This window comes from Sphingobium abikonense NBRC 16140, assembly GCF_001598335.1.
In the GTDB taxonomy this organism is placed as follows: Bacteria; Pseudomonadota; Alphaproteobacteria; order Sphingomonadales; family Sphingomonadaceae; genus Sphingobium; species Sphingobium abikonense.
This window is the reverse complement of the sequence record NZ_BCYT01000006.1, coordinates 1-112,895: the sequence shown is the minus strand read 5'-3', so window position 1 is coordinate 112,895 and position 112,895 is coordinate 1. Positions and strand designations below refer to the sequence as shown.

The window sequence follows — 112,895 nt, the reverse complement described above, 5'->3', positions numbered from 1 at the left end:
ATAATGGCGGCTATGTCTACGGGCAGTACCGCGTGTCGCGCGGCGATTTTCCCGTTTACGAGGACAAGGCCTATACCAACAAACTGGGCGAGGTGAAAGTTGGCGCGCTTTATTCGCTGCTGCGTGACCGGCTCATCGACGCGCGTCGATCGGAATTTCGCCTTTCCGCCAATGATATCGACATTGCGCGGTTTGAAACAAAAGCGACCAGCATCGGCGTTCAGGCCCGCGCGATCGAAGCCTATCAGAAATGGGTTGCCGCCGGATTGAAGCTCAAAGCCTATCAGGCGTTGATGACATTGGCGCAAAACCGCACGCAAGGCATTCAGCGGCAGGTGGACTTGGGCGCCAAGCCCGATATATTATTGACCGAGAATGAGGCCAATCTGGTCAAGCGCCAGGCGCTGGTGGTGGAGGCGCGGCAGGATTTTCGCGCGGCCGCCGTGAAGCTGTCGCTTTATTATCGCGATGACCAAGGTCTTCCGGTTGTCGTCGATGAAGCGCGCTTGCCGGACGCGGGCGATGCTTTTGGCGACCTGCGCGTTGACCCCGCCTTCAATCTGGAAGGCCGGCCGGATTTTGCGATCTTGCTGGAGGAGATCGACAAGGCGACGATCAAGCTGGCGCTGGCACGCAACGACATGAAGCCCAGGCTGGACCTGAATGGCGAGGTGGCCAAGGATATGGGACCGGTGGGTCTTGGCGGATCCAGCCGCACGCCGCTTGAGGTCATTGTCGGTTTAACCTTCAAGGTGCCGCTCCAGAATCGCAAGGCGAAGGGCAAGCTTGCGGAAACACAGGCGAAAATCGATGAGCTGTCAGTCAAGCAGCGGTTCCTTGCGGAGAAGATCCGCGCGGAAGTGACCGCGCTCGGCATCGAGGTGGAGACAGCCAATCAGTTGGTCGACACGACCGAACGCGAACGCACGCTGGCCGAGCGACTGGCAAGTGCAGAGCGACGCCGGTTCGAACTGGGATCGAGCGATTTCTTTCTGGTAAACCAGCGTGAAGAAAGCGCGACCAGCGCCGAGGTGAAGCTGATCGAAGCGCGAGCGCGGATCGCGGCGGCCCGCGCGGAATTGGCCGCGGCCACGGCGGATGTGGATGCGCTGGGCCTCAATAGCGGCCCTACCCTGCCCTGACCCGGCGCAGTCGGCTTTTGGCAAAGGCCAGGAAACCGCGCAGCTTGTGGCGCAAGCGAAACGCATAAAAATGGCGCACGCCCGCATGTTGCCTGACCGGCGCCAGAATATCGCGGGGCAATAGGCGGATATCTTCCGCAACCGCGCGCCATATCCGCCAGTCGGTGAGGCAATATTTGGCGTAGAGCGCGCCATCACCATAACTATAGGCGGCGAGCAGCGCCTTTTCCTCCGATGGGCATCGTCGCCCATGATGATGGTCGACAGCAAAGGCCGGATCATAGCGAATGTCACATCCCTGCCCGATGGCCCGGAACAGATAATCCGTATCCTCCGCCGCTTCAAAGGGCGCGCCCGAACCGAAGCGATCATCAAAACGCCCAACACGATTAAGGACGGTCGCAGTCAACGCCAGATTGGCCCCCATCACGAAGCCACCCGGGAAGGTGCCGGAACGCAGGATCATCGGATGATCCTCCACCTTGATCGTCACGGGCAGATCCATTGGATTACCGAGCAATATGCGCCCCCCGACGATAACATCCTCGCCAAGCCGCGCAAAGCAGCGCGCCAGCGCGGCGAAATAATCGCTGTGCAAAATGCAGTCGTCGTCCGTCATCGCGATGATGCGGCCACGACAATGTTGCAGGCCCCTGTTACGGGCACGGGCAAGACCAGGCTGCGGCTCTGCCACTAGGCGCACCGGAAATGGCTGACGATTGGCCCATTGGGCCAGCATGGCAGGCGTGTCGTCGGTCGATCCGTTATCGACGATGATGATTTCTATATCCAAGCCCCTAGCCTCGCCGACCGCGACGGACACGGAATGCAGCAGAGTGATCAGAGCAGAAGCGCGATTGCGCGTGCAGACCAGCAGGCTGATGTCAGGCATGGCGTCAAACCGCTCGGTTTGCAGGCGTTGGACCTGTCTGCCAGCTGGCGACATAGGCGCTCAGCTTTCCATAACAATTGTCGCGAATGTCATGGGGCAGGTCCAGCAGCAGTGCGAGGATATGGCCGTGAAGGCGATCGGTAAGGAGATGCTGCGCCCGAGATAGAAGCGCAACACCTCTGTTCACCCGCGCAACAGCCTGCCGCTCGCGGCTGGCGGCATCATGGCCGCCGGGCATCCCATCGTCATCTTCGAGCCAATCCACCAGCTTCGCGCCCGCTGGCAAATCGGGCGCGCCCTCCACGCGCTCCGCGTCGGTGCGCATGAGGGCCAATATGGGTTCCGACGCGACAGCCTGCCGTTTCAGGTCCAGCATCATGGCGGAATCAGGCGCAAGTTGAGCCGGCAAGGCCAGCGTCGATCGGGCATAGCGCAAGCTAGCATGATCGCGCACATAGAGCGTGAAATCAGGATGGCATTTTGCAAGGGCGGCAAAGCTAAGGGCTGCGCTGCTATCGCGGAAGAATATCGACTGCGGCAGCTGAACGATCGTCCGATCCCGAAAGTCGAGCAGCAAGGATTCCCGGAAATTTTGGTGGTGCGACCAGAGATCCCCCAGATTGCCCCCGCCATGGATCAGCAGCGGCCCCTCGGGGCAGGCGCGCAGGAAATCCTGTCGATTAAAGTCATGCCATGTCGATACATAGGCCGGATCCCTGCCCGTAATGGCGCGAAGAATAGTCAATTCTCCAAGCCAGATGGCGCTGTCGCCGACATTGGGGTGATCGGGGAAGTCGACCAGCGCATAGGGACTGTCGTAACCAAGATGCCGGGCGTAGACTTGCCGTAGCCATTCTCGCTGGTCGGATATAAGGGCGGCGTTCATGCGGCTGCGGATACGGGCGCGCCACATAGCTGCGCGTACAGGTCCTCGCATCGCGCAAGCCACATATCCTGCGAAAACATGTCGACGGCACGCTGTCTGGCGGCGGTCCGGTTGATCAGGCACGCGTCACGCATTGCAGTGGCCAATCCGTCGACGTCCTGTGGCTGCGCCAGAACGCCCGCGTGTCCGATGACCTCGCTCGCCGCCCCCATGTCGAAGGCGGCTACCGGAAGCCCGCAGGCCATGGCTTCGGCCGCAACCAGACCGAATGGCTCGTCCCAGCACGGCGTGAAAACGAAAATCGATGCTCTCGCCATCTCTTCGGCCAACTGCCGCATATTCAGATGACCGCCATAGCGAATGTCGGGTCCAAGCAACGGCGCTACCTCCGCCGCCCAATAATCAGGGTCCTCAATCGCGCCGTAAATGATGAGGGGCATTCCCGCCTTCCGTGCGGCCATCGCCGCCAAGTGGGTCCCCTTGTTCGGCGTGATCCGGCCGCTCCAGATCGCGGTCCCGTTCCCCTTCTCGCCAAAACGCCACTGCCCGACATCTATGCCATTATGCAGTATCGACACTTCGGGTGGAGGATTGTGCGGCCACCATGCCTTGAGCTGCTTGGCCGACGTGACAGTCAGCCGATGGCGTGATGATGGGCTTTGCCACACGAATACGTGTAGGGCGTCATAAGGCGGCACATGGAGGGACGTGAGCGTAGGAGTGCGGTTCGTCCAGCGCCGCTCCAGGGGAAAACGATGCAGGCTGTTATTGTGCACGACATCAAAAGCGCCGTCGGCGATACGTTCGCAGGCTGATGCATAAGCGGCATCGAGATGGTTGATGAGCGGTGCCGATCCGCGATGCTCGGCCCAAGGGAAGACCTGTTCATAATGCACATCCACCACCGGATCGATGGTGAAGGCGGGGTCACTGTCACCAGAAGCAAAAAGGGTGACATCATGCCCCCGCCGACTGAGGCCGGCGGCCAGTTGCCAGGCATGCGCTTCCATGCCGCCGGCAAAGGGCTGACGGATGCGCTGGCGCACATGCGCCAGAATGGCGATCCTCATGCGGCGGCGACAGCGATTGACATCATAGCGGCACCCTGCCTCTGCCGGGCCTCCAGCAAGCGCAAAACCGTGGCGGTGTTTGCATAGGGTTGATGGCTCTGCTGACCAGTGAGCGCCAGGTCGTCCTGATCGGGCGCGCGCAACAGGCGAATTGGCACGCCTGGCGCATCGTCGATCAGCCCCATCAGGCGAAAGGCGTGCAGCCAATGCCCCATAGTCCGATAACCCCATTTTGCCTCAAACAGCTGTGCATTGCGCACGACGCTTTCGACATGATGGACCGGCGGCATATGGTGCGGGTGATATTGATGATAGGCTCGTGCGCCCTTGGCCCAGGCGATCCCGATGCCTGCCGTGCTGAGCGTCTTTCCATAATCCGTATCTTCGCCGCCATATCCGACATAGCGTTCGTCAAAGCCGCCCGAACGCCGGAATGTCTGCGCCCGCATCGCGAAATTCAGCGACCAGAAACAGCGATAATCCGCGCAAATTTCTATGCCATGGGCGGGGGGACCACGCCGGTCGGAATGCTTCTCCGCGACCCCTTCAAATCCCTCGCACGACCAGTCGCCTTGTGTGGCCTGGTGCGGCAGATACAACACTTCCCCCATGAGGAGGCCATCGAACCCGTCGGCATGGGCGGCATAGTCTGCAATCAGGCTGGGGGACGGAATGCAGTCGATGTCCAGGAATATCAGTATGTCCCCGGTCGCGATGGCGGCGGCGGCGTTACGCGCCGCTGCCAGGGGCAGATCATCGCCCGCGACATGGATCTGGCAAACCGGGAACGGAGTGTCGGGCAAAGAATAGGGGTCGTCCTGCATCACCGCGATAATGAGTTCGGCCGGCAGCATCGACTGGCGGTTAAGGCCATGAACGACGTTGACGAGATGATCGCCCCGCCCGCGCGCCAATGTGATGACGGAAACCTTGTTCATGTCGGGCGGAACTCCTTGAAGGATGCTGAAGTGCGGGCAGGTTGCTGTGACCAGAGGCGATCGATAAGCGCTTCGAGCCATTGCGCTGTTGCAAGCGCGGGCGCCTCGTCGATCATCGCTCGCTGGCGATCCGGGTGGTGACTCGTCCATGTATCTGCAAGGGCGGACGCCCATCCATGGGCCGAAGATGGAAGATGCGGCCGCGTCGTCGCAACGCCTGCCGCCGCCAGCGCGTCCGCCTTGCGATGCTGCTCATCGAAATAGCGCCATTCGGGGACGGCAAGCCAAGGTTTGGCAGCAGCCAATATCTGCTGGCAGGTGGTATTGCCCGTCGAGGAAATGACCAGATTTGCGGCAGCGACATAATCGTCGGCATTGTCGACCCAGCCGCGATGCTCGATATTGCCCGGCTCCGTCGCATGCCAGTCGCGCTGAACCTTCCCGATGGTGATCCACCGGGCAGAGGGTCTCGAACGCGCGCCGACACCCAGGGGCGCCTGTCCGAAGCCTTCGCCCCCGCCGCCCGAGAGGACAAGGATAAGCTCCTCATTCGGCTCAATACCAATACGCTGCCGCGCGACCTCCCGCTCAGGCACACGCAGATCCACGCCAAGACCGCCTGCAAAGAATGTCTTTGACCGCATGGCATCATCCCATTCGGGTTGAGCCAAGTCGTAATGAAAGGGGGCCAGAAGTCCTGCTGCGCCATCATAGGCGGCGCGATGCCCCGGATCGCTGCGATCGCCATGTTGCAAGATCTTGACATGCGGGACCGAACAGATGCGGGCCAGTTGGGCGATTTCTGCAGACACGTCGCAGATCATGAGCGCGGGATCGGAATCCTGAAACCAGGACGTGATCTGGCCCATGGCAGAGCGGATGCCCGGCCAGCCCAAAGGTGCGCAATGCAGCGTGGCGGGGGTCGATACCCAATCCATGGATGCAGCTTCATCGCCGGTCGGTTCGAACAGGGAAGGGATGATGACGATGTCCGCATTGGCGGGCAAAGCCGGAAATATATCGTCGCAGGCGCAAAATATCGTCAGCGGCCGGGATGAGGGCATGGCATGGGCGATTGCTGCACAGCGTTCGGCATGGCCCCTGCCCTGATGATGAACGAAATATCCGATCGGGCGGGTCATGCTGCTGCGGCCACGGCAGCAGATGAATCGCCATGAAGGCCAAGCCGCGCCAGCCCTTCAAGCACGCCAGCGGCATGATGGCGCGACACGCGCATCAATCCCTTGCGAGCGGGGAGATCGTCCAGTTCGGCCGTTGCATTCCCCACGACGATCGCATGGCCACAGGCCGCGAGCATATCCGCGTCATTGCCGCTATCGCCAGCAGCAACGCAGTGGGACAAGGACAGGCCGAATTTTCGCGCATAGGCAGCGATCGCCGCCGCCTTCCCGCCATTGGGGGCCAATATGTCGATCAGGCGGCCGTGGGAGAAAATGACCTTCGCCGCCACGCCATTGTCGCCCAACATTGCGCGAATGGCGGCGGCGTCACTGGCGGTTCCGAAAAAGCTGATCTTGTGCGGCCCCTCCGTGACGCGCGGCTGGGACTTGAGGCCAAGGGGCGCCACCATCCGGGCCACGACAGCGCGGTCCCAATCCTGATCGAGATAGGCCGAAAATTCCGTGCACTCCTGCCATCTGCCCTCCCCATCTGGAAAAACAATGCGCGTGCCGACATCGACGATATAGGCATCGGGTTCCGGCAATTGCCAGCGACGCAGGATCATCTTCGTGGCATGAAGGCTTCGGCCGGTCGCGACGACAAACGGTAACGAGGATGTGGATCGCCAGACACGAAACGCCGCTGCGGACTCCCGGCAGCCCGTAAGCGTGTTATCCATATCGCAGGCCAGCAGGCGCGGCTGCGTGACTGCGCGATAAATGTCGACAGACGCACTGGCATATGCGTTCCAGCAGTAAAGGCTGGATCCTGCGCGCGCCTTTGCCGACAGGGCTGCATGCCGGTCAGCATTGCCTATGATGTCCTTGATGGCGTCGCTGATCGCTTGCGGATCGCGCGGATCGATCAGGTCCCCATGCCCAATCTTCGCCACGATTTCCGCCGGCCCGCCATTGCGCGTCGCGACCACGGGCGCCCCAGATGCCGCCGCTTCGATCAAGGTGAGCCCGAAGGGTTCATGCAACGCGGGATTGACGAACACGCCCCCTTTCGCCGCGTGAGCATATAGCGCCGCCACATCATGGGCATCATGCGCTTCGGGCAAGGCGACCCGGCCATTGAGGCCATAGCTTTCGACCAAGGCAAAAAGCTGGTCGAGATTGGCTCGCTCCTCGCCCGCAGCATGCCGATGCTGGCCCGCCAGAATGACGAGATTGGCCTGACGCTGAAGCACCGAATCCTGAGCATAGGCGATGACGAGGGCCGCCAGATTTTTCTTCGTGACGGGCCGCGATACGGCAAGGATGATCGGCAGGTTCGGCCGATCAAACCACTGCCGCATCATCATTTGCGCGTGGCCTGTCCGATTTGGCGCGGGCAGGCGTGGCACGCCCGGGGGCACGACATGAAGCTTTCCCCTTGCCGACGGACAATAGGCCCCTACTTGACGATCGGCCTCATCCGCCGTCGACACGATTATGGCGCCGGCTTGCGCGATGGCCGATCGTTCAGCCTCGATCCTCTGGCTAAGGCCGGCGCAGGATACGCCTTGGGCCTGTTTGTCGATCCCCAAGGAATGGGGCGTAAAAACGAAGGATATTCCAAATTTTTTCTGTATTGCCGCCGCCACTTCAGCCGCATCGGCAAAATGCGTGTGGATTACGTCAGGGCGATTTTTACAACCTGAAATATAGTCGCTCAACCCGCTGATGAAGGAATCTGTCTCAGACGAAAGATCCTCCTTTTCTAAATAAGATGATTTAGTAGTAGAAATACGAATTATGCGTATTTTTCTATCCACATACTCTCTGTCTAAATTGTGTTCACGGTCAAATCTTTGATCATGAAATCGCCTTGTCGCAACGATGACTTCGGAGACGGATTCAATCTTCGCCTGATGGGCCGCAGCATCTAGTATATACGCGATATGTCCGCCGGTGTCAGCAGTAATCCCGTATCTTACAGGAGGCGATTTCAGACAGCCTCCCAGCGCTAGATGCATAATGATCAAATGATACCCCCTCACTCAGAAAGGGCAAAAACGTTCACAATTTGATTACGTTCCTCTGTGCGATGAAGGATATTTAAGACAATAAATTTCCAATACACTTAATTAAATAAATAACATAGGTTATATTAAGTTTGGTCGATTGCATGTCTGATAGAATATTTTTGTTGAATCTGGGCGCTTCTCGACCACGGGCGTCCGGTTTGAAGCGAAGATCGAATTATTGCGGCCCAGCGCGATTAGATGAAAAATTTGTGAGGAGTTCAAAGGCGCAAAGTGAGGCGCATACCGTAACATGCCCGGCGCGGGCAGGGAAAAGGCCTTCGATTACAGGAGGGATCCATTAGCCCCTCCCCTCTCAACCACTTAAAAGACTTCGCCCAACCTAAGTGGTCGGGCGTGCAGCGCCAACTGCAACCTCTGCCCCCGATGAAAACGGAGATTTTCGTTACGTGACGATCGGACGAGCTTTGCGAGAGGCAAAGGCGATCAAGAGCGTGACCCCGCCCACCATGATGCCGACCGATCCAGCGGCAAGGAACGCCCCCTTCATGGAACCCGTAACCTGGTCAAGCACGTGGACGAGCCTGGGCGATTGTGATTGCGCAAGAAAAAATGCGGCGGTCCAGATTCCCATGCCTCGACCACGATGGTTGAATTCGAACTTCGATTGTGTCCAGATCAGCAAGGTCGGGACCGCCATGCCGGCCGCAATCTGCTGAATAACGACACCCACTGCCATCGCATTTGGACTTTCGGCGAGGCCAATAGCCCCGAGTCCTGCTCCAAGCAGCGCGAAGAACACACCAAGCTGGAAGGGATAACTACGGTCAGCCAGAACGCGAAATAATACAGCACCGCCCAAAAAACATATCTGCGGCACGAAAATCATCTGGGCATATTGATCAGGTTCGGTCACACCTACCTCAGCGAACACAAGCGCGCCGTTGATGATGAAAACATAGTAAAGCATTGCAGAAAAGAAGGTGACGAACCCCGTTACAGCGGCATTCCACCAGGGAAAGGCGGCTAGCGGAGCAGATCGGGCATCCGAAACTACTTCGACCTTGGTCTTCTTTGGTTCAAATAGCCAGACGAACATTGCGGCCCAGATAGGAAGGGCGGCGAGATAGATGAAAAATACCCCATTCCACTGCAGCGTGCTCGCAATGCCCACGCTCAGTCCCACGACTGCGCCAAATAGTGGGCCGACCAGACTTTGGAGAAACAGCCAGTTCTTGCGGCCCTTGGCGTCCCAATAGTCTGCAATCAAGGTGTTGACCACGGTTAGGATGCCCGCTTCGGAAATACCGAGCAGAAGACGCGAGGCATAAATTTGGTCAAGCGTATCGAGAAAGAGCGGCGCAGTCCCGAATATGGCGTAGGAGGCTGTCGCCGCTAGGAGCAATTGCCTGCGCCCGAAACGATCGATCAACAGCCCGCTAAAAGGCGCCAGGATGGCCATCGTCAGGCCTGGCGCGCCAATAAGCGCTGGCACCTGCGCTCTGGCGTTAGGGTCGCTCGCAAAATGGGCGATAAGCGTCGGCACTGCCGGGCCCATGGCAACAATGGCAATCATCGGCAAAAAGCCAGCAAGGATGATGATGATACCCTGCGGCTTCAACGGAAGCTCGCGCCAATAAATTCTCAAGCTCGTCACTTTTTGCCTCTCCACCCATCGCGTTGCATATCCTATAAGGAATTAGAAGGATGACTTCAATCTGAGATGCCGCCGCTCGGCCCGATAATATTTCGAGATTTTCGGCTTGCCGCGAACCGGGGTCCGAAGCCATCGCTGCCGCTGTGTCTCACGAGCAGTCTTCCTGAAGTGACTGGACCGTACCGCCAAATTCGGCAATGCAGAGTTCGTTTGACAGCATAGGAATTATGATATTAGTTTTGCTTCGCGGGCTGGTCGCTGCCGTTCGGTAGGCGTGCGACCAAACCGAGCAATTTTCTAAGTTTTTCGAATGAGCCGCGTTCGCAAAACGACAAATATGAGTGGAGTTACAGGAGATGGTTGCCAGCGTGAAAAGAGGCGTGAGCCTCTACAGCTTTCAGGAAGAGATGTTCTTGGGACAGATGACCATCGAAGACTGCGTTGCATTTGCCGCGTCGATCGGCGCAACCGGGATCGAAATCCTCCCTGAGCAGAACATGCCAAGTTTCCCGAACATCGACGACCGCCAGGTCGCTTGGTGGAAGGAACTCATGGTCAAGCACGGAACCGAACTTACGTGCTACGACATGTTCTTGGATACCAAGGTTCGCAAAGACCGTTGGATGACGGACGAAGAACAGATCGATTCCATCCGCCGAGACCTCATACTTTGCAACCGGTTAGGCGTCCGCAATATGCGCGTGCTGGTCTTCGTACGCCCTGATATCCTTGAGCGGTGCGTGCCCTACGCCGAGGAACTCGATGTGCATATGGGCGTGGAAGTCCATGCGCCCTGGCATATGGAGCATGCCTGGATCCTGCGTACCGTTGAAGTAGCAGACAGGCTTGGGACCAAGCATCTAGGCCTGCTCCCCGACATGGGCATATTCATGAAGCACTACCCGCCGGTCTATCGCGACCGATTCATTCGCCAAGGCGCTCGACCGGAAGTCGCGCAGTTCATCGTCGAGCAGCACGAGCAGAAGATCATGGCCGAGTACACGATCTACGAGGTTGCGGTCAAGATGAAGGGCAATCCCGCCGAAGTGCGTATGGCCGAGATTCTGCGTCACCAGCCCTTTGCCAATCCCAAGCGGATCCGCGACTACATCCCCTACTTCCGGCATATCCAGGCCAAATTCTACGAGATGACGGAAGACGATCGCGATCCCACCCACGCCTATGACGAGGTCATACCGGAACTGGTCGCCGGAGGATGGGACGGGTATCTGTCCAGTGAATATGAAGGCAACCGTTGGATTCAGGACGTCCAGACGGTCGACAGCCGGGAGCAGGTGCGGCGGCAGCACCGCATGTTCGAAAGATTGATCGCGCAAGCCGAGGGAGCCCGCTGATGTTCGACAAGTATCTGATCGTGGACGGCAGCCTGCGCAACGTCGGGCCGGATCACGCCCCCGACGGTTTCGCGTTCGAAGCGAAGCTCGGTTATTATCGCGGGCTTGGCCTTTCCATGGTGGAAGCTCTGGACGTTACCATCGATGGCGAGCCAGTCCCTCGTGACGCGGTCCGATTTGACGAAGGCAACGGACCGCTCACCCTCGACGAGATGGAGACCGCATTTGATCGTCGCTGGCCGTTCGGCGCATCGGCCACGATCACGGTCGAACATCGCGGCGGCTTGGCGCCGGGGGAGCATCGGCTGGAACTCTCGCAGCGGTTGCGGATCTCTTACATGCCGTTTCCGTCGATTAACGCTGACGCAAAGACTCTAGCAATATCCTGATGATAACAAGGCCGTGAGCGGGAATCGCCTTGCAGATTAAAGCAAGGCGATTCCCGCTCATACCGTATATGGGTGAAGTGATATTCGAGGCGGCTGGAAGCTTAAGTCGCGACTATCGCCGCGGAATGCTGCAGTTTTTCTCATGATTTAGCACAGACGTAGGCATTTCTTGCCGTGAGCGCGATATTAGCCGTTCTGCGATGATGTATTGCCGCTGATCCGCATGGCCGTTGACGTCGTCATCCCACTGATCAAAACATACCGCGGCTAAATGATCCGCAATCCTAATGATGCTGGCCCCTTACGCCGCTTTGCCAACGGACTACCATAGCCATTTCTCTCCGGCCCTACCAGCCGCGCAGCCAAGGTCGCCAACCGTCTAGCCTGTCACAAAAAGGGGGTGCCGACATTATGTCGCCCCCCCTTGAACTCGTGAAATTCCGGCAAATTTGCAGGCCTTTACGAAGCCAGACGCGTTATTTCGATGAGTTCAATCCCGGGTGCCGGCAAGCTGCCCTCGATGGTGACCGAGGCGCCTTCGCCTTCCTGCGATCCGAGCATATCGCCCCTATGTTCTGCGTCTGCCCGATATCGGACCACTTTGTGACGCCCCTCGCCCCATGGCAGTTCGCTGACGTCAAGCGTATATCCGGCATAGCCAGCACTCACCGCATCAACCCGTCTAGGCGGAACATTCAAGGACATGTTCACACGTTCAGCGCCGATGGGCACCTGAAACTCGAAAACGTCCCGATCCCGAGCCACCAGATAAGTTTCCGGAATTGCATAATTGGCTATCAATATGCGGATCGTATCGCTGTCTGCAGAATGACCAGCGAGTATGGCAAATCCGTTCTCATCTCCACCGGTCGTGGCAAGGCGTTTTGACGTTGCCAAAGTCTGGCCGACCAGACGAAACGCACTTGTTCTGGCATTCTCACTTCCATCAGCTTCAAATATCCCGGCAGGATCCCTGAACTTATAGTGGAAATCGGCTCCGGTATCGGCCCTGAAGAAGATCGCCTTATCGACGGCGGAATCCTGCATGTAGATAGCCGAGGCCGCGATGAAGGCTGCGTTGTCAGCATCTTCGAACTTGGCCGTCGGGATACCAGTCATGCTCCAGTAGGAGAGGAGAAGTTCGGCATCGCTGAAGCCGTGTTTATCGACGATCGCGCGGACTTCGGCAGCGATCGTTCGAAAGTCGAGCGGATCGCGCGAGTTGTCGCCGTACCACATCCAGGACAGGAAATCGAAAGGCAGCGAATGTTGCCGAATGTATGTCAGAAATCCCTCGCGAAACGGGCCGTCATTCAAGGGAAATGCGACACATGGGCCACCGACCTTCAGCAAGGGGTCAACGCGCTTCACAGCGCGCGCAGTTGCTGCATACATTTGGTAAAACTGGTCGGGCGTACCGGAAAAGTGCAAGGCGCCAAAGTCGGGCTGGTCTCCAAATTCCCAATGTGTGACAGCGTTTTCAAATCCGCCACCCCATCCGCATACATAGTGACGCACGATATGTTCGACCACCTGCTCATATTTTTCCAGGTCACGAACCGGTTGCTTGTTGGCCGGGATTTCGCTGGCAATGGTGAACAGAATATCCGCGCCCAGCGAGCGCGTTTGCCTAACCCAGCTATCCGTGCCCTCGAAATTGTAGTTTGCAGGGTCGGTGGGGTCCGCTGACCAGTCGGGAAACAGGCTGGTGGGGTTATTGACCGTGTCCAGCCTCGAGACCCAATCGTAAGACCGCACGAGCGTCACATGCGCGGCTTTCCACACATCCAGAATGTCGGGAACGCTTGATGCTCCGGCAGCCGGAGCGGGGATCCCCGACGTGCCGTGGAGTTTCCGCATATCACCGACGGAGACGCCCGCATTGACGGACAGCTTCGCGATAGGATTCGTGTTCATCAGTAATCACTTTCCAGGATGCGGTTAATGTAATCGATTGCGGCTGGCTCTTCATTTACGAGATACGCGAGACGTCGCTCGAGCGCTTCGGGCGTGGCCGAATCAAATTCCTCGTGCATCATTTTCAGAGACCAATCCCAGACGGTTTTCACTCGCGGATATCGTCTCGCCATGAACTTGGTTTGGACGTCGTAGAGCGTATCGTCGCTGTCAAGAAGCCGGGCAAAAACCACCCCGTCCTCAATAGCCATCGCGGCACCCGATCCGAGATAGGGCGTGGTCGCATGCGCGGCGTCGCCCATGATCATGACCCGGCCGCGGTGCCATGGATATGGGACCATAATCGTATTCAAAGGGGTGTAGGCGACATTCTTGGCGGTGCGCAAAGAAGCGATCGCGTCCGCCATGAATTCAGAGTCACCCATCATCTCCCGCGCTGTTTTGTGCATGACTTCTGCAAAAGCGTCAGGGTCGTGACGAGGGCGGCCTGGCTCGTGATGCGTAACAATCACATACATCATGCCGCCAACCAGCGGCACGAAACCAACTTTGCCGCCAAAACCGTGGCAGAATAGAGCGCCCTTCAGACTGTCCGGGGCAGGCACGGCCGCCCGCCACGCGACCCCACCACTGCGAGCCGGTACATGTTTCTGGCCGAACAGATATTCCCGAACTTGAGAATTGATACCGTCGAAACCGAGAACAAGATCATAGCGACGCGATGATTCATCGCTAAGTTTGACCGTGACGCCAGCATCATCCTGCTGAATATCGACGGCTGTTGTCGCCATCATGATGTTGCACCCAAGTTCCAGGGCACGGGCGCTGGCCATCTCTAGGAAGCCCAAGCGCGGTAGCTGGACATTGTTGGGCAAACCGTCGAACTTCCGTCCATAGGAAATATCGACGACATGCCGTCCATTTTGATCATAATAGGAAAGCGGAGGCGTCGGGAAGCCGATGGCCAACGTGTCGTCAAGAAGCCCGATCTCGCGCAGAGCACGCAGGCCATTTGTTCGCAGCCCCCACCCCACACCGGCGACTGAATTATCAGGCTTGATATCGATGACGTCGACCTCAACGCCGTTTCGAGCAAGTGCCACCGCTGCACAAAGACCGCCTATACCCGCGCCGACCACGAGTATCTTGTTACAACTAGACATTCTTGACCCCTCCCGAAACGTCTGAGCAAATCAGCCACGGTCATGGCTCATACTGGCTCACCGTGATATATCACGATCGCAGATGCTGTATTTTCAGTCAAGGGTTGCAATCCCACCAATGCTTTCCGACGAGACATGGTCGCTTTATGGCGGTGCATAGCTGGAGTTGACGGATGACAAGGCGCGACGAACATAAGCAGACACTGGCAGACCAAGCGTACGCGCTTTTGCGGGAGCGGATCGTGTTGCTTAAAATGCCGCCGCGTATGCGCTTCACTGAACGCGAGATATCAGAGGAGATTGGGTTCGGGGCGATGCCGGTGCGTGAAGCCTTAGATCGCCTAAATCATGACGGACTGGTCGAAACAATACCCCGCCGCGGGTATCGCGTAGCTGGCCTCACACTGAAATCTGTAGATGACTTCTTTGCCGTGTGGAGTGCCGTATCCCCATTGATCATCCAACTGGCGCATGATCGAGTAACTTCTGAACAAGGCGCGGCTCTGGACGCCATCCAGCGAGAGCATGAACGCGCTATCAGAAAAGCCAAATTCGATCCGGAGCGCTGGATTCAACTATCTCGGCAACGCTTTGATCTACTCGTGGAGGCCACCCGAAATCCCTTGCTTGGTGCGATTTATCGCAAGCTTTCCGCAGAGATGGACCGGATTTTTTATTCGATTAGCCATCACAGCGAAGATATCCGCGCCATTTTCGCGCTCGCGACTCGGTTCGATACGGCAATTCCATCGCTCGACGATGCCAGCGAGTTCATACGCATTGCACGCGAGAAGGTCGCCACCGTGATTATCGAAAAGGGCTTCGACTACCCGCAGAACCCCTAATTTTGGTCGAGAAAAAAATTTTTCTCAGGCCGATTGAAGCCTGTGATATATCAAAGGCTAGAATTTCCAGCTATTTGGCTAGGGTCAAGCCGTCAAACGTCTGTCGCCGTTATCGATCGCCTCACTCGGATCGCTCCAGGACGCCTTGACAGCGACATCAACAGAACTAAAATATTGGATCTAGTTAAGATATGCGGGATGTTACCCGCTGAATTTGGGAGGGGAACATGCGTAAGCTGAATCTGAAGTCGGGCCTGCTAATCGGTACCGCGTCGATGATCGCGACGCCTGCGATGGCGCAGGATCAGGCACCCGCGTCCGCCTTCGCCGAGATCGTCGTGACAGCTCAGAATCGTGCTGAAAACGTCCAGGACGTGCCAATTGCCCTGCAGGTGGTTTCGGGTAACGCTCTTGAAAAAGCAGGCATTTCCGACGTCAGCGGCATCCAGCAACTGGCACCTGCGGTGCAAATTGTTCAGGATACGAACCTGACGCGCGTGACTGTTCGCGGTGTAGGCACCAACGACAATGCCGAAACGCAGGATTCCTCCATCGCCGTCAACATCGACGGCGAATATATAAACCGTCCGACGGTCCTGAATGCCGGGCTGTTCGATCTCGCCCGGGTTGAGGTTCTCCGCGGGCCACAGGGCACACTTTATGGGCGCAATTCGACCGGCGGCGCGATCAATTTCATCACTCGCAAGCCGGGCGACGAGCTGGGTTTCAATCTCACAGCATCTTATGGAAACTTTGACCATGTCCTTCTGCAGGGCGGGATCGACGTGCCCTTCGGTGATATCGGCGGGCTGCGCTTTGCCGGCACCTATTCGAAGCGAGATGGCTATTTCTCGCACCCGAATCTCAGCACTCGCACGGGCGACGACTATACCCGGGGCGGCCGCGTCAGCCTGAGCCTGCGACCCTCTGATGCACTGACCATCGACGCGGCAGTCGAGCATGTCGCCGCAGACCGCGAATTGGCGGCCCAGGCGTTCGTCAATTACAACCCGGGCCTAGGTTATAACCCCGCGTTGACGCCGGGGGCCGGGTGCAATCAGAATGGTTTCGTTCCCGTGGGCGCCGATCCGCGCCTCGTGGTCTGCATCCCTCAGAACACCAACGGGCTCGAAACCATAGACCGCGGCAACTATACCGCACCAGCGCGCAGCCCAAGCATTCAGCGGCAACGGACGACAGCGGTTCGCGGGCGTATATCCTATGATTTTGGCCCGGCAACATTGAGCTATACCGGCGGTTACCGGACTACGGACGAGAGCTTCGACTCCGCGCTGGCTCCGGCCTATCTTTTCAAGAATTTCGCCAATGACGTGGACACCCAGAGCCATGAATTGCGGATCAATGGGGGGGAAGCCGGCGGCATTCAGTGGCAAGGCGGCGTGTTCCGCTTCAAGGAAGATCTCGACATTGAGCGCGGTCTTTTCAACGGACCGCCCTACTTGCCGCCGTTTCTTCTCGGGGCCAATGGTGGTTACATTAACTATTTCGATCGCCAGGTCAGTAGCGCCAGCTGGGCGGTATTTGCGCAAACGGACATTCCGCTGACCGACACACTGACGGCGGTCGTAGGCGGACGATACACTTGGGACAAGCGCACAGGCATATTCAACGTCTATGGCAGCGGCATCGCAAACCCCGCTTCTCCGCTCAACAACACGGGGCCGGTGCGGATCACCGCGGCCCCCTTGTCGGTGGACCGGCCGAGCGCGAGCGCAGAAAAATTCACATGGCTGGCTGGCCTCAATTACAAGCCGGATGCCGACACGCTTGTATATGCCAAGGTGTCGACGGGCTTCAAAGCGGGCGGGTTCGACTCAATCGGTTCTTATGCGCCGGAAAGCAACACGGCCTACGAAACCGGGATCAAACGGAGCTTCGGCACCGGCGGAGCGAATTTCGTCAACCTCTCTGGCTTCTACTACGACTACAAGGATCTGCAGGCCTCGGTTCTGCTCGACAATTCGATCGGTGGCCAGGTATTCAATGCAGGCAAGGCTCGGATCTGGGGTATCGAGCTGGACTCGTCGATCAGGGTACTTGAGAATGGTCGCTTCACCGCCAGCGTGAACTACCTCAACGCGAAGTATGAGGATTTCCTGGCATCATACGCCGTATATTGCGCGTCCTCGACACTGCCTGGGGGTTGCGTCACTGGTCTTGGCGACCTTGACACCGACTCAACGGCTGCGCCGGTTGTGCAGCCGAACTTGGCCGGCAATCGACCGCCGCAGTCTCCGCGTTGGGTGATAGCCGCAGGCTATGAACATCGGTTCGATCTGGGAAATGCCGGGAGCCTTACCCCAAGCGTGTTCTCGCGCTACAAAAGCTCCTATTTTGTGGACATCTTCAACTTCAATGACTCGCGGCAGAAAGCGTTTTTCCAGACAGACGCGAGCATCGAGTGGCGCTCGCCTGACGACAAGTTCGGGGTGCAGGCATTTGTCCGCAATATTGAAGATAACCAGCCGCTTACATATGCAAGCTTCACCGCGGCGGGCAATGACGACATCTATATCTGGCAGTTCGGCACGCCGCGTACCTATGGCGTACGTCTGAACTTCGACTTTTAACAATGCGTAGATCGATCCGGCGATCGGCTGCGCCGATTGCCGGATCAATTAAAAAAAGTGGACCATCAGCTCGGTTTTTTCACCGGAACGCCCACACTTATCTCAGCATGCTGGTGAAAGATCAGCAGAGCGGCTGCCCATGGAACGATGGCAGACTGATGCAGTTTTTACACTTGCCGTCAGGCGCAAAGTTTTAAGCCCACACAACCAATGATCCTGTGTGCGATAAATGCCCGTACCGGCCTCTCCGCATCGATTCTCCGTCACGTGTTGTAGCTGATCCCGAACATGTCCTTTGGCGCCTCGTCCGTGCGAACCGGGCAGTTGCGACTATATGGTCGATGATGGCGCTGGAATCTGTTCCATTTCCTATATACCTCCCAAACTTGGCGTTGCGAGGGTGAGAGTACCGGTCGGTCTTCGCCTTGCGATAAGCTCAAGCACTATGGCGTCCGGCCTCAAGACTTTTGGGTAAGATAAGCCCGAAACCCGATATGTATTCTCAATTGCGTCGTAAAGTTGCAAATAATGCAGTTTGCGGCGAGCTTTCGCTTCACTTTTCCGACCGTGGAAAGATCAGTGCGTCCAAGGACCAGCCACCGCTGCCGTGAGCCACCAGAAGGAGCAGGATAGCGATCCATGTTAGATGGGTTGGCCATGCACTGGGATAAACGAATATCTGGATGACCATCGTCATGCCAAGCAGTGCGAATGCCGAACACCGCGTAAAAAGGCCCAATGTCAGCAATATTGGAAAGAGATGCTCCGCCCAGGTTGCCATGGTCGCCGCAAGCTCGGGTGGCAGGAGCGGCAAGGCATATTCGGTGCGGAACAGTTCGTAAGTGCTGTCGGTGATGGTGATGACGCCCTCCACCTTCGTTCGTCCGGAAAGGAAGAAAACGGCCGCGATGCTCAGACGCGCGATCAGCAACAGCGTCGCGTCGGTAAGCAGCGCTTCGATCCGCCGGACCAAGGCGTCTCGTCTGTGCAAGAGAAGGTTCATCAATCGTCTCCACGAAAAACGGCCGGAGCTACTGGGCGCCCCGGCCGCCGCGATTGGCTTATAGAATCAGGCCTTGGGAGAAAGCGACCCGTTGCCCTTGGGCGTCTTGATCGACGTGCAGGTGCCGGCCTTGACCAGTTTCCATGCATTGCCTTGATAATCGACCTTCGATGTGCCCGCGCAGCTTGTGCCGGGGCCGGCCGCGCAGTCATTCTTTCCGGCGAGCGAAACGCCATAGCATTTTTCCATCTTCGGCTTCGTTTGCGCATGTGCGGACGCCGCAAAAGCGCTTACCGAAGCGATCGCGATGCCGGCGGCAAGCGCTGCATGAGTTGTACGCATGATGTTGTCCTCTTCGATCCGTCGCCTCTGCGCGCGGTCCGGACGGGAACCGGACCGCGCGGTGACCGGGGAGGAGGCGGGAAGCCCGTGTCACATCGGCATGTTCGGTGAATGTGTCGCCACGGTTACACTTTCCACCATGTTAAAAATGATCGGTCGATGATGTAACCGATGGCTGGTTTGATCCGAACCTGTGGGCGAGGAGATCGAATGCAGACGACGGAGGAGCATCTGCGGATGTTGATGACGGATGGGCTGGACGGCGACGCCGCGGCCCATGCGGCATTGCTGCGACTGCTCGTTCCGCTGCTGAGGGGTTTCTATCGGCGTCGTGTTCGCGGAGCCGACGACGATGTCGAGGATTTGGTGCAGGAGACCCTAATCGCCGTCCACACTCGCCGAGCCAGCTACGATCGCGGGCGCGCTTTCACCGCTTGGCTCTACGCGGTCGCCAGATACAAGATGATCGACCATTTCCGCCGCGTCGGCCGGTTGCAGCCGATCGACGATCTGGAGGAATCGCTGGTGGCCGAAGAATTTGAGGCAAGCAGCATCGCGAAGCTGGACATAGCCGATTTGCTGGGACATTTGCCGCCCAAGCAGGCGCGGATGATCCGCGCAACGCGGCTGGAAGGGTTGAGCGTCGCCGAAGCGGCGAGCGTGGAAGGCATCGGCGAATCGGACGTGAAGATCTCGGTGCATCGTGGGCTGAAAGCGCTGATGGCGCGCGTGCAGGGAGCGATGCGATGAACACCGACGACCTGATCCGGCAACTTGCCAGCGACACCCGCCCGGTGGCCCGAAACAGCATCGCACGCCGGCTGGCCATCGGGGTGGTGGCCGGCGCGATCGCGTCTGCGCTGCTGATTCTTGCGTCGATCGGGGTTCGGCCGGATCTGGGCGAGGCCATGCGGAGCGCGTCCTTCTGGATAAAATGGGGCTATACCTTATCGCTGTCGATCGCCGCGCTGATGGCGACGGTCCAACTCGCCCGTCCCGATAGCGGTCGGTTGTACGGCTTGTGGACATTGGCGGTGCCCGTTCTGCTTCTCGGAGCGGTCGGCCTGCTCGAACTAGCGAGAACGCCGTCGTCGCAATGGCTGGCGATGTGGCTGGGCCATAGCTGGAAAAGTTGCCCATGGCTGGTCCTGTCGCTGTCCGTGCCGATCTTCGCGGGTCTGCTTTGGTCTTTCCGCCGGCTCGCCCCGACCCGGCTGCGCGCCGCCGGGGCTTCGGCGGGCCTTTCCGCGGGGGCTTTTGCAGCGACGGTATATTGCATCCACTGTCCCGAAGTGTCGGCGATCTTCGTCTTGACCTGGTATTCGCTGGGAATATTGCTGGCATCCTTGCTAGGTATGCTGGTCGGACCGCGACTGCTGCGCTGGTAGGAAGCGCCTTGCGGCGCCAAGCGACTTGCCGGATCAATTTACACCGTCCTTTGTAACCGCGCGCCGCTTCGAACCGAACGACAGGTGCCATACCGGCTCAACATTCGTTCGGAGACATTATCATGCTCACCTATAACAGCGGCGTGGGCCTCGCCGCTTCGGCCGCCGCCATCGCTATCGTGTCAGCCGCCACGCCGGCCGTGGCGAAGGACGGGGCCGATACCAAGGTCGTACATTGCTACGGCGTCAATAGCTGCAAGGGCACGTCCGACTGCAAGACCGCCAGCAACGAATGCAAGGGGCAGAATGTCTGCAAGGGGCACGGCTTCAAGGAAATGACAGTCAAGGCGTGTGCCGCTGCCGGTGGCAGCCTGACCGAGCCGAAGTGAGCTTTGCACGTCCGGCGCGCGGAAGGGCGCCGGACATCCTTTGCCTGCAGGAGTTGTTTCCATGATCCCGTCCTTTTCCGGTTTCGGACTTGGTCTGCGCAAACCGCACTATGACGATTTTCTGGATCATTGCGTTTCCGTCGATTTCCTTGAAGTGATCTCGGAAAATTTCATGGTCGATGGCGGCCGGCCGCGCGCAATTCTGCGGGATATCCGCGCCCGTTACCCCGTCGCGCTGCATGGCGTGTCCATGTCCGTCGGGTCCGCCGATGGTCTTGATCAGGCCTATCTCGCCCGGTTGCGCGCGCTGGTGAACGACATTGAACCGTTATTCGTGTCGGATCACCTCAGCTGGTCGCGGATCGACGGGTTCAGCTCGCACGACCTGTTGCCGCTGCCCTACACGCAAGAAGCACTGGACGTTGTTTGTGCCAATGTCGACCGGGCGCATACCGCGCTGGGCCGGTCGATGCTGATCGAGAATCCATCGACCTATATCGACTTCGCTGCGGCGGAGATGACAGAATGGCAATTCATTGATGCCCTGTGCGCCCGAACAGGCTGCGGCCTGCTACTCGACGTGAACAATGTCTTCGTTAGCGCCAGCAATCATGGCTTCGACCCCATCGCCTATCTCGATGCCTTGCCGCTCGACCGCGTGCGCCAGATCCATCTCGCAGGGCACAGCAGGGGGGAGCATCTGCTGATCGACACGCATGACCAGGCAGTGCCTCCTTCAGTGTGGCATCTCTATGCCCATGTCATCCACAAGCTTGGGCCGGTCGCAACGATGATCGAGCGCGACGATGCCATCCCGCCGCTGGCGGACCTCCTCGCCGAGCTATCCATCGCACGTGGGATCGCGGCGGGGAATATCGAGGAAGCGGCATGAGCCTCCTGGCGCTCCAGCGCGATATGCGCGACTGGCTGGTGCGTGAGGATCTGATCGCTGCCGGCCGCATGGGCGCGTCGGCGGGTCCAGGCCTTGTCGTGTATCAGAACAACTATCGCGCCCAACTCGTCGAGTGTCTCGAAAGCAGCTTTGCGCGAACCCGCGCCTGGATTGGCGATGAGGCATTTTTCCACAGTGCCGTGCATCATATTGAAAGCGTTCCTCCGAGCAGTTGGACGCTGGACGCTTACGGCCGCGATTTCCCAGCGACGCTGGCGCGTCTTCACACCCAGGATCCGGAGATTGGGGAAATCGCGTCTATCGAGCTTGGGCTGGAGGAACTGTTTGTCGCGGCCGATAGTACCGTGATTGCTTTGGAGAAACTAGACAACATCGACTGGGATCGCGCGGTCCTGACGTTTGCGCTCTCGACGCGGTTTTTGGAGCTGAGAACAAACGCCTTTGCCATATGGTCCGCCCTCGTCGATGAAAAGGAGCCACCCGTATCGCGAAACCTGGACGCGCCGCAGGTTGTTCTGTTGTGGCGACAGGGCGAAAAATGCCGGATGAGACCGATAGACGATGCCGAATGCCAGGCATTGCGCGATCTTCGGAGCGGCATGTCATTCGGCGCATTGTGCCGTGACGTCACGCTTTTCTGTGGCGAACAGAAGGGCGTGGCGCTGGTCGGTCAGTGGTTGGGCCTATGGCTGTCAGACCATCTAATCGTGGCTATAAAGGATGACTGGTCAGCGCAACCTCGAACATCAAGTTATCTGTGAAAACCGGGTCTGCCAGAGGCTGGCATTCCGGATACCATATACGAGAGAAAAGTTGATACGGCTGCCATGGCCCGCGGAAGATTTTGGTTCGCCAAAATAATATGGATTGGACTCAGCTGCCCCTGTCATAAGTTTCAATAGGGGGCATCAGCGTCCTTTGCCGGGATCGCGCCGCGACGGCCGATATTCCATCCGGCGAGGCGATGACCCGCCAGGGCGGCTTCCGCAGGAGGCGCTCCAGCGAGCCGTGCATGAAGGTAGCCGGCATTGAAAGCGTCGCCAGCGCCGCTCGAATCAATGACGTCTATCTGGCGTGGGGGAGCAATCAGTTGCCCGTCGACCAGACATCCGTCCGCCCCCAGTTTCACGATGATCTCGCGGCCCTCTCCCGCCCCCCAGCGCGCGGCGGCGTCCGCCGCATTGTCGGCCTCGCCCATTTCCACCTCGTCGGCGAGCGTGGGCAGGCCCATATCCGCGAGCGCGATGGCGCGATCGCGCCAATGGCGCGCCGTCGCAGCGTCAGGCCATAGCCGCGCCCGGTAATTGCCGTCGAAGGCCACCCGCCCGCCATTGGCGCGAACATGTTCGCACACACCCAACAACGCTTCACGCCCATCATCTGGCAGGATGGCAAGCGTGATCAGCGAAAAATAGAGCAGGTCGGATTGCGCCGCGCCCGCCACTATCACATCGCTGTCGGGCAAGGCGAACATGCGCCGCGCGGCCGCCTCGCTGCGCCAATAATGAAAGCTGCGCTCACCGTCGGCGTCGGTTTCGATCGCATAGAGGCCGGGCAACCGATCGGCGGCGGCGAGGACTAACTGCGTATCCACGCCCTCGGCCTGCCACTGGGCGATCAGATGCGCGCTCATCGGGTCAATGCCGAGCGCGCTTGCCAGACGGACCGTGTCGCCAAAACGGGCGAGGTGGACGGCGGTATTGATGACATCGCCGCCGTAGCGCAAATTCCAGCTTTCCCCGTCACCATGGCTGAGTTCCAGCATCGCTTCCCCAATGACCGTGATGCCCGTCTTTGCCTTCATGCCGATGCCTGTCCTGCTGCTTGATTTGCGCCCGCGTGGTGGGCAGAGGCGGTCGCCAAGTCAAGTCGGCTTGCCACGCGTGCCGCGCGCGAGGAGGGAACGATCAAGTGCCGGCGACGTTTTGCTGAAGCAAAAATCAGGTTCGCGCGGGTCAGCGGACCATAAGGGGACAGAATGAAAAGCCTCCCATCGGAATATAGCGGCAACCGCTTCGAGTTGCTTGTTCAAAGCGTGACGGATTACGCGATCTTCATGCTTGATACCGATGGCCGGATCGCCAGCTGGAATGCCGGTGCGCGCCGGTTCAAGGGATATGAGCCGGACGAGATAATCGGCCAGCATTTTTCGCGCTTCTACACGCCGCAGGATCAGGCCGCAGGGGTGCCTGCCGCGGCTTTGGAAACGGCCCGTCAGGAGGGGCGTTTCGAAGCCGAAGGCTGGCGGGTGCGCAAGGATGGCACCCATTTCTGGGCGAATGTCGTTATTGACCCGATCCGCGATACGGACGGTCGGCTGCTGGGCTTTGCGAAGATCACCCGCGATCTGACCGAAAGGCGCGCGGCGGACGAAGCGCTGCGCAAGAGCGAGGAGCGGTTTCGCCTGCTGGTCGAAAGCGTGTCGGACTATGCCATCTACATGCTCGACCCCGTCGGCACCATCACAAGCTGGAACAGCGGAGCCGAGCGCGCGAAAGGCTATACGGCCGAGGAGATATTGGGCAAGAATTTCGCTCTCTTCTATTCGGAGGAGGACCGTATCGCCGGCCTCCCCTCCCGCGCCCTGAGCAGCGCCCAGCGTGATGGCCGGTTCGAATCCGAAGGCTGGCGCATCCGCAAGGACGGTAGCCGATTCTGGGCCAATGCGGTGATCGACACCATTCGCGATTCCGCAGGAGAAGTGATCGGATATGCCAAGGTGACGCGCGACCTGACCGAACGGCGCGAATCCCAGCAGGCGCTGGAAGATGCCCGAGCGGCGATCATGCAGGCGCAGAAGATGGATGCGATCGGCAAGCTGACCGGCGGGGTCGCGCATGACTTCAATAATCTGTTGGCGGTGATCGTCGGCAGTCTGGAACTGGCCAGAATGCGGCTCGCCAAGGGCGGCGATATTGAGCGCTTCCTTGATAATGCGATGGCGGCGGCCGACCGGGGCGCCACCTTGACGCAGCGGATGCTCGCTTTTGCCAGACGGCAGGAATTGAAGCTGCAAAGCGTCGATTGCGTGGCGCTTGTTCAGGGCATGGCCGACATGCTGCAAAGCAGCGTGGGGCCAGTCATCAGTATCGAGAGCCTGTTTCCAAAAAGCCTAGCCCCCGCTTATGCCGATCCCGGCCAGTTGGAAATGGCGGTGCTGAACCTGGTGGTGAACGCACGCGACGCAATGCCGGAGGGCGGTCGAATCACGATCAGCGGCAGCGAAATGTTGACGGCGCAGGGGGCAGTTCCTGGCCTGGCAAGCGGCACCTATGTCAAATTGTCGGTGATCGACGAGGGCGAAGGCATGGACAGCGCCACGCTGGAGCGAGCGCGTGAGCCGTTTTTCACCACAAAGGGCGTGGGCAAAGGCACCGGCCTTGGGCTGTCCATGGTCCACGGCTTTGTCGAACAATGTGGCGGCGCGCTGACCATCGACAGCAGCGTGGGGGTGGGCACGACCGTATCCTTGTGGCTGCCCGTGTCGCAGGAAGCGGAAACGCGCGAGGCTGACATCAGCGGCCACAGCGTCGTGCAGACGCAGTCGCCACTGGTTATCCTGGCCGTCGATGACGACGATCTGGTGCTGACGAACACGGCCGGCATGTTGGAGGATCTGGGTCACACCGTGTTTCGCGCGGGGAGCGCCGCCGACGCGCTGCGCATGCTCGATCAATCCCGCATCGACATGGTCGTGACCGATCACGCCATGCCCGGCATGACCGGCGCGCAACTGGCCGACGCAATCGAGCAGGCGCATCCCGGCCTGCCCGTTATCATTATTACAGGTTTTGCCGAATTGCCGCCCCATTCCAGCAGCAGGCCGCGGCTGGACAAACCCTTCCGACAAGCCGAACTGGCCCGGATGGTCAACGGCGTTCGCTCGCTTTCCCAAGAAGGCGCGCAACGGGAATTCGGCCCGTCGATCGATCCCGTATAGGGGCAACGCCCCTGCCCCATCTTGCCGCAGGGCAGTAATTTTCCCGTTTTGCGGGGCGAAATTGCGGAAAAGACGCCTCATTGTTCATTCGCGCTTGCAAGATGAGGCGCGCGCGCCAATGGTCAGGCGGACATGCAAACCGACACTGCAGGATCCTGAAACATGCCGGCTGCGCCCACTCCGACATCGCATTTCTTCACGTCGCTGCGGTCGCGCCTCCACTATCTGGATTGGGGCAATCCTTCCGCGCCCCTCTTGATCCTGGTCCATGGCGGATTCGATCACGCCCATAGCTGGGACTGGACGGCGCGCGTTCTGGCGCGGGATTTTCACGTCATCGCGCCGGATCTGCGCGGGCATGGCGACAGCGCCTGGTCACCGACCGGAGCCTATCCGATCGCGCATTTCGTCTATGACCTGTCGCTGCTGGTCGACCTGCTTGATCGGTCGCCGGTCAACATCATCGGACATTCGCTGGGCGGATCGATCAGCCTGCGCTTTGCGGGCCTTTTCCCCGAAAAGGTCGACAGGATCATCGCGATCGAAGGGCTTGGCCTGTCACCCGACGCTCTGGACCAGCGCAAGGAACAGGCATCCCCCGATATCTGGCGCGACTGGATCGAAGGTCGCCGCGCCCGCGCGCATCGGACGCCCCGGTCCTACCCCACGCTGGAAGCGGCGGTCGGGCGGATGCGCGAACGCAACGAGAAGCTGACGCTGGAGCAGGCCATGCACCTGACCCAGCATGGCATCAATCGCAACGAAGACGGCAGCTATAGCTGGAAATTTGATCCCTATCTGAAAGGCATTGCGCCCGATGCAGCATCGGACGGCGAATTGCCGTCATTCTGGAACCGGATCACTTGCCCGACCCAGCTCTACCTCGGGCGCGACAGTTGGGCGTCCAACCCGGCCAAGGACGGTCGCATGGCGCATTTTCGCGATGCCAGCCTGATTGAATTCGACAATGCGGGCCATTGGCTGCACCATGACCAGTTCGATCGATTCATTGCCGAGACGCAGCGCTTCCTTTGCCCCCAATTGAAACAGGGGGCGGTCGCCGGCGTCAGGCCGTGAAACCCTCCACCGCCGCCCGATAATCGGCCTTCAGCCCGGCGATGAAGTCCGCGGCGGGTTGAACCTTATGGATGGCGCCGATGCCCTGCCCCGCGCCCCACACGTCGCGCCACGCCTTCTTCTCGCCGCCCGTCAGGCTTGCAAAATCCATGTCCTTCGCCTTGGGCAGCGCGTCGGGATCAAGCCCGGCCGCGACGATGCTGGGCCGCAGATAGTTGCCGAGTACGCCGGTGAACACGTCGGAATAGACGATGTCCTGCGCGCTGCCGTCCACGATCATCTGCTTGTAGGCCGCCTGAGCATTGGCTTCCTGCGTCGCGATAAAAGGCGTCCCCATATAGCCGAGGTCCGCACCGATCATGCGCGCCGCCGCGATCGACCGGCCCGTCGCGATCGATCCCGACAACGCAAGCGGTCCATCGAACCAGGCGCGGATTTCCTGGACCAGGGCGAAGGGCGACAAGGTGCCGGCATGCCCCCCTGCCCCCGCAGCGACGGCGATCAGCCCGTCCGCCCCCTTTTCCACCGCCTTACGGGCGAAGACATTGTTGATGACATCATGCAGGACGATGCCGCCATAGCTGTGGATGGCCTCATTGACGTCCTCGCGCGCGCCCAGCGACGTGATGACGAGCGGCACGCGATAGCGCACGCACAGCGCCAGATCCTCTTCCAGCCGGCTGTTGGTGCGGTGGACGATCAGGTTGACGGCAAAGGGGGCATGGCTCTCATCCAACGCCTCTCCCAATTGCTGCAACCAGCTTTCGAACATTCCCGCCGGCCGGGCATTGAGCGAAGGGAAAGCGCCGACGATACCGCTGCGACATTGCGCAATGACCAGGTCGGGCTGCGAAATGATGAACATCGGGGAACCGATCAGCGGCAGCGACAGCCGGTCCCTCAGCAACGACGGCAAAGTCATGAACAACGTCCTCTCTTATCGATGATGCGGCGCTAACATCGGAAAAGCGCCCGAAAAAGCCCAAAAACGACTGTATTGATAGAATAATACAGTAGTGCTATCATTCGGCCATCAAACCCCTCTGGGAGGATGAGCCATGTATAGCGACAGCGACTTGCAGGATGCCGTAACGGCCGGCGTCCTGTCTCCCCAAGCGGCGCAGGCGTTGCGCGATCATGTCGCGCGATCACGCGCGACCGTCGCGGTCGACGAAGAACAATTCCGGCTACTGACCGGCTTTAACGATATCTTCGTCGCGATCGCCAGCGTGATCCTGCTCGTCGCGCTGGGCTGGCTGGGCAACAGCATGCGATTCGGCGCACCTGACTATCAACCCGCTTTCATGTCGGGCCTGCTTGTCGCGGCGGCCAGTTGGGGGCTTGCCGAATATTTTACTCGGCGGCGTCGCATGGCCCTGCCCTCCATCCTGCTGCTATGCGGCTTCGTCGGCGGGATTGCGTTCGCGGCGGGCGCGATCGGCGCGCAAATCTGGCCGCATGCCGGTGATCGCACGGCCGCCTTGATCCTGTCGGCGGCGGCAGCGGTCGGCGCGGCGGGCGCGGCCCTGCACTGGCGGCGGTTCATGGTCCCGATCACCGTGGCGGCTGGCGCGGCCGCCGGCGCCGGCGTGGTGGCGGGCCTGGTCATCGCGGCCTTCCCGGACAATCGCACCCTGCCCTTCCTGTTGCTGCTGGCGTCGGGCTTGGCGATCTTTCTGCTGGCGATGCGCTGGGACATGACAGACCGGGCGCGCCTCACGCGCCGGTCGGACGTTGCCTTCTGGCTGCATCTGGCCGCGGCGCCGATGATCGCCCATTCCCTGTTTCATCTGCTGGGCGTGCTGGACGGGGGCGAAATCGGCGCCGGCCGCGCCCTGCTGGTTGTGGCGCTCTATATCGCCTTCGGCCTTGTCGCACTCGCGATCGACCGGCGGGCCTTGCTGGTGTCAAGCCTCGCCTATGTCCTCTTCGCCCTTTATGCCCTGTTCAAGCAAGCGGGCGCCGTGGAGCTATCTTGGGCGCTCACCAGCCTCGTCATCGGATCGGCGCTACTGCTGCTCTCCGCGCTCTGGCATCAGGCTCGATCGATCATCGTCAACGGCCTGCCGCCGGCGCTGACCGATCGCCTGCCCTATCTGGATCGCGCGCCCGCGTGACATGGACCGCGACGGGGCCGGTGCAGGACGCGCTGGCCCCTACTGCGCGAACCGCCTGAAGAAGCTGTCGGCATTCCATGTCGGGCGGGCCGGCGCATTGGCCACGCGCAGCGCTACCGCCGTGACATAGGCGTTCAGTTTCGCGGTTTCCGCCGGCATGACGGGCTGGTTCAGGTCATCGAAGGGCGAATGGTAAAGATGGGCGCGCCATGCCTTCTCCACCACGGCCTTGGGCGTGCCAGCCTTGAACCCATATTTGAAGAACAAGGCCGGGATGCCCTGGCGGATGAAGGCATATTGGTCCGACCGGATAAAGACGTTACGATCCGGAAAGGGATCCGGCGTGATGGGCAGATTCATGGCTGCGCCGACGGCCGAAGCATCATCCCCCAGGGAGCTTTGATCATAGCCGATCGGCGTGACGCTGGTCAGCGGAAAGATCGGCAGCGCCATGTCGAAATTGAGGTCAGCGACCATCGCGTCGGCGGGCACGGTCGGCCGGCGGGCGAAATAGCGCGACCCGAGCAGGCCCTTTTCCTCCGCTGTCACGATGGCGAAAAGGATGGAGCGTTTGGGCTTTTGCGGTGCCTGCTGCAAGGCGCGGGCGATTTCCAGCAGGCTGGCAACGCCTGAAGCGTTGTCGAACGCGCCATTGTAGATGGCGTCGCCCTTGACCGGCGTGCCGATGCCATAGCCATCCAGATGCGCGGACAGCACCACATATTCATCGCGCAGCTGGGGGTCGCTCCCTGGCATGACTGCGATCAGGTTGGGCGAGGAGAGGCCCCGCCGCGTCGCCGCCACCCGGGCGCTCAACCGCTGCGCCAAGGGAAAGCCTGCGATCGGGGCGGACGCATCGGCAGCTTTGGCAATAGCTGCAAAATCATGGCCCGATCCCTCGAACACCAATTGCGACCGGGCCGGATCGATCTGCGCGTTCAGGAAGGGTCGATCGCTTTCGCGCAGGGCGGCATCCGCATAATAAAGCGCCGGGGCGCCAGCCAGGTTGACGCGCCGCGCCCAGGGGATTTCGACCTGCCCCGGCGTCACCAGGCTGATCAGCCCGACCGCCCCCTTCGACGCCAGATATTTTGCGCGCTCGGACCGGGCATGGGATTTGAGCGCGCCGGAAATCGTAGAGGGGCCGCCCGACACGACCACCACGATCTTGCCCGCCAAGTCCAGGCCGGCAAAGTCGTCATGCCCCTCGTCGGGCAGATGCAACCCATATCCGGCAAAGACCATTGGTGCGTCGATCTGCTCGGGCACCGGCCCGCCCCCGCCGGAAAAGATGAGGTCCCCGGGCACGGCCAAGGGTGTTTCGCCATTCGGCCCACGCAGGACGGCGCTGCTGCGATCGGATTGAATGACCTGTTCGACAAAGGCGACAGGCTGCTTGTACCCATCGGTCCCCATGGGCTTGAGGCCAAGCGACTGGAATGCGTCGATGACATAGGCCGCCGCCTTGTCATAGCCGGGCGTGCCGGTGCCGCGCCCCTCCATCTCGTCGCTGGCCAACGCCTGCACATGCCTCCACCATCGCGTGCCGTCATCCGGGACGGCATCCTCGGCCGACAGGGCTGGCGTCAGGAGCATGAGCGCCGCGAATGGCAATGTCAGGGCTAGGCGCTTCATGGTCACACTCCGCTTGTCCGAAAGTCTATTGATCATCATGAGCGCCGACGAACAAGAGGCTTGGAACCGCCATCATCTCGTGTATTATTAAAGCAATACACATCAGGAGAATTGCGATGTCCCGCTCCTTCCCCCTTCTGACATTGGCGTTATCGAGCCTGCTTCTTTCCACCAGCGCCTGCTCGCGAACCGATGAGTCGCACACGGCGGAGAGTGGTGCGGCCAAAGCGCAAGACTGGTCCGGCCTGCGCGATTTTACCGCCATCGATGCAACAGGGCCTGACGATGTCAAAGTCACGATCGCTCCAGAATTTTCGGTCCGGGCACAGGGTGATGCGCAGGCGATCGCCGAGCTCGATATCCGGGTGAAGGGCAGCACTCTGCTGATCGGGCGCAAGTCCAGCACGACATGGTCCGGCGCGAAGAGCGCTAATCGCGCCACCATCTATGTGACCATGCCCGCCATCACCGCTGCCGACCTGACAGGCGCGGGCGATCTGGATCTCGACAAGGCGGAAGGCGACAGGCTGACCCTGTCGTTGACGGGCGCGGGCGATTTCCGCATCGGGAGCGTCAGGCTCCAATCCCTGACCACCGACATTACCGGCGCTGGCTCGGTGAAGATCGCGGGCACGGCTGACAAGGCGAAACTTTCCATCACCGGCGCGGGCGACATTGACGGTGAAGCATTGAAGGTCGGGGACGCAGATGTGTCCGTGCTGGGCGCGGGCGACATCGACTTCGCGTCGGACGGCAAAGTTGCTATCAGCATCATGGGTCCGGGTGACGTGACGGTGAAAGGCAAGGCGCAATGTACAAAGACAGGGCTTGGCCCCGGCGAGGCGCGCTGCGCGCCCTGATCCTTGCCGGGCTGGCGGCGGCATCGCCAGCGACGGCGGGAACGCGCGGCTACACCATCACCAGTTTCGACAGCATTCGTGTCGACGCCCCCGTTTCGGTAATCTTGACCACAGGCCAGGGACCGTCCGCCCGTGCCGAGGGCGATCAGGCGCTGCTTGACCGCCTGCACGTCGATGTGTCCGGGCGCCAACTTGTCATCGGCATGGACAGGCTGCGTCCAGGCGAGAAAAGCAGCGGCGCTGCATCGCTGCGCCTGTCGACCGGCATGATCGACCGCGTGATGCTGACCGGTGGCGGGTCCGTGCAGATCGACCGCATGAAAGGGCTGCGGGGCCAGATCGTGCTCGGCGGCAATGGCGACGTCAGCGTCAGCGATGCGCAACTGGACCGGCTGGACCTGCTATTGGCGGGCGGCGGGCGCGCGACGCTGGCGGGCCGCGCCGGCGTCGCGACTATCCATGTGAACGGTCCGGGAGAAGTTGCCGCCCAAGGCTTGCGCGCGCGCCAGGCCGAGATTGGCAATGATGGGCCGGGCAGCGTCGCGCTCACCGCCGATGTTGCTGTCAAGATCGTCGCCAGCGGATCGGGCGACGTCAGGGTCGAGGGCAAGGCCGCCTGCACCGTCGACCATCGCGGCACCGGGCAGGTGCTGTGCGGCGGCGAAAGCTACTAAATCCGGCCGCATCGCCTGGCAGGCTGCTCCGTCCGGCTTCAGCTCTTTCAGGCGGGCACGCTGGCGAGCGCCGCCTTCACCGCGTCCAGCGCCGCCGCCGCCTTGTCGCCATCCGGGCCGCCGCCCTGCGCCATGTCGGGACGACCACCGCCGCCCTTGCCCCCCAGCGCCTCGACGCCGGCGCGCACCAAGTCCACGGCGCTGATCTGGGCTTTCAGGTCATCGGTCACGCCGACGGCGATGCTGGCGCGGCCATCGACCACGGCGAGCACGGCGGACACACCGCTGCCCAGCGTCGCCTTGTTCTGATCGACGATGCCGCGCAATTCCTTGGGGTCGAGCCCTTCGATCACCTGCCCCATAAAGTCGATGCTGCCGACCTTTTCCGGTCCCGCCGCCTGCGCCGCGCTTCCGCCGCCCAGCGCCAGGGCCTTCTTCGCCTCGGCCAGTTCGCGTTCCAGCTTGCGGCTCTGCTCGACCAGCGCGGCGATGCGCGCCGGCACATCTTCCGGCGTCGTCTTGAGCGCGGCGGCCGTCTGGCGCAGCTTGTCATCGCGTTCGACCAGCCACAGGCGCGCGGCTTCGCCGGTCAGCGCCTCGATGCGGCGCACGCCCGAGGACACGGCGCTTTCCGACACGATCTTGAACAGGGCTATGTCACCGGTCGCGCGGACATGGGTGCCGCCGCACAGTTCGACCGAATAATGCGCATCATCGCCCCGACCCATCGACAGGACGCGCACCTCGTCCCCATATTTTTCGCCGAACAGCGCCATCGCGCCCGCCGCGACCGCATCGTCCGGGGTCATGAGGCGGGTCGTCACCTCCTCATTATGGCGCACCTGCGCGTTCACGTCCGCCTCGATCGCGGCGATCTGCGCATGGGTCATTGCTTCGGGGTGCGAGAAATCGAAGCGCAGGCGATCGGCCGCGACCAAGCTGCCCTTCTGCGTCACATGCGCGCCCAGTTCCTTGCGCAAAGCGGCGTGGAGCAGGTGGGTGGCGCTGTGATTGGCGCGGATACGGTCCCGCCTTTCGACATCGACGCTCAGATGCACGGTGTCGCCGACCTTGATGCTGCCCGCCTCGATCGTCGCATGGTGGGCATGGACACGGCCCAGCGGCTTGGCGGTATCATCGACCAGCGCGACGAAGCCGCCCTGCGTCGTGATCCGGCCCGCGTCGCCCATCTGGCCGCCGCTCTCGCCGTAAAAGGGCGTCTGGTTGGTGACGATCGTGACCGTGTCGCCCGCGCGCGCGCTGTCGAAGTTCACACCGTCCTTGACGATCGCCAGAACTTCGCCCTCGCCCTGCGTGGTGCTGTACCCGATAAATTCGGTATTGCCCGCCTTTTCCGCGATATCGAACCAGATTTCGTCGGAAGCCTTTTCGCCCGATCCCTTCCAGGCGGCCCGGGCGGCGGCCTTCTGTTCGGCCATGGCGGCATCGAACCCGGCGCGGTCGACGGTCAGCCCGCGCGAGCGCAGCGCGTCTTCGGTCAGGTCATAGGGGAAGCCATAAGTGTCATAGAGCTTGAACGCGGTTTCGCCGGCAAGCGTCCCGCCTTCCGCCAAGTCCCCGGTCGCCTCGTCCAGCAATTTGAGGCCGTTTTCCAGCGTCTTGCGAAAGCGGGTTTCCTCACGCAGCAGGGTTTCCTCGATCAGCGGCTGGGCGCGGACGAGTTCGGGATAGGCGCCGCCCATTTCCGATACGAGGCTGGAGACGAGGCGATACATCAGCGGTTCCTTCGCGCCGATGATGTGCGCGTGGCGCATGGCGCGGCGCATGATCCGGCGCAACACATAGCCGCGCCCCTCATTGGCCGGCAGCACGCCGTCGGCAATCAGGAACCCCGTCGAGCGCAGATGGTCGGCAATGACGCGATGGCTGGCCTTATGCTCGCCGTCCGTCGCGGTGCGGCTCAGCGCGCCGCTCTCCGCAATCAGCGCCTTGAACGTGTCTGTGTCATAATTGTCGGTGACGCCCTGCATGACGGCAGCGACCCGCTCCAGCCCCATGCCGGTGTCGATGCTGGGCTTGGGCAGTTCGCCTACGATCTCGTTGGCTTCCTGCTCATATTGCATGAAGACAAGGTTCCAGATTTCGACGAAACGGTCGCCATCTTCCTCCGGCGATCCGGGCGGGCCGCCCCAGATATGATCGCCGTGATCGTAGAAGATTTCCGAGCAGGGGCCACACGGGCCGCTGTCGCCCATGGCCCAGAAATTATCCTTGGTCGCGATGCGGATGATGCGGTGTTCAGGCAGACCGGCGATCTTCTTCCACAGGTCGAACGCCTCATCGTCGGTGTGGTAGACGGTCGCGGTCAGCCTGTCGGCGGGCAGACCCCATTCCTTCGTCAACAAGGTCCAGGCATGGGTGATCGCCTGTTCTTTGAAATAATCGCCGAAGCTGAAATTGCCCAGCATTTCGAAGAATGTATGGTGCCGCGCGGTATAGCCGACATTGTCCAGATCATTATGCTTGCCGCCTGCGCGCACACATTTCTGGCTCGACGTCGCGGTCTGATAGGGGCGGCTTTCTAGACCGGTGAAGACATTCTTGAACGGCACCATCCCGGCGTTGACGAACATCAACGTCGGATCATTATGCGGCACCAGCGGCGCCGATGGAACGATGCTATGCCCATTGCCCCCGAAATAATCGAGGAAGGAGCGGCGAATGTCGTTGGTCGAGGTCATGGGGGCGATTTAAGAGGAAGCGGCCCGCCGCACAAGCGGGGGATTTGATGGCGTCCCCGCGATCGAAATGGGGCCTTCTAAAGGTCAGTGACCTTGTCATTCGACCCGACGCCTGCAATGGCGGTCACACGTTACGCAGAAGGTGGAGTTCAAACAACATGACGGCACGCATTATTGCCGAGTGGAAAAGCGTCCGGAAAAATCAGGCTGTTCCCATGTTGTGGAATGATGGACTGACACCCCTGATCCAACAGCGGCATGCGTACCCGGTTGAAACCCCCGCGGCAACCATTTGGGCGTTTGAGGATGTGCGCGTCATTGGTCCATGCATACCGTTGATATTCGATGGGCTTGAGCCCGACTTGAAAAACGCTCTTTTTCCCGGATATGTCGTCGTAAAATATGAAGACCCTGCTTTCATAAGTCATGTTGCGCCCGCAGCGACCCGGTCGAGGCATATCGATCGGGCTTGGGCGGTCTGGAACTATAACTGCATTATCTACGGGCACTTTCTGTTGGAAGCGGTGTCACGTCTTCTGCTGATCCGATCTGCCCATCGCGATGACCCGTCACTGACCGACATTCCAATTCTGCTTCCTGCAAATGCGCCTGCCTTTGCTCGGCGATGGATCGAACTGCTGCTTCCCGATTTCCGAATAGAATTCAAGGACGCCGATGAGGACATCATCGTTGGGCAGTTGATGGTCCCAAACTGGGGCAAGGGGTATATTTACTCCGATCGCGTCCAGAACGAATTGAACAGCCTTGCCGCTCCGTACCGCACCGAAGGTGGACCCGTCCGGCGCATTTTCGTCGAGCGTCGGGTGCAGTCCTATCGCGTACTGGCCAATGCCGATGCTCTGCGCGACATTGCGTCAGGCTATGGCTTTGAAGCCGTCAGTCCTGAAAAACTGTCGCTGGAGGAGCAGATCGCCTTGTTCGCCGACGCGCGCTATATTGTCGGCGAATTTTCCAGTGCGATGCACAACGCCTTGTTTTCCCCCGCAGGATGCCGGATCATGGCGTTGAACTACATCACCGAATGCCAGTCCCGTATCGGCAATTTTCGGCAGCAGAGTGTCGGATATATCCTGCCGGCGGAGGGTCCCATCAACTACGACCCCAATATTCCGGGCGAACGGCATTTCACCATCGATCCGGCGCTGTTTGAAAAGAAGCTGAAACTCATGCTCGGCATCGCGTGAACGACGCTAATGGCTGCGTTCCTAGCGGACGACGGCTTTAACCAATCGGCTGCTCGATCGTCATGGGTGGTTTTGAGAACCAGGCGGGGCCCTGCACGGTCATGTGGAAACAGTCCTCCATGCGGATGCCCATGGTGCCGGGGAGATAGAGGCCCGGTTCGTTGGAAAAGCACATGCCGACGTCCAGCTTTGTCGTTTCGCCATGGACGAGGTTGACTGGCTCATGCCCTTCCATACCGATGCCGTGGCCGGTGCGATGGGACAGGCCCGGAAGCGCATAGCCGGGGCCATAGCCCTGCGTCTCATACCAGCCGCGCACCGCGTCATCGACCGCGCCAGCGGGTGCGCCCAACCGGGCCGTGGCGAAAGCGATCTTCTGACCCTGCGCCACATCGTTCCAGACTTTGCGTTGCTGCGCTGTCGGAGTGGCGTCATGAACCCAGCTGCGGCTGATATCGGACTGATAATCCTCGACGGTGCAGCCGCAATCCATCAGCACCACGTCGCCCGCGCGCACCGCCTGCGGCTTGCCCGAGCCATGGGGATAGGCGGCCGCCTCGCCCAGCAGGACGAGGTTGAATTCGACCTTTCCGCCCAGTTGCTTCGTCGCCGCAGTCATGAGCGCACCGATATCCGCTGGCGTCATGCCCGCGCGCACTTGCGGATAGGTCCAGCGATAGGCGGCCATGGTGACATCGGCCGCCTTTTGCATCAGGGCGATTTCGGCGGCGGTCTTGCGCATGCGCAGCGCCCGGGTGACGGGGTCCTTCACCAGCGTGGCGGCGGGCATGGCATCCTTCAAACCGTCGACCGCGAAGTAGCGCACGCTTTCCTCGATCCCAATGCGCCCCTTGGCGAATCCCTTCGCCGACAGGAAGTCGGCAATGGGCGCACAGGGGCTTTCATGCTCCTGCCAGACGCGGACCTCGGCAGGGATGGAGAGCGATTCGTCGATCGAGGGTTTCTCGAAAAAGGGACAGACGACGAGCGGCGCGCCGCTGGCCGGGATGACCAGCGCGGTAAGCCGCTCGCTGCGATGCCAGCGGATGCCGCTATAATAAATGAGGCTGGCGCCCGGTTCGATCAGCAGCGCGTCGATGCCGTCCCGCTGCATCATCGCCTGCGCACGGGCAAGGCGACCGGCGCGCTCCGCCTTTCCGATCGGCCTGATGTCGCCAGTCAGGGACGCGAGCGCCTCTGCCGCTTTTTCCTGCGCGAACAGGCGCGGGCTGACCATGCCGACACCGATGCCGACAGCTGCAAGGCGAAGGACAGCGCGGCGATCAGGCGTAGGCATAGGGGCCACCCGCCGCCAAAGCAGCCTGATAGGCGGGGCGATCGTGCATCTCCTTCAACCAGCGCATGAGATGCGGACGGCTATCATCAAGGCCGCCGCGCGCGCGGGATGCTTCCAGCGGAAAGCTCATCATCATGTCGGCGGCGGTGAAGGCGTCACCAGCGAAATAAGGGCGGCTCGCCAGTTCGGTTTCCAGCCAGTCGAGATGATCGTCGAGCATTTTCTGCACGGTGGGCCTGGCGGGGCGGCCGAGCAGGCCGAGCTTCCCGACCACCAGCAGGGCCAGCAGCGGGGGCATCATCGACCCTTCGGCATAATGCATATATTGGCGATAGCGGATCGCTTTGTCCGCCTCCGCCGGCGCGCCGAAGCGATTGCCCGATCGCGCGACAAGATAGTCCATGATCGCGCCCGTTTCGATCAGGCGGTGACCATCAACCTCCACCACCGGCGACCGGCCGAGCGGGTGAACAGCGCGCAGCGAGGCGGGCGCGCGCATGGTCTTTGCATCGCGTTCATAGCGCCGCACCTCATAGGGCTCGCCCAGTTCCTCCAGCAGCCAGAGGATGCGTTGCGACCGGCTGTTATTGAGATGATGGACGATGATGGTCATGACGGTCCTTCCCGTGCTGCGGAACATGGTGGCTAACGCAGCAGGGGATGGTTGCCAAGGTCGGGCCTATGTCTTGCCCTTCACGATGGTTTTCTCAGGCGTCTTCCAGCAACTGCGCCTTCTTTTTCGCGCGGAAGGCGTGAAGCAGCGGTTCGGTATAGCCGCTGGGCTGATCGACCCCTTCGAACACCAGCGCGCGGGCCGCCTGATAGGCAATGCTTTCCCCTTCCCGACCGTGCATAGGTTGATAGAGCGGATCGCCCGCATTTTGCGCGTCAACTTTCGCCGCCATGCGCATGAAGGCGGCGTCGATCTGCTCCGCCGTGCAGATACCGTGCAGCAGCCAGTTGGCCATATGCTGTGACGAAATGCGCAGCGTCGCCCGATCCTCCATCAGGCCGATGTCGTGAATATCGGGCACCTTGGAACAGCCGATCCCCTGATCGACCCAGCGGACGACATAGCCGAGTATGCCCTGCGCATTATTGTCCAGTTCCTGCGCAATCTCTTGCTCCGAAAAATTGCGACCGACGGCGACGGGGATGGTCAGCAGCGTGTCTAGCGGCGTCACGCTTTCGCGCGCGCGCTCCGCCTGGCGCGCGAAGACGTCGACGCGGTGATAATGGGTGGCGTGCAGCGTCGCGGCGGTGGGCGATGGCACCCAGGCGGTATTGGCGCCGCTCATCGGATGGCCGACCTTCTGGTCCAGCATGTCGGCCATGCGGTCGGGCGCGGCCCACATGCCCTTGCCGATCTGCGCCCGGCCGCTGAGGCCGCAGGCAAGGCCGATCTGGACATTGCGATCCTCATAACCGGTGATCCAGTCGCTCGACTTCATCTCGCCCTTGCGGATCATGGGACCGGCCTGCATCGACGTGTGCATTTCATCGCCGGTGCGATCGAGGAAGCCGGTGTTGATGAAGACGATCCGGTCCTTCACCGCATGGATGCAGGCGGCGAGATTTGCCGATGTGCGGCGTTCCTCATCCATGACGCCGACCTTGATCGTATGGCGCGCCATGCCGAGCATATCCTCGATCGCGTCGAACAGGCTGTTGGTGAAGGCCGCCTCGTCCGGCCCGTGCATCTTTGGCTTGACGATATAGACGCTGCCGGCGCGGCTGTTGGCCCGATCGCTATTCGCGCGGCGGTTGAGGTCGTGCAGCGCGATCAGGCTGGTGACGATGCCGTCGATAATGCCTTCGGGCGCGTCGTCGCCATTGGGCAGACGGACGGCGGGCGTCGTCATCAGATGGCCGACATTGCGGACGAACAGCAGGCTGCGACCCGGCAGCGTGAAGCTGCTGCCGTCCGGCGCTGAGTAGGTGCGGTCGGGGTTGAGCGCGCGGGTCATCATCGCGCCGCCCTTCTCGAACGTGTCCGTGAGGTCGCCGCGCATCAGGCCCAGCCAGTTGGCATAGGCGGCGACCTTGTCCTGCGCGTCGACGGCGGCGACGGAATCTTCCAGATCGCAAATCGCGGTTAGCGCGGATTCGAGGATGACGTCGGCGATGCCGGCCGAGTCGGTCGCGCCGATCGGATGGTCGCGGTCGAAAACGACCTCGATATGCAGGCCATTATGACCGAACAGCTTGCCCTTTTCGCTGGCGCCGATGAACTGGGCGGGATCGCGCAGGACGATGTCGGCGCTGGTCAGGTCGGCCCAGCGACCGCTGGCGAGCGGGACGGCATCATCGAGGAACGCCTTGGCCCAGCCGATGACCTGCGCGCCGCGTGCGGCGTCATAGCCCTTGCCGGCAGGCGCGCCCGCAATGGCGTCCGTGCCGTAGAGCGCGTCATAGAGACTGCCCCAGCGCGCATTGGCGGCGTTGAGCAGGAAACGGGCGTTGAGGATCGGCACGACCAGCTGCGGCCCGGCAAGGCGGGCGACTTCGTCATCGACATTCTGGCTGCCGATCGTGAAGGGCGCGGGTTCCGGCACCAGATAACCGATGTCGCGCAGAAAGGCCTGATAGGCGTCCGCGTCATGGGGCTGACCCCGGCGCTGTTCGTGCCAGCTGTCGATCTGCGCCTGCAAGAAGTCGCGCTTGCGCAGCAGAGCGGCATTCTCTGGCGCGAAGCGGGCGAGGATGTCCGCTGTCCCCGCCCAGAAGGCCTGCGGGTCGACCCCGGTGCCGGGCAATGCGCGGGTTTCGATGAAGTCGGCGAGCGACGGCGCGACCATCAGGCCGGATTTGTCGATCATGCGGTCGGTCATGGATCTTCTCTCAACATCACTATGTCGCCCAACCCCTAGCCTATCGCAATTATGCCGTGTAGACGCTATTATGCGAACATAGTCATTCCTGCGGTGAAATAATATGATGGACCCCGACCATGACCTGTTCGTGACCGTCGTCGATGAAGGCGGGCTGGCCGCGGCCGGGCGGCGGCTGCATATCTCCCCGGCGATGGTGTCGAAACGCTTGGCGCGGCTGGAGGAGAGGCTTGGCGCGAAACTGCTTCACCGCACGACCCGGCGCATGGCGCTGACCCCGGCGGGCGAGCGGCTGCATGCCGACCTGCGGGGCATATTGGCGGCGCTGGATGAAGCGGAACGGCGAGTTTCGGGGCAGTCGGCGATGGTGAGCGGTCCGCTGCGCGTGACCGCGCCCACCTCCTTCGGACGCATGCATCTGGCGCCCTATCTTCAGGATTTCCTCGACGCCTATCCGAAGGTCGCGCTGACCATCGATCTGTCGGACGCCCTTGTCGACCTGATCGACGGGCGGGCGGACCTGGCGCTGCGCATCGCCGCCGATCCGGGGCGCGGCCTGTCGGCAACGCGGCTCGCCACCAACCGCCGCATCCTGTGCGCCGCGCCGGGCTATCTCGATCGTCAGGGCGTGCCGGACACGATCGCGGCGCTCAAAACGCACAGATTGCTCGCCGCCGACGGGCAGATGCCCTGGCGGCTGATCGGCCCCAAGGGACCTGTCAGCATCGACGGGCAAAGCCATGTGCGCACCAACAGCAGCGAACTGGTGCGCGAATTGACGCTGGCGGGCGGCGGCATCGCGCTGCGATCGCTCTGGGACGTCAGTGACGCCCTGGCATCGGGGCAATTGCGGCAGGTTCTGCCCGCCTTTGCCGGATCGGCCGACGTCGCATTGTTCGCGGTACACCTGCCGCAAAGCCATCCGCCGCGCGCGATCAGCGCCTTCATCGACTTTCTGACCGGGCTCTATGGGCCGGTGCCGCCGTGGGACCGTTCGGCCATTGCCCTAGCGGAACCAAGCCTCTAAGGCCGCGCGCATGGACGACAATACCCGCCGCGCCGCGCTCGACTATCACCGCTATCCGCAACCCGGCAAGCTTCGCATCGAACCGACCAAGCGCATGGTCAACCAGCGCGACCTGGCGCTGGCCTATTCGCCCGGCGTCGCCGCGCCCTGCGTCGAGATCGCCGCCGATCCCGACAAGGCGCTGGACTATACCGCGCGCGGCAATCTGGTCGCGGTCATATCGAACGGCACGGCCGTTTTGGGCCTGGGGTCAATCGGCGCGCTGGCGTCCAAGCCGGTGATGGAGGGCAAGGCCGTCCTCTTCAAAAAATTCGCCGACATCGACGTGTTCGATATCGAGGTCGACACGACCGATCCCGACCAGTTTGTCGAGGCGGTTGCGCTGCTGGAGCCGACATTCGGCGGCATCAACCTGGAAGATATCAAGGCGCCCGAATGTTTCGAGATTGAGCGGCGGCTGAAGGAACGGATGAACATTCCGGTCTTTCACGATGACCAGCATGGCACCGCCATCGTGGTCGCCGCCGCCGTGCGCAACGCGCTGGTGCTGCAGGGCAAGACGCTCGCCGATGCGAAGCTGGTGACGTCTGGCGCGGGCGCGGCGGCGCTGGCCTGCGTCGACCTGCTGGTGTCCATGGGCCTGCCCATTGAAAATGTCACGATGACCGACAAGGACGGGGTCATCCATGCAGGCCGCGAGGGCATGTTGCCCAATATGGCGCGCTATGCCCGCGCCACCAATGCCCGCACCCTGCCTGACGTGCTGCCGGGGGCAAACCTGTTCCTGGGCCTGTCGGCGCCGGGCGTGTTGAAGCCCGAATGGCTGCCGCTGATGGCGCCCAATCCGCTGATCTTCGCGCTCGCCAACCCGGAGCCGGAAATCCGCCCCGAAGCCGCGCGCGAGGTGCGGCCCGACGCGATCATCGCGACCGGCCGGTCGGACTATCCCAATCAGGTCAACAATGTCCTGTGCTTCCCCTATATCTTCCGTGGCGCGCTGGACGTCGGTGCGACGCAGATCAACGAAGCGATGAAGGTCGCCGCCGCCGACGCCATCGCCGCCTTGGCCCGTATGCCAGCGCATGACAGCGTCGCGCAGGCCTATGGCGGGCGCAAGCTGGTGTTCGGCGCGGACTATATCATCCCCACGCCCTTCGATCCGCGCCTGATCGGCGAGATCGCTGTGGCCGTGGCGAAGGCCGCGATGGACAGCGGTGTTGCGAAGAAGACGCTGAACCTCGACGATTACAAGCGCAGCCTGACCCACCAGAACACCAGGTCGGGGCAATTGATGCTGCCCGTGTTCGAAGCCGCGCGCGGCAGCGGCACGCGCATCGCCTATGGCGAGGGTGAGGATGACCGCGTGCTGCGCGCGATCCGCGACGCGCTGGACGAAGGGATCGTGCGCCCGACCATCATCGGCCGCCGCCGCATCCTGGAACAGAAACTGCCCGAACTGGGGCTGAGCTTTGACCTCGATCGCGATGTCGAGGTGATCGACCCGGAAACCGACCATCTGGTCATGGGCGAACTGGTCGAGGCCTATCGCGCCGTCGCCGCGCGCAAGGGCGTGCCGGCGGACGAGATATTGCGCCATGTCTATCGCCGCCCGACCGTCACCGCCGCGATGCTGCTGCGCACCGGGCGGGTCGACGCCGCGCTGGTCGGCGGGCGATCAGAATATTGGGGCCAGGTCGAGCATGTGCTGCGCATCATCGACCGGCTGCCGAGCCACAGCCGGGTCTATGCGCTGTCGGGCCTGATCCTGGACGCTGGCGCGCTGTTCATCACCGACACGCATATGGTGCCCGATCCGACGACCGAGCAAATCGCCGAAATGACGGTCGCGGCTGCCGCAGAGGTCGCGCATTTTGGCCTGAAGCCCCGCGTCGCCCTGTTGTCCCACTCCAATTTCGGGTCGTCGCACACCGACAGCGCGCGCAAAATGCGCCGCGCCTACAAGAAGGTGCGCGACATGGCGCCTGAACTGGCGGTCGACGGCGAAATGCATGCCGACGCAGCGCTGAGCCAGGCGCTGCGCGAAAGGCTGATCCCCGATTCGCGCTTCGAAGGGTCGGCGAACCTGCTGGTCATGCCCAATCTGGACGCGGCCAACATCACGCTGACGGCGCTGTCGGCATCGTCCAGTTCGCCCACGGTCGGCCCGATGCTGATGGGCCTGTCCAAGCCGATCCACGTGCTGACGCCCGGCGTCACGTCGCGCGGCATCCTCAATTTGACGGCCATCGCAGCGGCCGAAGTCGTGCGGGAAGGCCTCACTTAACCTTTGCCTGTTAGGCTGCGCGGCGCAAGGAGATTGCTGATGGCATCATGGTTCAACGCGATGGCGAAAAGCATCGGTCCCAAGCTGGTGATCGTCCTGGGCCTGAGCGGGGCGGCGTGGGGCGCGATGCATGTGCTCGATCGACCGGCGGCACCCAAGGCTGAACCGAGCGCCGCGCAGGCGGCCTCTCCCGCTGCGGAGGCCGCGGCCCGCACCCCGGCCGCCCAACCCATCGAGCGCCGCAGCGACCAGCCGATGGAGATCGACCCGCGCGCGCTGACGGTAAAGCGCGTGCTGGCCATCGACGGGCCGTTTCGGCATGGCGATTATGTCTGGGACGAAAAGGGTGCGCCCGCGACCGGGCCGGTCATCATCACTATCGACCTGAAGGCCGAGACGCTGTCGGTGTTCCGCGATGGCTATGAAATCGGCGCGGCGGTCATCCTCTATGGCGCGACGGACAAGCCCAGTCCGCTGGGCGCCTTCCCGATTACGCAGAAGGACGCGGACCATGTGTCCAACCTGTATGACGCGCCCATGCCCTATGCGCAGCGGCTGACGAGCGACGGCGTCTTCATCCATGGCAGCGATGTCGAATATGGGCGGGGCACCCATGGCTGCATCGGCGTGCCAACGGCCTTTGCCAAGAAACTGTTTGGCGTCACCAAGATTGGCGACATCGCCGTCATCACCAATGGCAAGATGCTGAATGTCGGCAAGGCGAAGGTCGGCGCCTAAAGCGGGGTCGTTTCAATCCTTGGCCTCGGCGCGGCGGTGAGCGCGCTGCCGGCCGAGGCGACCATGATGCTGAGCATCGCGATCCACTGGATCGGCGTCAGCCGCTCGCCCAGCACCACAAAGCCCGCCAGCGCGCCGATCGCGGGCGCCGAACTGAGTAGCAGCCCGAAGGCCGGCGCGGACAGCCGCCGCATCGCGTCCATTTCCAGCGTATAGGGAAAGGCGCTGGACAGGAAGGCGACCGCGAGCGCGACAAGCAGGAGATGCGGCGAATGGACCGCGCTATCGAGCGCGCCCGCCGCGACCGGACTGATGATGAACGCCGCGACCAGCATCCCCCAGGCGACGGCGTCGCCGCCAATCCCGGCGGACACGCGCTTGCCGGCCAATATGTAGAGCGCCCAGCACAAGGCGGCGCCACAGGCGAAGGCGACGCCTATGGGATCAAGCCGTGCGTCGGCGCGAATGGGGAGCAGGATCAGCAGGCCCGCCACCGCAGCGGCCAGCCACACGAAGTCGCGTGGACGGCGCGATCCGAACAGCACGATGGCGAGCGGCCCCGTCACCTCGATGGCGATGGCGGTGCCGAGCGGGATGCGCGCGAATGCCTGATAGATGGACATGTTCATGAGCGCGAGCGTCGCGCCATAGGCGAGCAGCGGCCAGCGCAGGCCATGCGGCACCGCCCGCCGCCAGGGTCGGCGAAAGGACAGGAGTAAAAGCGCCGCCAGAACGATCCGCAGCCCCGCGACGCCCGGCGCGCCGACCAGCGGAAACAGCGTCTTGGCGAAGGCCGCGCCCAAATTCATCGACGTGAGCGATAGCATCACCGCCCCGGTGCCGATCAGCGCATCGTGCGCGCCCTGTGCTTGGTTGCTGCTCATCTGGCGGGCGCTATAGCCGATACCGCCGACCACGCCATGCCCCTGATCGTCGCGCGGTTGCGTCTTTTGCGCCGGCGAGTGCAAGAAAGTCATACGAATGCGGCATTGACCCGCGCTGTCATCGCGCCCATTTGCGACGCTTCTGTATATTGCACTGCAACATGGAGCCTCCCATGAGCGCCCAAATTCATCAAGCGCGTCCCGCGCTCGTCCTGTTCGCGCTTTCGGTCGGCGCCTTCGCCATCGGCACGACCGAATTTGCGGCGATGAGCCTTCTGCCCTTCTTTGCGCGCGACCTGGGCATCGATGCGCCGACTGCGGGCCATGCGATCAGCGCCTATGCGCTGGGCGTAGTCGCCGGCGCGCCGGTGATCGCTGCCTTTGGCGCGCGTCTGCCGCGCCGCACGCTGCTGATCGGCCTGATGGCGATGTTCGCGCTGGCCAATGGCTTGTCGGCGCTTTCGCCCAGCTACCACTGGATGCTGCTGTTCCGCTTCCTGTCGGGTGTCCCGCACGGGGCCTATTTCGGCGTCGCCGCGCTGGTGGCCGCAAGCCTGGTGCCGATCGAGAAGCGGGCGCAGGCGATTGCGCGCATGTTCGCGGGCCTGACGGTCGCGACGATCATCGGCGTGCCGGTGGCCAACTGGATGGGTCAGGCGCTTGGCTGGCGCTGGGGTTTCGGCGTCGTCGCGGTGCTGGCGATCGCCACCGTGACGCTGGTGGCCATCCATGCCCCGCGCGACAAGGGCGACCCCAAGGCCAGCCCGATGCGCGAGCTGACCGCGTTGCAGCGGCCGCAGGTTTGGCTGACGCTGCTGACCGGCGCGATCGGCTTTGGCGGGCTGTTTGCGGTCTATACCTATGTCGCATCGACCATGATCGAAGTGACGCATGTGTCGGAAGCCTATGTGCCGCTGGTGCTCTCCATCTTTGGCGTGGGGATGACATTGGGCAATCTGGCATCGGCCTGGCTGGCGGATCGCGCGCTTAACCGGACCGTCATCGGCATCATGCTGTGGAGCGCGGCGTCGCTGGCGCTGTTCCCGCTGATGGCGGGCAATGTCTGGACGCTGGGCCTCGTCATCTTCATGATCGGCCTGGGCGGCGGCCTTGGCACACCGTTGCAGGCGCGGCTGATGGATGTGGCGGGCGATGCGCAGACGCTGGCCGCCGCGCTGCACCACAGCGCCTTCAACATCGCCAATGCGCTTGGTCCCTGGCTGGGCGGCCTGTCGATCGCGGCGGGCCACGGGCTGGTGTCGACCGGCTGGATCGGCAGCGGCCTGGCGCTGGGCGGACTGGCAGTGTTTCTGATCGCAATCACGATTCAGCACCGGACGCCTCCCATGATCGCAGCGCCGGCCGAATAAAGCCGCTTTCGCAGGCTCCCCACCCCGTCTAGACAGGCGCGATGACGGACGCGATGACAGGCGGGGAACGGGAACGGGCGCTGGCGGACGCCGCTGTGGCGGCGCTGCGGCAGGGCGATGCGCAGCGCGCCCTGGCAAGCTTGCGAGAAATGCAGGATCCGCCGCCTATGCTGCTGGCGCAGGCCTGCAATCGCAGCGGCGACCTGGATGGCGAGGCGGCGGCGCTGCGACGCATTCTAGACCAGGACATCCGCAATCTGCCCGCGATGCTGGCCATGGCCCAGAATGCCGATCGCCGGGGCGACGCGCGCGGCGCGACCAGCTGGTATCGGTCCGCGCTGGCCCAAGCCACGGCCACAGGCGCGCCACCGCAGCTGCAGCCATTGTTGCAGAAAGCGCAGGATTATGTGGCGCGGTCGAGCCGGACTTTCGAAGAGCATCTGATGGATGCGATCGGGGGGCTGCCGCGCCTGCCCCGCATCCAATTGGCGACCGACCTGCTGCTGGGCAAACAAAGCCTGTTCCTGCAACAGCCCAGCATGTTCTATTTCCCCGGACTGCCGCAGCGCGCTTTCTATGAGCGGTCGGAGTTCGACTGGGTCACCCCGATGGAGGCGATGACAGACGCCATCGTCGCAGAACTGGAGCAGGTCCGCGCGCAGGAGGACGCCGCTTTCGCGCCCTATGTCCAGACGTCGCCGCTGCGCCCAGCGCCCAACAACCCCTTGCGCGACGATGATCGCTGGGGCGCGCTCTATTTCTGGCTGAATGGCGAGCAGGTCGCCGCCAATGCGGACCGCTGCCCGGCGGTGATGGCTGCCCTCGCGCTGGCGCCCATTCCCGTCATCGCCGGCCGATCGCCGATGGCGCTATGGTCGCTGCTGAAACCCGGCACGCACATCCAGCCGCACCACGGGCTGCTCAACACCCGCCTCATCTGCCACCTGCCGCTGCTGACGCCGGACGGATGCGCGCTGCGAGTCGGCGCAGAGACACGATCATGGCGCAGGGGCGAAATGCTGTTGTTCGACGACAGTGTCGAACATGAAGCGTGGAACCGCAGCACCGATACGCGGGTCGTGCTGCTGTTCGAGATATGGCGGCCGGAAATCGAGGCGGAGGAGCGCGAGGCGCTGACCCAGCTATTCCAGGCGATCGACCGGTTCAGCCCGGCGCAGGTCGACACCGGCGGCTGACAGGAAAAGGCGTCAGCGCATCCTGGCGGTAATGGCGTCGAAAGGCTGGGGCCGGCCCAGATGAAACCCCTGGCCGATCGGGCAACCATGGGCCAGCAGCAACTGCGCCTGCCCTTCTGTTTCCACGCCCTCCGCCACGACTTCCATGCCGAAACTGTCGCCCAGTTTCACGATCGCATCGACAATGGCCGCATCGCCCGCATCATTGTCCATGTTGCTGACGAAACTGCGGTCGATCTTGAGCACGTCGACCGGATAATGTTTGAGGTGGCTGAGCGAGGCATAGCCGGTGCCGAAGTCGTCCAGCGCGACCCGCACCCCTTCCTTCGCGAAACAGCGCAGGGCGGTGGCAACCTGATCCGCGCCCCGGCCCAGGAACACGGTTTCCGTGACTTCTATTTCCAGATGGCGCGTGGGGATATGCGCCTGGACGAGGCGCTCCAGCACCGAATCTGCAAAGCCCGCATGGGTAAAGTCCGCCGCCGACGCGTTGAAGGCGACGCTGCCGGGATCAAGCCCGGCATCCAGCCAGCGGACCATATCGCGCAGCAGCTTGTCCAGCATCGTCTGGGTCAGTCCGACCGCGATTTCCCCATGGTCGAAGGCGGCGGCGATGGACCCGGGCGATTGCACCCCCAAGCGCGGATGCCGCCAGCGCAACAAAGCTTCATAGCCCGTGATCATGCGGGTGCGCAGATCGACCTTGGGCTGGTAATAAGGCATGATCAGGTCATCGTGGATAACCTGGCGCGCCATGTGGATCATGGAACTGCGTTGCTGGGCTTCGGCGCGCAACGTGGAGTGGAACAGCGTCAGCCGTCCGCGACCGGCCGCCTTGGACGCATAGAGCGCCAGATCCGCGGCCTTGAACAGTTCATCGCCTTCGCTGCCGGCGTCGCCCCCGAACAGCGCCGCGCCCATGCTGACGCCGCAATCGAGCGAGCGCCCTTCATGCATATGCGGTCGACGCAGGGTTTCGATCAGCGCCTTGCCCCAGGCTTCGACCCGCGCGGCGTCACCCAGAGCGCTGGACAAAAGGCCAAATTCATCGCCCCCCAGGCGGCCGATAACGGCATCGGGTGGCGCAGCCGCCTGTAACCGCTCGGCAAACGCACAGAGCAGCGCGTCGCCCGCGTCATGGCCCAGCGAGTCATTGGTGCGCTTGAGGTCGTCGATATCGAGCAGAAGCAGCGCGAAGCTCTCCCCGGACCTGCGTGCGGCTTGCGCCATGGATTCCAGCGTTTGTTGCCATGCGGACCGGTTGGGAAGCCGGGTCATGGCGTCATGCGATGCAGCCCAGCGAATACGCTGCTCACTGTCCTGCTGTTCGGTTACATCAAGGAAGGTGATGATGATGCGAAAGGACCGGTCGGTATCGCATTGCGTCGTCCAGCCCGTGCTCTTGATCCAGCGCAGCGCGCCATCTGTGGCGCGGTAGATTCGCAGCATATCCTCAAAATGTGCTGGCATGACGCCAGCGGCCACGGCGACCAGCTTGGTCTGCAAACGTGGACGGTCATCTGGATGGACGAGCGACAACGCCAGTTCGGCGGTCGGCGCCACATCGCGCGACACCCCCAGCATCGCGCGCAATTCCGGCGACCAGCTACGCTGCCCTGTCCGGCTGTCAAAATCCCATATGCCAAGCCCGGCGGACTGGATCGCCAGCCGGAACCGCTCCTCGCTTTCAGCAAGGTTGCGCTCGGCCATGTGACGCTCATGCACATCCTCCAGCGATCCATACCAGCGGATGATGCGGCCATCTGCATCCCGGCGCGCGGCCGCACAGGCGCGCATCCAGCGATAGTCGCCCGACCGCAACCGCACGCGATAGTCGACATCGACCGGCTCGCCGCTAGCGAGATGGCGATCCCAAACGGCCCGCACATGCGGCGCATCGTCGGGATGCAGCATCTTGATCCAGCCAAAGCCGCGCACTTCGTCGTCCGACAGGCCGGTCAATTCCGCCAGGCGCGGCCCGACTTCCTCGATCGCGCCGTCCGGCGCCGCGGTCCAGGGCACCTGCGGGCTGAGCGCGACCGACCAGCGATAATGATCCCGGCTTTCAGTAACCGCGGCGGACAGCAACTCCTGATAGGGCTGCGCATCCTCCACTGTGCCGAAATAGCACCAGTCGCCGTCTGCCAGGACGTGACGGCGCATCTGTACGCGGCACCAATGGCGGACATCAGGCGCAAGCGCGATGGTCATCATCAGAGGTTGCGGCTGGTTTTGTGCGCCAGCGGCCACCAGCGCGCGGCGGTCCGCAGCATCCAGCAAAGCGCGCCAGCCCAGACCAATGGGATCGACGAGAGGGCTTACGGACGGCCCCGAAACGGGCCACCATCCGATCAGGCGTCCCCGCCGATCCGCCACCCATCGTATTACAAGCGGCGAGAGGGTATCGAACAGAGCGGAGGGCAGCATGCCGCCGGCCAATGGCGACATATCCGTGCTGGCATGGTCCTGCCCAGCCAGGCCCAGCCCTTGCAAAAACCGGCGGTCAACGAACCGGTCCACCGCCTTCTCCCTCCAAGCAAATTTCTGCCTCGGACAAGGATTTAGAGGAAAAGGTTAAAGATTTTGCCTATGTCTATCCTGCCCGAAACCCTGGTCCGGGCAGGCCGCCTATTTGCGCAGGATCGTTGCCAGGTCCGCCGTCAGCGGCGCGCGATCGGCTCCGGCGAAAGCGGAGGCCGTGTCGGCTTCGGTCGGGTCAAAGCGTTTCCAGCCGTCGCGGCTCAGCTTTTCGAGCGGCTGATACCGCACCTTATACTGCATCCGCGCCGCGCCCTTCACCCAATAGCCCAGATAGACATAAGGCAGGTCGGCGGCGGCCGCGCGCAGGATATGGTCCATGATGATATAGTTGCCCAGGCCCGGACGATCCGGCGACTGGGTATCGAAGAAACTGTAGATCATCGACAGGCCATCGCCCTGCCGGTCGGTGAGGCACGCGCCGACCAGCTTGCCCGGCCGACCGTTGCGGCCCGGCTCGCGATATTCGACGACATGGCTGTCGACCGGGGTCTGTTCGACCATGTCGGCAAAGTCCATTTCATCCATTTCGGTCATACCGCCGCCGGGATGACGCGCGTTGAGATAGCGTTGAAGCAGGGCGAACTGCTCCTCCGTCGACCAGGGCTTGCACGCGCTGACCACCAGATCCTCGTTTCGGCGCAGCAATTTGCGCTGCGTCGCGTTGGGACGGAATTCCTGCGTGACCACGCGCACCGACACGCAGGCGGTGCAATCGACACAGCTGGGCCGATAGGCCACGTTCTGGCTGCGGCGAAAGCCGATGCGGCCGAGCGCGTCGTTGAGTTCCGCCGCATTGTCGCCGGACAATTCGGTGAAAACCTTGCGCTCGCTCTTGCCCGGCAAATAGGGGCACGGGCTGGGATTGGTGACGAAGAAGCGCGGAAAGCGAAACGGCGCGGTCACGCTTCTCCCCCCGGTCCTGTGCTGTCAATCCCTTGCGTCATGCGCTCGTTATGCCGATCCCGCGCGCGCAATAAAAGCGCGTTTACTATCAAAAAATGGGGGCCGACCGTCCCATTATGCAACCTCGATCGGCGCGACCTCATAGCCGGCGGCGCGCAGCGCGCCGAGCAGGTTCTGGAGATGGTCGCGGTCGCGCGTTTCGCATTCGACGTCGAGGCTGAGGCCCTTGGCCGGCAGGTTGGTGAAGATGCGCTGATGCGACAGTTCGAGGATGTTGACCGCTTCCTGGTCGAAGATGCGCGCGACGTTGAACAGCGCGCCCGGCCGATCCTGCAAGATGATGCGCAGCCGCGCCAGCCGGCCCGAGCGGGCGAGGTCGCGCAGCAGCACATTGGCCAGCAGGCGCGTGTCGATATTGCCGCCCGTCAACACCAGCCCGACCCTGCGCCCGGCAAATTGATCGCGATGCGTCAGCAAGGCGGCAAGGCCCGCCGCGCCAGCCCCTTCCACCACCGTCTTTTCGATCTGGAGCAGCAGGCTGAGCGATTCTTCCAGCCGCCGCTCGTTCACCAGCACAATGTCGTCGGCCAGCCGTTCGACAAAGCGGCGCGTGACCGAACCGGGCTGCTTGACGGCAATGCCCTCGGCCAGCGTGTCGCCGTCGCAAGCGAGGTCCGTGCTTTTCATGAAGCCGTACATGGACGGATAGAGTTCGGCCTGCACGCCAATCAGGCGAATGTCCGGCTTCATCGCGCGCGCCGCCGTGCCCATGCCCGAAAACAGGCCTCCGCCGCCGATCGGGATGACCAGCGTGTCGATTTCCGGCGCGTCCTCCAGCATTTCGAGCGCGACCGTGCCCTGTCCTGCGATGATGTCGGGTTCGTCGAAGGGATGGACGAAGGTCAGCCCCTGCTGCGCTTCCAACTCGCGGGCATGGGCATAGGCGTCGTCGAATTTCTCGCCAAATTGCACCACGGTCGCGCCATGGCTGCGCGTCTGCGTCACCTTGATGATCGGGGTGGTCGTGGGCATCACGATGGTGACGGGCACGCCCAGACGCTTGCCATGATAGGCCAGGCCCTGCGCATGATTGCCGGCCGACGCGGCGATGACGCCCTTCGCCTTTGACGCATCGTCCAGTTGCAGCAGCCGGTTGAGCGCGCCGCGTTCCTTGTACGCGGCGGTGAACTGAAGGTTTTCGAACTTCAGATAGACTTTGCAGCCCAGCATGTCGGACAGCGTCTGGCTGATCAGCGTCGGCGTCTTGACGATCGCCCCGGCAATGCGGGTGCGGGCGGCCAATATGTCATCGACGGTGACGGGCAGCGGCAGGGCGCTTTCGATCTTCGCGAGCGTATTCATGCCCGCCCCCCTAGACGAAAAACAGCTGCGAAGAAACTGGAACTGTCCCGGCACTGGCCCTATGGCGGACGTCCAAGCACGCAAAGATACGAGGCGGGATGGCTAGGATCGCGTTTATCGGCCTTGGGACCATGGGGGCTCCGATGGCAGGACATCTGGCGAAGGCCGGGCATGAGCTGACGGTCTACAACCGATCCATCGGCAAGGCGAAAAGCTGGGCCGAAGCCTATGGCGGCGCGGTCGCTATCAGCCCGGCCAAGGCAGCCGAGGATGCGGACATCGTCATCAGCTGCGTGGGCACCGACGATGATCTGGCGCAGGTGGCGCTGGGGCGAGAAGGCGCGTTTCGATCCATGCAGCCCGGCGGCCTGTTCATCGACCATACGACCGTGTCCGCGCGCATCGCCCGGCAATTGTTCGTGGAGGGCGAAAGCCGGGGCATCCACAGCGTCGACGCACCCGTCACCGGCGGCCATTCGGGCGCGCAGGACGGCAAGCTCGCCATCATGTGCGGGGGCAGCGAGCCGGCGGTCGCGGCGGCGAAGATCGTGATGCAGGCCTATGCCACCCGCATCGTCCATGTCGGCGGCGCGGGCGCGGGCCAGACCGCCAAGATGGTGAACCAGATCTGCATTGCCGGCGTTATCCAGGGCCTGTCCGAAGCGTTGCGGTTCGCGCAGGCGGCGGAACTGGATCTGGATGCGGTGTTCGAAGCGATTTCGGGCGGCGCGGCGCAAAGCTGGCAAATGGACCGATATTGGGGGACGATGGCGCGCGACGAATTCGACTTCGGCTTTGCCGTCGACTGGATGCGCAAGGACCTGGGCCTCGCGCTCGACGAAGCGCGCGCCAATGGCGCGACATTGCCGGTGACGGCGATGATCGACCAGTTTTACGCCGATGTGCAGGCCATGGGCGGCCATCGGCAGGATACCAGCGCATTGGTGCGGAGATTGACCCGAGCATGAAGATTTTCGTTTCGAGCGCCGCGATCGCGCTCGCCCTGTGTCCGGCGCCGGTCCTGGCGGCGGGCGTCATCGACAATGTGAACGGCGTCGCGCTGGACGCCAATGGCAGGATCGTGCGCTTCGGCGCGCTGATGATCGACGATGACGGCAAGGTCGAAAAGCTGATCGAGGGCCGGTACAAGGAACCGGAATATAAGCGGCCCAAGAAACGCAAGAAGGGCGAGCCATGGCCCGAACCGCCCAAGGGGCTGGCGTTCAAGCTGGATGCAGGCGGCAAGACGCTGATCCCCGGCCTCATCGACGCGCATGGTCATGTGATGGGCTATGGGCTCTCGCTCATCACGCTCGACCTGTCGGACACGACATCGCTGGCGCAGGCGCAGGACAAGATCCGCGCCTATGTCGCCGCCAATCCGGGCCGCAAATGGATCATCGGCACGGGCTGGAACCAGGAACAATGGGGCCTGGGCCGGTTCCCCACCGCCGCTGACCTGGACGCGGCGGTCAGCGATATTCCGGTGTGGCTGGAACGGGTGGACGGCCATGCCGGCTGGGCCAACAGCGCCGCCATCCGCGCGGCGGGAATCACCGGCGCGACCAAGGCGCCGGCGGGCGGGCGGATCGAAATGGCAGGCGGCAAGCCTGCGGGCGTGTTCGTCGACCGGGCGATGGACCTGATGCAAAAGGTCGTGCCCCCGCCCGCGCCCAAGGACCGCGACCTGGCGCTGGAAAAGGCGCAGCGCGCGCTACTGTCGATGGGCATCACCGGCATTGCCGACATGGGCACCAGCATCGAGGATTGGCAGGCGTTTCGCCGGTCGGCCGATCGCGGGGCGCTGCGCGTGCGGATCATGTCCTACGCCATGGGGCTGGACAATATGGTGCTCATCGCCGGGCCGGAACCGACGCCGTGGCTGTATGACGACCATCTGCGCATGGGCGGGATCAAGCTGTTGCTGGACGGCGCGCTGGGATCGCGCGGGGCGTGGCTGAAGGCCGACTATGCCGATGCGCCGGGCCAGCGCGGGCTGCGGATGATCCCCGACACGCAATTGCGCAATATCATGAGCCGCGCGGCGATGGACAATTTCCAAGTCGCGATGCACGCCATTGGCGATGCCGCCAATGGCGAGGCGCTGGACGCGATCCAGGAACTGGCCGAAACCTACAAGGGCGACCGGCGCTGGCGCATCGAACATGCGCAGATCATCGATCCGGCCGACCTGCCGCGCTTCAGCCCGCTGGGCGTGATCGCGTCGATGCAGCCGGTGCATGAGGCGTCGGACTGGCGCATGGCGACGGCGCGGCTTGGCGAAGCGCGACTGGCGGGCGCCTATGCGTGGAAGACGATGCTCGACAATCGCGTGCCTCTCGCCTTCGGCTCCGACGTGCCGGTGGAAAGCCCCAATCCCTTCCCCGGCATCGCGGTCGCCATGTCGCGGGAGGATGCGAAAGGTCAGCCGGTTGGCGGATGGATGCCCCAGCAGCGCGTGAGCTTTCAGGCGGCGCTCGACGGCTTTACCCGGCAGGCGGCCTATGCGGGCTTTGCGGAAAAGAAATTCGGCAGCCTGGTGCCCGGCCAGCGCGCCGACTTCCTGCTGATCGACCGCGATATTTCAACCGCGCAGCCAGCCGATATTCGCACGACACAGGTTCTCGAAACCTGGATCGGCGGCAAGCGCGTCTATGTGAAGGGGCAGTAACGCCCCTTCCCCCCCTCGCTACATGGCATTGTCGGCGGTGTTGAAAGCCTCCTCCATGGTCTGGGGCAGCGGCGGCTGCACCGGCTTGTCGCAGCCCGCATCCTTCATATGCGCGCGCAGCATGTCCATGCGGTCGAGGTTCCAGCGCGCCAGCGGCACGCCCAGCGGCCGGAAGTCGGCGCGCTCGAACAATTGCACCACATAATTACGGCACAGTTCGTCGACCTGCTCGATCGTCAGCATGCCAAGGTTCATGACCATCGGCCGTCCCGGCACGCCGTTGCGCCCGCGTACCAGGTCGGTGACATAGAGGCCGCCGCGCGGGTCAACCAGCACGACGTCGGCTTCGCTGGAATCGATCAGCCGGTGGCTGGCGGCATAGGGCGCGACAAATTCGTAGGTCCGCCAGACAAGATAGCCGCTCGACAAGATGGTGATGAGCAGCCCGATCAGCACCGGCCGCATGACGTCCCGCAGGCGGAAACGCGCCCAGCCCAGCCCGGCAAGCAGGCAGAAGGGACCAATGAAGCCATGGGCATAGCGAAAGCCCCAGCCATAGCCCTGCGCCAACGCCAGCCCGCACCCCGCCACGCAGCCCAGCGCCAGCGGCAGCGCGATTTCCCGCCCGGCCAGCAGCGCGCGCCATCGCATCGCGGCGACGCTCAGCGCGGCGAGCGGCACCATCAATATGTTGTTCCAGGCGATATAGCGGGTGAGGTTCACCAGCGGCTGCCAGCGATCGCCCAGCCGTTCAAACAGGCTGCCGACCTTGTCCGCCACGCCGGCCGACGGGCGAACATCCGCCGGCGCGCCCAGCGCATGCAACAGGAAACCCGGCCACAGCTTGGCCCAAACAACGACGATCGCCACCAGAGTCAGCGCATGGAAAGCCGCCACTCCCCAGCGGCGCGCCAGCAGCATCCACAGGATGAAGGGCGCGATGAACAAGGGCGGGAAATGCCATTGATGCAGCCCCGCCGCGATCAGCGCCACCAGCCCCGCCGCGCCATGGCCCAGCCACCCGCCGCGCAGGACCAGCGCCAGCCAGACGAGATTGAGCGCGAAATGCCCGGTCATCGCATAGGGCGTCATCGCCGTGACCCACAGCTGGCTCGATGAAAAGCCCAGGATCAGCGTGACCCAGACCGCATCGGGCCGGTCGGGCATCAGCCGCAGCGCAACCCGCCACAGCGCAACAAGGCCGGTCATGAGCAGCACCGGCCCGGCGAGATTGGGATCGCCCAATTGCCAGAATAAAGCCTGGATCGCGCTGTTCACCGGCAGATAGGCGGCGGTCCAGTAATCCGCCGCGCCGAAGGGCGAGAAAAATTCCGGCATGATCGCCCGGCGATAGGGTTCCCACTCGATCGGGATGGGCCGGGCGAACAGCCCCTCACGCATATAGGCGGCGGCGAAGCGGGCGACTTCCTCGTCCCGGCTGATCGCATAATCCTGAAACAGCGCATAATGGCCGGTCCAGGCGGCAAGGCCCAGCAATACGACCAACGGTATCACAATGCGCGCGGTGGGGGGCGGCAGGCTGAAACCGCGCCCTTCCGCCCAGGGCGCGGCGAGCGCCAGCAGTGCCAGAGCGCCCAGCAGCGCGGGCAGATCCTGATCGAGCAGCAGGATGACGGCGAGGCTGATCCCCTGCCGGTAGGTGACATGCCACAGGAAGGTGCCAAGCACCCAGAGCGTCAGGCACAAGGCCCCCACCAGGAACAGGCGTCGCGCGGACACGAACGATCCGGGCGCGCCCATGGTCAGTCGCGCACCAGCGCCCGGTTGACGAAAATGCCGTCCATTTCGACCAGCAGCGGGAAATGCCCCTTGTTATTGGCGAAGAAGGCGGACGGCACGAAATCGCGCGCCTCCAGCCAGTCGATCATCGCGCGATAGCCGGTTCCGCCGTCATAAATGGGGCGCACGCCCAGTTCGGTCTGGACGCCCAGCATCCGGCCGATCTGATCCCCCGCGCCTTCACATACCGACAGGTCATGGCCCTGCGTGTCCATCTTGAGGAATGGCCGGGCAAAGCCATGCTGTGCCATCAGGTCGGGCAACAGCGTATCGAGCCGGCGGCATTGCATCTCGACCGTCTTTGTCACCTTGTTGCGATCGGCAAAGATGGCGTCCTGCGCGCCGGACGGCTTTTTGAGCGAACTGAACTGGTCGGCCGCCATGATGTTGAAGCTGGCCGTGCCGTCGAAGTCGGACAGCGCCATGTTGAATACATGCCAGCGCGAATCGGCGGCGGCGCGCTTTTCCAGCAGCGCGAAAATATCGGGATTGGGCTCGAAGGAGAGGATGAGCCCCCTATAGCCCGCATCCCGGCGCGCCATCGTCGCATATTGGCCGCGATTGGCTCCGACATCGAACAGGCAATCGACGGCGAAGCTGGCGAGGAACCGGCGCAGCGCCTGCACCTCCGGATATTGGTGGACGCGTCCCGCCGCCGCCAGCCGCATCGCCAGCAGCCGATCGCCCAGTTCGCGGCGATAGCGGTTCATGCCCGCTGCTCCAGCACGCGCCGATAGATGCCGATCGTCGTTGCCGCCATTTCCCGCCAGGACCCCATAGTTTCTCCATAGGCGCGCGCACGGGCGCCCTGTTCCCGCGTCATGGCGGCGCTTTTGATCAGGGGCAAGAGCGCCCGGCCCAAGGCCTGCGCGTCCCCCGCCGGTGCGCGGGTGGCTACGCCCTCCGGCAACTGGCCGAACATGCCCGCGTCCGACGTCACCATCGCCTTGCCATGATGGAGCGCGGACAGAAATGCGCCGCTCGAATCGATATGGCGATAGGGAAAGACGATCATGTCCGCGCACGCCATATGCGCGTCGAGCCGGGCTTCGGTCAGGAAGCCGAGGTCCGTGACCAGCCGGTCGGCGAAACCGGCGCGCGTCACGGCGTCGATCATCGGCGCCATGTCGATGAAGGGCTTGCCCGCGATCGCCAGTTCGAAGCGATGACCCGCGCGCCAGAGAGAAAGGCAGGCGTCGATCAGCACGTCCACGCCCTTATAGGGGCGTATGGTGCCGAAAAAGAGCAGGCGCGGCAGCAGCGGGGGCGGCACGGCGGCAAGGTCCGCCGACGTGGCTGGCGCGAGGCGCATGGGCGGGTGCGGCGTCACATGGATGCGGGCCGGGTCGATGCCCTGCGCCATCAGTGCGGCGCGCGTCGTTTCCCCATGCACGATCAAGGCGGCGAACCGGTCGAGCAGCGCGCGATAACCGCGCCCCTGAACCCCGGCATCGGCATGATAGGCGTCGGCATTGTGGACGGTGTGGACCAGCGCCACGCGGCCCGCCAGCCGCTGCAGCATCAGCCGGTCGGCGGGCGCGAGCGGCAGCCATTGGACATGGACGACATCGGCTGGCGTCAGCGGACGCAGGTCGCCCAGTGCGCAGGTCAGCCCATATTCCGCCGCCTTCGCCAGGCGAAAGGCGCGCCCTTCGCCCAGCCGATCGCGCAGCGCCTCGCTGCGGCGGAAGAAATGGGGGCGATAGCTGTAACCCCGCGGTTCGATGGCATCGGTCGAGCGCATCGGGCGGCCGAGCAGCGTCACCTGCGCTCCCTCCCTAACCAGCGCCGCGCACAGGCTATCGTCATAGCGCCCGGTGAAAAGCGACGGATCGAGCATCGCGACTTTCATGCGCGCGCCAGCTTTCGGAGCGAGAGAAGATGCAGCGCCGCCACCGCAAGGAGTGTGAGCGCGTAAAGTGTCAGGAAGCCAAGATCGAAGCGGCCGGGGAAGACCAGCAGCGCCAGCGGCGCGCTGGCCAGCGAACCGGCAAGAAAGGGCAGCGACCGGGCAAGCAGATGCGCGAAACGGCCAAGCGCCGCCTGGACATAGACCGACACGCTGATCACCGTCAGCGCGGCGAGCGCCAGCAGGATGAGGCCGATGTCCGCCCGGTCGATGCTGGCCTGGCCATCGAACAGGATCAAGAACAACCGGTCGCCCGCACCCCACAGGACCGCCGCCAGCGCCAGCGCGAACAGCATGGCTGCACCCAGCGCCCGGGCCAGCAATTGCCGCAGCCGCGGCCGGTCGCCGGCATGATAGGCGCGGGTGATGCGCGGCAGCGCCGCCTCCACCAGGGCGCGGACCAGCATCGACAGGGCGCGCGCCATCTTGAAGAAGAAATCGAACACCAACATCGGCCGCGCGTCCGACGTCGCCGCCGCGATGGTGAAATAGGGCGCATTATAGGCGATGATGTCCGACACGGTAAATGCCGCCGACGCGCCAATGTCGCGCAGATAGTGGCGGCGGACATGCCCGCCGCCCACGCGCACCGCCAGCCAGTGATGGGCGCGCATTCCCAGCCGCCGATGAACATGGCCGATGGCGATGCCGATCATGACGGCGCTGGCAACCAGTTGCAGCGCCACCGACAGACGGGGGTCGAGGCCCGCAAGGATTGCCAGCAGCAGCGCGATGGTGAGCACCCGGCGCGCGCAATCGAGCGCCTCCCACAGAAAATTGCCATCGACCGCCGCAAGCGCGCGCTTCGCCAGCAAAGCCGGAAGGTTGAGGCAAGCGGATAGAAAGAAGAGCAGGAACAGCAGGGGCATGCCCGTCGCCAGCCAGCCCAGGGCGAGCGCGACCAGCAGGATCAGCGTGCCGCCCGCCATCAGCAGCCCCAGGAACAGGAACAGCACGCCCATTTCCTCCAGCCGGAAGCCGCCATCGTCCGCCTGTTCGCCGCGCTGCAGCCAGTGCCTCCGCAACCGGGCATAGATGATACTGGTGAGCCCGAACTCCGCCGAAATGGTGAAATTGCCGAACGCGACCAGCAGCAGGAAGGCCTGAAATTCCGCTATGGGCAGCACGCGGACGAACACGAAGGTGACGGCAAAGCCCCAGATCAGCACCAGCCCGACATTGGCCAGTTTCACCAGGGCCAGGACACGGGCGCTGCCCTCCAGCCGGGCAAGGCGGCTCATCGCGGCTTGCGCGCCCGAAACAGCCGGTCGTCGAGCGCGTAGAAATGGCGCAGATCGGGGTCGATCGACTTGGCGTCAATCTCTTCCAGATCGAAACCCGCCGCGCGGATGCGGTCGGCAAAATCGGGGCCATATTGGCGGACATGGTCCCACTGGCCAAAGCGCCGCTCCCGCTCGCGCGGGGGCATGGCGAAGCTGCCATCCTCGGTCGGCTTGTCCCATAATGGCACGATCAACCAGGCTTCGCCGCCCGGCTTCAACGCGCGCAGGACATTGCGCAGCACCGCCATGTCGTCGGGCACATGCTCCATCACATGGCTGGCGTAGAACAGGTCGTAGCGATCGACGTCGGCCAGTTCCATCAGGTCGACGCGCCGCATGGCCGGCACCGTGTAGCGCGCGGGGTCGAGATCGGCGGGGACATAGTCGGCGGCAGTGGAAAAGCGGCGGACCAGGCTGCCCTCATTAGGCGCCATGTGCAGCACCGAGCCCTCGACCGGCACGGTCAGCCGCCCTTCCCCGATCAGCCAGTTCATCAGCCGCTCGCGCGGGGATGCGCCGCAGGCCGGACAACCCCATTCGGGATTGTCGCCATAGCGGAAGAAGCCCACCACCGTCCTGCCACAAGCCGGGCAGCCGCGCGACGCGCGCGCGCCCAGCGCCTGGCGCAGTTTCAGCGCGGTCCGGGTCAGATGCTTGCCGGCGGCCTTGGCCACCCGCTGGACAGTAATCACGTCAGTCTCCGCATGGGGTCAGGCGAGCGCCTATACTATATCGCCGCGCAGAAGCGAGAGGGTCAGCGCGATTGGGCCGGGTTCCAGATGGTGACGGTGCGCCCGCGCATCGCCTTTGTCACGCCCTGCAACGTCGCGGCATAGGCGATCAGCATGTCGAACAGCGCCGCCAGCGGGCCGCGCCGCGCGCGAAGGCTCGTCACGACGGCGACGGCGGCAGCAGCCATGCCGATAGCGAAAAGCAACGGAGAGACGCGCCACGCAAGGATGGCGGCGGCAAGCGCCCCGATGAGGATGAACGCTCCGCCGAACCAGCGGACGATCTTGCGCGAGGCATATTTGAAGCGGTCGATCGCGGCCATGCGGCGCAATTGCGGGCGCAAATAGCGGTGCGTGTGCCAGGCGCGCGCGGCGATGCGGACCTTGCGCCGATATTCGTCGCCACGCGCCGTCACCAGCCGTTCGCGGGCGATGACATCCTGCGCCTTGATGAGCCGCCGGCCCGCGAACACAACCGCCATCGACACGGTAAGGTCGTCGAGCACGCTGTCAGGGAAATCGGGATAAAGGCTGCGGCGGATCGAGAAGATGGAGCCATCCGCACCCAGAACGTTGCCGGTGCGCGATTCCTCGTCCTTCAACCGTTCCTCCAGCCGCCAGTAGAGCGACCCGACCGAAGCAGTGGCGCTTTCGTTTGCGCCGACATAGTGGAGCGAACCCAGCACGCCGCCAATGTCGGGATCGGCATAGCGGGCGAGCAACCGGTCGATGGCGTCGGGGTCCAGCAGCACATTGGCGTCGGTGAAGATCAGCACTTCGCCACGCGCGCTGGCGGAAAGCTGCTTCATGCCATGCGCCTTGCCGCTGCGGCCGGGGCCGCGCAGCAGGGTGACATGACCAGCCGCCGCGATCAGGTCGCCGGTGCCGTCGCTCGACCCATCATCGAAGGCGAGGCACTCAAGATCGGGGTGGCGCTGGCGCAGCATCGCCAGATTGGCGAGCTTGTCCGGCATCGCCGCAGCTTCATTATAGGCGCAGAAGAGGAGCGAGGCACTGGGGGCCGGCACTGCGACCGGATGCTCCGGCCGGGTCGGCAACACGCGCAGGACCAGCGGATAACAGAGAAACGGCCAGGCGACGGCGATCAGGCACAGCAGCAGGATAGCCAGCAATATCAGGTCGATCGCCGCCATTTTTAATAGGCCTTGTGATGCACGAGTACGCCCAGCGTCGCGACGATGATGCGCATGTCGCGCCAGATCGACCAATCGCTGACATATTCCAGGTCCGACTGAAGCCGGTCGATCAGGTCCTGATGATGGTCGGTGGAGCCGCGATGGCCACGCACCTGAGCGAGGCCGGTCATCCCCGGCTTGATGCAATGGCGCGCCCAGTAACGCGGGTCGACTTCCCAATAAAGGCTGTTGCCCGCCTTGGCGGCAGCGGCATGGGGACGTGGGCCAACAATGCTCATGTCGCCTTTCAACACATTGAAAAGCTGTGGCAATTCATCGATGCTGGTGCGCCGCAGAAAGGCGCCGACACGGGTCACGCGATCATCGTCGCGGCGGGTCAATGTCGCGGCCTGATGATCGCTCGCATCGGTCCGCATCGAACGAAATTTGTAGATGGAAAAGGAACGCGCATCCTTACCGATGCGTGGTTGGCGGAACAGCGCCGGGCCGGGACTGGTCAGCCGCACCGCCAGCGCCGCGCCGATCAGGACTGGCGACAGCAGGATCGTCGCCGTGCCGGCAACGATCAGGTCGAACAGGCGCTTGATCAGGCGATCGCGGAACTGGAGCGGCCCGCCCGCGACGATGATCGTGGGCTGGCCATCAAATTGGTCGACGCGCGCAGGCGCAAAGCGCAGCAATTCGGGCACGACGATCTCGCCGCGCGCAGACAAGGATTTGAGCGCCGCCGACCAGTCATCCATGCGCTCCATCGGGCAGGCGACGATGACCCGTTCCGCCATGCCCACCGCGCCGGCCAGCCGGGCGGCCATGTCGGCGTCATGCCGTTCGGGGTGCAGATTGGCGGCATCGGCGTCGATGATGCTGGCGTGAAAGCCGGTCGCGATCGTCACCCCGTCCAGGATGACGGCGGTCAGATGCGGCACGCCGCCCAGCAGGCTGACCGCCAGCCGCGCCACCGCCATCCGCACCAGCGCCAGCGCAACCGCACCCAGCCCCAGCCCCGTGACAAAGGTCAGGCGCGACAATTGCTCGGCAATCTTGCCCAGATAGACGATCAGCAGCATCAGCAGCGCCGCCTGCGCCAGCGCCCACAGCGCCCGCACGATCCCACGCCGCAGATGGTCGATCGTGTTGATGCCATAGGCCCCGCCTTGCACCGCCAGCAAAGCGTAGAGCGGCGCGACCATGGCGAACATGACGATGCCGTGTGGCTTGCCCGGCTCGCCCCAAAGCGCACCCAGCACGAACCAGTTGGCGGCCAGGAACGCGCAGAACAGCCCCGCCATGTCCCCCGCCAGACACAGCGCATAGAGGCGCAACCGCACCATTTCTTTGGAAACTGTCATGCTGCTATTGTGCATCATCATCGCCTGCTGCGTTGGCACTGTGGGCAAGCGGTGGCAAGGGGGGCTATGAAGACGGTGCTTCTCGACTTGGACAAGCGCAGACAGAGATATACCCGTTCGTGCTGAGTAGGGGCTGAGCGAAGTCGAAGACCCGTATCGAAGCATAATCCTTCGATACGCCATTTCGCCAGGCTCAATGGCTACTCAGGACGAACGGTGAGATTCGCGCTTTTCGAACTACCCCCCAAACAACCGCCCCAGCGCCTTGTCCAGCATCAGCAATTGCCACAGCAGCCGGCCATGGTCCGCCACGCCCGCCTTGTGGTCCGTGGCGACCTTCGCCAGCATCCGGGCGTCGAACCAGCCGGTTTTCGTCAGGGCGGAGCCGCCGGCGATCGCGCTCGCTTCGCCCGCCAGAGCGCCGCGGAACCAAGCGCTGATCGGGGTGACGAAGCCCATTTTCTGGCGGTAGAGTATGTCCTGCGGCAGGAACGGCTCCATCGCCTTCTTCATCAGCACCTTGCCGCTGTTGCCGCGGATGCGGTGCGCCACCGGCAGGCGCGCGGCGAATTCAACCAAGCGATAGTCGAGCAAAGGCTCGCGCGCCTCCAGGCTGACGGCCATGCTCATGCGGTCGGTCTTGGTCAAAATGTCGCCGGGCAGCCAGATGCGGATATCGGCATATTGGGCGCGGTCCAGCGGATCGCGCGCGGGCGCATTCGCCATCGCCTTGATATAGCGATCCTCGGCGCGATAGCCGCCCAGCCGGCTTTTCATCTCCTGGCTGAACAGGCGCTGGCGCACGGCGCGGGGCGTGACGCCGACCGAGGCGGCATAGGCTTCGCCCCCATCGCCCGCCAGTTCCAGGAAGGTCGACTTGGCGCGCAGGACACGCGGCGCCCAGTCGGCTTTAGGATAATAGCGACCCAGCGTTCCGAACAACGGCTGGCGCACCGACGCGGGGATCAGGCCGCGCAGCCTTTCCCCCTGCATCTGGAAGCGATGGCGGCGATAGCCCGCAAAGGCTTCGTCCGCGCCATCGCCAGACAGCGCCACCGTCACCTGCTCGCGCGCCAGTTCGCACACCCGATAGGTGGGCAGAGCCGAAGCGTCGGCAAAAGGCTCGTCAAAATGATGGGCCAGCGTGTCGATCAACCCATAATCATCGGGTGATACGATGCGCGCGCGGTGATCGGTGGCGAAGCGCCGGGCCACTCGGTCGGCATAGGCGGTTTCGTCGAGGCTCGCGACGTCGAAGCCGATGGTGTAGGTCTGAACCGCCCGGCTCGAAGCTTCGGCCATCAGCGCGACGACGCTGCTGCTGTCGACGCCGCCCGACAGGAACGCGCCCAGCGGCACGTCGGCGACCATGCGCGACCGCACTGCCTGCCGCATCAGCGCGACCAGTTCTTCCTCCAGCGCCTCTGGCTTCGCCTTGCTACGATCGGCGAAGCTGACGTCCCAATAACGCTGTGGCTGCGGCAGCGGGCGGCCCCGCACCAGCCGCAGCGTTTCGCCCGCGCCCAGCTTGCGCACGCCCGCAACCAGGCAGGCGTCGTCGGGAATATAGCCATAGGCCATATAATCCTCGACCGCCGACAGGTCCGGCGCGCGGCGCAGCAGCGGGTGGGCGAGCAGGCTTTTCAATTCCGATCCGAAGATCAGGCTGCCGTCCGACAGCAGCGCATAATGAAGCGGCTTCACCCCCAGCCGGTCGCGCGCCAGCCAGAGCGATTGCGCCCGCGCGTCGAAGAGCGCGAAGGCGAACATGCCGTTGAAGCGATGTACGCAGTCCTCGCCCCATTGGCGGTAGCCGTGCAGGATGACTTCGGTGTCGCTGGAGGTGCGAAAGACATGGCCCTTGGCCTCCAGCTCGGCGCGGACCTCAGCAAAATTATAGATTTCGCCGTTGAAGACGACGGCGAGGCTTTCATCCTCGGTCAGCATCGGCTGCGCGCCGCCGGCCAGGTCGATGATCGACAGGCGCAGATGGCCAAGACCTACCCCCGGCGCGGTCCAGATGCCGCTGCCGTCCGGGCCGCGATGGGGCATCGCGTCCAGCATCGCGCGGACGCGGGCGGGATCGACGGGCTTGGCCGTTTCGAGATGGAAGATGCCCGCTATGCCGCACATGGCATCAGGCTCTAGCGGATACCGATGGCGCGGTCAGCCAAAAGCCGCATGTCGCCCAGATTGTCGAGCAAGGCGGTGATGGCGGCGTCGGCATCCTGCGCTTCGGTCTGTTCGGCGGATACGAGGACAGCAACGGCGCGCTGGTCCCCGCCCAGCAGCCGGGCCTTGAGCGTCGCGAGCTTTACCGCAGGCTTGCTGCCGGTCGGCGCGCCTCCCCCCACGGCATAGGCGCTGACGACATGGCGCACGACCGGGCCGGGCGCAGTGATCTGTTCGCCCAGCGCGCCGGCGGGCGCGCGTGCGGGCGAGGACCAGACCCATTCGGTGTCGGGATCGGCCGCACCCTGCGCGAAGCCGACCAGTTCGCGCCCCTCCGTCTGCCGCGCATAGGTGGCGATGGCGATGTCCACCACCTGCCCGCGCGCGTTGCGATAGCGGCCCGTGACGAAATGATCCGCGCCGTCGAAGCGCGGCCGCCAGGGATAGGCCTGGGGCGCGTCGGTGCGGGTCCAGCCGGATATGGTAGGCAGGGTCAGAGTCGGCGGCAGCGGCTTGGCCGTGGCGGCGGTCGCGGCAAGCCAGAGCGGCGCGGCCACGACCAGCGCCAGCGCGCCGCCGGCAACGAAGGACAATGGCCGGCCCCTCACGGTCATGGATTGCAACGCGCGCGGATCGAACCAGGGGTCCCCGGGCTTGCGATCGAAAAAGGGCCAGGCGACGGCCATGACGATGATCATGATGATGGCGAAGAAGACCCAGCCATAGACGACATGATCGAAACCCACCGCCGCATCGACGGTGGTCATGTGCGCGACCAGGATCGTAGCATAGGCGCGCACGCCATTGGCCAGGATCGACAGGCCGAGCGCCCCTGCAAGGAACAGGATTCGCCGGCGCCAGCTGCGAAAACAGACATTGCACACCAACACGCCATAGGCCGCCATGGCGATCAGGAATTTCGCGCCCGAACAGGCTTCGGCCACCTCGAAATAGCCGGTCGGCGTGGTGATGAAGATGCCCTCCAGATGCGCGGGCACGCCAGTGAGGTCCAGCAGCAGCATCGACAGGCGCGCGGTCAGCAATTGCAGCGGCGGGACCAGTTCCTCGCCAAAGGGCACCATGAAGAAGGCGTAGAATAGCGGGAAGAGCAGCGCGCGCGCCACCGCCGGTCCCAGTAGCGCGATCGTCGCGCCCTGCACCATCAGCACCAGTGCGCCATGGCGGAACAGCGCAACGCCCGCCGCGGCGCCGAGCAGCCAGGCAAAGGCTCCCACGCCGAGCCACAGCAACCCCGGCGTCCAGGCGACCGGCTGCAACTGGCGCAGGCCGGGCAGCCGCTGCTGCACCAGCCAGCCGATCAGCAGGGGAACGAACAGGCAATGGCCAAAGGTCGACGCGTTCCACCAGATCGACACCATGTCGATGACGTCGCGGCGGAACAGCGCCAGGATCGCCACCACTGTCAGGCCGAGCGCAGACAGATGCGCGCGCCATTCGCTAATCACGGACGCGGTGGTCGGCTCCTGCATCGTCGCGGCGTTCGTCATGCGGGCTGCATGTCACCGCAGAGCATGGCCGGCAAGTCGGCCAGTGTCGCGCTCCAGCGATAGCGCTGCTCCATGCGGGCGCGCGCGGCGCGGCCTATCGCCTGCGCGCGGGCGGGATCGGCAAGCAGGTCAAGTGCGGCCTGCGCTTCCCCGGCGGGGTCGGCAGCGACCAGCAGATGATCGCCATGGACGGCGTCGATGCCCTCGGCCGCCTGCGGAGACGCGACGACCGGGCGCGCCATCGCCATGGCCTCCAGCACCTTGTTCTGGATACCGCGCGCGATCCGCAGCGGCGCCACGACCACGTCGGCGGCGGCAAGCCAGCCGCGCACATCGGGCACGCCGCCGGTCACGACGACGCCGGGCAGCTGCGACAGCGCCTCCACCTGCGGCGCGGGATTGCGACCGACGATGGCGAAGCGGGCGGCGGGATGAACCGCCTGCACCCTGGGCAATACGTCGCGGGCGAAACTTTCCACCGCCTCCACATTGGGGCGATAGTCCATCTGTCCGGAGAAGACGAGCAGCGGGCCTTCCCCGTGATCGACCGGATCGACCGCCGAGGCGGGGTCGAAATAGTCGAGCGCGACGCCATTTTCGATGGCGACGACGCGGTCCCGGCCAAGGCCGGTGGCGTCGCGGAACAGCGCGGCTTCCGCTTCGCTCACGAAACTGGACAGGTCGGCGCGCGCGGCGATGCGGCGTTCGAAATTGAACAGCAACCGCCCTTCGCGGCGATTGACCCAGGCCATGGGGCCGCTGCCCTGCCGGCCATAGGCGGCATATTTGGCCGAATCGAAATCGACGAAATCCATCATGAAGCGGACGCCCGGCGCCAGTGGCGGCACGAAATGCGCCATTTGCGCGGAATAGGCGAAGACCGCACGGATCGGTCGCTCGTCAAGCGTCTGCCGCACCCAATGATGCAGGCCGGGATGGTCGAACAGCGACACCAGCATCGACTGGCGCTTTGCAAGGCCGGTGAGGCCCGCAACCAGTTTCGACCGGTCGCGCCGCAGCACGCACTGGGTGGCGGCGACCTGCGCCAGATCGGCGGCAAAGCCCATGTCGCGATCATCGTCGGCAAAGCAGCCGACATGCACCGGCGCGACCTGCGCCAGGCGCTTCAACATGTGGCAGGAGCGGATCTTGTCGCCGCGATCGGGCGGAAAGGGAACGCGGTGGCACAGGAACAGAATGTCGCCGTTCATCCCAGGCCCCGCGCGATCAGCGGGCCGATCAGGTTGGCGACAGGCAGCGGCAATGTCTTCCACAGGTCGATGCGCCGCTGATATTTGGCGCTGTTGGGGTCAATGTCGCGTGCCGCGCCTTGCGGCGACCAGCCATGATAAGCGAGCGGGACAGGTTCGAAGCCAAAGCTCTTCTTCCATGCCGCCTGCCCGCTGCCGACCTTCGACCGGCCGAAATCGAACATCTCCATGCCGCGCGCGCGGGCGTGGCCCATCAGGCGGAAATAGAGAAGCTCGTTGGACCGCAGCCGCCGCGCGTCGCCAATGCCGCCGCCCCAGAAGGGCATAGCCCGGCCATCATGATAGAGAGTAAGCACCGCGGAGACGGCGCGATCGCCGTCGCGCACGATCGCGATGTCGGCATCCTCGCCGAAATGCTCCAGCACCGCACGGAACAGGCGAGCAGGAAAGACAGGCGTGCCAAGGTTGCGTACGCTCGTCGCATAGACACGGTAATGGTCGCGCAGATGGCGGCGCTCGCGCCCGACTTCGAAGCGCAGCGCGGGATTGGCGAGCGCCTTGCGCAATTCGGCGCGGTGCTTGCGCGGAATGGCGAGCAGTTCGGCCTCCTCGTCGGAAGCCAGCGGCCGGGAAAAGCCCAGATGCTGTCCCTCGCGCGTTTGCCAGTCGCCGCCGGGCGCGGGGCCGCCGCGCAGTTCGATGGCTATGTCGCCGCGATCGCGGGACAGGTCGCGCGCCGCTTGCGCCAGCATGGGGACAGCCCGCGCGTCATCGGCCAATATCCCGCCATCGACGGCAAATCCGCTCGACACGAGAGCCTGCCCGAACAACCCGCTTTTCATATGATGCAGCGGCAACAGGCCGCTGATCTTTCCCGAAGGCCCCACCGCCGCCAGCATCACCGCCCGGTTGCCAGTCGCCTCCTCGATCGCGCGCAGCCAGGCCGGGCGATGAAAGGGCGTCGATGCGGCTTGGGCGAGGACATAGTCGTCCGCCCCCCGCGCCTGCGCGGGATCGCGCAGGTCGAGTGTGGTGACGCACAATCCGGCGGCTGCTCCCTGGATCATGCTGCGCATGCCGCCTCCTCATCGGCCAGCGCATCCACGCGGGTCCAGGCGAAGTCGCGCGTCAGGCGGCGCAGCTTGTCCGCCATGACCGACAGGTTGCTGTAATGGCGCAGGCGCGACCGCAGCGGTGCACCCGCCACGCGCGGCTGGCCGGGGTCGATCTCCCACGGATGGAAATAGATGATCGCCGGCCGCCCGGCCTGTTCATTGACCTGCCGGATCGCCCAGCGCGAAAAGCCATAAGGCAGCAGGCGGAAAAAGCCCCCGCCCCCGGCCGCAAGCGTGCGCTTGCCCCATTTGGCGGTCGTCACAGGCAGTTCGACCAGTTCCGCATCCTTGACCGGCTTCCAGGCAAAACGCGGCGAATCGGGCCAGCCATAATGGTCGTGCCGGATCGGTGCGACGCTGGAGGAATAGCGATAGCCTTCTTCCGCCAGGATCGCATGTGCCCAGGGCGTGCGCGGATCGATAGAGAAGCTGGGCGCGCGATAGCCTGTCACCGCCTGCCCGCTCGCATCCTCCAGCAACCCGCGCGCCTTGCGCAGATCGGCGCGGAACTGATCGGGCGTGAAGGTGAAGACGCGCGCATGGTCATAGCCATGGCTGGCGACCTCATGCCCGGCATCGACGATCCGCCGCATCAGCGCGGGATAACGTTCCGCCACCCAGCCCAGGGTAAAGAAGGTGGCGCTGACGCCCGCTTGCGCGAACAGGTCCAGCACCGCGTCGGTGTTGCGCTCGACGCGATGAGCAAGGCCGTCCCAGTCGGCGCGGTCGATCGTGCGTTCGAACGCGCCGACCTGGAACCAGTCCTCAACATCGACCGAAAGGGCGTTGCGCATGACGTTCCTATCCAAGTGGCGCGGCGCGGATCAGGCGACGGCCGCGTCCCGCGCGACCCCGTCCATCCGGTCTTCCCGCTCGACCCATTCGACCAGCATCGTCAGCACGCGGCGCAGCGCAACGTCATGCTCCTCCGCCCGGAATTCGAGAGACGCCAGACGTTCCTCGATCAGGGTGAAGCAATCCTTCAGGGCATCGGGATCGATGGTCTGCGGCGGCGTGAAGGGCGCATGCGACTGCACGGCGCGCAGCGACGCGATTTCCGCGCGCAATGCAGCGATTTCATCCTGCATGGTGCGGCGCAGGTCGCTCATGCTTTCGACCGGCTCGTCCGTTGCCGCAACCGGCGCTGGCGCATCGCCTTCGTCCAGCACGTCCTCAGCGAAATGGTCGAGCGATGTCTGCATCTCGGCAATCTCCGCGTCCATGTCCGACTTGCCGTCCGACACTGGCGTTGGCTCCGGCGTGGGCTCAGAGTCTGGCGCGATCCAGGACTCCGCATCCCAGTCCGCCACATCGGCATCCTCTTCCTCGCGCGGAACCATGTTCGACGGCGGGGCGAAGGGCGCGCGATCGGCTGGCCGCGCGAAGGGGGCGGCTTCGTCGATCGGGGCGTTCAGCGCCGCATCGACAGGATCGACGAAGGGCGTCGGCTCCGCATCCTGGCTGACCGCATCCGCCACGTCGCTTTCCTCCAGCGCGGTGAAGGGCACCGGTGTCCATTCGTCCTGCGCCTGCTCGTGCGGCACCGGCTCATACTCCTGCTGCGAGGCGGCAACGCCACGGTCCCACACGGGGTCGTCGACCAGGTCGGCGCTGTCATCCGCCTCGACCGGCTCGAATTCCTCAGCGACTTCGGCCTGCACGACAGGCTGTGCGTCCTCGTCCGCTTCGACCGTCTCCGCGACCGCGTCCTCCTGCACATCGTCCAGCGCGGAGGCGGCGATCGGTTCGGGCATAATATCAACGTCCAGACCCATGTCGGCCACCACCGCCGCCACAGCGTCGGCATCGATCTCATGAATCTGCTCGATCGCGCCCAGCAGCAGCACGCGGCTGATCAGCGCATTCAAACGGCGCGGCACGCCACCGGTTGCGGCATAGAGCGCCGAGAAGGCGGCCGGCGTGAAGGCGGGATTGCCGGTCCAGCCTGCAATGCCCAGCCGATGGATGACATAGGGTTCGACTTCGCTCGGCAGCATCGGTTCAAGATGATGGGTCGCGATGACGCGCTGGCGCAGTTGCTCCAGATCGGGCGAGCGCAGCAGATCGCGAAATTCCGGCTGCCCCAGCAGGAAGATTTGCAGCAGCGACTGGCCGCCAAGCTGGAAATTGGACAGCATCCGCAATTCCTCGATCGCCGAAACGCTGAGGTTCTGCGCTTCATCGACGATCAGCAGCGACCGGCGACCCGCGCGCGCCTGGCCGTGAAGATACCCCTCGATCTTTTGCAGCGTCGCCGCTTTGGTATAGCCTTCGGTCGCAAGACCGAAGCTCTGCGCGGCGAGGCGCAGCATGTCGTCGCCCTCCACCTGCGTCGACACGATCTTGACGGCGGTCAGCCGCGACGGATCGATCGTCTGCATCAGATGGCCGACCAGCGTCGTCTTGCCCGCGCCGATGTCGCCGGTGATGACGATGAAGCCTTCGCCCTGCGCCAGGCCATAGCCGAGATAAGACAGCGCCTTGCGGTGCGTCGCGCTTTCGAAGTAATAATGCGGGTCCGGCGTCAGCTGGAACGGGCGGCCCTGAAGTCCGTAATATTGCTCGTACATTAGCTCGTCTCCATGCCCCAGGCGCTAGAAGCTGTAGCGCAGGCCGACCTGCCCCAGAGCGCTGATCACCGTGTCGATATCGTCTGCCTGAACCCCGTCCAGACCCAGCGAGGCGGACGCCGAAAGACGCCGGCTCAATCCCTTGAAATAGCTGGTGAACGCGCCATAATTCAGCACGTCAGGACGGCCGCCGCTGGCGTCGAAATAATTGAGATAGGCGACCGTTTCCAGGCTGTCGCGGTCGTTGAACATATAGGTCATAGAAGCATTGCCGAACCAGTTTTCGTCGCGCGATCCGCGCACCAGCACCATTTCGCCCTGCGGCGTGATGAACTTGCGCTGCGAATAGCCGGCGCCCAGGCCCCAGCCCCACTGCCCGCGCCGCAACGCATATTGCGCCGCCACGCCACGATAGCGGAAATTGGCCGCCGTGATGCCCGACAAGGCGTCGTTGAAACATTGCCCCCCGCCCGTGACGGAGAAAGCGCAGCCGGTGATGTCGCCCGTGAAGGGATTGCGCGCGACATCGAAATTGCTGCCCGACAATGCCGCCACGTTGGACGTGATGACCCGGCCGAAGCTGTCGATGCCGTCGAACACGACCAGCGCGAAATGGCTGTCCTGGCCCTGCCACAGGAAGCTGCCCTGATAGGTCATGCCGCCATAGCGTTCGCCCACCCGCGCCTGGAGCGAGGTGCGGCGGCTGGGCCGCCAGAGAACGCCCGCGTCCCAGATGATGTCGCTGAAATCATAGACAAGCGCGCGTGGCGAACTGTCGTCGGTGACATAGCGGCCATTGCGGATGACCGGCAGGCCGTCCTCGTCCAGCAGCGGCGAACGCTGGCTGATCTTTATCTCTTCATAACCGACGCCGCCAACCAACGCGACGGTGGGAGAAATCGGCACGGTCGCGTCCACCCGGCCCCAGGCGTCCTCGAACCGCTGGTCGAGCTGCCGCGCATCTTCGCGGTCATAGCCCGCGCTCGCGGTCAGGCCGACGCCCGGCAGCAGCGTGTCAGGCGAAAAGCCGACCGAACCCAGCAGGCTGTGCGTCCAGCTGTCGGCGAAGGAGCCATTGGGCTGCGCACCCGCGAAATTCTGGTCGACGCTATCATCCACCCGCGCATAGCCCAGGCGATAGAAAGCGTTGACGTTGAGGTCGCCCAGCTGCGTCGTATAGGACGGCCCGGCATAGGCGGCCCAGACCTGGCTGGTAAAGGTATCGCGCTGCGGCAGCGCGCCCGACAGGCCATCGGTGCGCACCCGGCTGGCAAGGCCGCCGGTCTGGAAGGTCAGGCCTCGCGCCACATTGAAATTGGCGCTGGCAATGCCGCTCAGCACATCCTGATCGACCGCCTGGCTGCCCCAGCCGAAGCTATGATTATATTGGGCGTCGATCACCGCTTCGACGCGGCGATTCTGCACTTCGGCGGTGATTCCGGCGGTGAGGTTGGTGTAGGTCAGAACGTCGCCGCCGCCCTTCAGGGGCGCGGTCACGACCTGATCGATGCCAAGATACGGCACGACATCGACGCGCCGGTCCGCGCGCGACTCCTGCGCCATGGCCGGACCGGCCGCCAGTGCGGCGACACCCGCCGACGCGAGCCATATGGTGCGATGGAGCGTCATCCGCGCCCCTCCCCCTTGTCATGATAATGGCCAAAATGCCGCCCGGTCGTGAAACGCGCGGCGTTGAGCAACAGGCGCACCTGGGCGCCGCCCTTGAGCAAGGAGGCCGCTTCGCGCACCGCGCTTTCGCTGGTCCGGTCTGCCTGCACCACCAGCAACGCGATGGCGGCATGTCCGGCCAGAACGGCGGCGGGCGACGCGCCGAGCAGCGGCGGCGAATCGAAGATCAGCACGCGTTCGGGCCGTCCTTCGGTCAGGCGCGCCAATAACGTCTGGGTGCGGCTCGACGCCAGATATTCGGTGTCATTGTTGCTGCGCTGCCCGGCGGGCAGGACCGACAGCGAGGGCAGATCGGTGCGGATGATGCAATCCTCAATCGCGATCACCGGATCGGCCAGCGCGTCCATCAGTCCGGGACCGGGATTGAGGCCCAAGCTCTGCGGGATCGACGGACTGCCGAAATCGGCGTCGACGAGCAGGATTTCCAGGTCCTTTTCCGCCGCCAGGCTGAGCGCCAGATTGATCGCGCAGAAGCTCTTGCCCTCGCCGCTGTTGGGCGAGCAGACGAGTATGCGGTTGCCGCGCGCATTGTCGCGCAACTGCGCCAGCAGATCGCGCTTGAGCAGGCGGAATTCTTCGCTCATCACCGTCACCGGGCCTTCGGGCAGCAGGAACCCGCCCTGCGCCAGCGCATCGCGATCGATCGGCTGCACCGGCCCGGTCCAGGCCGGCGCACGCTGCACCGGCGCGTCCGGCGCACCGGGCGCGGCGGGCATCTCGACTGGCGGCGGCAGCGGCGCGTCGGCCGGCACGTCGACAGCCGGGGCCGCGCGCCCCTTCAAGGCGGCGGTGAAGTCGTAAATCTGGGTCGCGCGCTCGATCAGCGATCCGCGGCCCTTGATGGAGCTATGCTGGTTCATGGGATCGCGCTCCTTCACGCCATGCCGCGCTGGACAAATTCGACCGCGATCAGCAGCAGGCAGACGCCCGCCAAACCTCCGCTCGCGGCGGCAAACCATTTCATCCGCTGTTTCTCGACCGCCTGCCGGGCGGCGCTGCGCACCTGGCTGATCGAGCCCGCGACCGGCAGGCCGATCGCCCGCTCCAGCCGCGCGGCGGTGGAAAAGCTGCCCTTGAGCTGGCCCAGGGCAAAGGCGACGCCGATACCGGCCGCGATGGCGAGCACCAGCACGCCCAGCAGCAGCAGCGGCCGATTGGGCGCGGTCGGCGCGGTAGGCGTGCTGGGCGGCTGGATCACGCGGAACTGCACCGCGCCGGTTTCGGTCTTCACCTCGCCGCGCAGGCGGATTTCCTCCCGGTCGGCGAGCAGCTTGTCATATTGGGTCTTGAGCACCTCATAGTCGCGGTCGAGCTTTTCCTGCTCCGACGCGATGCCGGGTTCGTCGACCTGGCGCGACATCATCGCGTTGAGATCGGCCTGGAGCTGCGCCTTGCGCGCCTGGAGCGCCTGCACCGTGGCGGCGCGCTCGGCCTGCATCGACTTGATCGACAAATAGGCGGGATTGGGCGTGCCGCCGCCACCGCTCGCGCTGCCGCCGCCGCTCTTGCGCAGCGCGTCGACTTCGCGCTGGGCGGCGATGACATCGGGATGGCTGTTGGTCCAGCCGCGCGCCTTCATCGACGCGAGGTTGGCCTGCGCCTGCGCCAGTGCCGATGGGCCGCCCGAAGCGCCCACGCCCGGCAGCGTCTGCGGTGTGCCGGCCAGCTGGCCGTTCATCGCCGTCAGCGCGCTTTGCGCCTGCACCAGTTGCGAGTCGATATTGTTGATCTCCATCCGCGCCGCGTCCATGCGCTGGCTGATGGAGCCGGCGCCCGGCAGCAGCCCGGCATAACGCTGGGCAAATTCGATGCGGCGCTGGTCGGCGGCCTCCAGCTGCTTGGCGCGGCCAGCGATCTGTTGATCGAGGAAGGCCAGGCTCTGCTTGGTTTCGCGGCGGTCGCCCGACAGATTTTCCTCCTGGAAAATGTCGATCAGCTTTTGCACGACCTGCTGCGCGATGCGCGCATTGGCCCCGTCCGACAGGCTCGAATCGGCCGAAATGGCGCTGATGTCGATCATGCTGGGGTCGGCCTGCGCCATTACCGTGATGTTTTCGCGCAGCGTCGTGATTTTGGCAGCGATGTCGCGCGGGCCGGACACGGTCTGCGACAGGTCGGTGCCGCGCACGACCTTTTCTAGATTCTCCGCACTCGCCAGCGTGCTGCGCAGCCGGTCGAGATCCTGCTGCGACTGGACCTGGGTGATACCCATGCGGTCTTCCAGCAGCGACTGGGTATTCACATAGACCCGCGCCTTGGACTGGTAGCTGTTGGGGATGAGCGCGACGCCCAGCCAGCCGAGCATGGCGACGCCCCAGGCGACCGCCAGCGCCACCCAGCGCCGGTTCCATATGCCGTGCCACAGCACGAGCAGTTCATCGTAAAGGCCCGCCATGGTCAGAACATGCTTTCAGGGATGATGATGACGTCGCCGGGGGCCAGCATGACATTGGCCTTGGTGTCGCCACGCTTGAGCAGGTCGTTGAGGCGGACCTGATATTCCTTCTGCTTGCCCGTATCCTTGTCGAAGCGGACCAGGCGCGCGCGGTTGCCCGCGGCAAATTCGCTGAGCCCCCCGACCGCGATCATCGCGTCAAGCAGCGTCATGTTCGCGCGATAGGGGATGGAGGCCGGCTTTTCCGTCGCCCCCACGATCCGCACCTGCTGGCTGAACGTGCCGCTGAAATTATTGACGATGACCGACACCAGCGGATTTTCGATATATTGCGAAAGCGCCAGCTTGATGTCGTCGGCCAGCATCTTGGGCGTCTTGCCCACCGCCGGCATGTCGGTGATGAGCGGGGTGGTGATGCGCCCGTCGGGCCGCACCTGCACCTTTGCGCCCAGTTCCGGATTGCGCCAGACGAAGATGGTGAGGTCATCGAGCGGGCCGATGACATATTCCTCGCCCGGCCCTTCCTGCGTCGACACGAAGGACGCGGGCGGCAATTGCGGCCCGGACGGCGCGGAGGCGCAGCCCGACAAGGCGACGGCGGGCAGCGATACCCCCATCAGGAACCTGGAAACCGACACGAAACGCATATTCTCACCCCTTGCCGTGCCCCGGTGCGCCCGGCCGCCAAGGAGTGGCTGCGGCAGGAACGCACGGGCTTTGGGCAATGTCATGCCGGTAAAGGGTAAAGATAGCGTTAGGAGTCAAGTCATTCGACTATCACCCAAGTAAAAGCTCCCGCGCGGGTGGATGTCCCAAAAAGGCCATCGGGCTGGCGGATGCTCCATAGGCTCCGGCCAGAAATATCGCGATCAGGTCGCCTTCGCTGATTTCAGGCAGCGCCACCTTGTCGCCCAGCCGGTCGATCGGCGTGCACAGACAGCCCACAATCGTCACGGGATCAAGGGCCGGAGCGGATTCGAAACGATTCGCCACGGCAATCGGATAGTTGCGACGCACGACCGTGCCGAAATTGCCACTGGCGGCAAGCTGATGATGCAATCCGCCATCGACGACGACGAAGAGTTCGCCTTGGCTGTCTTTCACATCGACGACGCGGGTGAGGTAGACGCCCGCTTCCCCGACCAGCCAGCGCCCCAGTTCCAGCGCGAATCGGCTGCCAGCCAGAATAGGCGGTCGCGACTCCAGCGCCTGGCCCAGCGCCGTGCCGATCGGGCGAATGTCGAGCGGCGTGTCGCCGGGAAAATAGGCAAGGCCAAAACCGCCGCCCAGATTGACGAGCGGCGGCGTCGCGCAGACCTCCTGCGACAATCGCGCCGCCAGAGCGATAGTGGCCGCCTGCGTGTCGATGATCGCCTGCGCATCCAGATTCTGGCTGCCCGCAAATATATGCCAGCCGCGCCAGTCCGCGCCCGCTTCGATCACCATGCGCGCCAGCGCCGCCGCACGGTCGGCGTCGACGCCGAAGGGCTTGGCCCCACCGCCCATGCGCATCCCCGACCCTTTCAGGTCGAAATCGGGATTGACCCGCACGGCAAGACGCGGCTGCTTGCCGATCGCCTGACCCGCCGCGATCGCACGGCGTGCTTCGCCTTCGGATTCCAGGTTGATGGTGACGCCGGCGAAAATGGCGGCGGTCAGTTCATCCGTGCGCTTGCCCGGCCCGGCAAAGCTGATGCGGTCGGGCGCCATGCCCGCCTCCAGCGCCATTTCCAGTTCGCCGCCCGACGCAATGTCGAAGCCATCGACCTGTACCGCCATACGGCTCAGCAGCGGGGCGAAGGGATTGGCCTTGATCGCATAATGCAGGTCGATGCCAGCAGGCATGGCGTCGCGAAAGCGCCGCACCTGCGCCTCCACCAGCGCCATGTCGTACACGAACAGCGGCGTGTCGCCCGCTTCGTCGACCAGGCTTTTCGCGCCGCATCCGCCGATCAGCAACATGCCGTCTTCACATCCAAAGCCGGCCGGAATGGGGCCCATCGGCTTCATGCGCCCTGCTCCCGCGCCAGCGCCACCCGGTCGATCTTGCCATTGGGGTTGCGGGGAAACTGATCCAGCATGACGATGTCCCTGGGCTGCATGAAATTGGGAAGCTCACTTTTGAGATGCGCGGCGACGGCGGCGGGCAGATCATCCCCCTGCCCGCGCAGCAGCAATCGCACCGCCTGCCCCAGCCGGTCGTCCGCTATGCCCAGCGCCACGGCCTCGGCGACGCCGGGGACCGCGCCGGCGGCCTCCTCAATCTCGGTCGGGCTGATGCGGTTGCCGGCGGACTTGATCATCGCGTCGTCGCGCCCCACGAAATAGAGCAGGCCCTGCGCGTCCCGCCGCACGGTGTCGCCCGACCACACCGCCATGCCGCCATAGCGCGATGCAGGCGGCGCGGGGCGGAACCGCTCGGCCGTGCGCGCCGCGTCCCGCCAATAGCCCTGCGCCACCAACGGCCCGCAATGGACCAGTTCGCCCGGCTCGTCATCATCGGTGATACTGCCATCGGGCCGCACGACCAGGATTTCGGCAAAGGGAATCGCCCGGCCCATCGAATCGGGATGGCTGTCGACCAGCGCGGGCGGCAGATAAGTGGAGCGGAACGCTTCGGTCAGGCCATACATGGGATAGAGGTCCGCTTGGGGGAACAGCGCACGCAGCCGCGCGACCAGTGGCCGCGTCAGCGCCCCGCCGCTGTTGGTCAGGCGCCTGAGCTTCCCCGCCACATCCGCCGGCCAGTCCAGTTCGGTCAGTTGAACCCAGAGCGGCGGCACGCCCGCCAGCGTGGTGATGTCGTGACGATCCACCAGCTTCACCACATCGCGCGGCGTCAGATAGTCAAGCGGATAGACGCATCCGCCGGCAAACCAGGCCGAAAACAGCTGGTTCTGGCCATAGTCGAAACTGAAAGGCAGCACGCAGGCGGTGCGGTCATCGGGCGACAGACGCAGATAGTCGGCGACCGCCACCGCCCCCAGCCACATATTGGCGTGGGTCAGCATCACGCCCTTGGGCCGACCGGTCGATCCGCTGGTGTAAAGGATGGCCGCCAACGCCTGCGGATCGGCCTGCGACGCGCCGATGCCATCCCCGCCGCTCATCGCGCAGGCCGCGTCATCCTCCCGATGAAGCTGGCATCCGGCGGGCACGTCATCCGGCGTCAGGCTTTCGATCCGCGCGCCCGTGCCGATCAGCATGGCCGCGCCACTGTCGGCCAATATATGGGCGACCTGGCCATGTTTGAGCAGCGGGTTGACCGGGACATGGACCAGCCCCGCGCGCGGCGCGGCGAGCGGCATCAGCGCCGCCACCGGCCCTTTCGCCATCCAACTCGCCACGCGCGTGCCCGGCTCCAGCCCGAAACCCGCGAGCCATTCCGCCAGCCGGCCCAACGTCTGTTCCAGTTCGGCATAGCTATAGCGGCCCGACCGGCCATCGAGCGCCGGCGCGGCCGCATCGCCGCGCAGCAGCAGATGGTCGATCGGCAAAACCGGCGCGCCATCGATTAGGGACATGGCTTCAGCCATGGATGCTTAACGCCATGTGCAGAATTTTCTCCTAAGGCTGCGCAGTTTGGGGCGGAGATAGTCGGTTGCAGGCGCCAAGGGAATATCACAGCTTCGCCGATGTGCGACGCGCGCTGGGGCACAGGCCCGGCGCGTTCGATGGCGCGCGGCTGTTCGACCGGCTCGAGTGGATGGAATCGCTTCATCGCCATTGTTTCGCCGATGTGCCGCTTCGTATCCTTCATGCAGGCCAAGGGCATGGCGAAGCCTGGCTGTTCCTGCTTGCCCCGGCGCGCAGGCGGCTTGAGGCGCTGGCCAATTATTACAGCTTTGCCTTCGCTCCTGTTTTCGTGGGTGCGCCGGCCCCTGCGGCGCGTTGCGCGATGCTGGAAGCCATGGGCCGACATCTGCGTTCCAACGGCGCGCGGATAAGCTTCTACCCCCTGGAAGACTGCGCCGAACTACGTGGGGCACTGAGCCGGGCGGGATGGTGGACGGTGTGCCGAACTATGGGAGCGCGCCATCTGCTGACGCTCGACGGAAGGGATTTCGATACCTATTGGTGCGCGCGGCCGGGCCGGCTGCGCAACCTCGTCCGGCGCAAGGGGCGCGGCGATCCTTTCGCGTTGACCATATATGACCGGCTGACCCCGGACCTGTGGGACGATTATGTCGCGGTCCATGCGCGTAGCTGGAAGGCGGACGAACCGGCCGGTGGCCTCGCCTTCCTACGCGATCTGGCCAAGCGGGAAAGCACGGCCGGCAGGCTGAGGCTGGGCTTCGCGCGGCTGGACGGTCGCGCGGTCGCCACCCAGTTATGGACGATCGACCACGGCGTCGCGCTGATCCACAAGCTGGCGCATGACAAGGCGCTGGATGCGCAGTCGCCCGGCTCTTTGCTCAGCCACGCGATGTTCCGCCATGCCATCGACCAGGACCGCGTGACGATGATCGATTATGGCACGGGCGACAATGGCTACAAGGCCGACTGGATGGAGCAGCGCATCCCCCTAACCCGCCTCGATGCGTTCAACCCGCGCGCCGTCAGCCAGTGGCCTGCCGCGGCCCGCGCGATGATTTCCGCGCTTGTCGGCTAGGCCGCTAAACTATAGTTAGGCGCCCATTATGCACGCCGCCCATCCCCAGCCGTCAGGCCAGTCGATCCCCGTCGAAACCCAGATGCGGGCGCTGCTGCGCGACGCGCTTGGCCTGTCGCAGGACCGGGTCGATGCGTTCGACGCCGACACGCCGCTGTTCGGTGCGCTGCCCGAACTGGATTCCATGGCGGTCGCGGGCCTGCTGACAGAGATGGAGGATCGCTTCGGCATCCTTATCGACGATGAGGATATTGACGGCGATACGTTCGAAACGTTCGGATCGCTGCTCGCCTTCGCGCAGGCCAAGGTCGGCTGACCCCGGCCTGACGCGCGCGACTTACGCCTCTACCAGTTCCTCGAAATCCTGCTCGGCCAGGAATTTCTCGACATCCAGCGCCGCCATGCAGCCCATGCCCGCTGCCGTCACCGCCTGCCGGTAAATCTTGTCGGTCACGTCGCCGGCCGCGAACACGCCGGGGATGGCGGTGTGGGTCGTGCCCTTTTCCACCAGGATATAGCCCTCATCAAGCGGAAGGCTGTCGGCGAACAATTCGGTAGCAGGGTGATGGCCGATCGCGACGAAGCCGCCGTCGGTCGGCTCATGGCTTTTCTCACCCGTCACCGTGTCGATCAGGTCGACGCCGACCAGCCCTTCGGGTGTGCCGCCGCCCACGAAGCGTTCGACCGCCTTGTTCCATAGGATCTTGATGTTGGGATGGGCCTTGAGCCGTTCCTGCAAAATCTTTTCGGCGCGCAGCGAATCGCGGCGATGGATCAGCGTGACGTCATGGCTGTGGTTGGTGAGATACAGCGCTTCCTCGACCGCCGTATTGCCGCCGCCGATCACCACGACCTTCTTGCCCCGATAGAAAAATCCATCGCATGTGGCGCAGGCGGACACGCCCTTGCCCTGCAGATGCTCCTCGCCCTCGACGCCCAGCCATTTGGCCTGCGCCCCGGTGCAGATGACCAGCGTGTCCGCGACATAGAGCGTGCCGCTGTCGCCGCGCAGGCGAAACGGGCGTTCGGACAGGTCGACGTCGACAATCTGGTCATACATCATCTGCGCGCCGACATGCTCGGCCTGCGCCTGCATCTGCTCCATCAGCCAAGGTCCCTGGATTACGTCTCGGAAGCCGGGATAATTTTCGACGTCGGTGGTGATGGTCAGCTGCCCGCCCGGCTGCATCCCCTGCACCACGATCGGCGCGAGGCCCGCGCGCGCGCCATAGATGGCGGCGGACAGGCCGGCGGGGCCGGAACCCAGGATCAACATGCGGGTGCTGTGCGTGGCGGACATAAGGAAGCCTTCAATCTGCGATTCGGATCAGGGGGGAGAGATAGGCAGCCCGGCGCCCCGCGCCAAGCGAAGGATTTGCTTGGGGCCGGCGAAGCTGGCCTGCGGATATGCGCGCGGCCTCAACGGAAAAGGGCCGGCGCGATCCGCACCAGCCCTTTTGCTTCCGTCGTTGCAGCGCGTTCAGTTGATCGTGCCGAGCTTCCCGATGGCGCTGTCGACCAGCGCCTTGTCGGACTGGGCGTCATGACCCTGTGCGATCAGCGTGGCGGCGGCGCTGGTGGCGGCGTTCACCGCCTTGGCGCGGATCGCGGCGATGGCGGCGCGTTCGGCGGCGCCGATCTTGTCCTCGGCCATCTTCTGGCGGCGGACCACCAGTTCCTCGGCATGGGTGCGCGCGTCATCGACCAGCACTTCGGCCTCATGCTCGGCGGCCTTGCGCATGGCGTCCGCTTCACCGGCGGCGGCGGCGAGCTTGGCTTCATATTCGCCCTTAAGCGCCTCGGCCTCGGCCCGCAGGCGCGATGCTTCGGCCAGTTGCTCCTTGATCTGCGCGATCCGGCCATCGAGGGCGCCGCCGATCAGCGCGGGCACCTTCTTGACCAGCAGGATGAGGATGAACACCGCCATGGCGAGGCTCACCCAGGCGGTCGCGTCCATGCCGACCGCCTTGGGGTCGGTATGCGGGGCTACGCCCTCATGCGCGACAGTGCCGACTGGCTCCAGCCCTTCGGCATGGATCGCCTCGCCCAGCGAAGGGGCGGTCGCTTCGTGATGCTGTGCTGCTGCCTCAGCCATGGGCCAGTGCCGCCTTTACTGCGTTGCGGGCCGCTTCGTCCGATGCGTTCACGCCGGAAATGCGCGCCACCATGTCGCGCGCCGCGTCGGCGGCGACGGTTTCGATTTCTGCAATGGCCGCGTTGCTGGCGGCCTGGATGCGAGCTTCGGCCGCGGCGATCTTCGCCGCGACGTCCGCGTCGGCTGCGGCCATGCGGGCTTCCGACGCCTTGGCCGCGTCCGACTTGGCCTTGGCCAGCAGCGCCTGGGCTGCGGCGCGGCTCTGCGCGTCGCGGACCTTGTAATCGGCTTCCGCCTCGTCGGCGCGGGCAAAGGCCGCCTTGGCCGCGTCCAGATCGCCGCTGATCTTCGCGTCGCGCGCGTCCGCCGTGCCCTGCACCTTGGGCACCATGCCCAGGCCAATGACGAAGAAGACGAAGCCGAACGTCAACAGCAACCAGAATATCTGGCTGGAATAGGTTTCGGCGATTTGCGCGATTTGAGGCATGGTACGGGTCCGTCCGGTCAGAGGGCGGTCAAAATCAGGGAAGCGGGCGAGCGCGACGCGATGGCCGCCCCGCCCGCTTCAAATGCGTGTCAGGCCACGAACACCAGGATCATGGCGATAACGAACGCCAGCAGACCCAGAAGTTCCGCCGCGGCGAAACCAATGAACAGGCGGCCCTGTTGGCCGTCGGCGGCACCCGGATTGCGCAGCGCGCCTTCCAGGAAGCTGCTGAAGACATTGCCCACACCGAGGGCAGCGATGCCCGCGCCGATCGCGGCCAGGCCAGCACCGAGCAGCTTTGCGGCTTCTGCGTCCATGTCGTAAACTCCCTTGTTAAACAGTCAAAAACGTTAAAGAAATTGGCGAAATATCAGTGCAGGTTCTCGGCATCGTTGAGATAGACCGAGGTCAGCAGCGCGAACACATAGGCTTGGATCACCGCGACCAGCACTTCCAGCGCGCTGATGCCGATCATCAGGATGAAGCTGGCCGAACCCACGGTGAAGCCCAGCAGCGGCGACGCATTCGCGCTGTTGATGACGAACCCGGCAAGCACCTTGAGCAGCACGTGGCCCGCGGTCATCGCGACGAACAGTCGCAGACCCAGGCTGAACGGGCGCACCATGAAGGACACGAGTTCGATGAAGAAGAGCGGCACCACCATCAGCGCGGGCGTGCCATGCGGCACGAACAGCGAGAAGAAATGGAAGCCATGCTTGGCGAAGCCGACGATCAGCACGATCGAAAAGCTCATGATCGCCAGAACGCCGGTGGCGGTGAAGTGGCTGGTGAAGGTGAAGGGGTGCAGCCCGAACAGGCCGAGCGGCAGCAGACCCAAGAGGTTCGCCAGCAGGATGAACATGAACAGCGAGAAGACGTAGGGAATATATTTGCGGCCCTTGTCGCCGATATTGGCGATCAACAAATTCTTGATGAAGCCGGTCATATATTCGACCGCCATCTGCCAGCGGCCGGGCACCAGTTCGCGCTTCATGCCGCCGATCACGAAGATCCAAAGCACGAGCGCCGCCAGCACCATATAGAGCGCGCTGTTGGTGAATGCGATGTTGAAGCCGCCAAGAGACAGATGATCCGTACCGAACAAAGGTTCGATAGCAAATTGATGCATCGGATCGATTTTGCCGGATTCTGCCACGTTGACCCCTGTAACGTTCACGTCTTCGGACTAAGATAAAAGCGCCCCTATTGGTCGGGACGCTTTACCGTCGTCAATCTGATGATGTTCCTGAACGCCGCCACGATCCCAAGACCGAGGAACACGAGCAGGAGCCATGGGGATGTGCCAAACAGCCGGTCCAGAACCCAGCCGATCAACGCACCGCCGACAAGACCGCCGATCAGTTCAGCAAGAACCCTGTTGCCCAGGCGCGATCCATCGTCCGCCTGTTGCTCCCTGGCCCCCTGCCTGACCTTTTCGGCATGTTCGGCCCGGGCGATCCGCTCCTCCAGCGAAGCGATCCGCGCGTCCTCCCCTGCCGGGTCCTGTCCGGGTGTGTCCGCTGCCATGGCATCCTCCGCGATCCTGTATCGCGGCGGCATGGCGCTTGCGGCTGCACCCGTCAAGGCGCGGCCCGTTTAGAAAGGGGATTGCGGATAGTCAACCATGGTTGGCGCCAAGACTATCCTTGCCGTACGAAGGGATGAGAAAAGTCCGCCAGTGGCGGCTTTCACCCCCCCGACGCGCAATAGGACGGCAGCGCGATCGCGCCCGAACCCTTGGTCTGCCATGCGCCAGCGCCGATGCGATAGGCCTGGCCGGCCTTCAGGCGGCTCAGCGTCTGGCATGCGGTCGCCGCCGCTGCATCCTGCACCGTCACGCCGCGCTTGCCAGCGAGGTCGGTATAGGCCTGGCGCCGCTTGATATTGATCGATTCGACTTCCTTGCGAACCGTGTCGCTGACCGATCCTGCCACGCCCATATAGCCGTCGGCCTGCTCGCCCACCGCCCCGGACGACAGGGCCGCCGCCAGATCGGCCGACTGCGCCAGCGCGCCACCGGAAAAGCCAAGGCCACCCGCCAGCGCCATCGCGGCGGCGGCCATCCATGCGGATTTCACCATCTTGCGTGTCATTGCGGGAACAACTCCGGATTATTCTGGATAAGGTCCTGCGCATCGCGTTGCAGCTTCACCACGACTTCCTGCTGCACCTTGACGTTCAGGTTGATTTCGATCGGCTTGTCCGGGGCCTTCACCTGAATGCACCCCCCCAGCGCCGCGCCGGCAAGGCCGACCATCATTATGCTCTTTGTCTTCATTACGGTTCCCTGTTTATCGCCTTGTCGCTTTCCAGAGGCTGAACCGCAAGGGGTTGCGCGCCTTCGTCCCGCATCTTTTCCTGCGCCTGCTTGGCGATTTCGCCCTGCACCAGGCTGGACGGGTCGATGAAGGATTGCGCCGTGCTCAACAGGCCCCGGAAGGGTGCGGCGATCTTCACGTTGAAGATGAAGGGTAAGCCGATGAAATTGCGCGCCAGTCCACCCGGCGCCGCGCCCAACCGGTCGCGGTTGACGCCGTTGAACACGACATTCGTCACCATCTCGCCATCCAGCGCGCCGTCCATCAGGATGGTCAGGCACTTATATTGCAGATTCTTGAGCGCGTCGAAGGCGACCTTGCCCATGACGCCGATATCCTCGTTCGACACCGGCCCGACATAGGATAAAGTCCCGCCGATCTTCGTGGGATCGCACGGGATGGTCGGCAACACGCCTTCGGGCATCAGCAGCGGCTCCATGCCCGACTGCCGCGCGACCAGCACCCCGCCCGCCACACGGCCGCCCTTGGAATTGAAGATCAACGGCATGATCCCGTCGAACGTGCCGGTCGCCGAAACATTATCCAGCTCCATCGCCTGGATGAACGCGCCCGCGTCCAGCCCGATCACCCGAAACGTCATGTAGCGGTCGACATCGGCGCTGAAATCCATCGTCGTCGGCAAGAGCACGAGCTGCCCGCCGGAAAAAGGCCAGCCGCCCCCTTCGATCCGCACTTTCTGTCCCGCCTCCAGCCGGTAGCGTACGACGCCGTCGCGCACCTCGACACCCGGGTTGACCGACTTGATCGTCACTTGCTGGCCAGACGCCGTCACCAGGCCGATAAGGTCGGTGAAGCGAATTGCCCCGCTCAGCCCCTCGACCGGGCCGAAGGCCGCGGCCAGATTGGCATCGTCCGTGCGGAAGGTGCCGGTGCTCGTCACCTTGTCCCCGGTCCAGTCGATCCGCCCGTCGCCCGTCACCCTGGCGCGCACATTGGCGACGACGCCCAGCGTCAGCGGCGTCAGATCTTCGGGTTGCAGAGCCGCGTCGAACGTCAGGTCGGGCACGTTCAGATCCGCATGGCCCGTGCCCCGGCTCAGGTCATGCGCGATGTCGACGGTCGCGACCCGCGCGCCCTTGCCCGGCGCGGTCAGCGTGCCGGTGGCGGCGATCCGCCCGTCCTTCAGCGCCAGCTTGAAGTCGGGCACCGACATCGGTTTGAAGCGCGCCTGCGCCTGCGAATCGCGCACCGTCATCGCCGCTTTAAGGCTGAGCGTCCCGTCCGCGAAACGCCACTCGCCCGCGCCCTGTTCGACGATCAGCGGGACCGTGCCGATCTGGCCGCCCGCCTCTTTAAGCGTGCCGGCAAAGCCATTCTTGGTCATCGCGCCATCCATGGCGGCGGCGGTCAGGCGCACAGGGGCGTCCTGCGGCCCGATCGTCAGCGCCGGATTGGCGAGCGCAAAGCCCGACTTGCCCAGCAGCACGCGCGCGTCATCGGCGGTCAGCCGCATCGGACTGCCGCCGCTGCGCCCGGTCAGATCGACCTGCCTGATCGCGACGCCACCAGACACGCCCGCAGGCCCCATGGCGATCATGGCGCCACCCACCGGACACAGTGTCTGGCGCGTCTGCCCCAGGGCAAAATTGCCATAACGTGCTTCCACCAGCGACAGCGGCACGCAATCGGGATTGACCGACACCGCGCCATTGGCGGCGATCCGGCCGGTGATCGGCAGGCTGAGGCCGCGCAGCCGTCCATCGGGCAGCGGCCCGTCCAGTCGTATCGCGGTGCGGAACCGGGTCGCGCCATTGGCATCGGCGGTGAAGCGCACCCGGTCGAGCGCCAGCCGCGCATCGCCCGCGGCATAGGGATCGACGAACAATTCGCCGCCAAAGCCGCCGCCCGGCCGCCGCGCCAGACGCAGCGCCGCGCGGGGCAGGCCGCCCCCATCCGCCGTGATCGCGCCATCCAGCGCCCAGTCGACGCCCGCCGCCTTGCCCGGCCAGGCTATCGTCATCTGCCCGCCCTGCGCTATGGCGACACGCGCGCCGCTGCGCGCGTCAAGGGCGGCATCGGTGATCGCCAGGCTGCCGACGCCCCCTTTCTGCACCAGCGCCAAGGTCGTGCTGATGCGGTTGCCCGCACCCGCGCGCTCCACCGCGTCCGCCAGCTTCGCCGCCAGCGGCGCGACTGGCGTGCCCGCCGCCCCGCTGCGCAAACCGGTCAGCGGATTGCGCCCCGGCAGTCTCAGATTGTCGCCGTTCAGCTGTCCCTGAAACCGGGTTTCCGGACCGATCGCCCATTGCCCGGCCAGCGATGTGCGGCCCAGCAGCGCGCCGCGCCCGCTCAACCCCGTCGCATCCAGCCGCATCTGCCCGCTCGTCCGCGCGGCGCTGCCGTCAAAATCGACCCGCGCCCTGGGCGAGGCCAGCACCACGCCCGCGCCGCGCAGCGCCTTGCCCGACATGTCAGCGCGCCCGCTCCAGCGATCCAGCGCCTGTCCCAGAGTCAGGTCGATGCGCCCGGCCGGTTGCGCCAGCGCCGCGTCGGCATCCGGGCAGGCCAGCGCATCGGCGGTGACTGGCCCGGCCAGCCTCGGCTTGCCGCCGTCCATCGCGATGTCGAGCGACGCACGCATCATGGTGAGCGCGCATCCCGCCATCGCCGCGCGGGGCATGGCCGCCGCCAACTGCCCCTGGAAGCCTGACTGGAGATTGCCCGCACCGTCAATTTCCATGCCGACCGGGCCGACATCGGTATCCAGCGTCATGCGCGCATCGTTCAGCGCCACCTTGATGTCGGGCAGGCTGAACGGCGCCGTCGAATTGGGATCGCGAAACTGGTCCAGCTCGCCCAGTTTCAGCACGCCGTCATGCAGCGATCCGCGCAGCCGAACGCCGCCTGCCCTGACGGCGGCCACCATGGGCGTCACGCCGGCAAAGGCGATGTCCACCTCCACCCATCGCGCGGTAAGGTCGGGCCGGGCAGGATCGCCCAGCACGATATTTTCGATCCGCTGCGTGCGTAGGCCAACATCGACCAGGTCATAGCGCGCCTGCACGCCACGCCGGTTAAGTTCGCGCGTGACGAAATTTTCGGCGATCGGCGCGCGCTGCGTCCACAGGCCAACCAGCAGCAACGCCAGCGACCCCGTGCCCACGCCCAGCCAGCGCAGCCATGCCCGGCGAACCGCTTCTTCGCCGTCTTCTTCTTCCATGCCTATGGCCAACCCCGGCTTCGCTGCGACACTGATAATCCGTAACGGGATCATAACGTCCCGCCGCTCCTAAATATCCTTGCCCCGCGATTCCGCAACGCATAGCGTCTTGCCCACAGGTTCAGGGGACAGGAATTTGGCCGAACAGGATGCGAAAGCCACGCATGACGGGGCCGGACACCGCGCCCGGCTGCGGCAGAAACTGGCTGATGCGGGCGGCGAGGCGCTGCTGGATCATGAACTGATCGAATATTTGCTGGCGCTCGCCATCCCGCGCCGCGACACCAAGCCGCTGGCTAAACTGCTGTTGCGCGAATTTGGCGGCATTGGCGGCCTGATGACGGCCGACTGGCAGGCGATCGCCCGCGTGCCGGGCATGGGCGACACCAGCGTCGCGGCGATCAAGATCGTGCAGGCCACCGCCCTGCGGATGCTGCGCAACGACGTGGCGGCTCGGCCGGTACTCTCCAACTGGCAGGCGCTGCTCGACTATCTGCGCGCCGACATGGCCCATCTGGGGGTGGAAAGGGTGCGCGTGCTGCATCTCAACAGCCGCAACATGCTGATCCGCGACGATCATATGGGCGACGGATCGATCGACCAGGCGGCGATCTATACCCGCGAAGTCATCCGCCGCGCCATTGACCTGGGGTCAGCGGCGCTCATCCTTGTCCATAATCACCCGTCCGGCGACCCGTCGCCCAGCCGGCAGGATATAGACGTCACCCGTCAGATCATCGACGCGGGCAAGCGGCTCAATATCAGCGTCCACGATCATGTCATCATCGCGGGCCAAGGCCATGTCAGCCTGCGCGCCAAGGGGCTGCTCTAGCGCCGGCCCCGCGCCTTACATCGTCAGCACGATCTTCCCGAAATGCGCGCCCGAATCCATGCGGGCATGGGCCTTGGCCGCGTCCGCCATGTCGAATCGCTGGTCCATCGCCGGGCGCAGCCGCCCTTCGGCAACAAAGGGCCAGACCGTGCGGACGAGCTCGTCCGCGACCAGGCTCTTGAACCCCACCGATCGCGCGCGCAGCGTCGACGCGGTCAATGTCAAGCGGCGTTGCATGATTTGCGGAATGAAGATTTCCGCCTTCGCCCCGCCCAGCACCGCGATAGACACATGGCGGCCGTCTTCCGCCAGGCAATCGAGATTGCGCGCCACATAATCGCCGCCGACCATGTCGAGCACCGCCTGGCAGCCCTTGCCGTCGGTGATGCGCTTCACCTCCGCGACAAAGTCCTGCGTCTTGTAATTCACCGCATGGGTCGCGCCCCATTCCAGCGCCTGGGCGCATTTGTCGTCGCTGCCGCAGGTAACGATGATGCTGACGTCGAACAGGCGGCACAGGCTGATCGCCATGGTGCCGATGCCGCTGGTGCCGCCATGCACCAGCACCGTGTCGCCGGGCGCGGCATAGGCGCGCTCGAACAAATTGGTCCATACCGTAAACAGCGTCTCCGGCAGCGCGGCGGCCTCCACTAGGTCATAGCCTTGCGGAACCGGCAGGCACTGACCCGCCGGCGCGACCGCATATTCGGCATAGCCCCCGCCCGCCAGCAGCGCGCACACCTTCTGCCCGATCAGCTGGTCCGCGCCGTCGCCCGCCGCGACAATGGTGCCCGAAACCTCCAGTCCCGGAATGTCCGAAGCGCCCGGCGGCGGGGGATATTTGCCCTGCCGTTGCAGAACGTCGGGGCGGTTGACCCCGGCGGCGGCGACCCGGATCAGCACTTCGCCCTCCCCTGGCGCCGGCACCGGGCGGCGCTGCGCCACCAAGGCCTCTGGCCCGCCCGGCGCGGCGATGCCGATCGCCGTCATCTCCGCCGGAATGGAATAACCGTCCGCCATCTCGCTGTCCCCCGCTTGTGGCTTATATCCGTCAGCAGCCCGAAATCGGCCGGCCGTTGCGGCGCCCTTATTGACAGACTGATGCCAAGGGTCAACATTGTCGACATGGACTTGGATGACGATCTGCCACGCAAGGGCGATGATCCGCTGGCCCGCCTGATCAAACAGGATCTGGGGCCATTGTCCATGAGCGAACTGGACAGCCGCATCGCTTCGCTGGAGGCGGAGATCGAACGGACCAGACGCCACAAGGATAGCGCCGTTAACCATAAGGCAAGTGCCGAGGCGCTATTCAAGCGATGAACCGACGCCCCGCCCCCAGCGCCCTTCAGGGCTTCTTCGGGCTAGGGCAGTCTGGCAATTCCGCTGGTCGGGGGTCGCGCCTTGATCCAGCGTCGAGCAATGCCGACATGGGGTTCGATGACGCTCCCGTCACAGGGAGCATGGAGTAGAACAGACATGCCTTCTTTCGCAGCCGCCCTTGAAACCACCCTGCACAACGCGCTGACGCACGCGTCGGAACGCCGGCACGAATATGCGACGCTGGAGCATCTGCTGCTCGCGCTGATCGACGATGAACATGCGTCGAAAGTGATGCAGGCGTGCGGCGTGGAATTGGGCGAACTGGGCGACGCCGTCACCCATTATCTCGATACCGAACTGGACAGCCTTAAGGTCGAAGGGTCGTCCGACCCATCCCCCACCAGCGGTTTCCAGCGCGTCGTGCAGCGCGCCATCCTGCATGTCCAATCCTCCGGCAAGGATGAAGTGACCGGCGCCAATGTGCTGGTCGCGCTGTTTTCCGAGCGCGAATCCTATGCCGTCTATTTCCTGCAACAGCAGGATATGAGCCGTCTCGACGCCGTCAGCTACATCAGCCACGGCGTCGGCAAGGGCACGCCGACACCCGAGCGTCAGGAGACGAAGGGCGCCGCCGAGGAGGAAAAGAAGGTGCAGGACGGCAAGAGCAAGAAGGACAGTGCGCTCGATCAGTTCACCGTCAACCTCAATGAGAAGGCGGACCGGGGCAAGGTCGACCCGCTGATCGGCCGGTCGGCCGAGGTGGACCGCACCGTGCAGATCCTCTGCCGCCGGTCGAAGAATAATCCGCTCTATGTCGGCGATCCGGGCGTGGGCAAGACCGCGATCGCGGAGGGGCTGGCGCGCAAGATCGTCGAAGGCGACGTGCCCGACGTGCTCAAGGAAGCGGTCATCTATTCGCTCGACATGGGCGCGTTGCTGGCCGGCACCCGCTATCGCGGCGATTTCGAGGAACGGCTGAAGGCCGTCGTCACCGAACTGGAAAAAATGCCGCATGCGGTGCTGTTCATTGACGAGATTCACACCGTCATCGGCGCGGGCGCGACCAGCGGCGGCGCGATGGATGCGTCCAACCTGCTGAAACCCGCTCTGTCGGGCGGCACGATCCGTTGCATCGGGTCGACCACCTACAAGGAATTCCGCAATCATTTCGAAAAGGACCGCGCGCTGCTGCGCCGGTTCCAGAAGATCGACGTCAACGAACCCACGATCGACGACACGATCAAGATCCTCGCGGGCCTGCGGTCGGCGTTCGAGGAGCATCACAGCGTTAAATATACCCCCGACGCGATCAAGGCGGCGGTCGAGCTTTCAGCGCGTTACATCAACGATCGCAAGCTGCCCGACAAGGCGATCGACGTCATCGACGAGGTTGGCGCGATGCAGATGCTGGTCGTGCCGTCCAAGCGCAAGAAGACGATCACGCCCAAGGAGATCGAGCAAGTCATCGCCACCATGGCGCGCATTCCGCCCAAGACGGTGTCGTCCGACGACAAGAGCGTGCTGGAATCGCTGACCACGGACCTCAAGCGCGTGGTCTTTGGTCAGGATAAAGCGATCGAGGTTCTGTCGTCCGCGATCAAGCTGTCGCGCGCGGGCCTGCGCGATCCTGACAAGCCGATCGGCAACTATCTTTTCTCCGGCCCTACCGGCGTCGGCAAGACGGAGGTGGCGCGCCAGCTCGCGACGCTGCTCGGCATCCCACTCCAGCGGTTCGACATGTCCGAATATATGGAACGCCATTCGGTCAGCCGCCTGATCGGCGCGCCTCCGGGCTATGTCGGCTATGACCAGGGTGGCCTCCTGACGGACGCGGTCGACCAGAATCCGCACAGCGTGCTGCTGCTCGACGAAATTGAAAAGGCGCATCCCGACCTGTTCAACATCCTGCTTCAGGTGATGGACAATGGCCGCCTGACCGATCATCACGGCAAGACCGTCGATTTCCGCAACACCATCCTCATCATGACCACCAATGCCGGTGCGTCGGACATGGCGAAGGAATCGATCGGCTTTGGCGAGCTGACTCGCGACGATGTGCAGGAAGATGCGGTGAAGAAGCTCTTCACGCCTGAATTCCGCAATCGCCTCGATGCCATCGTGCCCTTCGGCTATCTGCCGCCCGAAATCGTCGCGCGCGTCATCGACAAGTTCGTGCTCCAGCTGGAGCTGCAACTGGCCGACCGCGACGTCCACATCACGCTGGACGATGACGCCAAGGCGTGGCTCACGAAGAAGGGCTATGACAAGCTCTATGGCGCGCGCCCGATGGGCCGTTTGATGCAGGAAAAGATCAAGCAGCCGCTCGCCGAGGAACTGCTGTTCGGCAAGCTGGTCCATGGCGGCGAAGTCCATGTCCATATGAAGGACAGCGACGGCGTCGAAGCCCTGGCCTTCGAAATCACCCCCGCCGCCCCCAAAAAGGGCAAGAAGGGCGGCAAGGCCAAGGCCCCCGCCGGCACCAAATAAGCATCCTTGCCAAGTGAAAGAGAAAGGCGGCCCGCGAGGGTCGCCTTTTTTGCTGCCAGGGACGACGCAAGGTATCAGCCCCGCCCTTACCGCTCCCATCAACCGGTCGCCCTTCTTCATGATCCGGCAAAAGAGCAGCAACAGGGCTTTCCTATATCTGCGGTGACGACCGCGCGCAAAAGCGCGGCGTTCAAAGCAGGAGACACGCATGAGCATCATTCTCGCCCTAGCGGCCGCAGCCGCGACCCACAGCGTCACGGTGCAGCATCATGGCCAGCCGATCACGGCCACCTACACCGCCCGCGCCGACATGCGCAGCAAGACGGTCGGCGCGAAGACCCCCAATCGCATGGATATGCAGCGATGCCGCTGGAGCGCGACGATCATTGTCGATCGCCGGCTGGACCATGGCCCGGCACTCGCCCGCACCATCGCCACCGACCAGACCTTGTCGGGCAGCGAAGCGGGCGCATGCACGCCCGGCCGCAATCCCGCCGAACAAGCCCTTGCCAATCATCGCGAAAAGATAGAGGCGCATCTTGTCGCGGCGGCAAAGGCCGATCACGGCGTCCTGCTGGCTGAACTGGACTCGGTACGCAATCTTGCCTCGAACTGACTTTCTCACTCGTACGACATGGCTGGGGGCATTACTGCTTGCCGGCCATGTCGCTCCGGCCGCCGCCCAATATGCCGCCGGCCCCACCATCACGCTGGAGGCGGCGAGCGACGAACGCCGTCGCGGCCTCAGCTGGAGCGACGGCGATCCCGTGCTGCGCGGCAGTGTGTCGGTGCCGGTCGCGCCGGGGCTCAGCCTCGACGGCGCGGCAACGACGCTCTGGGGCAGCGACCGCCATGGCGGCGCTGACGCCGTCCTCGACCTGGGTGGCACCTATGCCCGGCAACTGGGCGGCCTTCGCCTGACGGCCGAGGGCCGCTATCATATCTTCCCCGGGGCGGCCGATAGTGGCGATGGCTGGGGCTATGGAGAAATGGGCGCAATCGCCGGCTTTTCGCTTGGGCCAGCCAGCCTGGACCTGGGCGCGCGCTACGCCCCGCGCCAGTCCGGCATCGGCGGCGACAATCTCTATCTCTCCTCCGGCGCGGCGGTCGGCATCCCCGGAACCCCGCTTACACTATCAGGCCATGTAGGCCGATCGTCGGGCGACACGCGCGATCCCTTACGCGCCGCGCGCCTGCGTCCGGCTGGCGATTATTGGGATCATGGCGTCGCGCTCGACTGGTATCGCGGCCGCTGGTCGGCGGGCCTGCGCTATGCCGATACCGACATCGACGCGCCCGACAGCGCCCATGCCGGCGCGACCCTGATCGCACGCGTGGGCCTCACGCTCTAAGGGCGCAGCGTTTCGCTATCCCGCCGCCATCGCCTTTGCTAAAAGGGGTGCGAAAGGGAGAATGCCGTCATGCCCGTCGAAATCACGATCCTCGCCTGGGGCATGGTCCTGCTCCTCGTCCACATCTTCGCCGCCGGCCATGCCAAGACGAAGCAATATGGGCCGAAATGGAATATGGGCGCGCGCGACGAAAGCCTGCCGCCGCTCAATCCCGTCGCCGGTCGCCTGTGCCGGGCGGAGGCCAATTATCGCGAAACGCTGCCCCTCGCCATCGTTGCGTTGCTGGGCGTGGTGCTGGCCGGGCGCACCAGCGAATGGACGGCGCTGGGGGGATGGATCTGGCTTGGCGCGCGGGTCGTCTATCTGCCGCTTTATGGCTTTGGCGTGCCCGTGGCGCGCTCGATCATCTTTCTCGCCAGCCTCGTCGGCCTGCTCATCGTGCTGTGGCCGCTGCTTGGCCTTTAGCGCCTCGCACCGCTTGCCCCGGATCGCTCCCACCGCTAAGCGCGCGCCCCATGACAGCGCATAAATCTGGCGACCCGACCACCCTCAACCGCCTCTATGGCCGCCAATCGGGGCCAAAGCTACGCAAGGGCCAGCAGGAACTGGTCGACACGCTGCTGCCCGCCATCGCTGTCCCGGCGGAGGGACCAGTGACGGCGGCCGACCTGTTCGGCTATGATCGCCCGCTCCATTTCGAAATCGGCTTTGGCGGCGGCGAACATATGGCCTGGCGCGCCGACCTGCTGCCCGACCATGGCTTCATCGGCTGCGAACCCTTCCTGAACGGCGTCGTGCAGGCGCTCGGCCACGTCCGCGACAAGGCGCTCGGCAATGTCCGGCTGCATATGGGCGACGCGCTCGACGTGCTCTCGCGCATTCCCGACGGCGCGCTCAGCTTCGTCTATCTGCTCCACCCCGATCCCTGGCCCAAGGCGCGCCATGCCAAGCGGCGCATGATGAACCCCGGCCCCGTCGCGATGATCGCGAAAAAGCTCAAGCCCGGCGGCGAATTCCGCTTCGGCACCGATCATCCCGTCTATCTGCGCTGGGCGCTGATGGTGATGAACGGCTATCCCGATTTCGACTGGCTGGCCAGCGAACCTCAGGATTTCCAGAACCGCCCCGGCGGCTGGCCCGAAACCCGCTATGAAGCCAAGGCGCGGCGACTGGGTCACGAGGTCTGGTATTTCCGCTACCGGCGGATTTAAGATCAGCATCGCTGTTTTCAGCAATAGGCACATGTTTACACCCAAATTCGCGCATGTGTTCTGTAGGTTAACCCCTTCACGCTATCCCAGCTTGCGCCAACAGGCGGACGGCCTGCTTCTGGTGTGGGATGTCGAGCGTCTTGTCGTCTAATTGAACGGTGCCCGTGCCCGGACTGGCGGCGAAAGCGTCCATCACACGCCTTGCGTGGTTGATCTCGGCTTCGCTGGGCGTGAAGCCCTCATTGATGGGGGCCACTTGCGCCGGATGAATCGCAATGCGTCCGCTGAACCCTTCGCTTCTCGCGACCCGACAGGACGCGCGCAGGCCCGCTTCGTCACGGAAATCAACATAGACCGTTTCGATCGCCGGGACGCCCGCCGCATGGGACGCCATCAGGCAGAGTGATCGGGCCAGCTTGTAGGTGAAGCCCCATTCACCGCTGGCATCCATATTGGCGCTCGCCCCAAGTGCCGCAGCCAGATCCTCGGCGGCCCAAGTCAGGCCGGCGAGGCAGCGGAGACCCGCACCGGCATAGTGACCCAGGGCGAAAGGGGCAGCTGCGGTTTCGGTGGCGACGGGCAGAATGTGGATCGACCCTGCCGCAAGATCGCTCGCTGCCTTGAACGCCAGATAAAGCAACAGACGCCTTACATCATCTGGTCCATCGACCTTGGGCTGCATGACCCCGTCGGGCGCGCCCGGCGCGACCGCCGCCAGATTGGCAAGCGTCAGGCCGGTGTCGAACGGGTTCACCCGTACCCAATATTGCTTCGTCCGCGCGTCGCGCGGCGTGGCCAGCAGAAACGCCTGGACGAGATCGCGGGCCTTGTCTTTATTGGACATGCTCACCGCATCCTCCAGGTCGAGGATGACCGCGTCGGCACCGCAATCGGCCACCTTGGCCAATTTCTTTTCGCTGTCCCCAGGAATGAACAGCAAGGATCGCAGGGGTCTTGCTGCGCTCATGCCGCGGGCCTGCGACGCTGAAGGCCCGACCGCTTGCACGAAGCGACAAGGTCGCCATGCTGGTTGAAGGCATGGTGCAGGAAGGTGACGATCCTAGCTTCGGATCGCGAGCGCGATTCGCGCAGTTCGACCACCTCGGTCACAACGTGGATCGTGTCGCCATGAAAAAGGGGCATGGGAAACCGGATTTCATCCCAGCCGAGATCGGCGACCGCTGTGCCCAGCGTCAGGACCCATCGATATGAGAGGCGCGCTGTGTTTCAGGCTCTGTGAGGCGACTGGGTTTGAGTGACCCGTAATGGCTGACGGGCGAGCAAATGGCGCGGCTGGAGCCTTATTTTCCAAAGAGCCACGGCAAGCCTTGGGTGGGTGATCGGCGGGTGTTGAGCGGGATCATCTTCGCGAATCGCAACGGGTTGCGCGGGCGAGATGCGCCGAGCGATTATGGGCCACACGTGACACTCTACAACCGCTGGAAGCGCTGGGGCCAGATGGGCGTCTTCATCCGGATGATCAACCGATTGCCCTCAGCAGGCGCCGAGCGCAAGACCGTCATGATCGACGCGATCTATCTGAAGGCGCACTGCACGGCATCAAGCCTGGCGGTAAAAAAGGGGATTTCGACCCCCTGATCAGCCGCACCAAGGGCGGCCTAAATATTAAAATGCAAGTAGTACCCGATGCCAATGGTCGATCACTCAGCTTCTTAATGATCAACGGTCAGGTCAGCGATTATATCGGCGCGGCTGTTCTGCTGGACGAATTGCCCAAGGCGCAGTGCCTGCTCGCCGACCGGGGCGACGACGCTCACCGGTCAGGGACGTCTTGCAGGGAAAGGGCATCGCACCTGCATCCCCGGACAGAAAATCCGTGCGAAACTCGTCAAGTACGATAAGCTTCGCTACAAACGCCGAAACCGGATCGAGATTATGTTCGGCCGCCTCAAAGCCTCGCGCCGCATAGCAACCCGCTATGATTGATGCCCCACGGCTTTCTTCTTCGTCATCGCCCTCGCTGCCAACGTGATCTTCTGGCTCCGATCGGTAAGACCTGACCCTAATCTCCTTTTCGAAACGGTGTCCGCTGCACCAGCCATTGCCGGTCGCGCCGCACCTCTTCCCGCTCGGCCTGCAGAAATCCCGCCACCGCGCGCCGGAAGCCGGCATTGGGGATATAATGGGCCGACCATGTCGGCTCGGGCGCGTAACCGCGCGCGAGCTTGTGCCCGCCCTGCGCCCCCGCCTCAACCTTGCGCAGCCCGCGCGCAATGGCGACGTCGATCGCCTGATAATAGCATAGTTCGAAATGGAGATTGGGCACGTCTTCGACGCAGCCCCAATAGCGCCCATATAGCGCATCGCCGCCGATCAGGTTGAGCGCGCCGGCGATCGGCTTTCCAGCACGCAGCGCCAGCATCAGCAGCACCTTGTCGGCCATCGTCTCGCCCAGGATCGAGAAGAAATCCCGGGTCAGATAGGGACGCCCCCATTTGCGCGCGCCGGTATCCTGGTAAAATTGCCAGAATATATCCCAATGTGCCTCGCTTAATTCGCCGCCGGTCAGGTGGACGATATCCAGCCCTTCCACCGCCCGGCGACGTTCCTTGCGGATATTCTTGCGCTTCTCGCTCGACAGGTCGGCCAGGAAATCGTCGAAACTGCAATAGCCGCGATTGGTCCAGTGAAACTGGCTGTCCTCCCGGATCAGCCAGCCCGCCGCCTCGAACAGAGGCACCTGCTCGGGCGCAACGAAGGTGGCGTGGGCCGAAGACAGGCCGTTTCGCTCGACCAGCGTCTCGATCCCGGCAATGAGGGCCGGCGCCATCGTTCCCTCGCGCAGCAGCAGGCGCGGGCCGGGCACGGGCGAAAAGGGCGCTGCGATCTGGATCTTGGGGTAATAGCGGCCGCCTGCCCGCTCCCAGGCGTCGGCCCAGCCATGATCGAACACATATTCGCCCTGGCTGTGGCTCTTGGCGTAAAGCGGCGCGGCAGCGGCGATTTGTCCATCGGCATCGTCGATCACCAGTGGCAAGGGCTGCCAGCCGCTTGCGCCGCCGACGCTGCCGGATCGTTCCAGCGCGCTTAGGAAATGCCAGCTGACAAACGGATTGTCCGTCCCGGCGCAGGCGTCCCATTGGTCCTGCCGCAATTCGCCGACACCGTTCGCGACACGCGCAACCACTTCATCCATGGTCAAGCTCATGGATGATCTGATCGGCGTGACGCGCCGCGCGCGCCTGATCGGCCGGGCTGCGCACCGTCCAGCTCAGCACGGGCATGCCTCGACGGCGCGCCCGCTCGGCAAAGGGGGAAGGTAGATCGCGAATGTCACAGGCCAGAAAGTCGGGTCTGCCCAGCCAAAGTGCAAGGGTGCGCTCGACCCATCCCCGCATCGGCCCCTTATTCTGCTGACTGACCACCAGCCCCCGGATCTGTCGCGGTCGATGATGCGCGAACCAGCGCGGCAGCAGCGGGTTGAAGGCCATGATCGCCACCGGCGCGTCCGGCCATGCGTCCAATTCCCGCGCAACGGCCCCCGCGACCCCGGCGACGGGCCGCCCGTCGGTCTTGATCTCAACCAGCAGCGGCGTCATGTCGCGACACAGCGCCAGCACGTCCGACAGGCGCGGAACGTCGCCGCCATCGGGCAAACGCGCCCTATCCAGCTGCGCGGCATCCTGATCCGCGATCGCCCCCTGCTGCCCCGTCATCCGATGCAGGTCGCCGTCATGAAAGACAAAGGCGACGCCGTCCCGGCTCATCCGCACATCGCATTCGATGCCATGGCCAGCGGCAATGGCGGCCCGGAACGCCGCGATGCCATTCTCACTCGCGCCGCCGCCATGCAGCCCGCGATGGGCGAAGGGCCGAGCCGTCAGGAAATTGGTATCAGGCCGGTCGGACAAGGACAATCGCGTCGATTTCCACGACCGCGCCCAGCGGCAGGACGGGCACGCCTACGGCGCTGCGCGCATGTTTGCCCGCGTCGCCGAAGACATCGACCATCAATTCGGAAGCGCCATTGGCGACCTTGGGCTGGTCAGTGAAATCGGGCGCGCTGCTGATGAAGGCGCCCAGCTTGACGATCCGTTCCACCCGGTCGAGCGAACCCAGTGCCGCCTTCATCTGCGCGATGAGGTTGAGACCGCACACCCGTGCGGCGGCGACGCCATAGTCCAGGTCGCGGTCCTCGCCCAGCCGTCCGGTCATCAGGCCATCGGGCGCCAGCGCGATCTGGCCGCTGATGTGCAGCAGGCCATTGGCCTCCACGGCCGGGACATAGGCGGCGACCGGCGCTGCGGCCTGGGGCAAGGTGATGCCGAGTTCGGCAAGGCGGGCGTCGATGCTCATGACATGGCTCCTGTTGTAACGCTATCGGTGGGGGCCGGCCCCTGCGCCAGCCTCTGCATGATCCAGGCCTCGGCCGCCGCCCAGTCGTCGATCCGCGCATGGGCATAGGGCGCGGCGGGAACGCCGGCGGCGATATCCGCCTCGCCCACCATATGCAGCCGCCACACGCCGGGCGCGTGCGTCGCGACCGAATGATGATGTTCGGCCAGATCGTCGATGAACAGCGCGGCGCTGGGCTGGCGGTCAGCGACGATGGCAGCGAGCGGCCGGCCCTTGCCCCCCTGATTCCAGTGGACGGGAAAATGCAGACCCAAAGCGGCCAATTGCGCGATCCGCTGCTGATGATGGCGCTCGCCGATATTGGTCAGCACTTCGATATCGGCGATGCGCGACAGGCGCTGCATCGCCTCCACTGCCCCGGCTATCGGCGCCTGCCGGTGCATTTCGGTGTCGAAAAAGCCGACCAGCAGCTGCCAGACCAGTTCGCGCTCCAGCGGCTCGCCACTATCCTTGTGGCGCAGCGCCTCGGCAAAGCTGCGGTCATGCATGTCGAAATGCACGTCATGCGTCTCGTCCAGCCAATGGCGGAAGGGCGCGACCATGTGCAGCAGCACTTCGTCGCAGTCGGTGATGATGAGGGGACGGGTCATCGGGTCAATCTCTCCTGCGCCGCGATCAATGCGGCCGGGCGGGCATCGATCGCCTGGGCGCAGGCGACAAGATCAGGCTCATGATCGGCCAGGAAGCCTAGCACGGCGGCCAGCACGCGCTTGTCGCCTATCCCTGCGCGCAGCGTATTGGCGTCCATGCCGGTCAGCGCCAGCAACCGATCCGCCCGCGCGCCATCCGCCAATATCCAGCCCAGCGCCAAAAGCGCCAGCATGGCAGAGTCCTGCGCGTCATCCGGCTTGCGATTCGGGCTGTCGGGTCGCATGATAGGGCCTTCTGGCGGGGAAGCGGGCGGGGCGCGCTTCACAGGTGAATTGCGAGTGACTGGTGGCAAAGCGCGTGCTCGTTGTCGAGGACAACGAACTTAATCTCAAACTTTTTTGCGATCTGCTGCGCGCGCACGGGCATGAGGTGCTGCCGCTGCGCGACGGGCGCGACGTGCTGCGCGAAGCGGGCGCGTTCCTGCCCGACCTGGTCATTACCGACATTCACCTGCCCCATGTCAGCGGCTATGACCTCATCCTCTCGCTGAAGGCCGACGCGCGCCTGTCGCATGTGCCGATCATGGCCGTCACCGCCTATGCCGGGCATGGTGATGAGGAGCGTATCCGCGGCGCGGGCGCGAACGCCTATGTGTCCAAGCCGATATCGGTGCTGCGCTTCGTCGAGCAGGTGAACGCGCTGCTCTAGGTCGGCCTGCGGCCTGTCACCGGGGCGTCACGCAGCTTTCATTTCAACGACTTCGTTCAGAAGCCCTGCCGTCATCCCGCTCTGCCAACCCGTGGCGCCATGGCGCGGCCTTTCGCCGACAGCCTGCACCACAGGGGTAGATTTCATGTCTCATCTGACCGACGAAGCGCGGGCGCGCGGACGCGCCGCGCAGCCGACCATCGATATGGGCGACAATAGCCTGGAAGCCATCGTCGCCGCCAATCCGGCGCGCCGCACCGTCCTGAAAAACGGCCTGTTGGGCCTGTCGATCCTGCCGATGCTCGGCGCGCTCGCGGCCTGCGACGATGATGATGACGACAGCAGCAGCCCGACCCCCACGCCGACCCCGACGCCGACCCCCACCCCCAGCTACGGCATTACGTTCGCGTCGGTCGCCGCCAATATGAACGACACCGTCACCGTGCCCACCGGCTACACCGTGCAGGTGCTGCTGAAGGCCGGCGATTCGATCGAAGCCGGCACCGCCTATGCCGACGCCTATCCCACCCCCGATCAGGCCGAAAAATGGGCGGGCGGCAATCATGACGGCATGGAATATTTCGAACTGTCGGGCACTGATGCCAACAGCGGCGGCCTGCTCGCGATCAATTTCGAATATCCCGATTTCAACATCCTGATGGACGGCGATTACGACGCCGATACGGCGACCGCCGCGCAAAAGGCGCTGGCCCTGTCGGCCGTCGGCATCGGCGTGGTCGAAGTCGCCAAGGCGTCGGACGGCAGCTGGTCGGTGAAGGCCGATTCCAAATATAACAAGCGCTATACCGGCAACAGCAGCTACAAGGCCAGCGGCCCCGCGTCCGGCCTGCTCTCGGCCACCATCAAGGGCATGCTCAACAATTGCTCATCGGGCCGCACCCCTTGGGGCACCTACCTCACCTGCGAGGAAACGACGGACAATTATCTTGATCCCACGCAGCCGGAGGAAAATTACGGCTGGGTGGTCGAAATCGACCCCTATCAGGAACTGGCCGCCCCCACCAAGCGCACCGCGCTCGGCCGGTTCGACCATGAAAATGTCGCCTATATGGCCGACAGCAACAGCCGCGTTGCCTTCTACATGGGACATGACGGGACGCCGGGCTGCATCTATAAATTCGTGTGCGACCGCGCCTATAGCAGCAGCAACCGCGCGGCAAACACCGACATGCTCGACCATGGCACGCTTTATGTCGCGCGCTTCAATGGCGATGGCACCGGCGAATGGCGCGCGCTGGTCCAGGGCCAGAACGGCCTGACCGCCGGCGCGTCCGATCCGGGCAATGTCAGCCAGTTCACCACGCCGCCTGAACCCACGATGGTGGATTTCACCAACCAGGCGCAGGTGCTGATCAACACCATTTCGGCCGCGCGCGTCGCTGGCGGCACCGTCATGGACCGCCCGGAATGGATCACGGTCGCGCCCGACAACAGCGCCATCTTCGTGACGCTGACCAACAACAGCAGCCGCGCGACCACCGATGCGGCCAATCCGCGCACAAAGAACCGTCACGGCCACATCATCAAGTTCAAGGAAGAGGGCAATTCACCGCTCGCCACCACGTTCAGCTGGGAAATCTTCCTGCTGGCGGGCGATCCGGAACTGGCGGGCTTTGGCGACAAGCTGGAAGGCGACATCAACGGCGACACCTTCTCCAGCCCCGATGGCATCCGCATCGACCCCAAGGGCCGCCTGTGGGTCCAGACCGACCATTCTTTCCCCGGCACGTCGGGCAAGCCCGACACCAGCATTGAGGATGTCTTTGGCCACAATGCTATGTTCTACATCGACCAGACGTCCAAGGAATCCAAGCGCTTCCTGGTCGGGCCGGAGGGCTGCGAAATTACCGGCATCGCCTATACGCCCGACCTCACCAACTTCTTCATCAACATCCAGCATCCGACCGGAAACTGGCCGGTGGACGGCAAGGAGCCGCGCTCCTCGACCATTGTCGTGCGCCGCACCGACGCCACGCCGATCGGCAACTAAGCCGACACCAATGGCATGATGGGAAGGGGCGTTTCCGCAAGGGAGCGCCCCTTACCTGTTCTTAAATTTCGCAGGGTCAGCCGGTACGAAAACGGCAAAAGGCCCGCTCCCTGGTCGGGACGGGCCTTTGGCGTCGGAAAACCCTTCGGATCAGGGCGCGGACCGTGTCGGTCCGCCGCCGCTTACTTGATCTTGGCTTCCTTGAACTCGACATGCTTGCGCGCGACGGGGTCATATTTGCGGAAGCTCAGCTTCTCGGTCTTGGTGCGCGGGTTCTTCTTCGTCACATAGAAGAAGCCAGTGTCAGCCGAGCTGACGAGACGGATCTTGACGGTTGCCGGCTTGGCCATGGCCCTATTCCCTGGTCGTAAAATGCATAAAAAGAAAAGCGGCCCGTTCGGACCGCCCCGTTTCAGCGCTCGCCCATGGGCCAGATTCGGCCCGCTGTCAAGGCTAGGGAGCATCGACATACAGGCTTTACGCGACTTTAACGGTACCCTCCTATCATTGCCGACCAAGGGATGGGAGTAACGAACATGCGGCATGACCCGATGATGGCGATCCAGGCGGACCTCATGCGCCGCGTCGACAGCCTGGCGGGCGAACGTGGTCATGTGTCGGCGCTGCGCCTGCATGACGAAGTCGACCAGATCCGCCATATCGCCCGCGCCTTTCATCTCGATGAGGTCGAAGGGCTGGCCAGCACGCTGGAAAGCGCGTTGTCGCTCCATGGCCTTGGCCCTGTCGTCCTTTCCTATCTCGACCGGATGCGCGACGCCATCGGCGCGCATGCCCTGCCGTCGATGATGCCCGCCCCCCTCGGCTCCGCCGTCGTGCCCCTGCGCGCCTGACGCGCACGCCATGGACGCCCTGCTGACCGCCCTGCTCGGCTGCCTGCTGGGGGAAATCGGCGACAAGAGCCAGTTGCTCGTGCTCGCGCTCGCCGCCCGCTATGACCGCAATGGCGCGGTGATCGCCGGCATCGTCGTTGCCGCGATCGCCAATGCCGCCGTTTCCGCCACAGCCGGCGCGTGGATCGGCCCGATGCTGGGGGCCGACGCCCGGCTGCTGTTCCTGGCGCTTGCCACGCTGTTCCTGGGCGTCGGGCTGCTCTGGCGCGTGTCGCCACCCGACACATTGGATGGCTGGCCGACCGGGCCGTTCCTGACCACCGCGCTTGGCCTTTTCATCCTTGGGTTCGGCGACGGCCCGCAATTCCTGATCCTGGGCATCGCCACCCGCACCGCCGAGCCATGGCTGGCGGGGATTGGCGGCGCAATCGGCGTCATCGTCGCGCTGGTGCCGGTCGTGCTGCTACGCGCGCAATTGCTGACCATGGCCCCGGTGCGCGCCATTCGCATGACCGGCGGCGGCCTGTTGCTCCTGATCGGCGCGGGATTGGCGCTGGCGGCGACCGGCCTGCTCTGATCGACAATATCGTTCAGGCTGATCGCCAGAAAAAATGGCACCAAGTGCGGGCATGATCATTATATGTGCGAAACCAATTCTCAATAGGAGGATTTCGCATGACCGCTGCCGATCTCAAGACCCCGACCGACCTTAAAAGCAATGAAACCAAGTCCGTGGCTCAGGCGCTGAACGCCGCGCTGGCCGACAGCTATGCCCTGTATCTCAAGACCAAGAATTTTCACTGGCATGTGTCCGGCCCGCATTTCCGCGACTATCATCTGATGTTTGATGAGCAGGCCGCGCAGATCCTGGGCACCACCGACGCGATTGCCGAGCGCGTGCGCAAGACCGGCAACACGACGCTGCGCTCGATCGGCGACATTGCCCGCCACCAGACGGTGAAGGACAATGATGCCGATTTCGTCAGCGCGGCCGACATGCTCAAGGAATTGCGCGACGACAATCTCGCGCTGGTGGAAAGCTTCCGCGCAGTTAAGGAAGCGGCGACCCAAGCCGGCGACAACGCCACCGAAGGCATTGTCGATGATTGGACCGATCAGGCCGAAGAACGCGCCTGGTTCCTGTTCGAAGCCGCACGTGGGGCATAACGCGTCCGCCCTTCATCAAAAAAGCCCGCCGGATCGGTCCGGCGGGCTTTTTTTTCACCGCGGCGTTTGGCGGATCATGCCTCTTCGACAATGGCGACACGGATAATCTCGATCGCCTCCGCCTTGCCGGCAAAATCGACCTTCTCGCCAACCTCCGCGTCCATCATCGCGCGCGCGACCGGGGATGAGAAGCTGATCCGCCCGTCATGGGGATCGGCCTCGTCATCGCCGACAAGGATGACGCTTTTGTCTTGGCCGTTCTGGCGATAGGTCACGGTCGATCCGAAGGCGACGACATCGCCATCGGGCAAGGGTTGTTGCTGCGCCGTCGCCAGCCGGGTGCGCCAGTAGCGCAATTCCCGCTTGTGTTTCTTGGCCGCGTCCTCGTCCATCGACGCGCTGTCCACGGCTTCCAGCTCCGCGACCTTTTCCCGCGTCAGCCGCATTCCGCGCGCCGTGACCCAGTTGGGACCGGGCGGGATCGGGATTTCGAACGTGGGTTCCTTATGTTCATCGTCGCTCTCACGACGGAAGGCGACACTCATCGGCCTCTCCAATAATAATATGTCAGGGTGGAATGGCGACCCGAATCGGTCGCTCAATCCTCGTCGAACAGCCCAGCGAGCTGTTCCACCATCGTCCCGCCCAATTGTTCGGCGTCCATGATGGTAACGGCGCGGCGATAATAGCGGGTGACGTCATGGCCGATGCCGATCGCCACCAATTGCACCGGCGACCGATTCTCGATCCAGTCGATCACTTGCCGCAAATGCCGCTCCAGATAGGTGCCGCTGTTGACCGACAGGGTGCTGTCATCGACCGGCGCGCCATCGGAAATCACCATCAGGATGCGCCGTTCCTCGGGCCGCGCGATCAAGCGACCGTGCGCCCACAGCAGCGCCTCGCCATCGATATTTTCCTTCAGCAGGCCTTCGCGCATCATCAGGCCCAGATTCTTGCGCGCCCGCCGCCACGGATCGTCCGCCTTCTTGTAGACGATATGGCGCAGGTCATTGAGCCGGCCGGGCATCGGCGGCCGCCCGGCGGCCAGCCAGTCCTCACGTGCCTGACCACCCTTCCAGGCGCGCGTGGTGAAACCCAATATCTCGGTCTTGACGCCGCACCGCTCCAGCGTGCGCGCCATGATGTCGGCGCTGATGGCGGCAATGCTGATCGGGCGCCCGCGCATCGACCCTGAATTGTCGATCAGCAGCGTGACGACCGTGTCGCGAAACTCCATGTCGCGCTCGATCTTGTAGGATAGCGACCGGGTCGGATCGATCACGATCCGCGCCAGCCGCGCCGCGTCCAGCAACCCTTCTTCTTGGTCGAAGTCCCATGACCGCGACTGCTGCGCCATCAACCGGCGCTGCAACCGGTTGGCGAGTTTCGTCACCGCGCCCTGCAAGCTCACCAGTTGCTGATCCAGAAACCCGCGCAAGCGGCCCAATTCATCATCGTCGCACAGATCCTCGGGCGCGACGACCTCATCGAATTTGGTCGTATAGGCCTGATAGTCGAACCCCGGCGGCATGTCGGACATGGGCCGATTGGGGCGCACGGGCATCATGCCCTCTTCACCCATATCGTCGGCCCCTTCGTCGCTGTCGGCGTCGAAATCGTCGCTATAGTCGCTCTCGCCCTCTTCGCTCTCGCCGCCCTGATCCTCGGCGCGCGCTTCGGCGTTCATGTCGCTGTCGCCCGACTCCTCCTCGCCGGACTCGCCTTCTTCCTGCTCGTCCTCCTGATCCTCGCCATCCTCGTCCGATTCCGGTTCTTCGGTATCGGGCGGCACATCGGCGTCGATCAGTTGCAGATGCTCCAGCATCGCGGTCGTCAGCGACTGGAAAGCGCGCTGGTCGTCGATCGCCAGCATCAGCGAATCAAGGTCGGCCCCCGCCTTGTCCTCGATCCACTGGTCGACCATGGCGACACCGGGCGCGGCATCCTTGGGGATCGCCTGTCCGGTCAGCCGTTCGCGCACCTTGAGCGCCAGGGCGGTGGACAGCGGCACTTCGTCGGCCGAGCGCGCCCGGCGGATCGCGTCCGACTTCAGCCGCAGCGCCAGCGCCTCGTTCAAATTGGCGCGCACTCCCGCCATGGATCGTGACCCGATCGCCTCCACCCGCGCCTGTTCGACCGCATCGAACACCGCGCGCGCCACCGTTTCGCCCGGCGCGGAGGACGCATGCACCTTTGCATCATGATAGCGCAGCTTGAGCGCCGACGCGTCGGCGAACCCCCGCGCCAGCGCCACCTGATCGGCGGGCAGGGCGCGCGCGGGCGTCGGCACCTTGATCGCCTTGCCAACCGCGTGGGGCGTATCGGCGGTAAAGCCGACCTCGACCTCCAGGTCGCGCGCGATCGACCGGGCCACGCCCGACAGCACATCCTTGAAGGCGTCGAGTGGGGACCGTTCGGTCATGATGTCACCAGAGCGTCCTGCAACGCGGCGCGCGCGTCGGCATCGACGCCCAGCACCTGCGCCAGATAGGCGTCGATCCCGCCATGTTGGTGATCCAGCGTGTCGAACAGCGCGTCGAGATAGGCGGCATCCGCCCGCAATATCGGTGCCACGACGTCGGCCCGGTCACGCAGCGCACGGGTCAATCGCGACTCCGCCTGCGCCAGCCGCCATGTCCAGTCGGCATGATCGTTGGTCGCCAGATAATCCTCCAAGATCGCCTCACGCGGCACGCCCAGCGTCCACAGGATCAGCACAGCGCCCACGCCCGTCCGGTCCTTCCCCGCCGCGCAATTGATGAGGATCGGCAGGCGGCCAGACAGCATCTGCGCGAACATCGCCCGATAGGCGTCGGCATGGTCGGTCGCAATGACGCGATAGACCCGCACCATCGCGTCATGCATGTCGGCGGGCGTCGCCCTGTCGGACCGCAATATTTCGCTCAGCACGCCGCTATGCTCGCTATAGTCGCGGCAAAAATATTCGACGTCATCGCCGTGCCAGCTTGTGGGTTCCTCCACCCGTTCGCTGGGTCGACGAAAATCGCAAATGGCGCGGATGCCAAGCGCGCGCAGCGCGTCGGCGTCAGCGTCGGTCAGCAGCGCCATCGTGCCGGACCGATACAGCATGCCGGTGCGCACCTGTCGCCCGTCGCGCGTGCGATGACCGCCAAAATCCCGCAGGTTAAAGGCGCTGGCCAGCGGCAGCGCGGTCAGGGTAGTCGCAGCGGTCACGCGCCCTCCGGATCACCGACACGCGGCACGGCAATCGTCTCGATCTGCGTCTCCACCTCCGCCATCAGCTTGTGCAGCGGGCATTTGGCGGCGACCGCGATCAGCCTGTCATGCTGCTCGTCGCTCATCGGCCCGGTAACGGCGATGCGCGTGGTCAGCTTATAGACGCCCTGGCGTTCCTGGCTATTGTCGCGCACCACCCCGACATGGATATCCTCCACCGGAATGTCGTTACGCTGGGCATACCAGAGCATCGTCATCGCCTTGCACGCGCCCAATGCCGCATCATAGAGGTCATGCGGGTCAGGCCCGGCGTCATGGCCATCGGTCGCGGACATATCCGCGACAATCTCATGCCCGCGAATGTGAATCCGGTGCGCGGTCCCGCCCTGGGGATCGATTCTCTCGACGACGATCATGCCATGCTCTCCCGATCCCATGAGGGCCGGGGCGAAGGATCAGTTCGCCCGGCTCGCGACGCTTTCCGGCAGGTCCTTGCCGAACACGCGCTGATAATATTCGGCGACCAGCGCTCGTTCCGCCTCGTCGCACTTGTTGAGGAAGGACAGGCGGAAGGCGAAGCCGACATTCTTGAAGATCAGCGCATTCTGCGCCCAGCTGATGACGGTGCGCGGCGACATGACGGTCGAGATATCGCCGTTGATGAAGCCCTGCCGCGTCAGTTCGGCGACCTTGATCATCGCCTCCACTTCCTTGCGGCCGCCTTCATGATCATATTCGCCGGACTTGGCCAGCACCACCTGCGCTTCGGTGGCGGCGGGGAGGTAGTTCAACGCCACCACCAGGTTCCAGCGGTCCATCTGGCCCTGATTGATCTGTTGCGTGCCATGATAGAGGCCCGTCGTGTCGCCCAGGCCGACTGTGTTGGCGGTCGCGAACAGGCGGAAATGAGGGTTGGGCCGGATCACACGATTCTGGTCGAGCAGCGTCATCTTGCCGTCGGTTTCCAGCACGCGCTGGATCACGAACATGACGTCGGGCCGGCCCGCATCATATTCGTCGAATACCAGGGCGACCGGCCGTTGGAGCGACCAGGGAAGCAGCCCTTCGCGAAATTCCGTCACCTGCTGCCCGTCCTTGAGCACGATGGCGTCGCGCCCGACCAAGTCGATGCGGCTGATATGCGCGTCCAGATTGATGCGGATGCACGGCCATTTCAGGCGCGCGGCGACCTGTTCGATATGGCTCGACTTGCCAGTGCCATGATAGCCCTGCACCATGACGCGCCGATTATAGGCAAAGCCCGCCAGGATCGCGAGCGTGGTGTCGGGATCGAACACATAGGCCGGGTCCAGGTCCGGCACGCGTTCGTCCGCCTGGCTGAACGCCGGGATTTTCATGTCGACGTCGATGCCGAATATCTCGCGCGCATCCACTTCGCGGTCGGGCGCTTCCATCAGCGTTTCGGATCGCGTGTCGGGCTGGACGTTGGAAATGTCGGTCATCAGGCACATCATCTTTCTGCGAGTCACGTCCGCCCTAACCCATAGGCAAAGGGCATGTCGATAGAGTGGGGCCTTGGCCGCCGCCGATCAAGCAGCCCATTGGGCCAAATTGGCTTCCTCCCCGATCAAGGCCAAACCATGGGCGATCGATGTGAGTTCCCCGCCGCTCGCCAGCCGCGCCTCGCCAAAGCGCGTGGCAAAGATGCGGCGGATCGCCGGGATCAGCGACGACCCGCCGGTCAGGAACACGCGGTCGATGGCGTCGGGCGCGACATCAGCCTTCTCCAGCGCCGCGTCCACCGTCGCTTCGATCCGCACAATATCGGACGCGATCCATGTCTCGAACTGCGCACGCGACACCTGCTCCTCGATCTCCAGCCCGCCGCCCGAAAAGCGGAATGTCGCTGTCTCCTGCGAAGACAAGGCACGTTTGAGCGCACCGACCGCATCATAGAGCGGATAGCCCAGTTCCTTCTCGATGACCGTCATCATCCGCCCGATCGCCACAGGATCGTCCGCCGCCTTTTGCAACCGTGCGAGTTCCTCCATGGTGCGCCGATTGCGCATCAGCGCGAGCCGCGACCAGTCGGCAAAATCCGCGAAATAGCTGCGCGGTATCTCCAGCGTCTTGCCGAAACTGTAATAGCCCCCGCCCTTGCCCAGCATCGGCAGCACCAGATGATTGAGGATGCGGTAGTCGAACCGGTCGCCGGCAATGCCGACGCCGGTCGATCCCAGCGGCGTCGCGCGCCGCTCTGCGCCCGGCGCCTCCACCCGGACGATCGAAAAGTCGCTGGTGCCGCCGCCGAAGTCCGCCACCAATATCGTTGCCGCGCGATCGAGGCGGCTGGCATAGCTGAACGCTGCCCCCAGGGGCTCGTGCACATAATATATTTCGCTGCCGAACCCCGCGAACATCGCATCATAGCGCCGCCGCGCCAAGGCCTCGTCGGGCCGCGATCCGGCATATTCCACCGGTCGACCAACGATGATCCGATCGGGCCGGACATCGAGCGCGCCGCCGGCGTGGGCGATCATGCGCGCCAGGAACATCTGGCCCAGCTCTTCGAACCGGAAGCGTTTTTCAAACACGCTCGCGCTCTCGAAAATCGGGCTGGCGGCGACCGACTTGAAGGATTGCAGGAAGCGGCTGTCCTCGGGATAGTCCAGATATTCCGCGATCGCCCATGGCCCGGCTTCATGCGCCAGACCGCCCTTCGCCTCCTCATCATGCCAGAAGCAGAGCGCGGATCGAAACACCGCGCCCGTCGCGCACGCGCCGGCAAAATCCACAAGGCGCGACTCTCCCTGTGCGGCCAGCGCAACGACGCTGTTGGTCGTGCCGAAGTCCAGGCCCAGCGCGCGCGGCACCTGCTGCATCATCATACTCCGCCATGATAGGAAGGGTCGGGGGCTATGGCAGCGGCCCCGCCGCCACGCAAGCCTCAGCTGAACACCGTTGCCTTGCGCAAATGGCCATAGGCGGCGATCACCGCTTGCAAGGCGCTCTCATGGCTGCGGTCGCCGCCATTATGATCGGGGTGATAGCGGCGCAGCAATTCGGTATAGCGCGTGCGCAACGCCTTGCGGTCGGCATCGATGGGCAGGTCCATCACCGCCATTTGCCGCCGGTCCTCCTGCGACAGAAATTGCCCGTCCTGCCGCATCTGGCTGTCGGCCCGTGCCTTGGCGACGCGTTCCTTGAATCGCGCGCCGATGGCATCGAGGGGATCGGCAAAGTCGGCCCAGCGCGGCGGCGGGCTGGTCGCATTGCTGGAAAAGGCGCGTGTTTCCCGCTCCCACCCGGCATAGGGGCGCTGGGCAGCGGCGATTTCCTCCGCGCTCATTCCGCTGAAGAAATTATAGCCCTGGTTGAAGGCGCGGACATGATCCAGGCATAGCCACCGCCATTGCGGTCCGTCATGACCCGAACGCTGCCCTTCCGGCACAGGTGCGCGAAATTCGCCCGGTTCGGCGCAGCCTTCCACGGCGCAGGGACAGCCGCTTTCCACGCGGCCATGAAATCGATTGAAACGACGGCTGGAAAAGGGTTCGCTACTCAAGACGGTCCTGATGGCATGACTGACAAAGCGACCTATATAGGAAGCATGACCACAGACCTCAAAGGCCCGATCGCCACCGAAATCGACGCGCGGCTGCGCGCTGCCCTGTCGCCAGAGCATCTTGCCGTGATCGACGATAGCGAGAAGCATCGCGGCCATGCGGGCCACGACGGCTCGGGCGAAAGTCATTTCACGGTGGAGATCGTGTCGGATCGCTTCACTGGCCAGAGCCGGGTAGCGCGTCAGCGCATGGTGAACGCGGCGCTGGCTGATTTGCTGCGTGACAAGGTGCACGCTCTGGCGATCAAGGCGCGGGCGCCAGGCGAGGCTT

General features: G+C 63.8%; 103 protein-coding genes and 3 pseudogenes (1 of these 106 running past the window's edge). 39 read left to right on the top strand and 67 right to left on the bottom strand.

Going from position 1 to position 112,895, the window contains the following annotated elements; genetic code table 11:
* Positions 1-1,142, top strand: the 3' portion of a protein-coding gene (locus SAB01S_RS09195; RefSeq protein ID WP_439646663.1) for a TolC family protein. 322 nt of this gene lie to the left of the window's left edge; the window shows 1,142 of its 1,464 coding nt (coding positions 323-1,464); the start codon falls outside the window, past its left edge; its stop codon occupies positions 1,140-1,142.
* Here SAB01S_RS09195 and SAB01S_RS09190 read toward each other — a convergent pair.
* The 8 genes and pseudogenes from SAB01S_RS09190 to SAB01S_RS09160 form a co-directional block, all read right to left on the bottom strand.
* Positions 1,129-2,034 (bottom strand): glycosyltransferase family 2 protein, encoded by a 906-nt coding sequence (locus SAB01S_RS09190; RefSeq protein ID WP_062732743.1) that lies wholly within the window; start codon positions 2,032-2,034, stop codon positions 1,129-1,131. The two genes, SAB01S_RS09195 and SAB01S_RS09190, sit on opposite strands and share 14 nt — an antisense overlap.
* Positions 2,035-2,038: 4 nt before the next feature.
* A complete protein-coding gene (locus SAB01S_RS09185) occupies positions 2,039-2,920 on the bottom strand; it encodes a polysaccharide pyruvyl transferase family protein (RefSeq protein WP_245646435.1) in 882 nt (293 codons plus the stop codon).
* Positions 2,917-3,990, bottom strand: coding sequence for a glycosyltransferase (locus SAB01S_RS09180; RefSeq protein ID WP_062732741.1), 1,074 nt, complete (start codon positions 3,988-3,990; stop codon positions 2,917-2,919). Before SAB01S_RS09180 ends, SAB01S_RS09185 begins: the two co-directional genes overlap by 4 nt.
* Positions 3,987-4,928 carry a galactosyltransferase-related protein gene (locus tag SAB01S_RS09175; RefSeq protein WP_062732740.1) on the bottom strand — a complete coding sequence of 314 codons (942 nt, stop codon included), beginning with the start codon at positions 4,926-4,928 and terminating at the stop codon, positions 3,987-3,989. The genes SAB01S_RS09180 and SAB01S_RS09175 overlap by 4 nt, the downstream gene beginning before the upstream one ends.
* Positions 4,925-6,070, bottom strand: a complete 1,146-nt coding sequence (locus SAB01S_RS09170) for a glycosyltransferase (protein ID WP_062732739.1) — start codon at positions 6,068-6,070, stop codon at positions 4,925-4,927. Before SAB01S_RS09170 ends, SAB01S_RS09175 begins: the two co-directional genes overlap by 4 nt.
* Positions 6,067-7,416: an HAD-IIB family hydrolase gene (locus SAB01S_RS09165; RefSeq protein WP_245646448.1), complete on the bottom strand. Its 1,350-nt coding sequence runs from the start codon at positions 7,414-7,416 to the stop codon at positions 6,067-6,069. The genes SAB01S_RS09170 and SAB01S_RS09165 overlap by 4 nt, the downstream gene beginning before the upstream one ends.
* 99 nt (positions 7,417-7,515) lie before the next feature.
* Positions 7,516-8,070: pseudogene (locus SAB01S_RS18815) on the bottom strand (glycosyltransferase); the annotation flags it as partial.
* A 454-nt stretch (positions 8,071-8,524) separates the two neighbouring features.
* Complete coding sequence (locus SAB01S_RS09160; protein WP_062732737.1) at positions 8,525-9,736, bottom strand: MFS transporter; 1,212 nt, start codon at positions 9,734-9,736, stop codon at positions 8,525-8,527.
* A 356-nt stretch (positions 9,737-10,092) separates the two neighbouring features.
* Between SAB01S_RS09160 and SAB01S_RS09155 the strand changes: the two genes are divergently transcribed.
* Positions 10,093-11,091 carry a sugar phosphate isomerase/epimerase family protein gene (locus tag SAB01S_RS09155; RefSeq protein WP_245646434.1) on the top strand — a complete coding sequence of 333 codons (999 nt, stop codon included), beginning with the start codon at positions 10,093-10,095 and terminating at the stop codon, positions 11,089-11,091.
* The gene (locus SAB01S_RS09150) at positions 11,091-11,480 is read left to right on the top strand and encodes a C-glycoside deglycosidase beta subunit domain-containing protein (protein WP_062732736.1); all 390 of its coding nucleotides are present in this window, start codon (positions 11,091-11,093) and stop codon (positions 11,478-11,480) included. Before SAB01S_RS09155 ends, SAB01S_RS09150 begins: the two co-directional genes overlap by 1 nt.
* Positions 11,481-11,939: 459 nt before the next feature.
* Here the strand turns inward: SAB01S_RS09150 and SAB01S_RS09145 are convergent, their stop codons facing one another.
* Positions 11,940-13,397 (bottom strand): GH39 family glycosyl hydrolase, encoded by a 1,458-nt coding sequence (locus SAB01S_RS09145; protein WP_062732735.1) that lies wholly within the window; start codon positions 13,395-13,397, stop codon positions 11,940-11,942.
* The gene (locus tag SAB01S_RS09140; RefSeq protein WP_083951254.1) at positions 13,397-14,560 is read right to left on the bottom strand and encodes an FAD-dependent monooxygenase; all 1,164 of its coding nucleotides are present in this window, start codon (positions 14,558-14,560) and stop codon (positions 13,397-13,399) included. Before SAB01S_RS09140 ends, SAB01S_RS09145 begins: the two co-directional genes overlap by 1 nt.
* A 173-nt stretch (positions 14,561-14,733) precedes the next feature.
* Here SAB01S_RS09140 and SAB01S_RS18080 point away from each other — a divergent pair, with 173 nt between their 5' ends.
* Together SAB01S_RS18080 and SAB01S_RS09125 are read left to right on the top strand one after the other, a co-directional pair.
* A complete protein-coding gene (locus SAB01S_RS18080; RefSeq protein WP_083951252.1) occupies positions 14,734-15,405 on the top strand; it encodes a GntR family transcriptional regulator in 672 nt (223 codons plus the stop codon).
* 227 nt (positions 15,406-15,632) lie between these two features.
* Positions 15,633-17,996 carry a TonB-dependent receptor gene (locus tag SAB01S_RS09125; protein ID WP_062732731.1) on the top strand — a complete coding sequence of 788 codons (2,364 nt, stop codon included), beginning with the start codon at positions 15,633-15,635 and terminating at the stop codon, positions 17,994-17,996.
* Positions 17,997-18,549: 553 nt separating this feature from the next.
* Here SAB01S_RS09125 and SAB01S_RS09120 read toward each other — a convergent pair.
* Positions 18,550-18,999, bottom strand: a complete 450-nt coding sequence (locus tag SAB01S_RS09120; RefSeq protein ID WP_157078305.1) for a DoxX family protein — start codon at positions 18,997-18,999, stop codon at positions 18,550-18,552.
* A gap of 66 nt (positions 19,000-19,065) precedes the next feature.
* Positions 19,066-19,341 carry a BufA1 family periplasmic bufferin-type metallophore gene (locus SAB01S_RS09115; protein WP_062732729.1) on the bottom strand — a complete coding sequence of 92 codons (276 nt, stop codon included), beginning with the start codon at positions 19,339-19,341 and terminating at the stop codon, positions 19,066-19,068.
* A 210-nt stretch (positions 19,342-19,551) separates the two neighbouring features.
* Here SAB01S_RS09115 and SAB01S_RS09110 point away from each other — a divergent pair, with 210 nt between their 5' ends.
* From SAB01S_RS09110 to SAB01S_RS09090, 5 genes are all read left to right on the top strand, one after another.
* Positions 19,552-20,091, top strand: coding sequence for a sigma-70 family RNA polymerase sigma factor (locus SAB01S_RS09110; RefSeq protein ID WP_062732728.1), 540 nt, complete (start codon positions 19,552-19,554; stop codon positions 20,089-20,091).
* Positions 20,088-20,729 carry a DUF1109 domain-containing protein gene (locus SAB01S_RS09105; protein ID WP_062732727.1) on the top strand — a complete coding sequence of 214 codons (642 nt, stop codon included), beginning with the start codon at positions 20,088-20,090 and terminating at the stop codon, positions 20,727-20,729. Before SAB01S_RS09110 ends, SAB01S_RS09105 begins: the two co-directional genes overlap by 4 nt.
* A 122-nt stretch (positions 20,730-20,851) precedes the next feature.
* Positions 20,852-21,118 carry a BufA2 family periplasmic bufferin-type metallophore gene (gene bufA2 / locus SAB01S_RS09100; RefSeq protein ID WP_062732726.1) on the top strand — a complete coding sequence of 89 codons (267 nt, stop codon included), beginning with the start codon at positions 20,852-20,854 and terminating at the stop codon, positions 21,116-21,118.
* Positions 21,119-21,179: 61 nt separating this feature from the next.
* Complete coding sequence (gene bufB / locus SAB01S_RS09095; protein ID WP_062732725.1) at positions 21,180-22,010, top strand: MNIO family bufferin maturase; 831 nt, start codon at positions 21,180-21,182, stop codon at positions 22,008-22,010.
* Positions 22,007-22,792, top strand: a complete 786-nt coding sequence (locus tag SAB01S_RS09090) for an HvfC/BufC N-terminal domain-containing protein (RefSeq protein WP_062732724.1) — start codon at positions 22,007-22,009, stop codon at positions 22,790-22,792. The genes bufB and SAB01S_RS09090 overlap by 4 nt, the downstream gene beginning before the upstream one ends.
* 134 nt (positions 22,793-22,926) lie before the next feature.
* Here the strand turns inward: SAB01S_RS09090 and SAB01S_RS09085 are convergent, their stop codons facing one another.
* Positions 22,927-23,835 carry a sugar kinase gene (locus SAB01S_RS09085; protein ID WP_062732723.1) on the bottom strand — a complete coding sequence of 303 codons (909 nt, stop codon included), beginning with the start codon at positions 23,833-23,835 and terminating at the stop codon, positions 22,927-22,929.
* A 174-nt stretch (positions 23,836-24,009) separates the two neighbouring features.
* Between SAB01S_RS09085 and SAB01S_RS09080 the strand changes: the two genes are divergently transcribed.
* Positions 24,010-25,971, top strand: coding sequence for a hybrid sensor histidine kinase/response regulator (locus tag SAB01S_RS09080; protein WP_062732722.1), 1,962 nt, complete (start codon positions 24,010-24,012; stop codon positions 25,969-25,971).
* Positions 25,972-26,133: 162 nt separating this feature from the next.
* Complete coding sequence (locus SAB01S_RS09075) at positions 26,134-27,048, top strand: alpha/beta fold hydrolase (RefSeq protein ID WP_062732721.1); 915 nt, start codon at positions 26,134-26,136, stop codon at positions 27,046-27,048.
* On the opposite strand, the gene SAB01S_RS09070 is transcribed toward SAB01S_RS09075, so the two are convergent.
* The gene (locus SAB01S_RS09070) at positions 27,038-27,970 is read right to left on the bottom strand and encodes an NAD(P)H-dependent flavin oxidoreductase (protein WP_062732720.1); all 933 of its coding nucleotides are present in this window, start codon (positions 27,968-27,970) and stop codon (positions 27,038-27,040) included. The two genes, SAB01S_RS09075 and SAB01S_RS09070, sit on opposite strands and share 11 nt — an antisense overlap.
* 136 nt (positions 27,971-28,106) lie before the next feature.
* Here SAB01S_RS09070 and SAB01S_RS09065 point away from each other — a divergent pair, with 136 nt between their 5' ends.
* The gene (locus SAB01S_RS09065) at positions 28,107-29,165 is read left to right on the top strand and encodes a hypothetical protein (RefSeq protein ID WP_062732719.1); all 1,059 of its coding nucleotides are present in this window, start codon (positions 28,107-28,109) and stop codon (positions 29,163-29,165) included.
* 39 nt (positions 29,166-29,204) lie between these two features.
* Here SAB01S_RS09065 and SAB01S_RS09060 read toward each other — a convergent pair whose 3' ends face one another.
* A complete protein-coding gene (locus SAB01S_RS09060) occupies positions 29,205-30,800 on the bottom strand; it encodes a M28 family metallopeptidase (RefSeq protein WP_062732718.1) in 1,596 nt (531 codons plus the stop codon).
* Positions 30,801-30,916: 116 nt separating this feature from the next.
* On the opposite strand from SAB01S_RS09060, the gene SAB01S_RS09055 reads away from it, so the two are divergent.
* A complete protein-coding gene (locus tag SAB01S_RS09055; protein ID WP_062732717.1) occupies positions 30,917-31,660 on the top strand; it encodes a head GIN domain-containing protein in 744 nt (247 codons plus the stop codon).
* Positions 31,612-32,334, top strand: coding sequence for a head GIN domain-containing protein (locus tag SAB01S_RS09050; RefSeq protein ID WP_062732716.1), 723 nt, complete (start codon positions 31,612-31,614; stop codon positions 32,332-32,334). Before SAB01S_RS09055 ends, SAB01S_RS09050 begins: the two co-directional genes overlap by 49 nt.
* Before the next feature lie 47 nt (positions 32,335-32,381).
* On the opposite strand, the gene alaS is transcribed toward SAB01S_RS09050, so the two are convergent.
* Positions 32,382-35,036: an alanine--tRNA ligase gene (alaS, locus tag SAB01S_RS09045; protein WP_062732715.1), complete on the bottom strand. Its 2,655-nt coding sequence runs from the start codon at positions 35,034-35,036 to the stop codon at positions 32,382-32,384.
* 158 nt (positions 35,037-35,194) lie between these two features.
* Here alaS and SAB01S_RS18075 point away from each other — a divergent pair, with 158 nt between their 5' ends.
* Positions 35,195-36,241 (top strand): glycosyltransferase family 61 protein, encoded by a 1,047-nt coding sequence (locus SAB01S_RS18075; protein WP_169802556.1) that lies wholly within the window; start codon positions 35,195-35,197, stop codon positions 36,239-36,241.
* Positions 36,242-36,278: 37 nt separating this feature from the next.
* On the opposite strand, the gene SAB01S_RS09030 is transcribed toward SAB01S_RS18075, so the two are convergent.
* The 3 genes from SAB01S_RS09030 to SAB01S_RS09020 form a co-directional block, all read right to left on the bottom strand.
* Complete coding sequence (locus SAB01S_RS09030; RefSeq protein ID WP_062732712.1) at positions 36,279-37,538, bottom strand: M24 family metallopeptidase; 1,260 nt, start codon at positions 37,536-37,538, stop codon at positions 36,279-36,281.
* Positions 37,525-38,151: a glutathione S-transferase family protein gene (locus SAB01S_RS09025; RefSeq protein WP_062732711.1), complete on the bottom strand. Its 627-nt coding sequence runs from the start codon at positions 38,149-38,151 to the stop codon at positions 37,525-37,527. The genes SAB01S_RS09030 and SAB01S_RS09025 overlap by 14 nt, the downstream gene beginning before the upstream one ends.
* 94 nt (positions 38,152-38,245) lie before the next feature.
* Positions 38,246-40,369 (bottom strand): malate synthase G, encoded by a 2,124-nt coding sequence (locus SAB01S_RS09020; protein ID WP_062732710.1) that lies wholly within the window; start codon positions 40,367-40,369, stop codon positions 38,246-38,248.
* 103 nt (positions 40,370-40,472) lie between these two features.
* On the opposite strand from SAB01S_RS09020, the gene SAB01S_RS09015 reads away from it, so the two are divergent.
* The 3 genes from SAB01S_RS09015 to SAB01S_RS09005 are packed head-to-tail and all read left to right on the top strand — an operon-like array spanning position 40,473 to position 44,418.
* Positions 40,473-41,396 carry a LysR family transcriptional regulator gene (locus SAB01S_RS09015; RefSeq protein ID WP_062732709.1) on the top strand — a complete coding sequence of 308 codons (924 nt, stop codon included), beginning with the start codon at positions 40,473-40,475 and terminating at the stop codon, positions 41,394-41,396.
* Positions 41,397-41,406: 10 nt separating this feature from the next.
* Positions 41,407-43,680 (top strand): NADP-dependent malic enzyme, encoded by a 2,274-nt coding sequence (locus tag SAB01S_RS09010; RefSeq protein WP_062732708.1) that lies wholly within the window; start codon positions 41,407-41,409, stop codon positions 43,678-43,680.
* Positions 43,681-43,719: 39 nt separating this feature from the next.
* Positions 43,720-44,418, top strand: a complete 699-nt coding sequence (locus tag SAB01S_RS09005; RefSeq protein WP_062732707.1) for a L,D-transpeptidase family protein — start codon at positions 43,720-43,722, stop codon at positions 44,416-44,418.
* Here SAB01S_RS09005 and SAB01S_RS09000 read toward each other — a convergent pair.
* Positions 44,415-45,395: an EamA family transporter gene (locus tag SAB01S_RS09000; RefSeq protein WP_439646662.1), complete on the bottom strand. Its 981-nt coding sequence runs from the start codon at positions 45,393-45,395 to the stop codon at positions 44,415-44,417. The genes SAB01S_RS09005 and SAB01S_RS09000 overlap by 4 nt on opposite strands.
* 80 nt (positions 45,396-45,475) lie before the next feature.
* On the opposite strand from SAB01S_RS09000, the gene SAB01S_RS08995 reads away from it, so the two are divergent.
* Both SAB01S_RS08995 and SAB01S_RS08990 read left to right on the top strand, forming a co-directional pair.
* On the top strand, positions 45,476-46,672 hold the full coding sequence (locus SAB01S_RS08995) for an MFS transporter (protein WP_157078304.1): 1,197 nt from the start codon (positions 45,476-45,478) through the stop codon (positions 46,670-46,672).
* Between the two features lie 53 nt (positions 46,673-46,725).
* Positions 46,726-47,868, top strand: a complete 1,143-nt coding sequence (locus tag SAB01S_RS08990) for an aspartyl/asparaginyl beta-hydroxylase domain-containing protein (protein WP_062732849.1) — start codon at positions 46,726-46,728, stop codon at positions 47,866-47,868.
* Positions 47,869-47,880: 12 nt separating this feature from the next.
* Here the strand turns inward: SAB01S_RS08990 and SAB01S_RS08985 are convergent, their stop codons facing one another.
* From SAB01S_RS08985 to SAB01S_RS08975, 3 genes are all read right to left on the bottom strand, one after another.
* Complete coding sequence (locus SAB01S_RS08985) at positions 47,881-50,388, bottom strand: putative bifunctional diguanylate cyclase/phosphodiesterase (protein ID WP_062732705.1); 2,508 nt, start codon at positions 50,386-50,388, stop codon at positions 47,881-47,883.
* Positions 50,389-50,496: 108 nt separating this feature from the next.
* Positions 50,497-51,312 (bottom strand): arginyltransferase, encoded by an 816-nt coding sequence (locus SAB01S_RS08980; RefSeq protein WP_021224860.1) that lies wholly within the window; start codon positions 51,310-51,312, stop codon positions 50,497-50,499.
* Positions 51,313-51,426: 114 nt separating this feature from the next.
* On the bottom strand, positions 51,427-52,674 hold the full coding sequence (locus SAB01S_RS08975) for a threonine ammonia-lyase (RefSeq protein ID WP_062732704.1): 1,248 nt from the start codon (positions 52,672-52,674) through the stop codon (positions 51,427-51,429).
* 98 nt (positions 52,675-52,772) lie between these two features.
* Here SAB01S_RS08975 and SAB01S_RS08970 point away from each other — a divergent pair, with 98 nt between their 5' ends.
* On the top strand, positions 52,773-53,642 hold the full coding sequence (locus SAB01S_RS08970; RefSeq protein WP_062732703.1) for an NAD(P)-dependent oxidoreductase: 870 nt from the start codon (positions 52,773-52,775) through the stop codon (positions 53,640-53,642).
* Positions 53,639-55,345 carry an amidohydrolase gene (locus tag SAB01S_RS08965; protein WP_062732702.1) on the top strand — a complete coding sequence of 569 codons (1,707 nt, stop codon included), beginning with the start codon at positions 53,639-53,641 and terminating at the stop codon, positions 55,343-55,345. The genes SAB01S_RS08970 and SAB01S_RS08965 overlap by 4 nt, the downstream gene beginning before the upstream one ends.
* 18 nt (positions 55,346-55,363) lie before the next feature.
* Here SAB01S_RS08965 and SAB01S_RS08960 read toward each other — a convergent pair whose 3' ends face one another.
* The 19 genes and pseudogenes from SAB01S_RS08960 to SAB01S_RS08870 all read right to left on the bottom strand — a co-directional run bounded on the left by SAB01S_RS08960 (position 55,364) and on the right by SAB01S_RS08870 (position 79,758).
* Complete coding sequence (locus SAB01S_RS08960; protein ID WP_062732701.1) at positions 55,364-57,106, bottom strand: hypothetical protein; 1,743 nt, start codon at positions 57,104-57,106, stop codon at positions 55,364-55,366.
* A 2-nt stretch (positions 57,107-57,108) separates the two neighbouring features.
* Positions 57,109-57,855: an FkbM family methyltransferase gene (locus SAB01S_RS08955; RefSeq protein ID WP_062732700.1), complete on the bottom strand. Its 747-nt coding sequence runs from the start codon at positions 57,853-57,855 to the stop codon at positions 57,109-57,111.
* Positions 57,852-58,997, bottom strand: coding sequence for a glycosyltransferase family 4 protein (locus SAB01S_RS08950; protein WP_062732699.1), 1,146 nt, complete (start codon positions 58,995-58,997; stop codon positions 57,852-57,854). The genes SAB01S_RS08955 and SAB01S_RS08950 overlap by 4 nt, the downstream gene beginning before the upstream one ends.
* A complete protein-coding gene (locus SAB01S_RS08945; RefSeq protein ID WP_083951250.1) occupies positions 58,994-60,295 on the bottom strand; it encodes a hypothetical protein in 1,302 nt (433 codons plus the stop codon). Before SAB01S_RS08945 ends, SAB01S_RS08950 begins: the two co-directional genes overlap by 4 nt.
* Positions 60,292-61,029: a class I SAM-dependent methyltransferase gene (locus SAB01S_RS08940; RefSeq protein WP_062732698.1), complete on the bottom strand. Its 738-nt coding sequence runs from the start codon at positions 61,027-61,029 to the stop codon at positions 60,292-60,294. The genes SAB01S_RS08945 and SAB01S_RS08940 overlap by 4 nt, the downstream gene beginning before the upstream one ends.
* Positions 61,030-61,091: 62 nt before the next feature.
* Entirely contained in the window at positions 61,092-62,222 is a 1,131-nt protein-coding gene (locus SAB01S_RS08935; protein WP_062732697.1) for a glycosyltransferase family 2 protein, read from the bottom strand.
* Positions 62,223-62,224: 2 nt separating this feature from the next.
* Positions 62,225-63,574: a sugar transferase gene (locus SAB01S_RS08930; RefSeq protein ID WP_062732847.1), complete on the bottom strand. Its 1,350-nt coding sequence runs from the start codon at positions 63,572-63,574 to the stop codon at positions 62,225-62,227.
* A 237-nt stretch (positions 63,575-63,811) separates the two neighbouring features.
* Positions 63,812-65,707, bottom strand: a complete 1,896-nt coding sequence (locus SAB01S_RS08925; protein WP_062732696.1) for an XrtA/PEP-CTERM system amidotransferase — start codon at positions 65,705-65,707, stop codon at positions 63,812-63,814.
* Between the two features lie 11 nt (positions 65,708-65,718).
* On the bottom strand, positions 65,719-67,254 hold the full coding sequence (gene xrtA / locus SAB01S_RS08920) for an exosortase A (protein WP_062732695.1): 1,536 nt from the start codon (positions 67,252-67,254) through the stop codon (positions 65,719-65,721).
* On the bottom strand, positions 67,251-68,465 hold the full coding sequence (locus SAB01S_RS08915) for a TIGR03087 family PEP-CTERM/XrtA system glycosyltransferase (RefSeq protein ID WP_062732694.1): 1,215 nt from the start codon (positions 68,463-68,465) through the stop codon (positions 67,251-67,253). The genes xrtA and SAB01S_RS08915 overlap by 4 nt, the downstream gene beginning before the upstream one ends.
* Positions 68,462-69,532: a FemAB family XrtA/PEP-CTERM system-associated protein gene (locus SAB01S_RS08910; RefSeq protein ID WP_062732846.1), complete on the bottom strand. Its 1,071-nt coding sequence runs from the start codon at positions 69,530-69,532 to the stop codon at positions 68,462-68,464. Before SAB01S_RS08910 ends, SAB01S_RS08915 begins: the two co-directional genes overlap by 4 nt.
* Positions 69,529-70,374 (bottom strand): XrtA system polysaccharide deacetylase, encoded by an 846-nt coding sequence (locus SAB01S_RS08905; RefSeq protein WP_062732693.1) that lies wholly within the window; start codon positions 70,372-70,374, stop codon positions 69,529-69,531. The genes SAB01S_RS08910 and SAB01S_RS08905 overlap by 4 nt, the downstream gene beginning before the upstream one ends.
* Before the next feature lie 936 nt (positions 70,375-71,310).
* Positions 71,311-72,150: pseudogene (locus SAB01S_RS19025) on the bottom strand (XrtA/PEP-CTERM system-associated ATPase); the annotation flags it as partial.
* 24 nt (positions 72,151-72,174) lie between these two features.
* The gene (locus SAB01S_RS08895) at positions 72,175-73,779 is read right to left on the bottom strand and encodes a hypothetical protein (protein WP_062732691.1); all 1,605 of its coding nucleotides are present in this window, start codon (positions 73,777-73,779) and stop codon (positions 72,175-72,177) included.
* Positions 73,776-74,699, bottom strand: a complete 924-nt coding sequence (locus tag SAB01S_RS08890) for a P-loop NTPase (protein ID WP_062732845.1) — start codon at positions 74,697-74,699, stop codon at positions 73,776-73,778. Before SAB01S_RS08890 ends, SAB01S_RS08895 begins: the two co-directional genes overlap by 4 nt.
* Before the next feature lie 14 nt (positions 74,700-74,713).
* Positions 74,714-76,234 carry an XrtA system polysaccharide chain length determinant gene (locus tag SAB01S_RS08885; protein WP_062732690.1) on the bottom strand — a complete coding sequence of 507 codons (1,521 nt, stop codon included), beginning with the start codon at positions 76,232-76,234 and terminating at the stop codon, positions 74,714-74,716.
* 2 nt (positions 76,235-76,236) lie between these two features.
* The gene (locus tag SAB01S_RS08880) at positions 76,237-76,881 is read right to left on the bottom strand and encodes an XrtA/PEP-CTERM system exopolysaccharide export protein (RefSeq protein ID WP_021224880.1); all 645 of its coding nucleotides are present in this window, start codon (positions 76,879-76,881) and stop codon (positions 76,237-76,239) included.
* Positions 76,882-77,011: 130 nt separating this feature from the next.
* The gene (locus tag SAB01S_RS08875) at positions 77,012-78,244 is read right to left on the bottom strand and encodes a pyridoxal-dependent decarboxylase, exosortase A system-associated (protein WP_062732689.1); all 1,233 of its coding nucleotides are present in this window, start codon (positions 78,242-78,244) and stop codon (positions 77,012-77,014) included.
* Positions 78,241-79,758, bottom strand: coding sequence for an acyl-CoA ligase (AMP-forming), exosortase A system-associated (locus SAB01S_RS08870; protein ID WP_062732844.1), 1,518 nt, complete (start codon positions 79,756-79,758; stop codon positions 78,241-78,243). The genes SAB01S_RS08875 and SAB01S_RS08870 overlap by 4 nt, the downstream gene beginning before the upstream one ends.
* Positions 79,759-79,835: 77 nt before the next feature.
* Here SAB01S_RS08870 and SAB01S_RS08865 point away from each other — a divergent pair, with 77 nt between their 5' ends.
* Both SAB01S_RS08865 and SAB01S_RS08860 read left to right on the top strand, forming a co-directional pair.
* Positions 79,836-80,846, top strand: coding sequence for a GNAT family N-acetyltransferase (locus tag SAB01S_RS08865; protein WP_083951249.1), 1,011 nt, complete (start codon positions 79,836-79,838; stop codon positions 80,844-80,846).
* Positions 80,847-80,874: 28 nt separating this feature from the next.
* Positions 80,875-81,162, top strand: a complete 288-nt coding sequence (locus SAB01S_RS08860; RefSeq protein ID WP_062732688.1) for an acyl carrier protein — start codon at positions 80,875-80,877, stop codon at positions 81,160-81,162.
* A 21-nt stretch (positions 81,163-81,183) separates the two neighbouring features.
* Here the strand turns inward: SAB01S_RS08860 and trxB are convergent, their stop codons facing one another.
* The 9 genes from trxB to SAB01S_RS08815 all read right to left on the bottom strand — a co-directional run bounded on the left by trxB (position 81,184) and on the right by SAB01S_RS08815 (position 88,927).
* The gene (trxB, locus tag SAB01S_RS08855) at positions 81,184-82,146 is read right to left on the bottom strand and encodes a thioredoxin-disulfide reductase (RefSeq protein ID WP_062732687.1); all 963 of its coding nucleotides are present in this window, start codon (positions 82,144-82,146) and stop codon (positions 81,184-81,186) included.
* A 180-nt stretch (positions 82,147-82,326) separates the two neighbouring features.
* Complete coding sequence (locus SAB01S_RS08850) at positions 82,327-82,941, bottom strand: F0F1 ATP synthase subunit B family protein (protein WP_009822101.1); 615 nt, start codon at positions 82,939-82,941, stop codon at positions 82,327-82,329.
* Positions 82,934-83,428, bottom strand: coding sequence for a F0F1 ATP synthase subunit B family protein (locus tag SAB01S_RS08845; RefSeq protein ID WP_062732686.1), 495 nt, complete (start codon positions 83,426-83,428; stop codon positions 82,934-82,936). Before SAB01S_RS08845 ends, SAB01S_RS08850 begins: the two co-directional genes overlap by 8 nt.
* A gap of 89 nt (positions 83,429-83,517) precedes the next feature.
* Positions 83,518-83,745 (bottom strand): F0F1 ATP synthase subunit C, encoded by a 228-nt coding sequence (locus SAB01S_RS08840; RefSeq protein WP_004207392.1) that lies wholly within the window; start codon positions 83,743-83,745, stop codon positions 83,518-83,520.
* Between the two features lie 53 nt (positions 83,746-83,798).
* The gene (locus SAB01S_RS08835) at positions 83,799-84,557 is read right to left on the bottom strand and encodes a F0F1 ATP synthase subunit A (RefSeq protein WP_500797398.1); all 759 of its coding nucleotides are present in this window, start codon (positions 84,555-84,557) and stop codon (positions 83,799-83,801) included.
* A 74-nt stretch (positions 84,558-84,631) separates the two neighbouring features.
* The gene (locus SAB01S_RS08830) at positions 84,632-84,955 is read right to left on the bottom strand and encodes an AtpZ/AtpI family protein (protein ID WP_062732842.1); all 324 of its coding nucleotides are present in this window, start codon (positions 84,953-84,955) and stop codon (positions 84,632-84,634) included.
* 161 nt (positions 84,956-85,116) lie between these two features.
* Positions 85,117-85,521 carry a YdbL family probable chaperone protein gene (locus SAB01S_RS08825; RefSeq protein WP_062732684.1) on the bottom strand — a complete coding sequence of 135 codons (405 nt, stop codon included), beginning with the start codon at positions 85,519-85,521 and terminating at the stop codon, positions 85,117-85,119.
* Entirely contained in the window at positions 85,518-85,706 is a 189-nt protein-coding gene (locus tag SAB01S_RS08820) for a YnbE family lipoprotein (RefSeq protein ID WP_062732683.1), read from the bottom strand. The genes SAB01S_RS08825 and SAB01S_RS08820 overlap by 4 nt, the downstream gene beginning before the upstream one ends.
* Positions 85,706-88,927 (bottom strand): intermembrane phospholipid transport protein YdbH family protein, encoded by a 3,222-nt coding sequence (locus tag SAB01S_RS08815; protein ID WP_062732682.1) that lies wholly within the window; start codon positions 88,925-88,927, stop codon positions 85,706-85,708. The genes SAB01S_RS08820 and SAB01S_RS08815 overlap by 1 nt, the downstream gene beginning before the upstream one ends.
* A 136-nt stretch (positions 88,928-89,063) precedes the next feature.
* On the opposite strand from SAB01S_RS08815, the gene radC reads away from it, so the two are divergent.
* On the top strand, positions 89,064-89,759 hold the full coding sequence (gene radC / locus SAB01S_RS08810) for a RadC family protein (protein WP_062732681.1): 696 nt from the start codon (positions 89,064-89,066) through the stop codon (positions 89,757-89,759).
* A 15-nt stretch (positions 89,760-89,774) separates the two neighbouring features.
* On the opposite strand, the gene SAB01S_RS08805 is transcribed toward radC, so the two are convergent.
* Complete coding sequence (locus SAB01S_RS08805; protein WP_062732680.1) at positions 89,775-90,779, bottom strand: NAD(P)H-quinone oxidoreductase; 1,005 nt, start codon at positions 90,777-90,779, stop codon at positions 89,775-89,777.
* Positions 90,780-90,884: 105 nt separating this feature from the next.
* Between SAB01S_RS08805 and SAB01S_RS08800 the strand changes: the two genes are divergently transcribed.
* From SAB01S_RS08800 to trmB, 6 genes are all read left to right on the top strand, one after another.
* On the top strand, positions 90,885-91,082 hold the full coding sequence (locus SAB01S_RS08800; RefSeq protein WP_062732679.1) for a DUF1192 domain-containing protein: 198 nt from the start codon (positions 90,885-90,887) through the stop codon (positions 91,080-91,082).
* Positions 91,083-91,238: 156 nt separating this feature from the next.
* Complete coding sequence (gene clpA, locus SAB01S_RS08795; protein WP_062732678.1) at positions 91,239-93,569, top strand: ATP-dependent Clp protease ATP-binding subunit ClpA; 2,331 nt, start codon at positions 91,239-91,241, stop codon at positions 93,567-93,569.
* A 208-nt stretch (positions 93,570-93,777) separates the two neighbouring features.
* On the top strand, positions 93,778-94,185 hold the full coding sequence (locus SAB01S_RS08790) for a hypothetical protein (protein WP_021228325.1): 408 nt from the start codon (positions 93,778-93,780) through the stop codon (positions 94,183-94,185).
* A complete protein-coding gene (locus SAB01S_RS08785) occupies positions 94,172-94,921 on the top strand; it encodes a TorF family putative porin (RefSeq protein ID WP_062732677.1) in 750 nt (249 codons plus the stop codon). Before SAB01S_RS08790 ends, SAB01S_RS08785 begins: the two co-directional genes overlap by 14 nt.
* A gap of 69 nt (positions 94,922-94,990) precedes the next feature.
* Positions 94,991-95,386 carry an MAPEG family protein gene (locus tag SAB01S_RS08780; RefSeq protein WP_062732676.1) on the top strand — a complete coding sequence of 132 codons (396 nt, stop codon included), beginning with the start codon at positions 94,991-94,993 and terminating at the stop codon, positions 95,384-95,386.
* 50 nt (positions 95,387-95,436) lie between these two features.
* The gene (gene trmB, locus SAB01S_RS08775) at positions 95,437-96,132 is read left to right on the top strand and encodes a tRNA (guanine(46)-N(7))-methyltransferase TrmB (RefSeq protein ID WP_062732675.1); all 696 of its coding nucleotides are present in this window, start codon (positions 95,437-95,439) and stop codon (positions 96,130-96,132) included.
* Between the two features lie 76 nt (positions 96,133-96,208).
* Here trmB and SAB01S_RS08770 read toward each other — a convergent pair whose 3' ends face one another.
* Positions 96,209-97,099, bottom strand: coding sequence for an HpcH/HpaI aldolase/citrate lyase family protein (locus SAB01S_RS08770; protein WP_062732674.1), 891 nt, complete (start codon positions 97,097-97,099; stop codon positions 96,209-96,211).
* Positions 97,096-97,323, bottom strand: coding sequence for a hotdog family protein (locus tag SAB01S_RS18745; protein ID WP_369405241.1), 228 nt, complete (start codon positions 97,321-97,323; stop codon positions 97,096-97,098). Before SAB01S_RS18745 ends, SAB01S_RS08770 begins: the two co-directional genes overlap by 4 nt.
* 78 nt (positions 97,324-97,401) lie before the next feature.
* Between SAB01S_RS18745 and SAB01S_RS18065 the strand changes: the two are divergent.
* A pseudogene (locus SAB01S_RS18065) lies at positions 97,402-98,079 on the top strand (IS5 family transposase).
* 76 nt (positions 98,080-98,155) lie between these two features.
* On the opposite strand, the gene SAB01S_RS08755 reads toward SAB01S_RS18065, so the two are convergent.
* The 5 genes from SAB01S_RS08755 to SAB01S_RS08735 are packed head-to-tail and all read right to left on the bottom strand — an operon-like array spanning position 98,156 to position 101,383.
* Positions 98,156-99,289, bottom strand: coding sequence for a GNAT family N-acetyltransferase (locus SAB01S_RS08755; protein ID WP_062732673.1), 1,134 nt, complete (start codon positions 99,287-99,289; stop codon positions 98,156-98,158).
* Entirely contained in the window at positions 99,282-100,004 is a 723-nt protein-coding gene (locus tag SAB01S_RS08750) for a glycerophosphodiester phosphodiesterase family protein (RefSeq protein WP_062732672.1), read from the bottom strand. Before SAB01S_RS08750 ends, SAB01S_RS08755 begins: the two co-directional genes overlap by 8 nt.
* Positions 99,988-100,449: a RidA family protein gene (locus tag SAB01S_RS08745; RefSeq protein WP_021226208.1), complete on the bottom strand. Its 462-nt coding sequence runs from the start codon at positions 100,447-100,449 to the stop codon at positions 99,988-99,990. The genes SAB01S_RS08750 and SAB01S_RS08745 overlap by 17 nt, the downstream gene beginning before the upstream one ends.
* The gene (locus SAB01S_RS08740) at positions 100,446-101,099 is read right to left on the bottom strand and encodes an HAD family hydrolase (RefSeq protein ID WP_062732671.1); all 654 of its coding nucleotides are present in this window, start codon (positions 101,097-101,099) and stop codon (positions 100,446-100,448) included. Before SAB01S_RS08740 ends, SAB01S_RS08745 begins: the two co-directional genes overlap by 4 nt.
* On the bottom strand, positions 101,096-101,383 hold the full coding sequence (locus SAB01S_RS08735; RefSeq protein ID WP_062732670.1) for a DUF3572 family protein: 288 nt from the start codon (positions 101,381-101,383) through the stop codon (positions 101,096-101,098). The genes SAB01S_RS08740 and SAB01S_RS08735 overlap by 4 nt, the downstream gene beginning before the upstream one ends.
* Positions 101,384-101,445: 62 nt before the next feature.
* Between SAB01S_RS08735 and SAB01S_RS08730 the strand changes: the two genes are divergently transcribed.
* The gene (locus SAB01S_RS08730) at positions 101,446-101,808 is read left to right on the top strand and encodes a response regulator (protein WP_021226205.1); all 363 of its coding nucleotides are present in this window, start codon (positions 101,446-101,448) and stop codon (positions 101,806-101,808) included.
* Between the two features lie 145 nt (positions 101,809-101,953).
* Positions 101,954-103,819, top strand: coding sequence for a PhoX family protein (locus SAB01S_RS08725; RefSeq protein ID WP_062732669.1), 1,866 nt, complete (start codon positions 101,954-101,956; stop codon positions 103,817-103,819).
* A gap of 182 nt (positions 103,820-104,001) precedes the next feature.
* Here the strand turns inward: SAB01S_RS08725 and rpmG are convergent, their stop codons facing one another.
* Positions 104,002-104,169 carry a 50S ribosomal protein L33 gene (gene rpmG, locus SAB01S_RS08720; protein WP_021226203.1) on the bottom strand — a complete coding sequence of 56 codons (168 nt, stop codon included), beginning with the start codon at positions 104,167-104,169 and terminating at the stop codon, positions 104,002-104,004.
* A gap of 186 nt (positions 104,170-104,355) precedes the next feature.
* On the opposite strand from rpmG, the gene SAB01S_RS08715 reads away from it, so the two are divergent.
* The 3 genes from SAB01S_RS08715 (at position 104,356) to SAB01S_RS08705 (ending at position 105,837) form a co-directional block, all read left to right on the top strand.
* Positions 104,356-104,670 carry a hypothetical protein gene (locus SAB01S_RS08715; protein WP_062732668.1) on the top strand — a complete coding sequence of 105 codons (315 nt, stop codon included), beginning with the start codon at positions 104,356-104,358 and terminating at the stop codon, positions 104,668-104,670.
* 10 nt (positions 104,671-104,680) lie between these two features.
* A complete protein-coding gene (locus SAB01S_RS08710) occupies positions 104,681-105,247 on the top strand; it encodes a TMEM165/GDT1 family protein (RefSeq protein WP_062732667.1) in 567 nt (188 codons plus the stop codon).
* A gap of 98 nt (positions 105,248-105,345) precedes the next feature.
* Complete coding sequence (locus tag SAB01S_RS08705) at positions 105,346-105,837, top strand: Dps family protein (protein ID WP_062732666.1); 492 nt, start codon at positions 105,346-105,348, stop codon at positions 105,835-105,837.
* 74 nt (positions 105,838-105,911) lie between these two features.
* Here the strand turns inward: SAB01S_RS08705 and SAB01S_RS08700 are convergent, their stop codons facing one another.
* From SAB01S_RS08700 to SAB01S_RS08670, 7 genes are all read right to left on the bottom strand, one after another.
* Complete coding sequence (locus SAB01S_RS08700) at positions 105,912-106,382, bottom strand: GreA/GreB family elongation factor (protein ID WP_062732665.1); 471 nt, start codon at positions 106,380-106,382, stop codon at positions 105,912-105,914.
* Between the two features lie 53 nt (positions 106,383-106,435).
* Positions 106,436-108,262 (bottom strand): cobaltochelatase subunit CobT, encoded by a 1,827-nt coding sequence (cobT, locus tag SAB01S_RS08695; protein ID WP_062732664.1) that lies wholly within the window; start codon positions 108,260-108,262, stop codon positions 106,436-106,438.
* Entirely contained in the window at positions 108,259-109,035 is a 777-nt protein-coding gene (locus SAB01S_RS08690) for a tyrosine-protein phosphatase (RefSeq protein WP_062732663.1), read from the bottom strand. The genes cobT and SAB01S_RS08690 overlap by 4 nt, the downstream gene beginning before the upstream one ends.
* Positions 109,032-109,454 carry an OsmC family protein gene (locus tag SAB01S_RS08685; RefSeq protein WP_062732662.1) on the bottom strand — a complete coding sequence of 141 codons (423 nt, stop codon included), beginning with the start codon at positions 109,452-109,454 and terminating at the stop codon, positions 109,032-109,034. The genes SAB01S_RS08690 and SAB01S_RS08685 overlap by 4 nt, the downstream gene beginning before the upstream one ends.
* A 39-nt stretch (positions 109,455-109,493) precedes the next feature.
* Positions 109,494-110,501 (bottom strand): cobaltochelatase subunit CobS, encoded by a 1,008-nt coding sequence (gene cobS / locus SAB01S_RS08680; protein ID WP_021226195.1) that lies wholly within the window; start codon positions 110,499-110,501, stop codon positions 109,494-109,496.
* Between the two features lie 87 nt (positions 110,502-110,588).
* Positions 110,589-111,881, bottom strand: a complete 1,293-nt coding sequence (locus tag SAB01S_RS08675) for an Hsp70 family protein (protein WP_062732841.1) — start codon at positions 111,879-111,881, stop codon at positions 110,589-110,591.
* A 65-nt stretch (positions 111,882-111,946) separates the two neighbouring features.
* Positions 111,947-112,564, bottom strand: coding sequence for a J domain-containing protein (locus SAB01S_RS08670; RefSeq protein ID WP_062732840.1), 618 nt, complete (start codon positions 112,562-112,564; stop codon positions 111,947-111,949).
* Between the two features lie 45 nt (positions 112,565-112,609).
* Here SAB01S_RS08670 and SAB01S_RS08665 point away from each other — a divergent pair.
* Positions 112,610-112,895 (top strand): BolA family protein (locus tag SAB01S_RS08665; protein ID WP_062732839.1); only part of this gene is annotated, 286 nt, incomplete at its 3' end.

Excerpts from the sequence above, each read along its gene's own strand:
- SAB01S_RS08890 (WP_062732845.1), bottom strand. The coding sequence starts at position 74,699 with ATGAACCAGCATAGCTCCATCAAGGGCCGCGGATCGCTGATCGAGCGC.
- SAB01S_RS08840 (WP_004207392.1), bottom strand. The coding sequence starts at position 83,745 with ATGGACGCAGAAGCCGCAAAGCTGCTCGGTGCTGGCCTGGCCGCGATC.
- SAB01S_RS08725 (WP_062732669.1), top strand. The coding sequence starts at position 101,954 with ATGTCTCATCTGACCGACGAAGCGCGGGCGCGCGGACGCGCCGCGCAG.
- SAB01S_RS08740 (WP_062732671.1), bottom strand. The coding sequence starts at position 101,099 with ATGACCCGTCCCCTCATCATCACCGACTGCGACGAAGTGCTGCTGCAC.
- SAB01S_RS09080 (WP_062732722.1), top strand. The coding sequence starts at position 24,010 with ATGAAAAGCCTCCCATCGGAATATAGCGGCAACCGCTTCGAGTTGCTT.
- SAB01S_RS08950 (WP_062732699.1), bottom strand. The coding sequence starts at position 58,997 with ATGAAAGTCGCGATGCTCGATCCGTCGCTTTTCACCGGGCGCTATGAC.
- trmB (WP_062732675.1), top strand. The coding sequence starts at position 95,437 with ATGACAGCGCATAAATCTGGCGACCCGACCACCCTCAACCGCCTCTAT.
- SAB01S_RS09145 (WP_062732735.1), bottom strand. The coding sequence starts at position 13,397 with ATGAACACGAATCCTATCGCGAAGCTGTCCGTCAATGCGGGCGTCTCC.
- SAB01S_RS08995 (WP_157078304.1), top strand. The coding sequence starts at position 45,476 with ATGAGCGCCCAAATTCATCAAGCGCGTCCCGCGCTCGTCCTGTTCGCG.
- xrtA (WP_062732695.1), bottom strand. The coding sequence starts at position 67,254 with ATGACGAACGCCGCGACGATGCAGGAGCCGACCACCGCGTCCGTGATT.
- SAB01S_RS08675 (WP_062732841.1), bottom strand. The coding sequence starts at position 111,881 with ATGCAGCAGGTGCCGCGCGCGCTGGGCCTGGACTTCGGCACGACCAAC.
- SAB01S_RS08915 (WP_062732694.1), bottom strand. The coding sequence starts at position 68,465 with ATGAACGGCGACATTCTGTTCCTGTGCCACCGCGTTCCCTTTCCGCCC.
- cobT (WP_062732664.1), bottom strand. The coding sequence starts at position 108,262 with ATGACCGAACGGTCCCCACTCGACGCCTTCAAGGATGTGCTGTCGGGC.
- SAB01S_RS08895 (WP_062732691.1), bottom strand. The coding sequence starts at position 73,779 with ATGACGCTCCATCGCACCATATGGCTCGCGTCGGCGGGTGTCGCCGCA.
- clpA (WP_062732678.1), top strand. The coding sequence starts at position 91,239 with ATGCCTTCTTTCGCAGCCGCCCTTGAAACCACCCTGCACAACGCGCTG.
- SAB01S_RS08735 (WP_062732670.1), bottom strand. The coding sequence starts at position 101,383 with ATGCGACCCGACAGCCCGAATCGCAAGCCGGATGACGCGCAGGACTCT.
- SAB01S_RS08935 (WP_062732697.1), bottom strand. The coding sequence starts at position 62,222 with ATGGCGGCGATCGACCTGATATTGCTGGCTATCCTGCTGCTGTGCCTG.
- SAB01S_RS09030 (WP_062732712.1), bottom strand. The coding sequence starts at position 37,538 with ATGCCTACGCCTGATCGCCGCGCTGTCCTTCGCCTTGCAGCTGTCGGC.
- SAB01S_RS09105 (WP_062732727.1), top strand. The coding sequence starts at position 20,088 with ATGAACACCGACGACCTGATCCGGCAACTTGCCAGCGACACCCGCCCG.
- SAB01S_RS08745 (WP_021226208.1), bottom strand. The coding sequence starts at position 100,449 with ATGAGCATCGACGCCCGCCTTGCCGAACTCGGCATCACCTTGCCCCAG.
- SAB01S_RS08880 (WP_021224880.1), bottom strand. The coding sequence starts at position 76,881 with ATGCGTTTCGTGTCGGTTTCCAGGTTCCTGATGGGGGTATCGCTGCCC.
- SAB01S_RS08930 (WP_062732847.1), bottom strand. The coding sequence starts at position 63,574 with ATGACAGTTTCCAAAGAAATGGTGCGGTTGCGCCTCTATGCGCTGTGT.
- SAB01S_RS08925 (WP_062732696.1), bottom strand. The coding sequence starts at position 65,707 with ATGTGCGGCATAGCGGGCATCTTCCATCTCGAAACGGCCAAGCCCGTC.
- SAB01S_RS18075 (WP_169802556.1), top strand. The coding sequence starts at position 35,195 with ATGACGGCACGCATTATTGCCGAGTGGAAAAGCGTCCGGAAAAATCAG.
- SAB01S_RS09185 (WP_245646435.1), bottom strand. The coding sequence starts at position 2,920 with ATGAACGCCGCCCTTATATCCGACCAGCGAGAATGGCTACGGCAAGTC.
- SAB01S_RS08905 (WP_062732693.1), bottom strand. The coding sequence starts at position 70,374 with ATGCGCAACGCCCTTTCGGTCGATGTTGAGGACTGGTTCCAGGTCGGC.
- alaS (WP_062732715.1), bottom strand. The coding sequence starts at position 35,036 with ATGACCTCGACCAACGACATTCGCCGCTCCTTCCTCGATTATTTCGGG.
- SAB01S_RS09115 (WP_062732729.1), bottom strand. The coding sequence starts at position 19,341 with ATGCGTACAACTCATGCAGCGCTTGCCGCCGGCATCGCGATCGCTTCG.
- SAB01S_RS09075 (WP_062732721.1), top strand. The coding sequence starts at position 26,134 with ATGCCGGCTGCGCCCACTCCGACATCGCATTTCTTCACGTCGCTGCGG.
- SAB01S_RS08845 (WP_062732686.1), bottom strand. The coding sequence starts at position 83,428 with ATGCCTCAAATCGCGCAAATCGCCGAAACCTATTCCAGCCAGATATTC.
- SAB01S_RS09170 (WP_062732739.1), bottom strand. The coding sequence starts at position 6,070 with ATGACCCGCCCGATCGGATATTTCGTTCATCATCAGGGCAGGGGCCAT.
- SAB01S_RS09190 (WP_062732743.1), bottom strand. The coding sequence starts at position 2,034 with ATGCCTGACATCAGCCTGCTGGTCTGCACGCGCAATCGCGCTTCTGCT.
- SAB01S_RS08835 (WP_500797398.1), bottom strand. The coding sequence starts at position 84,557 with ATGCATCAATTTGCTATCGAACCTTTGTTCGGTACGGATCATCTGTCT.
- SAB01S_RS09010 (WP_062732708.1), top strand. The coding sequence starts at position 41,407 with ATGGACGACAATACCCGCCGCGCCGCGCTCGACTATCACCGCTATCCG.
- SAB01S_RS08705 (WP_062732666.1), top strand. The coding sequence starts at position 105,346 with ATGACCGCTGCCGATCTCAAGACCCCGACCGACCTTAAAAGCAATGAA.
- SAB01S_RS08770 (WP_062732674.1), bottom strand. The coding sequence starts at position 97,099 with ATGAGCGCAGCAAGACCCCTGCGATCCTTGCTGTTCATTCCTGGGGAC.
- SAB01S_RS08945 (WP_083951250.1), bottom strand. The coding sequence starts at position 60,295 with ATGAGCCGCCTTGCCCGGCTGGAGGGCAGCGCCCGTGTCCTGGCCCTG.
- SAB01S_RS08700 (WP_062732665.1), bottom strand. The coding sequence starts at position 106,382 with ATGAGTGTCGCCTTCCGTCGTGAGAGCGACGATGAACATAAGGAACCC.
- SAB01S_RS08955 (WP_062732700.1), bottom strand. The coding sequence starts at position 57,855 with ATGAACCGCTATCGCCGCGAACTGGGCGATCGGCTGCTGGCGATGCGG.
- SAB01S_RS08910 (WP_062732846.1), bottom strand. The coding sequence starts at position 69,532 with ATGATCCAGGGAGCAGCCGCCGGATTGTGCGTCACCACACTCGACCTG.
- SAB01S_RS08870 (WP_062732844.1), bottom strand. The coding sequence starts at position 79,758 with ATGTCCCTAATCGATGGCGCGCCGGTTTTGCCGATCGACCATCTGCTG.
- rpmG (WP_021226203.1), bottom strand. The coding sequence starts at position 104,169 with ATGGCCAAGCCGGCAACCGTCAAGATCCGTCTCGTCAGCTCGGCTGAC.
- SAB01S_RS09070 (WP_062732720.1), bottom strand. The coding sequence starts at position 27,970 with ATGACTTTGCCGTCGTTGCTGAGGGACCGGCTGTCGCTGCCGCTGATC.
- SAB01S_RS09050 (WP_062732716.1), top strand. The coding sequence starts at position 31,612 with ATGTACAAAGACAGGGCTTGGCCCCGGCGAGGCGCGCTGCGCGCCCTG.
- bufA2 (WP_062732726.1), top strand. The coding sequence starts at position 20,852 with ATGCTCACCTATAACAGCGGCGTGGGCCTCGCCGCTTCGGCCGCCGCC.
- SAB01S_RS09110 (WP_062732728.1), top strand. The coding sequence starts at position 19,552 with ATGCAGACGACGGAGGAGCATCTGCGGATGTTGATGACGGATGGGCTG.
- SAB01S_RS08780 (WP_062732676.1), top strand. The coding sequence starts at position 94,991 with ATGCCCGTCGAAATCACGATCCTCGCCTGGGGCATGGTCCTGCTCCTC.
- SAB01S_RS09140 (WP_083951254.1), bottom strand. The coding sequence starts at position 14,560 with ATGTCTAGTTGTAACAAGATACTCGTGGTCGGCGCGGGTATAGGCGGT.
- SAB01S_RS09180 (WP_062732741.1), bottom strand. The coding sequence starts at position 3,990 with ATGAGGATCGCCATTCTGGCGCATGTGCGCCAGCGCATCCGTCAGCCC.
- SAB01S_RS09015 (WP_062732709.1), top strand. The coding sequence starts at position 40,473 with ATGATGGACCCCGACCATGACCTGTTCGTGACCGTCGTCGATGAAGGC.
- bufB (WP_062732725.1), top strand. The coding sequence starts at position 21,180 with ATGATCCCGTCCTTTTCCGGTTTCGGACTTGGTCTGCGCAAACCGCAC.
- SAB01S_RS08970 (WP_062732703.1), top strand. The coding sequence starts at position 52,773 with ATGGCTAGGATCGCGTTTATCGGCCTTGGGACCATGGGGGCTCCGATG.
- SAB01S_RS09125 (WP_062732731.1), top strand. The coding sequence starts at position 15,633 with ATGCGTAAGCTGAATCTGAAGTCGGGCCTGCTAATCGGTACCGCGTCG.
- SAB01S_RS08755 (WP_062732673.1), bottom strand. The coding sequence starts at position 99,289 with ATGGATGAAGTGGTTGCGCGTGTCGCGAACGGTGTCGGCGAATTGCGG.
- SAB01S_RS08850 (WP_009822101.1), bottom strand. The coding sequence starts at position 82,941 with ATGGCTGAGGCAGCAGCACAGCATCACGAAGCGACCGCCCCTTCGCTG.
- SAB01S_RS08820 (WP_062732683.1), bottom strand. The coding sequence starts at position 85,706 with ATGAAGACAAAGAGCATAATGATGGTCGGCCTTGCCGGCGCGGCGCTG.
- SAB01S_RS09000 (WP_439646662.1), bottom strand. The coding sequence starts at position 45,395 with ATGACTTTCTTGCACTCGCCGGCGCAAAAGACGCAACCGCGCGACGAT.
- SAB01S_RS09155 (WP_245646434.1), top strand. The coding sequence starts at position 10,093 with ATGGTTGCCAGCGTGAAAAGAGGCGTGAGCCTCTACAGCTTTCAGGAA.
- SAB01S_RS08830 (WP_062732842.1), bottom strand. The coding sequence starts at position 84,955 with ATGGCAGCGGACACACCCGGACAGGACCCGGCAGGGGAGGACGCGCGG.
- SAB01S_RS08875 (WP_062732689.1), bottom strand. The coding sequence starts at position 78,244 with ATGAAGCCGATGGGCCCCATTCCGGCCGGCTTTGGATGTGAAGACGGC.
- SAB01S_RS18080 (WP_083951252.1), top strand. The coding sequence starts at position 14,734 with ATGACAAGGCGCGACGAACATAAGCAGACACTGGCAGACCAAGCGTAC.
- SAB01S_RS08685 (WP_062732662.1), bottom strand. The coding sequence starts at position 109,454 with ATGATCGTCGTCGAGAGAATCGATCCCCAGGGCGGGACCGCGCACCGG.
- cobS (WP_021226195.1), bottom strand. The coding sequence starts at position 110,501 with ATGACCGACATTTCCAACGTCCAGCCCGACACGCGATCCGAAACGCTG.
- SAB01S_RS08710 (WP_062732667.1), top strand. The coding sequence starts at position 104,681 with ATGGACGCCCTGCTGACCGCCCTGCTCGGCTGCCTGCTGGGGGAAATC.
- SAB01S_RS09165 (WP_245646448.1), bottom strand. The coding sequence starts at position 7,416 with ATGATGATGCGGCAGTGGTTTGATCGGCCGAACCTGCCGATCATCCTT.
- SAB01S_RS08960 (WP_062732701.1), bottom strand. The coding sequence starts at position 57,106 with ATGGGCGCGCCCGGATCGTTCGTGTCCGCGCGACGCCTGTTCCTGGTG.
- SAB01S_RS09020 (WP_062732710.1), bottom strand. The coding sequence starts at position 40,369 with ATGACCGACCGCATGATCGACAAATCCGGCCTGATGGTCGCGCCGTCG.
- SAB01S_RS09025 (WP_062732711.1), bottom strand. The coding sequence starts at position 38,151 with ATGACCATCATCGTCCATCATCTCAATAACAGCCGGTCGCAACGCATC.
- SAB01S_RS08715 (WP_062732668.1), top strand. The coding sequence starts at position 104,356 with ATGCGGCATGACCCGATGATGGCGATCCAGGCGGACCTCATGCGCCGC.
- SAB01S_RS08860 (WP_062732688.1), top strand. The coding sequence starts at position 80,875 with ATGCACGCCGCCCATCCCCAGCCGTCAGGCCAGTCGATCCCCGTCGAA.
- SAB01S_RS08815 (WP_062732682.1), bottom strand. The coding sequence starts at position 88,927 with ATGGAAGAAGAAGACGGCGAAGAAGCGGTTCGCCGGGCATGGCTGCGC.
- SAB01S_RS09120 (WP_157078305.1), bottom strand. The coding sequence starts at position 18,999 with ATGAACCTTCTCTTGCACAGACGAGACGCCTTGGTCCGGCGGATCGAA.
- SAB01S_RS08800 (WP_062732679.1), top strand. The coding sequence starts at position 90,885 with ATGGACTTGGATGACGATCTGCCACGCAAGGGCGATGATCCGCTGGCC.
- SAB01S_RS09150 (WP_062732736.1), top strand. The coding sequence starts at position 11,091 with ATGTTCGACAAGTATCTGATCGTGGACGGCAGCCTGCGCAACGTCGGG.
- SAB01S_RS08990 (WP_062732849.1), top strand. The coding sequence starts at position 46,726 with ATGACAGGCGGGGAACGGGAACGGGCGCTGGCGGACGCCGCTGTGGCG.
- SAB01S_RS08790 (WP_021228325.1), top strand. The coding sequence starts at position 93,778 with ATGAGCATCATTCTCGCCCTAGCGGCCGCAGCCGCGACCCACAGCGTC.
- SAB01S_RS09065 (WP_062732719.1), top strand. The coding sequence starts at position 28,107 with ATGTATAGCGACAGCGACTTGCAGGATGCCGTAACGGCCGGCGTCCTG.
- SAB01S_RS09055 (WP_062732717.1), top strand. The coding sequence starts at position 30,917 with ATGTCCCGCTCCTTCCCCCTTCTGACATTGGCGTTATCGAGCCTGCTT.
- SAB01S_RS08805 (WP_062732680.1), bottom strand. The coding sequence starts at position 90,779 with ATGGCGGACGGTTATTCCATTCCGGCGGAGATGACGGCGATCGGCATC.
- SAB01S_RS09005 (WP_062732707.1), top strand. The coding sequence starts at position 43,720 with ATGGCATCATGGTTCAACGCGATGGCGAAAAGCATCGGTCCCAAGCTG.
- trxB (WP_062732687.1), bottom strand. The coding sequence starts at position 82,146 with ATGTCCGCCACGCACAGCACCCGCATGTTGATCCTGGGTTCCGGCCCC.
- SAB01S_RS08975 (WP_062732704.1), bottom strand. The coding sequence starts at position 52,674 with ATGAATACGCTCGCGAAGATCGAAAGCGCCCTGCCGCTGCCCGTCACC.
- SAB01S_RS09175 (WP_062732740.1), bottom strand. The coding sequence starts at position 4,928 with ATGAACAAGGTTTCCGTCATCACATTGGCGCGCGGGCGGGGCGATCAT.
- SAB01S_RS09090 (WP_062732724.1), top strand. The coding sequence starts at position 22,007 with ATGAGCCTCCTGGCGCTCCAGCGCGATATGCGCGACTGGCTGGTGCGT.
- SAB01S_RS09060 (WP_062732718.1), bottom strand. The coding sequence starts at position 30,800 with ATGAAGCGCCTAGCCCTGACATTGCCATTCGCGGCGCTCATGCTCCTG.
- SAB01S_RS08965 (WP_062732702.1), top strand. The coding sequence starts at position 53,639 with ATGAAGATTTTCGTTTCGAGCGCCGCGATCGCGCTCGCCCTGTGTCCG.
- SAB01S_RS08825 (WP_062732684.1), bottom strand. The coding sequence starts at position 85,521 with ATGACACGCAAGATGGTGAAATCCGCATGGATGGCCGCCGCCGCGATG.
- SAB01S_RS08885 (WP_062732690.1), bottom strand. The coding sequence starts at position 76,234 with ATGGCGGGCCTTTACGATGAACTGCTCGTGCTGTGGCACGGCATATGG.
- SAB01S_RS09085 (WP_062732723.1), bottom strand. The coding sequence starts at position 23,835 with ATGAAGGCAAAGACGGGCATCACGGTCATTGGGGAAGCGATGCTGGAA.